The sequence below is a fragment of the Bifidobacterium sp. WK012_4_13 genome (genome assembly GCF_041080835.1).
In the GTDB taxonomy this organism is placed as follows: Bacteria; Actinomycetota; Actinomycetes; order Actinomycetales; family Bifidobacteriaceae; genus Bombiscardovia; species Bombiscardovia fermentum.
Genome location: NZ_CP129683.1, coordinates 922,743 through 1,038,085 on the forward strand (window position 1 = coordinate 922,743; position 115,343 = coordinate 1,038,085).

The 115,343-nt window shown below is 55.8% G+C and carries 110 protein-coding genes and 6 tRNA genes (2 of these 116 cut by a window edge); 21 read left to right on the top strand and 95 right to left on the bottom strand.

Translation table 11 applies throughout. The features are described from left to right. The 3 genes from galT to QN062_RS03655 all read right to left on the bottom strand — a co-directional run. A protein-coding gene (gene galT / locus QN062_RS03645; protein WP_369342533.1) for a galactose-1-phosphate uridylyltransferase crosses the window boundary here: on the bottom strand, positions 1-1,126 show its 5' portion. Its footprint begins 158 nt before the window's first position; the window shows 1,126 of its 1,284 coding nt (coding positions 1-1,126); the start codon lies at positions 1,124-1,126; its stop codon lies beyond the left edge, outside the window. Continuing rightward, positions 1,119-1,943: a DeoR/GlpR family DNA-binding transcription regulator gene (locus tag QN062_RS03650; RefSeq protein ID WP_369342243.1), complete on the bottom strand. Its 825-nt coding sequence runs from the start codon at positions 1,941-1,943 to the stop codon at positions 1,119-1,121. Before QN062_RS03650 ends, galT begins: the two co-directional genes overlap by 8 nt. 147 nt (positions 1,944-2,090) lie before the next feature. Beyond that, on the bottom strand, positions 2,091-2,798 hold the full coding sequence (locus tag QN062_RS03655; RefSeq protein ID WP_369342534.1) for a polyprenol monophosphomannose synthase: 708 nt from the start codon (positions 2,796-2,798) through the stop codon (positions 2,091-2,093). Positions 2,799-3,048: 250 nt separating this feature from the next. On the opposite strand from QN062_RS03655, the gene QN062_RS03660 reads away from it, so the two are divergent. Further along, positions 3,049-4,197, top strand: a complete 1,149-nt coding sequence (locus tag QN062_RS03660; protein ID WP_369342244.1) for a quinone-dependent dihydroorotate dehydrogenase — start codon at positions 3,049-3,051, stop codon at positions 4,195-4,197. A 121-nt stretch (positions 4,198-4,318) separates the two neighbouring features. Here QN062_RS03660 and QN062_RS03665 read toward each other — a convergent pair whose 3' ends face one another. The 14 genes from QN062_RS03665 to QN062_RS03730 all read right to left on the bottom strand — a co-directional run bounded on the left by QN062_RS03665 (position 4,319) and on the right by QN062_RS03730 (position 22,471). Next, positions 4,319-5,425 (bottom strand): NADH:flavin oxidoreductase/NADH oxidase, encoded by a 1,107-nt coding sequence (locus tag QN062_RS03665; protein ID WP_369342535.1) that lies wholly within the window; start codon positions 5,423-5,425, stop codon positions 4,319-4,321. Positions 5,426-5,617: 192 nt separating this feature from the next. Continuing rightward, the gene (locus tag QN062_RS03670) at positions 5,618-7,762 is read right to left on the bottom strand and encodes a transglycosylase domain-containing protein (protein WP_369342245.1); all 2,145 of its coding nucleotides are present in this window, start codon (positions 7,760-7,762) and stop codon (positions 5,618-5,620) included. A gap of 68 nt (positions 7,763-7,830) precedes the next feature. Beyond that, complete coding sequence (locus QN062_RS03675) at positions 7,831-8,550, bottom strand: Crp/Fnr family transcriptional regulator (protein WP_369342537.1); 720 nt, start codon at positions 8,548-8,550, stop codon at positions 7,831-7,833. A gap of 83 nt (positions 8,551-8,633) precedes the next feature. Continuing rightward, the gene (locus QN062_RS03680) at positions 8,634-9,884 is read right to left on the bottom strand and encodes a biotin/lipoate A/B protein ligase family protein (RefSeq protein ID WP_369342246.1); all 1,251 of its coding nucleotides are present in this window, start codon (positions 9,882-9,884) and stop codon (positions 8,634-8,636) included. Between the two features lie 336 nt (positions 9,885-10,220). After that, on the bottom strand, positions 10,221-12,947 hold the full coding sequence (adhE, locus tag QN062_RS03685; protein WP_369342247.1) for a bifunctional acetaldehyde-CoA/alcohol dehydrogenase: 2,727 nt from the start codon (positions 12,945-12,947) through the stop codon (positions 10,221-10,223). A 513-nt stretch (positions 12,948-13,460) separates the two neighbouring features. After that, on the bottom strand, positions 13,461-13,952 hold the full coding sequence (rpsI, locus tag QN062_RS03690) for a 30S ribosomal protein S9 (RefSeq protein ID WP_369342248.1): 492 nt from the start codon (positions 13,950-13,952) through the stop codon (positions 13,461-13,463). A 20-nt stretch (positions 13,953-13,972) separates the two neighbouring features. Continuing rightward, on the bottom strand, positions 13,973-14,422 hold the full coding sequence (gene rplM, locus QN062_RS03695; protein WP_369342249.1) for a 50S ribosomal protein L13: 450 nt from the start codon (positions 14,420-14,422) through the stop codon (positions 13,973-13,975). Positions 14,423-14,674: 252 nt separating this feature from the next. Next, positions 14,675-16,846, bottom strand: a complete 2,172-nt coding sequence (gene malQ / locus QN062_RS03700) for a 4-alpha-glucanotransferase (protein WP_369342250.1) — start codon at positions 16,844-16,846, stop codon at positions 14,675-14,677. Positions 16,847-16,942: 96 nt separating this feature from the next. After that, a complete protein-coding gene (locus QN062_RS03705) occupies positions 16,943-17,665 on the bottom strand; it encodes an AbrB family transcriptional regulator (protein WP_369342251.1) in 723 nt (240 codons plus the stop codon). A gap of 145 nt (positions 17,666-17,810) precedes the next feature. Continuing rightward, positions 17,811-18,479 carry a YigZ family protein gene (locus QN062_RS03710; RefSeq protein WP_369342252.1) on the bottom strand — a complete coding sequence of 223 codons (669 nt, stop codon included), beginning with the start codon at positions 18,477-18,479 and terminating at the stop codon, positions 17,811-17,813. Beyond that, positions 18,479-19,471: an NAD(P)-dependent oxidoreductase gene (locus QN062_RS03715; protein WP_369342253.1), complete on the bottom strand. Its 993-nt coding sequence runs from the start codon at positions 19,469-19,471 to the stop codon at positions 18,479-18,481. The genes QN062_RS03710 and QN062_RS03715 overlap by 1 nt, the downstream gene beginning before the upstream one ends. A 212-nt stretch (positions 19,472-19,683) precedes the next feature. After that, positions 19,684-21,015, bottom strand: coding sequence for a CapA family protein (locus QN062_RS03720; protein WP_369342254.1), 1,332 nt, complete (start codon positions 21,013-21,015; stop codon positions 19,684-19,686). Between the two features lie 314 nt (positions 21,016-21,329). Continuing rightward, positions 21,330-22,241 (bottom strand): acyltransferase domain-containing protein, encoded by a 912-nt coding sequence (locus QN062_RS03725; RefSeq protein WP_369342255.1) that lies wholly within the window; start codon positions 22,239-22,241, stop codon positions 21,330-21,332. A gap of 140 nt (positions 22,242-22,381) precedes the next feature. Then, positions 22,382-22,471: transfer RNA gene (locus QN062_RS03730), tRNA-Ser, on the bottom strand. A gap of 161 nt (positions 22,472-22,632) precedes the next feature. Here QN062_RS03730 and dinB point away from each other — a divergent pair. Then, positions 22,633-23,916 carry a DNA polymerase IV gene (dinB, locus tag QN062_RS03735; RefSeq protein ID WP_369342256.1) on the top strand — a complete coding sequence of 428 codons (1,284 nt, stop codon included), beginning with the start codon at positions 22,633-22,635 and terminating at the stop codon, positions 23,914-23,916. Positions 23,917-24,249: 333 nt separating this feature from the next. On the opposite strand, the gene dapC is transcribed toward dinB, so the two are convergent. The 12 genes from dapC to QN062_RS03795 all read right to left on the bottom strand — a co-directional run bounded on the left by dapC (position 24,250) and on the right by QN062_RS03795 (position 35,799). Continuing rightward, the gene (dapC, locus tag QN062_RS03740; RefSeq protein ID WP_369342257.1) at positions 24,250-25,473 is read right to left on the bottom strand and encodes a succinyldiaminopimelate transaminase; all 1,224 of its coding nucleotides are present in this window, start codon (positions 25,471-25,473) and stop codon (positions 24,250-24,252) included. Positions 25,474-25,648: 175 nt separating this feature from the next. Then, positions 25,649-27,163: an amino acid permease gene (locus tag QN062_RS03745; RefSeq protein WP_369342258.1), complete on the bottom strand. Its 1,515-nt coding sequence runs from the start codon at positions 27,161-27,163 to the stop codon at positions 25,649-25,651. A 232-nt stretch (positions 27,164-27,395) separates the two neighbouring features. After that, positions 27,396-28,256, bottom strand: coding sequence for a hypothetical protein (locus tag QN062_RS03750; RefSeq protein ID WP_369342259.1), 861 nt, complete (start codon positions 28,254-28,256; stop codon positions 27,396-27,398). Between the two features lie 206 nt (positions 28,257-28,462). Further along, a complete protein-coding gene (locus QN062_RS03755) occupies positions 28,463-29,668 on the bottom strand; it encodes an FAD-binding protein (protein WP_369342260.1) in 1,206 nt (401 codons plus the stop codon). A gap of 236 nt (positions 29,669-29,904) precedes the next feature. Continuing rightward, positions 29,905-30,072, bottom strand: a complete 168-nt coding sequence (gene rpmG / locus QN062_RS03760; protein ID WP_369342261.1) for a 50S ribosomal protein L33 — start codon at positions 30,070-30,072, stop codon at positions 29,905-29,907. A 45-nt stretch (positions 30,073-30,117) separates the two neighbouring features. Next, positions 30,118-30,191, bottom strand: a tRNA-Met gene (locus QN062_RS03765). Position 30,192: 1 nt separating this feature from the next. Continuing rightward, positions 30,193-30,267 (bottom strand) — tRNA-Thr (locus tag QN062_RS03770). Position 30,268: 1 nt separating this feature from the next. Continuing rightward, positions 30,269-30,350, bottom strand: a tRNA-Tyr gene (locus tag QN062_RS03775). 165 nt (positions 30,351-30,515) lie between these two features. Continuing rightward, positions 30,516-31,508, bottom strand: a complete 993-nt coding sequence (gene nrdF / locus QN062_RS03780; protein WP_369342262.1) for a class 1b ribonucleoside-diphosphate reductase subunit beta — start codon at positions 31,506-31,508, stop codon at positions 30,516-30,518. 48 nt (positions 31,509-31,556) lie between these two features. Then, positions 31,557-33,743, bottom strand: a complete 2,187-nt coding sequence (gene nrdE / locus QN062_RS03785) for a class 1b ribonucleoside-diphosphate reductase subunit alpha (RefSeq protein ID WP_369342263.1) — start codon at positions 33,741-33,743, stop codon at positions 31,557-31,559. 56 nt (positions 33,744-33,799) lie between these two features. Then, positions 33,800-34,390, bottom strand: coding sequence for a class Ib ribonucleoside-diphosphate reductase assembly flavoprotein NrdI (nrdI, locus tag QN062_RS03790; RefSeq protein ID WP_369342264.1), 591 nt, complete (start codon positions 34,388-34,390; stop codon positions 33,800-33,802). 326 nt (positions 34,391-34,716) lie between these two features. Next, positions 34,717-35,799, bottom strand: coding sequence for a histidinol-phosphate transaminase (locus QN062_RS03795; protein WP_369342265.1), 1,083 nt, complete (start codon positions 35,797-35,799; stop codon positions 34,717-34,719). Positions 35,800-36,034: 235 nt separating this feature from the next. Between QN062_RS03795 and QN062_RS03800 the strand changes: the two genes are divergently transcribed. After that, a complete protein-coding gene (locus tag QN062_RS03800; protein WP_369342266.1) occupies positions 36,035-37,255 on the top strand; it encodes a PLP-dependent aspartate aminotransferase family protein in 1,221 nt (406 codons plus the stop codon). 54 nt (positions 37,256-37,309) lie between these two features. Here the strand turns inward: QN062_RS03800 and QN062_RS03805 are convergent, their stop codons facing one another. The 5 genes from QN062_RS03805 to QN062_RS03825 form a co-directional block, all read right to left on the bottom strand. Next, a complete protein-coding gene (locus QN062_RS03805; RefSeq protein WP_369342267.1) occupies positions 37,310-41,536 on the bottom strand; it encodes a transglutaminaseTgpA domain-containing protein in 4,227 nt (1,408 codons plus the stop codon). Beyond that, the gene (locus QN062_RS03810) at positions 41,533-42,549 is read right to left on the bottom strand and encodes an AAA family ATPase (RefSeq protein WP_369342268.1); all 1,017 of its coding nucleotides are present in this window, start codon (positions 42,547-42,549) and stop codon (positions 41,533-41,535) included. Before QN062_RS03810 ends, QN062_RS03805 begins: the two co-directional genes overlap by 4 nt. Before the next feature lie 94 nt (positions 42,550-42,643). Further along, positions 42,644-42,937, bottom strand: a complete 294-nt coding sequence (gene groES / locus QN062_RS03815; protein ID WP_369342269.1) for a co-chaperone GroES — start codon at positions 42,935-42,937, stop codon at positions 42,644-42,646. 180 nt (positions 42,938-43,117) lie between these two features. After that, positions 43,118-44,542 carry a hypothetical protein gene (locus QN062_RS03820; RefSeq protein ID WP_369342270.1) on the bottom strand — a complete coding sequence of 475 codons (1,425 nt, stop codon included), beginning with the start codon at positions 44,540-44,542 and terminating at the stop codon, positions 43,118-43,120. 146 nt (positions 44,543-44,688) lie between these two features. Further along, a complete protein-coding gene (locus tag QN062_RS03825) occupies positions 44,689-45,378 on the bottom strand; it encodes a GNAT family N-acetyltransferase (RefSeq protein ID WP_369342271.1) in 690 nt (229 codons plus the stop codon). Positions 45,379-45,445: 67 nt separating this feature from the next. Between QN062_RS03825 and QN062_RS03830 the strand changes: the two genes are divergently transcribed. The 4 genes from QN062_RS03830 (at position 45,446) to mscL (ending at position 47,954) form a co-directional block, all read left to right on the top strand. Further along, positions 45,446-46,066, top strand: a complete 621-nt coding sequence (locus tag QN062_RS03830) for a 5-formyltetrahydrofolate cyclo-ligase (protein ID WP_369342272.1) — start codon at positions 45,446-45,448, stop codon at positions 46,064-46,066. 98 nt (positions 46,067-46,164) lie between these two features. Beyond that, positions 46,165-46,368, top strand: a complete 204-nt coding sequence (locus QN062_RS03835) for an FmdB family zinc ribbon protein (protein WP_369342273.1) — start codon at positions 46,165-46,167, stop codon at positions 46,366-46,368. A 248-nt stretch (positions 46,369-46,616) separates the two neighbouring features. Continuing rightward, a complete protein-coding gene (locus QN062_RS03840; protein WP_369342274.1) occupies positions 46,617-47,381 on the top strand; it encodes an SAF domain-containing protein in 765 nt (254 codons plus the stop codon). A gap of 99 nt (positions 47,382-47,480) precedes the next feature. Further along, positions 47,481-47,954 (top strand): large conductance mechanosensitive channel protein MscL, encoded by a 474-nt coding sequence (gene mscL / locus QN062_RS03845; protein WP_394854737.1) that lies wholly within the window; start codon positions 47,481-47,483, stop codon positions 47,952-47,954. Here mscL and QN062_RS03850 read toward each other — a convergent pair whose 3' ends face one another. The 8 genes from QN062_RS03850 to QN062_RS03885 all read right to left on the bottom strand — a co-directional run bounded on the left by QN062_RS03850 (position 47,955) and on the right by QN062_RS03885 (position 57,761). Beyond that, positions 47,955-48,170: a hypothetical protein gene (locus tag QN062_RS03850; RefSeq protein WP_369342276.1), complete on the bottom strand. Its 216-nt coding sequence runs from the start codon at positions 48,168-48,170 to the stop codon at positions 47,955-47,957. Beyond that, positions 48,167-51,814 carry a helicase gene (locus QN062_RS03855; protein WP_369342277.1) on the bottom strand — a complete coding sequence of 1,216 codons (3,648 nt, stop codon included), beginning with the start codon at positions 51,812-51,814 and terminating at the stop codon, positions 48,167-48,169. Before QN062_RS03855 ends, QN062_RS03850 begins: the two co-directional genes overlap by 4 nt. Positions 51,815-51,820: 6 nt before the next feature. After that, a complete protein-coding gene (locus QN062_RS03860) occupies positions 51,821-53,209 on the bottom strand; it encodes an FHA domain-containing protein (protein WP_369342278.1) in 1,389 nt (462 codons plus the stop codon). A gap of 116 nt (positions 53,210-53,325) precedes the next feature. Then, positions 53,326-54,705 carry an MATE family efflux transporter gene (locus QN062_RS03865; RefSeq protein WP_369342539.1) on the bottom strand — a complete coding sequence of 460 codons (1,380 nt, stop codon included), beginning with the start codon at positions 54,703-54,705 and terminating at the stop codon, positions 53,326-53,328. Positions 54,706-54,959: 254 nt separating this feature from the next. Next, positions 54,960-55,343 (bottom strand): 50S ribosomal protein L7/L12, encoded by a 384-nt coding sequence (gene rplL, locus QN062_RS03870; protein WP_369342279.1) that lies wholly within the window; start codon positions 55,341-55,343, stop codon positions 54,960-54,962. Positions 55,344-55,452: 109 nt separating this feature from the next. Then, the gene (gene rplJ, locus QN062_RS03875) at positions 55,453-55,974 is read right to left on the bottom strand and encodes a 50S ribosomal protein L10 (protein WP_369342280.1); all 522 of its coding nucleotides are present in this window, start codon (positions 55,972-55,974) and stop codon (positions 55,453-55,455) included. 314 nt (positions 55,975-56,288) lie between these two features. After that, positions 56,289-56,990 carry a 5'-methylthioadenosine/S-adenosylhomocysteine nucleosidase gene (mtnN, locus tag QN062_RS03880; protein ID WP_369342281.1) on the bottom strand — a complete coding sequence of 234 codons (702 nt, stop codon included), beginning with the start codon at positions 56,988-56,990 and terminating at the stop codon, positions 56,289-56,291. Between the two features lie 219 nt (positions 56,991-57,209). After that, positions 57,210-57,761 (bottom strand): hypothetical protein, encoded by a 552-nt coding sequence (locus QN062_RS03885; RefSeq protein WP_369342282.1) that lies wholly within the window; start codon positions 57,759-57,761, stop codon positions 57,210-57,212. A 653-nt stretch (positions 57,762-58,414) separates the two neighbouring features. Between QN062_RS03885 and QN062_RS03890 the strand changes: the two genes are divergently transcribed. Together QN062_RS03890 and QN062_RS03895 are read left to right on the top strand one after the other, a co-directional pair. Next, complete coding sequence (locus QN062_RS03890; RefSeq protein WP_369342283.1) at positions 58,415-58,750, top strand: hypothetical protein; 336 nt, start codon at positions 58,415-58,417, stop codon at positions 58,748-58,750. Positions 58,751-58,841: 91 nt separating this feature from the next. Further along, a complete protein-coding gene (locus QN062_RS03895) occupies positions 58,842-59,444 on the top strand; it encodes a CDP-alcohol phosphatidyltransferase family protein (protein ID WP_369342284.1) in 603 nt (200 codons plus the stop codon). A gap of 70 nt (positions 59,445-59,514) precedes the next feature. On the opposite strand, the gene QN062_RS03900 is transcribed toward QN062_RS03895, so the two are convergent. From QN062_RS03900 to QN062_RS03910, 3 genes are all read right to left on the bottom strand, one after another. Next, the gene (locus tag QN062_RS03900; RefSeq protein ID WP_369342285.1) at positions 59,515-60,159 is read right to left on the bottom strand and encodes a helix-turn-helix transcriptional regulator; all 645 of its coding nucleotides are present in this window, start codon (positions 60,157-60,159) and stop codon (positions 59,515-59,517) included. Between the two features lie 26 nt (positions 60,160-60,185). Next, entirely contained in the window at positions 60,186-61,061 is an 876-nt protein-coding gene (locus QN062_RS03905; protein WP_369342286.1) for a DUF4097 domain-containing protein, read from the bottom strand. A 209-nt stretch (positions 61,062-61,270) separates the two neighbouring features. Further along, positions 61,271-62,011 (bottom strand): SDR family oxidoreductase, encoded by a 741-nt coding sequence (locus QN062_RS03910; RefSeq protein WP_369342287.1) that lies wholly within the window; start codon positions 62,009-62,011, stop codon positions 61,271-61,273. Between the two features lie 513 nt (positions 62,012-62,524). Here QN062_RS03910 and QN062_RS03915 point away from each other — a divergent pair. Continuing rightward, complete coding sequence (locus QN062_RS03915; RefSeq protein ID WP_369342288.1) at positions 62,525-63,925, top strand: DUF1524 domain-containing protein; 1,401 nt, start codon at positions 62,525-62,527, stop codon at positions 63,923-63,925. Here QN062_RS03915 and QN062_RS03920 read toward each other — a convergent pair. Next, the gene (locus QN062_RS03920) at positions 63,922-64,203 is read right to left on the bottom strand and encodes a hypothetical protein (RefSeq protein WP_369342289.1); all 282 of its coding nucleotides are present in this window, start codon (positions 64,201-64,203) and stop codon (positions 63,922-63,924) included. The two genes, QN062_RS03915 and QN062_RS03920, sit on opposite strands and share 4 nt — an antisense overlap. Before the next feature lie 610 nt (positions 64,204-64,813). Then, a complete protein-coding gene (locus QN062_RS03925; RefSeq protein ID WP_369342290.1) occupies positions 64,814-65,533 on the bottom strand; it encodes an ion channel in 720 nt (239 codons plus the stop codon). Positions 65,534-65,680: 147 nt separating this feature from the next. On the opposite strand from QN062_RS03925, the gene QN062_RS03930 reads away from it, so the two are divergent. The 3 genes from QN062_RS03930 (at position 65,681) to QN062_RS03940 (ending at position 70,110) form a co-directional block, all read left to right on the top strand. Next, on the top strand, positions 65,681-66,898 hold the full coding sequence (locus QN062_RS03930; protein ID WP_369342291.1) for a DUF4236 domain-containing protein: 1,218 nt from the start codon (positions 65,681-65,683) through the stop codon (positions 66,896-66,898). A gap of 1,477 nt (positions 66,899-68,375) precedes the next feature. Further along, positions 68,376-69,086: a DUF3223 domain-containing protein gene (locus QN062_RS03935; RefSeq protein WP_369342292.1), complete on the top strand. Its 711-nt coding sequence runs from the start codon at positions 68,376-68,378 to the stop codon at positions 69,084-69,086. Positions 69,087-69,423: 337 nt separating this feature from the next. After that, complete coding sequence (locus tag QN062_RS03940; RefSeq protein WP_369342293.1) at positions 69,424-70,110, top strand: DUF3800 domain-containing protein; 687 nt, start codon at positions 69,424-69,426, stop codon at positions 70,108-70,110. A gap of 113 nt (positions 70,111-70,223) precedes the next feature. Here QN062_RS03940 and QN062_RS03945 read toward each other — a convergent pair whose 3' ends face one another. The 10 genes from QN062_RS03945 to QN062_RS03990 form a co-directional block, all read right to left on the bottom strand. After that, a complete protein-coding gene (locus tag QN062_RS03945) occupies positions 70,224-71,141 on the bottom strand; it encodes a P63C domain-containing protein (RefSeq protein WP_369342294.1) in 918 nt (305 codons plus the stop codon). 325 nt (positions 71,142-71,466) lie between these two features. After that, on the bottom strand, positions 71,467-71,850 hold the full coding sequence (locus QN062_RS03950; protein WP_369342295.1) for a hypothetical protein: 384 nt from the start codon (positions 71,848-71,850) through the stop codon (positions 71,467-71,469). A 14-nt stretch (positions 71,851-71,864) separates the two neighbouring features. Then, positions 71,865-73,205 (bottom strand): peptidoglycan-binding protein, encoded by a 1,341-nt coding sequence (locus tag QN062_RS03955; RefSeq protein WP_369342296.1) that lies wholly within the window; start codon positions 73,203-73,205, stop codon positions 71,865-71,867. Continuing rightward, complete coding sequence (locus QN062_RS03960) at positions 73,206-73,706, bottom strand: hypothetical protein (protein WP_369342297.1); 501 nt, start codon at positions 73,704-73,706, stop codon at positions 73,206-73,208. Positions 73,707-73,774: 68 nt separating this feature from the next. Continuing rightward, complete coding sequence (locus QN062_RS03965) at positions 73,775-74,179, bottom strand: hypothetical protein (RefSeq protein WP_369342298.1); 405 nt, start codon at positions 74,177-74,179, stop codon at positions 73,775-73,777. A gap of 167 nt (positions 74,180-74,346) precedes the next feature. After that, positions 74,347-76,389 (bottom strand): hypothetical protein, encoded by a 2,043-nt coding sequence (locus tag QN062_RS03970; RefSeq protein WP_369342299.1) that lies wholly within the window; start codon positions 76,387-76,389, stop codon positions 74,347-74,349. Positions 76,390-76,399: 10 nt separating this feature from the next. Next, positions 76,400-78,250 (bottom strand): hypothetical protein, encoded by a 1,851-nt coding sequence (locus tag QN062_RS03975; protein WP_369342300.1) that lies wholly within the window; start codon positions 78,248-78,250, stop codon positions 76,400-76,402. Further along, positions 78,226-79,098 carry a hypothetical protein gene (locus QN062_RS03980; protein WP_369342301.1) on the bottom strand — a complete coding sequence of 291 codons (873 nt, stop codon included), beginning with the start codon at positions 79,096-79,098 and terminating at the stop codon, positions 78,226-78,228. The genes QN062_RS03975 and QN062_RS03980 overlap by 25 nt, the downstream gene beginning before the upstream one ends. Positions 79,099-79,158: 60 nt before the next feature. Further along, a complete protein-coding gene (locus QN062_RS03985; RefSeq protein WP_369342302.1) occupies positions 79,159-80,022 on the bottom strand; it encodes a hypothetical protein in 864 nt (287 codons plus the stop codon). A gap of 2 nt (positions 80,023-80,024) precedes the next feature. Further along, positions 80,025-82,901: a tape measure protein gene (locus QN062_RS03990; protein ID WP_369342303.1), complete on the bottom strand. Its 2,877-nt coding sequence runs from the start codon at positions 82,899-82,901 to the stop codon at positions 80,025-80,027. 32 nt (positions 82,902-82,933) lie between these two features. Between QN062_RS03990 and QN062_RS03995 the strand changes: the two genes are divergently transcribed. Then, the gene (locus QN062_RS03995; RefSeq protein ID WP_369342304.1) at positions 82,934-83,443 is read left to right on the top strand and encodes an SHOCT domain-containing protein; all 510 of its coding nucleotides are present in this window, start codon (positions 82,934-82,936) and stop codon (positions 83,441-83,443) included. Here QN062_RS03995 and QN062_RS04000 read toward each other — a convergent pair. The 15 genes from QN062_RS04000 to QN062_RS04070 form a co-directional block, all read right to left on the bottom strand. After that, positions 83,432-83,767 (bottom strand): hypothetical protein, encoded by a 336-nt coding sequence (locus QN062_RS04000; RefSeq protein WP_369342305.1) that lies wholly within the window; start codon positions 83,765-83,767, stop codon positions 83,432-83,434. The two genes, QN062_RS03995 and QN062_RS04000, sit on opposite strands and share 12 nt — an antisense overlap. 56 nt (positions 83,768-83,823) lie before the next feature. Further along, a complete protein-coding gene (locus tag QN062_RS04005) occupies positions 83,824-84,126 on the bottom strand; it encodes a hypothetical protein (protein WP_369342306.1) in 303 nt (100 codons plus the stop codon). Between the two features lie 4 nt (positions 84,127-84,130). Then, positions 84,131-84,709 (bottom strand): hypothetical protein, encoded by a 579-nt coding sequence (locus QN062_RS04010; protein ID WP_369342307.1) that lies wholly within the window; start codon positions 84,707-84,709, stop codon positions 84,131-84,133. A gap of 23 nt (positions 84,710-84,732) precedes the next feature. Beyond that, positions 84,733-85,092: a hypothetical protein gene (locus QN062_RS04015; protein WP_369342308.1), complete on the bottom strand. Its 360-nt coding sequence runs from the start codon at positions 85,090-85,092 to the stop codon at positions 84,733-84,735. Then, positions 85,092-85,355: a hypothetical protein gene (locus QN062_RS04020; RefSeq protein WP_369342309.1), complete on the bottom strand. Its 264-nt coding sequence runs from the start codon at positions 85,353-85,355 to the stop codon at positions 85,092-85,094. The genes QN062_RS04015 and QN062_RS04020 overlap by 1 nt, the downstream gene beginning before the upstream one ends. Positions 85,356-85,358: 3 nt before the next feature. Continuing rightward, the gene (locus QN062_RS04025) at positions 85,359-85,694 is read right to left on the bottom strand and encodes a hypothetical protein (protein ID WP_369342310.1); all 336 of its coding nucleotides are present in this window, start codon (positions 85,692-85,694) and stop codon (positions 85,359-85,361) included. Then, positions 85,691-86,077, bottom strand: a complete 387-nt coding sequence (locus QN062_RS04030; protein ID WP_369342311.1) for a hypothetical protein — start codon at positions 86,075-86,077, stop codon at positions 85,691-85,693. The genes QN062_RS04025 and QN062_RS04030 overlap by 4 nt, the downstream gene beginning before the upstream one ends. Before the next feature lie 16 nt (positions 86,078-86,093). After that, positions 86,094-87,044: a phage major capsid protein gene (locus QN062_RS04035; RefSeq protein WP_369342312.1), complete on the bottom strand. Its 951-nt coding sequence runs from the start codon at positions 87,042-87,044 to the stop codon at positions 86,094-86,096. A gap of 9 nt (positions 87,045-87,053) precedes the next feature. Next, on the bottom strand, positions 87,054-87,530 hold the full coding sequence (locus tag QN062_RS04040) for a helicase (RefSeq protein WP_369342313.1): 477 nt from the start codon (positions 87,528-87,530) through the stop codon (positions 87,054-87,056). A 76-nt stretch (positions 87,531-87,606) separates the two neighbouring features. Beyond that, complete coding sequence (locus QN062_RS04045; RefSeq protein ID WP_369342314.1) at positions 87,607-88,278, bottom strand: hypothetical protein; 672 nt, start codon at positions 88,276-88,278, stop codon at positions 87,607-87,609. After that, complete coding sequence (locus tag QN062_RS04050) at positions 88,214-89,740, bottom strand: phage portal protein (RefSeq protein ID WP_369342315.1); 1,527 nt, start codon at positions 89,738-89,740, stop codon at positions 88,214-88,216. Before QN062_RS04050 ends, QN062_RS04045 begins: the two co-directional genes overlap by 65 nt. An 11-nt stretch (positions 89,741-89,751) precedes the next feature. Then, positions 89,752-91,191 carry a terminase gene (locus QN062_RS04055; RefSeq protein ID WP_369342316.1) on the bottom strand — a complete coding sequence of 480 codons (1,440 nt, stop codon included), beginning with the start codon at positions 91,189-91,191 and terminating at the stop codon, positions 89,752-89,754. Beyond that, positions 91,163-91,396 carry a hypothetical protein gene (locus tag QN062_RS04060; RefSeq protein ID WP_369342317.1) on the bottom strand — a complete coding sequence of 78 codons (234 nt, stop codon included), beginning with the start codon at positions 91,394-91,396 and terminating at the stop codon, positions 91,163-91,165. The genes QN062_RS04055 and QN062_RS04060 overlap by 29 nt, the downstream gene beginning before the upstream one ends. 117 nt (positions 91,397-91,513) lie before the next feature. Next, positions 91,514-91,921: an HNH endonuclease gene (locus QN062_RS04065; RefSeq protein WP_369342318.1), complete on the bottom strand. Its 408-nt coding sequence runs from the start codon at positions 91,919-91,921 to the stop codon at positions 91,514-91,516. Continuing rightward, positions 91,840-92,013: a hypothetical protein gene (locus QN062_RS04070; protein WP_369342613.1), complete on the bottom strand. Its 174-nt coding sequence runs from the start codon at positions 92,011-92,013 to the stop codon at positions 91,840-91,842. The genes QN062_RS04065 and QN062_RS04070 overlap by 82 nt, the downstream gene beginning before the upstream one ends. Positions 92,014-92,156: 143 nt before the next feature. Between QN062_RS04070 and QN062_RS04075 the strand changes: the two genes are divergently transcribed. Continuing rightward, a complete protein-coding gene (locus tag QN062_RS04075) occupies positions 92,157-92,438 on the top strand; it encodes a hypothetical protein (RefSeq protein ID WP_369342319.1) in 282 nt (93 codons plus the stop codon). A 204-nt stretch (positions 92,439-92,642) separates the two neighbouring features. Here QN062_RS04075 and QN062_RS04080 read toward each other — a convergent pair. The 18 genes from QN062_RS04080 to QN062_RS04165 all read right to left on the bottom strand — a co-directional run bounded on the left by QN062_RS04080 (position 92,643) and on the right by QN062_RS04165 (position 101,434). Beyond that, positions 92,643-92,713: transfer RNA gene (locus QN062_RS04080), tRNA-Gln, on the bottom strand. A gap of 84 nt (positions 92,714-92,797) precedes the next feature. Continuing rightward, positions 92,798-93,409, bottom strand: coding sequence for a DUF4145 domain-containing protein (locus QN062_RS04085; protein WP_369342320.1), 612 nt, complete (start codon positions 93,407-93,409; stop codon positions 92,798-92,800). Positions 93,410-93,570: 161 nt separating this feature from the next. Further along, positions 93,571-94,323, bottom strand: a complete 753-nt coding sequence (locus QN062_RS04090) for a hypothetical protein (protein ID WP_369342321.1) — start codon at positions 94,321-94,323, stop codon at positions 93,571-93,573. Further along, complete coding sequence (locus QN062_RS04095) at positions 94,317-94,463, bottom strand: hypothetical protein (protein ID WP_369342322.1); 147 nt, start codon at positions 94,461-94,463, stop codon at positions 94,317-94,319. Before QN062_RS04095 ends, QN062_RS04090 begins: the two co-directional genes overlap by 7 nt. Beyond that, on the bottom strand, positions 94,460-94,939 hold the full coding sequence (locus tag QN062_RS04100) for a hypothetical protein (protein ID WP_369342323.1): 480 nt from the start codon (positions 94,937-94,939) through the stop codon (positions 94,460-94,462). Before QN062_RS04100 ends, QN062_RS04095 begins: the two co-directional genes overlap by 4 nt. A gap of 20 nt (positions 94,940-94,959) precedes the next feature. Further along, a complete protein-coding gene (locus QN062_RS04105; RefSeq protein WP_369342324.1) occupies positions 94,960-96,033 on the bottom strand; it encodes a hypothetical protein in 1,074 nt (357 codons plus the stop codon). A gap of 36 nt (positions 96,034-96,069) precedes the next feature. Further along, the gene (locus QN062_RS04110) at positions 96,070-96,327 is read right to left on the bottom strand and encodes a hypothetical protein (protein WP_369342325.1); all 258 of its coding nucleotides are present in this window, start codon (positions 96,325-96,327) and stop codon (positions 96,070-96,072) included. Further along, on the bottom strand, positions 96,324-96,950 hold the full coding sequence (locus tag QN062_RS04115) for a hypothetical protein (protein WP_369342326.1): 627 nt from the start codon (positions 96,948-96,950) through the stop codon (positions 96,324-96,326). The genes QN062_RS04110 and QN062_RS04115 overlap by 4 nt, the downstream gene beginning before the upstream one ends. Further along, complete coding sequence (locus tag QN062_RS04120; protein ID WP_369342327.1) at positions 96,950-97,171, bottom strand: hypothetical protein; 222 nt, start codon at positions 97,169-97,171, stop codon at positions 96,950-96,952. The genes QN062_RS04115 and QN062_RS04120 overlap by 1 nt, the downstream gene beginning before the upstream one ends. Then, positions 97,168-97,536, bottom strand: a complete 369-nt coding sequence (locus tag QN062_RS04125; RefSeq protein ID WP_369342328.1) for a hypothetical protein — start codon at positions 97,534-97,536, stop codon at positions 97,168-97,170. Before QN062_RS04125 ends, QN062_RS04120 begins: the two co-directional genes overlap by 4 nt. Before the next feature lie 136 nt (positions 97,537-97,672). After that, positions 97,673-97,849, bottom strand: a complete 177-nt coding sequence (locus QN062_RS04130) for a hypothetical protein (protein WP_369342329.1) — start codon at positions 97,847-97,849, stop codon at positions 97,673-97,675. Beyond that, positions 97,833-98,288, bottom strand: coding sequence for a single-stranded DNA-binding protein (locus QN062_RS04135; RefSeq protein ID WP_369342330.1), 456 nt, complete (start codon positions 98,286-98,288; stop codon positions 97,833-97,835). Before QN062_RS04135 ends, QN062_RS04130 begins: the two co-directional genes overlap by 17 nt. A 181-nt stretch (positions 98,289-98,469) precedes the next feature. Continuing rightward, complete coding sequence (locus QN062_RS04140; protein ID WP_369342331.1) at positions 98,470-98,658, bottom strand: hypothetical protein; 189 nt, start codon at positions 98,656-98,658, stop codon at positions 98,470-98,472. Further along, a complete protein-coding gene (locus tag QN062_RS04145) occupies positions 98,651-99,532 on the bottom strand; it encodes a hypothetical protein (protein WP_369342332.1) in 882 nt (293 codons plus the stop codon). The genes QN062_RS04140 and QN062_RS04145 overlap by 8 nt, the downstream gene beginning before the upstream one ends. Continuing rightward, positions 99,517-100,056 carry a hypothetical protein gene (locus QN062_RS04150; RefSeq protein WP_369342333.1) on the bottom strand — a complete coding sequence of 180 codons (540 nt, stop codon included), beginning with the start codon at positions 100,054-100,056 and terminating at the stop codon, positions 99,517-99,519. The genes QN062_RS04145 and QN062_RS04150 overlap by 16 nt, the downstream gene beginning before the upstream one ends. A gap of 193 nt (positions 100,057-100,249) precedes the next feature. Then, positions 100,250-100,468: a hypothetical protein gene (locus tag QN062_RS04155; RefSeq protein WP_369342334.1), complete on the bottom strand. Its 219-nt coding sequence runs from the start codon at positions 100,466-100,468 to the stop codon at positions 100,250-100,252. Between the two features lie 2 nt (positions 100,469-100,470). Beyond that, positions 100,471-100,812 (bottom strand): hypothetical protein, encoded by a 342-nt coding sequence (locus QN062_RS04160; RefSeq protein ID WP_369342335.1) that lies wholly within the window; start codon positions 100,810-100,812, stop codon positions 100,471-100,473. A 304-nt stretch (positions 100,813-101,116) separates the two neighbouring features. Continuing rightward, positions 101,117-101,434 carry a helix-turn-helix domain-containing protein gene (locus QN062_RS04165; RefSeq protein WP_369342336.1) on the bottom strand — a complete coding sequence of 106 codons (318 nt, stop codon included), beginning with the start codon at positions 101,432-101,434 and terminating at the stop codon, positions 101,117-101,119. A 59-nt stretch (positions 101,435-101,493) separates the two neighbouring features. Here QN062_RS04165 and QN062_RS04170 point away from each other — a divergent pair, with 59 nt between their 5' ends. The 5 genes from QN062_RS04170 to QN062_RS04190 all read left to right on the top strand — a co-directional run bounded on the left by QN062_RS04170 (position 101,494) and on the right by QN062_RS04190 (position 104,453). After that, positions 101,494-101,922 carry a helix-turn-helix domain-containing protein gene (locus QN062_RS04170; RefSeq protein ID WP_369342337.1) on the top strand — a complete coding sequence of 143 codons (429 nt, stop codon included), beginning with the start codon at positions 101,494-101,496 and terminating at the stop codon, positions 101,920-101,922. Beyond that, positions 101,909-102,337, top strand: coding sequence for an ImmA/IrrE family metallo-endopeptidase (locus QN062_RS04175; protein ID WP_369342338.1), 429 nt, complete (start codon positions 101,909-101,911; stop codon positions 102,335-102,337). The genes QN062_RS04170 and QN062_RS04175 overlap by 14 nt, the downstream gene beginning before the upstream one ends. 188 nt (positions 102,338-102,525) lie before the next feature. Continuing rightward, on the top strand, positions 102,526-103,113 hold the full coding sequence (locus tag QN062_RS04180; RefSeq protein WP_369342339.1) for a hypothetical protein: 588 nt from the start codon (positions 102,526-102,528) through the stop codon (positions 103,111-103,113). Positions 103,114-103,245: 132 nt separating this feature from the next. Next, the gene (locus QN062_RS04185; RefSeq protein ID WP_369342340.1) at positions 103,246-103,683 is read left to right on the top strand and encodes a DUF6978 family protein; all 438 of its coding nucleotides are present in this window, start codon (positions 103,246-103,248) and stop codon (positions 103,681-103,683) included. Then, on the top strand, positions 103,680-104,453 hold the full coding sequence (locus tag QN062_RS04190; protein ID WP_369342341.1) for a DUF1829 domain-containing protein: 774 nt from the start codon (positions 103,680-103,682) through the stop codon (positions 104,451-104,453). The genes QN062_RS04185 and QN062_RS04190 overlap by 4 nt, the downstream gene beginning before the upstream one ends. 18 nt (positions 104,454-104,471) lie before the next feature. Here QN062_RS04190 and QN062_RS04195 read toward each other — a convergent pair whose 3' ends face one another. From QN062_RS04195 to QN062_RS04205, 3 genes are all read right to left on the bottom strand, one after another. Continuing rightward, positions 104,472-105,710, bottom strand: coding sequence for a tyrosine-type recombinase/integrase (locus QN062_RS04195; protein ID WP_369342342.1), 1,239 nt, complete (start codon positions 105,708-105,710; stop codon positions 104,472-104,474). Positions 105,711-105,882: 172 nt separating this feature from the next. Further along, positions 105,883-105,956, bottom strand: a tRNA-Gly gene (locus QN062_RS04200). 100 nt (positions 105,957-106,056) lie between these two features. Further along, on the bottom strand, positions 106,057-106,869 hold the full coding sequence (locus tag QN062_RS04205) for a LysE/ArgO family amino acid transporter (protein ID WP_369342343.1): 813 nt from the start codon (positions 106,867-106,869) through the stop codon (positions 106,057-106,059). Positions 106,870-107,074: 205 nt separating this feature from the next. Between QN062_RS04205 and QN062_RS04210 the strand changes: the two genes are divergently transcribed. Then, positions 107,075-108,133, top strand: coding sequence for an ArgP/LysG family DNA-binding transcriptional regulator (locus QN062_RS04210; RefSeq protein WP_369342344.1), 1,059 nt, complete (start codon positions 107,075-107,077; stop codon positions 108,131-108,133). Positions 108,134-108,322: 189 nt separating this feature from the next. Here QN062_RS04210 and QN062_RS04215 read toward each other — a convergent pair whose 3' ends face one another. Both QN062_RS04215 and QN062_RS04220 read right to left on the bottom strand, forming a co-directional pair. Next, positions 108,323-108,766, bottom strand: coding sequence for a holo-ACP synthase (locus QN062_RS04215; protein WP_369342345.1), 444 nt, complete (start codon positions 108,764-108,766; stop codon positions 108,323-108,325). A gap of 429 nt (positions 108,767-109,195) precedes the next feature. Beyond that, positions 109,196-115,343 carry the 3' portion of a fatty acid synthase subunit beta domain-containing protein gene (locus tag QN062_RS04220; protein WP_369342346.1) on the bottom strand. 3,221 nt of this gene lie beyond the right edge of the window, so 6,148 of the gene's 9,369 nt are visible here — the last part of the coding sequence; its start codon lies beyond the right edge, outside the window; it ends in the stop codon at positions 109,196-109,198.

The window sequence follows — 115,343 nt, forward strand, 5'->3', positions numbered from 1 at the left end:
GGTTCAGGCGGTAATGATCACGACGCCCGTCATGGATAGGAGCCTGATGCCACGCGGAGATGTATGGCAGATCCATGCCCTTGCCATCGCCCTTGTCGAAGAATGCATTTCCACGCCTGAGCAGTGTGGAATACATCTGCGCAAGACCCCAACGCTCATCGTCGTTCAGTTGGTCGATGGTGAGGATGCCGTCACGGACAGGTGCGACATGGACTTCCAAAGGCCAGCGAGCGGCAGCGGGAACGTATGCGACCCAGGTGCGATTGCGGAAGATGATGCGTTCCTTGGCTTCCAGCTCGGCGTCAAGCATGTCCTTGAGCAGGTTGGAGCCATTCTTTTCGAAGTATGCCTCGGTATGCTTCAGCTCCTGCTCCATCTTTGGAGCGATGAAGGGATAGCAATAGATCTGTCCGTGCGGGTGGGCAAGCGATACGCCTATCTCCTGGCCATGATTCTCGAACGGGAATATCTGCTGGATGCCATCGATGGCCGAAATCTCGGCTGTCCGGAACGCCCATGCCTCGACTATCGTGCGAATTCTTGAGATCGGCAGGTCAGCGGGGAGCGCCTGCTCGTTAGGATCGAAGCAGACCACCTCACAGCGGCCGTTCGCGGTGCTTTTCGCCCAAAGCGGGTTGTCGTCGACATACGTCACTCTGTCAGGCTCACCGGGAACCTGCATCATTGACGGGAAGCGGTTCTCAAATACCACGACGTCGTAATCGGTGTCGGGAATCTCGCCATCCTGGTACGGATCTCCTGGCTTCCTGGCCGCAAGGGGGTTGCCGGATGCAACCGCACCTGGCCCTGCGGTGATGGGACGGTTCATCCGGGCAGTGGCCATTGGAATCCAGTCACCCGTGAGAGGGTCGCGGCGCATCTGCGGGGCCTGAATCGGAACAAGATTGCCGTCCGCATCCTTCTGCGGCTCAAAGCGGTCTGTCAGAGGGCGAGGATCGTGGAGTTCACGAGTCTTCGCACCGGAAACGTATTCCGGATCGTCGTCCATGTAGAAGAAGTCACGGCCATCGGCAAGAGTCGTCGGTGTTATGCGAATGTGCTCCGAGGCATATTCGCCCTGCCTGTATACCTTATATCGGTTCAATTCTGACTGAGCGTCACTCATCGACATTATCCCTTTCCTCGCTGTTGTCTTCAGCTGAATTCTGATGGGCAAGAACCAGCGTCTTGACCAATTCCTTTGTTCTCTGTGAGTCTTCAGGATCAAGCTCGTCATCGGTGATCACAGCCTCGACATCGCTGAATCCCGCAAACAGGGATAGCGAGGTGCTGCTCCATTTGGTGTGGTCGGTCAGGATGATCGTCTTGTCCGCAATCTGCATCATTGCCATGTCCGTCGCAGCCTCCAGCGAATTGGGCATCAGGAAGCCCCGTGGAATCGACACCGAGTGGGTCCCAAGAAATACCGTGTTGACCCTGAGCGAGGCAACGACCTTGTCCGCGATCGGACCGACCAAGGAATTTGAGCGGCTGATCACCCCACCCGTGACGATCACTTCGACATCCTTGCTTTCGAGAGCCTGCACGAGCTCCGCAACCGGCAACGAGTTGGTAAGAATGGTGATTCCCGACGAACGCCGACTTTCAAGCAGATGCTGGGCAAAGACATAGGCGGTCGTGCCGCCGCCAATAGCGATCACGTCTCCGGGAGAGACATAGTTGACAGCCTCGCGGGCTATGGCATCCTTCAGACCGATGTCCATCTGCGACTTGACTGAAAACAGCGGCTCTGCAAGAAGAGAGCTTGTCGTGACCGCCCCACCATGAACGCGCTTGAGCAATCCCTTGTCCGCCAGGTCAGCGATATCTCTGCGAATCGTCATCGCTGATACACCGAGCTCCTCCGAGAGGGCGGTGATGCGCACCGCTCCCCTGGTACGCAATCTGCTGAGGATGAGATGTTGACGCTGTGAGGATATCATTCGAACATTATCGCACACATTCGCGCAAAATGACAACTTAACTTGAGCGTTTCATGAGCAATTGGATGTAATCAATCGGCAGCCAAACGCTGACCGAAAGACCTTGACCCATGATCGCAACGCAACCCCATGCACAGAAGCGAGGTGTCAGCGGCTGCCTTTCCCGAAGCGCTGCAGACCCCAGAGCGTGACCTTCGCCATTGCCTCGATGACGATGGAGCGAGTCATCTTCGATTCGCCTCTGGTGCGCTCGACGAATGCGATCGGGACCTCCCGGATCACGCCGCCGGCAGCTGCGACTCGTCGAGTCATGTCAATCTGGAAGACGTAGCCGTTCGCGTTGATCTCGTCAAGGTCGATGGTGCGCAATATGTCCGCCTTGTACGCACGAAAGCCGGCAGTCATGTCTCGCACCGGAAGACCGAGCATAAGCCTTGCATAGCATGAGCCGAGACGCGAAATCGCGTTTCGTGTCCCTGACCAGTTGATTGTCTGACCGCCTTCCACGCGGCGAGAGCCGATGACCAGGTCAACGCCAGGATTTCGATTCAGCACAGCCAGCATGCGCGCCAGATCCTCGGCACGGTGAGACCCATCCATGTCCATCTCGCAGATCACGTCGTATCCGTGAGACAATCCCCAATGGAACCCATCGATGTATGCCGGTCCAAGCCCCTGCTTGCTCTGGCGGTGAAGCACATGGATGCGTCCGTCGCCCTGCGCGAGAAAGTCGGCCACCCGCCCCGTCCCATCCGGAGAATCGTCATCGACGACCAGCACGTCGACGTTTGGATTGAGGGCAAAGACATTTGCCAGGGTCGGCCCAAGATTTTCCGCCTCGTCGTATGTAGGCATGACCACCAGGACTTCGACCGCATGCACTTCGGACCGAGAGCCCGCTTGCTCACTGCCAGCATCATCGGAGGAGGCGCCCTCAATGTTGAAATCCCGCACAGTCACTCCTTTCATGACTTCTGACAACTCTAACGCCTATCAGGAGCTGAAACGAGAGAACCCACCGAATTTCAGCACAATTCCAATGCAACTCACAGAACTGCCGAAACATTCAGCAAAAATTCGCGGCAACCGTGCGACAATAGAGGTCATGGCCTACGTATCCCAATCTTTTGCACATGACAAACTCAACAAGCTCAGCACTGACATGTTCACCTTTGCATACAAGCATGCCTTCAAACCGTTCATTTTCAACGAGACGCCGGATGTCGCGCACGATCAGATGATTTCCTTCTGCCGCGTGGCCGGCAAGGTCCCACCGCTGATGTGGGCGCTCGGCGAGATGATCGACTACACAGATCCGATGCTCGAATCGGAGGTCATGGGAATTCACTTCGACAACCCATTCGGACTCTCCGCGGGCCTGGACAAGAACTGCGACCTCTCGACCGTCCTCGATGCGGCAGGATTCGGCTTTGAAACGGTGGGATCCACGACTTCCCGCCCATGCCCGGGAAACGCGCGCCCATGGTTCCACCGTCTTCCAGAATATGATTCCATGCTGGTTCATGTCGGATTGGCCAATGACGGCTCCGAATACGTCATTCCCCGCGTCGAAAGGGCGCACACGCAGGCGAAGAGCATGAAGATGTCGATTTCCATCGCTCGCACCAATGACGACCACACAGGTGACATCGACGAGGGAATAGAGGATTACCGCATTTCCCTGGAACGCGCAGCCAACAGATCCTCAATCGTCGAAATCAATATTTCCTGCCCCAATACCCGCGCAGGCGAACCATTCAACGAAAATCCCGATAACCTCGACCGTCTCTTCTCCGAACTCGACAAGGTTGAGCACTCCCAGCCCCTGTTGGTCAAGATGCCTCTGAACAAGACCTGGGAGGAATTCCAAGGGCTGCTCGACGTCCTTGTCAGCCACGACGTTCAAGGCGTGACTTTGGCTAATCTGCAGAAGGATCGGACTGGGCTCAATGTGCCACAAAGCTGGCTCGGAGGCCTTTCCGGAGGGCCCTGCTACGTTGCCAGCAATGACACCATAGGCAAGGTGTATCAGCAGTATGGCGACAAACTTACCATCGCCGGAGTCGGTGGCGTGTTCACGCCGCAGCAGGCATATGCCAAGATCCGCAACGGTTCAAGCCTTGTCATGTTCGTTTCTTCCTTGATGTACCGGGGACCGCAGCAAATCACGACATTGAAGCGCGGCCTGGTCGACCTGCTGCGCAAGGACGGCTTTGCGAACGTATCAGAGGCAGTCGGAGCCAACTTTCGCTGACCGGCCTCGATTCGCTGACCGACTTCGAAGGCAATGAATTCAATCGTGCGCCCCGCAGGCTCATCCTGCGGGGCGCACGTCTCAGGCACCAATGCGTTTCATCCTCGGGGAACGCGTCGTATCAGCGACTTGTTCCGAACGCACCTCGAACGTATTGATCGGGATATGGCGCTTCGCGCTTGGATATTCCAAGCTTGTGCGCCGCTCGCAAAGGCCAGTACGGATCTCTGAGCGCGGCCCTTCCTATCTCGACTGCATCCGCCTGACCCTTATGGATGATCCTTTCGGCCTGCTTCGGCTTGGTTATGAGACCGACCGCAGTGGTTGGAACCTTGATTTCAGTCCTGATCGCAGCTGAGAACGGGACCTGGTAGTTTGGCTTCGCCGGAATGCTGACGCCAGAGACAATCCCACCGGTCGAGACATCGATGAGATCGACGCCATGTGACTTGACTTCCTTCGCAAACTGCAGCGTCTGACTCAAGTCCCAGCCACCCGCAGCCCAGTCCGTCGCCGAGACACGGATCAGAAGAGGCATGGTCTGCGGTATGGCACTCCGGATCGCGTCGATTACCTCAATGGCGAAACGCATCCGATTCTCAAGCGAACCGCCATACTCATCCTGACGAGTGTTCACCAGCGGGTCAAGAAATTGAGTGATGAGATATCCGTGGGCTCCGTGGATTTCGATGGCTTCGAATCCCGCCCTCACAGCCCTTTCAGCAGCCGAGCGGAAGTCGTCCACGATTCTGTGGATGTCGTCGACTCCCAATGCCAACGGAACGTCGCACTTGCCATAGGCCAGGGCGCTCGGGCCCAAGGGCTGCCATCCGCCTTCGTCCTGCGGAACGTTGCGCCCGATATGCCCCAGGGAGAACGAACCTGTCGAGGCCTTTCGCCCAGCATGATTGAGCTGAACTGCAACCTTCGCGCCCGTCTTCTTGATATCGTCCACGATCCATTGCCACGCGAGTATCTGATCGTCATTCCACAGGCCGACGTCGCATGGCGAAATGCGTCCTTCGGGGCTCACCGCGGTCGCCTCGGTTATGATCAGGCCAAAGCCCCCAAGAGCGCGTGATACATAGTGCTGGTAGTGGAATGGCGTTGGCTTGCCATCCTGCCGATACACCGAATAGGTATCCATGGGAGGAAGCCATATGCGGTTTCGCGTTGTCATGCCGCGCAAGGTCATTGGAGAAAACAATGTTGGAATCTCGGACATCATGCCCCTCTTCTCGGTCGTCCGACGCGGAACGGCAACTCCAGGAACCCCATTCCCACGCCGCGTGCGATGCTGCCGACGAGTGGTCGGCAGACCTTTGGTAACCGCTTCCATTGTATGCTCACATGCCAACGGAGCATAGGCAGATGCGCCTTGCATCCGAGCAGTCGGGCCACAGGGCGCATCGCCACGGCATCACTGCGTCGAACTTGACGTTGCGGTCGCCGTGGTACCTGTATATGCGGCATCAGGAGTTCCGTAGCTGTTGTTGGCAGGAATCTTCGCAGCCGCCAGATAGGTATTCATGAACGCCTTCCATGCCGGTGTCGCTATGTACATGCCATACCAAGTGCTGTGATACACGCCGTTGATGGTCTTGTTATTGAAGGACTGGACGCTTTCGGCATTGCCGACCGCGACATACGCTGCGACCTGCGGAACGAAGCCGCCGGTCAGCATATAGGTCGACTCGTTGGTTCCCGTCTTGGCGAAGGTCTTGCGATTGTTGTCAAGCTGAGTCGTGGCAGCCTCACCACCGGACTGCACGACACCTTGGTTCAAGGCATACGCGACGGTCTGCGCAATCCCCGAAGAGATTGCCTGATGGCAGTTCGCGCTGGGCACCTTAAGGCTGTCGCCATCCTTGTTGACGACCTTCTTCAATGCGATGGGCGTGCATTCCACACCGTTGGCAGCGATGGTCGCATATACGTTGGCCATCGTCAATGGCGACGCCTGCACGCTCCCGATAACCATTGGAGGGTTGTAGGAGTTGGATGAATATATGTCCGTCTGCCCGCTTGGCGAGTTGTGATAGCCCATCAGCTTTGCAGTGTCGGCGATCGAATTAATTCCGATGATCTGCGCCATGGAGGCCTGGGTGGTGTTGTGGGACTTCACCAAGCCTTCCAACGGAGTCTCTGGCGACGTGGTGCCACCCCCGGAATTCTGCACCGACCATGTTCCCGTGCCGCTGTACCCAGGGAATGAGCTCAACGAATAGCTGGTGTATGTCTTGAGCGACTGATTGATCGATTTACCTGCACGCATCCAGGCTGCAAGGTTTATCGGCTTCCATGTCGAACCGACCTGGAAACCCCATCCTCCGCCATCGACCTGGTCGACGGCATAGTTCAGCGCGGTCTTGGTTCCTCCCCCTGAACTCTGTGAGGCATCATAGGTTCGGTTGATGCCAAAGCCAAGCACCTCGCCGGTTCCGGGCCTGATCGCCGCTATCGCGACCTCGAAGCCCGTCGGATCGTCCACCGGAATGGTTTCGCGTGCAGCCTTCATGGCAGCGCTGTTCGCATTGACATCCATGGTCGTATATATCTTCAGACCACCCTGCTCGAGCAGCTTCTCGCGCGCGGCCTCGGTCTTGCCGAATTCCTTCGAGTTGAGAATCTGCTTGGTCGCGTATTCGCAGAAGAACGCGGCATCTCCCGCTGCCTGGCACCCGGCGTTCACATTCTGCACGTGGAGCGTGTCCTTGACGGGCGTCGCCTTGGCCTTGTCGCGCTCGGCCTTCGTGATGTATCCCTGCTGATACATCAGATCGAGCACGATGTTGCGCTGGGTCTGGGATTCCTTCAGATTCTCCGTCGGGTCATACTTGGCGGGGTTCTTGGTTATCGCCGCTATGGTCGCGGCCTCGACGATCGTCAGATCCTTAGCCGATTTATTGAAGAACCGCTGCGCCGCGGTCTCGACTCCATAGATGCCGTTGCCGAACTGGGCAATGTTCAGATACCCCTGCAGAATCTCGGCCTTGGTATATTTCTTCTCCATCTGCACGGCGATGAGCATCTCTCGAAGCTTTCGGGCGACCGTCTCCTCTGAAGCGTGGTAGACGGCGATCGGATCGTTGTCTTCCTCAGCCTGACTCATAAGCACGTTCTTGACGTATTGCTGCGTGAGCGATGAGCCGCCCTGCGTATCGCCCTTCTTGATGTAGGTCTGGACGAAGGCGCGCATGACTCCCTGCACATCGACGCCGGCATGTTCGAAGAAGCGCTGATCCTCTCGCGCCACCACAGCCTTCTGCATATAGCTGGAGACCTGGTTCAGTGGAACCACGATTCGGTTCTGCGTATAGTACTGTGCGATGACGGTTTTGCCATCCGAGGCATAGATCGTCGATTTCTGTGGAAGATCGGTGACATCGAAATTGATGCCTTCAGTCTTCAAACTTGGTATGAGAGCCTTCACGGCTGTGTTGGCACCAAATACGGCAGGCAGCAGGAACCCTGAGGCCACCACCCCACCTGTTACGCAAAACATCGCGTAGGCCAGTAATAGCGTAAAAAAGCGGCGAACGGTTATAGACTTCTTCTTCGGCATGCTGCTCATTCTAAAGCCATCCCCTGAATATGGGACTCAGGATGCATGGTCTATATGCAATTTCCACATTACCTGCGCGAGCGGCGTATCAGCATTCCCGGTTCGAAGATGATTATGGAGCGGCCCTTGCGGGCTATCCAGCCCCTGTTCGCGAAGTCCATGAGAGCCTTGTTCACCGTCTCTCTCGATGCTCCCACCAGCTGGGCCATCTCCTCCTGAGTCAGGTCGTGAGGAACCATGAGTCCTGCCTCCATCGGCTCGCCGAAACGTTGGCCGAGTGAGATCAGTGTCTTCGCCAGACGTGCCGGAACATCCATGAACACCAGGTCGGAAATATGCTCATTATTGCGCCTCATGCGGTTTGCAAGAACCTGAAGCATGTCGACCGCGACACGTGGATGCTCGTCAAGCCAGTCGAAAAGAGCCCTGTGCTCAAGCGACACGACGTGCGTGTGATTCGTCATGACAACGGCGGAAGCGGTTCTTGGTCCGCCCTTCGGATCGAACACCGGGATCTCGCCAAGCACCTCTCCACGGCCATGGATGCTGAGGAGCTGCACACGGCTGTCAGAGGATCGACGCGTGAGCTTGACCCTTCCATAGTCCAGCAGATACATGCGCTGATCTTCGTCGCCCTCACGGAACACGAAATCACCCTTGTTGAGTATCCGCGAATCAAGATAAGGAATCAATTGGTCAGCCTCTTGCGGCGAAACCTGTTTGAAGAGAGCGGTCTGCAGAAGGGTGTTGCCCTGCTTGGGCAGTTCATTTGGCTTGCGAACGCTCATGCCTTCCTTTCTTGAAGCACTCATGACTCCAGCATCAATCGACGTTGATTGCGTAGCTTGCTGTGTCGATTGTAACCCAGCATTCAGACGATGCATGATAGCCACGCATCCTTAGAATAGCGCTGTTTTGCAAGCTCACTGGACTCGTTCAGACACGCAGGGGAAATCGTCGAGACGACTGCCTGACTGACGTTTCTCAGCAAGAAGTCCTGAAGATGGGAGATGATGTCACTTCGGGCCATTCCAGTTTGCGAACGCATTGGATCCACCCGTTTCACCACTGATCTGACTGCCTTGTCTGACATCTTTTCCTTGGAGATGCGCAAGACGCGTGCCATTTTTTCCGCATCAATGTCGTAAGCAAGCGTGACATGATGAAGCACAGCTCCAGGACCTCCGTCCCTACGCGCGAAACGGCGCTGGGCCGCGCCCCCGATCTTCCCCTGTTCGGATGCCAAATCATTCATCGAAGAGAAGCTTACCTTCATTCCCAGTTCTCTCAAGGCAGCGACAAGCCATTCATCGCAGAGTCGATAGGATTGAGCGACATCCATGCCCTCTACGAAGCTCAGAGGCGCATAGAGCGAATAGGTGATCGTGTTGCTGGGCTCAACGAACATCGCACCGCCACCCGTCACCCTGCGGACGACCGATATGTTCTCTCTTCTGGCCTGTTCGAGATCGACCTCGTTGCTCAAGGATTGGAATCGCCCGATAATCACAGCCGATGACTTCCATTCCCATATGCGAAACGTTGCGGGAATGGTGCCATCGGCCACCTTCTCGGAGAGCACCTCATCGAGAGCCATCTGCATTGCCGGATCTCTCGGACTGTCATGGATGACAAGAGGGTGCAGGGAACTCCAACGTTCGGAAAGCCGCATCTCCGCAACATGGTCCGCGTTCGACCGGCCATCCGAACTGGATGGCAGGTGATTGGCATGAATCTGAAGGCTCTGCTCCGGATGCCCTGCAGGAATGGAAGGAATGGGGGTCTGACCGGCTTGATACGGCATGGCGTTCTCTTTGACCTGCCTGGATCCGCGTTCTATCGCTGTTGCAATCGATGCCGAAGTCGCACCGATCAGCTGCGCCTCCGGATGTGACTTCAGAGCCATGTCGATTCTATTGGCAAGCGAATGGACGTCAATGGGAAGCTCCGCCCCATTGACGCTGTGTTCGATCGCCCTGACGAGCGAGATATCGTCGCTGTTCGTGGAGATGAAGAAATCTCCGTCAAGCCGACTGTCCACAATCCGACCATCATCGACAGTCAGAGTGACTCCAACCAGCTTCCCACCATGCAGCTTGCATTCACCACGAGTCGTAGACATGTTTGCGCCCTTCACTTTCCGCCACAACTATACCGTCTCCGCTGATTCGGTGAGAAAACGAGCCTTCGATCGATGCAGTCGCGGGTCCTGCCGCAATGACATGGCACAAGTCTGACAGGCCGTTGCCGTGAAGACGGGAATCCAATGAAGACGTCACTTGCGCCTTACGACTGCAGGATGCTTCGCAGCTACAGGGCACCTCTGCGACTGCAAGATACCTCTGAAGCTGCAAGACGTCTCTGCAACTGCAGGAAATGTCGAATCTCAATGTCCTCAGCGACATGTCGGGGGTCATGAGCCGATTCGACCCATGACCCCCGATCTTCATGCAATGGCTCAGGACTCCTTGGACTGACGCCTTTCGTGGGCCTCCTGCTGCGAGATGCCGTAATATGCCGCAATCGCGATGTCCTTCATGTCCTCGATCTGAGGGATGCGAGGATTCGCAGGTGCACACTGGTCCTCGTAGGCGCGCATGCCGATATGGTCGAGCACGCTCCAGAAGTAGTCCTCATCGACTCCGGCGGCCTGGAATGACGCGTCCATGCCCAGCTTCCTGTCGCGATAATCCTCGAGCGCACTTGCCAGACTCTCGACTCCCTGCTCAGGAGTATCTGCCGCAAGTCCAAGATTCTTGGCGATGTCCTGATAGCGCTGCGGAGCTATGTACTTGCTGTACTTTGGCCAGCTCGTGGGTTCATCAGGGACCGCTGCGTTGTATCGAACGACATATGGCAGAAGAATCGAGTTGGTGCGTCCGTGCGCGATATGGCACAGCGCACCGATCGTGTGCGCCATCGCATGGCACATTCCCAGGAATGCTGACCCAAATGCCATGCCAGCCATGGTGGCGGCGTTATGCATCTTCTCCTGAGCGAGCTTCTTCGCCTCCGGATCCTCTTCATTCACCGACGCAGCGAGATTGTCCCACACAAGCTTTGCCGCATGAAGAGACATGCCATCCGTGAAATCATTGGCATAGACGGACACATACGATTCGATGCTGTGTGTCAGCGCATCGAATCCCGCATCGCAGGCCAGGCGCCGAGGCTGGGTCCTGGCAAGCACCGGATCCACGATTGCGACGGTCGGTGTGAGTGCATAGTCAGTGATTGGATACTTATAGCCGGTCTTGTGATCGGTGATGACCGCAAACGGAGTGACTTCCGATCCGGTTCCCGAAGAGGTTGGGATGCAGACAAGACGAGCCTTCTTCCCGAGTGGTGGAATCTTGAAGGCACGCTTGCGGATGTCGAAGAACTTCTCACGCACGTCAGAGAACGAAATCTCCGGGTGTTCGTAGAGGAGCCACATGATCTTCGCGGCGTCCATCGGGCTTCCGCCGCCGACAGCGATGATCGTATCAGGTTCGAATTCCTCACGCATCATCTTCGCGCCGCGCTCCACGGTCTCGACGCTTGGTTCCGGCTCGACGTAATCGATTATGCGGAATGTGACGAGCTCCTGACGCGCCCGAAGCTGATCTATGACCTTGTCGACGATGCCAAGCTGCTGCATCACCTTGTCGCAGACGATGACCGCCTTTTTGATGCCGAACATATCGCGAAGATACTGAATGGCATTGGGCTCGAAGTACGTTCGTGAAGGGATCTTGAACCACTGCATGTTGTTGTTCCTTCGGGCTATTCGCTTGACATTGATGAGATTCACCGCCTGGACGTTGCCTGATACGGAATTCCCACCATATGACCCGCATCCAAGGGTAAGTGACGGCGCAATCGCGTTGTAGATGTCACCGATGCCGCCGAGAGAGCTTGGCTGGTTCCAGATGATGCGGCATGCATGCATGCGCGCCCCATATTCGCGAACAAGCGATTCATCGTTCGTGTGAATGGCAGCGGTATGGCCAGCACCATGCTTGAGCATCTCCTCGCACATCCTGAACCCCTGCTCCTTGTCATCGAACCTAAGCACAGCCTGGACAGGACCAAGCTTCTCCATAGTCAGAGGCTCCATCGCACCGACCTCACGGCATTCCGCAGCAATGATGGTCGCGTCCTGGGGTATGGTGAACCCGGCGGCCTTCGCGATGAATTGCGGAGACTTTCCCGGAACCACGCTGTTGAGCTTCGGCTTCGGAGCGCCTTCGCCCGCATAGGCGGTGACGCCGAACATGTATCGCTCAAGCTTCGCCTTCTCATCCGCATTCACGAAATACGCCTTGCGGCGCTTCAGCTCTGTCACGAGACGGTCATAGACGTCCCTATGCGCGATGATCGCCTGCTCAGTCGCACAGATCATGCCATAGTCGAAGTGCTTCGAAAGAATCAGGTCATTCGCGGCGCGCTCGACATCGACGTCCGCATCGACGTACGCAGGTGCATTTCCTGCGCCCACGCCCAGTGCAGGCTTCCCGGAAGAATAGGCGGCCTTCACCATTCCGGGACCACCGGTCGCAAGAATGGTGGCGATGCCGGGATGCTTCATCAGTTCGCCTGTGGCTTCGATCGATGGGTGCTCGATCCACTGGATGCAGTTGGCAGGAGCACCGGCCTCGATGGCCGCGTCGCGAACGATTCTGGCAGCTTCGACAGAACATTTCTGAGCGAATGGGTGGAATCCGAAGACAATCGGGCAGCGCGTCTTCAGCGCGATAAGCGATTTGAAGATCGTCGTCGAGGTTGGGTTGGTGACAGGCGTCACACCGGCCACGACGCCAACAGGCTCGGCAATCTCTACGATCCCGCCGATCTCGTCATCGTTGATGACGCCGACGGTGCGTTGCTTCGCCAAATAGTTGGTTACATGCTCGCATGCGAAGATGTTCTTGGTGGCCTTGTCCTCAACCAGGCCACGCCCGGTCTCATCGACTGCCATCTTGGCAAGGACAAGATGCTTGTTGAGTGCGGCGATCGAAGCCTTTGCCACGATTCTGTTGACCTTGATCTGATCAAGATCCTCGAATTCCTTGAGCGCCACCAACCCTCGCCGAACCAGCGCATCGACCTCCGCCGCTGCCGTGCTCTCCTGCGGCTCCTGCCGCACGGACTGCGCTGCCTCTGCCACGACCGTCGAGGACTTCTCTTCTGAAGTCCGTTCCATTTCCGCATTCTTTTTCACAGCTCCCACAGTTCCTCCCATGGATGTGTTGCGAATCATCTATATTCGTCAAGCGTTTATATGTACATGCAGTTATTCGCATATCGGATTGGTCTGATTCTTCTTCAAATCAATTCTTCAAATCAATACCCGATCGTCACCAAAATGTGACCTGCATCACAATCTAGCCTAGCTCTGAGCCACTGGCAATTCTGAACGCGAATATAAGAAACTGAGCGTGTTGTGTACGTTTGCACAAATCTTTTTGGTAAGTTTTTGTTACGTTTTGATTGATTATATGTTCAGATTCCAGCTGTAAATGCAAGCGCTTTCATAGACATTCGGTTCATCGACCGCTGCCTTGCCGCAGCGCAGGCCACGGTAAGGCAGCGGTAAGGCAGCGGTAAGGCAGCGGTCTGTGAGTCGGAACCGAACGAGGCTCACGGGCCAGGGGAAATAAAAAATCCCCAAGCCGCTGCGGCTTGGGGATAGATGAAGCGAAATATCTCGAAAGGACTAACGCTTTGAGAACTGAGGTGCGCGACGGGCCTTGTGCAGACCTGCCTTCTTGCGCTCGACAGCACGGGCATCACGGGTGAGGAAGCCAGCCTTCTTCAAGGCTGCACGGTTCACATCGGTGTCGATCGCGTTGAGGGCGCGGGCAACGCCGAGACGGATTGCTCCGGCCTGGCCGGTCGTGCCGCCACCATCGACGAGAACCTGGACATCGAACTTACCTTCGAGCTTGAGCAGAACGATCGGGGAATTCACCTCACGCTGCTGCAGACGGCTTGGGAAGTATTCCTCAAGCTTGCGGCCATTGACCGTCCATGAACCGGTTCCCGGAACAAGACGGACGCGTGCCACGGCTTCCTTGCGACGACCGGTACCGTATCCCGGAGCGATCGTCGAAGCGCCGGTGCCTGCACCGGCATTGGTCTCGGACGTGTATGAAGTGAGTTCTTCCTCAGTCTCCTGGACCGCGGAATCATTGGTATTTTCAGCCATGTTGATAATCTCCTTTGGTCCTACTTGGCCTGTTGCGAGACCTGTGAGATCTCGAAGGTTTGTGGTTTCTGAGGGGTGTGGGGATGCTCTGCACCAGCGAAGATACGCAGACGATCCATCTGGGTCTTTGAAAGCTTGTTCTTGGGAAGCATTCCCTTGACCGCTTCGCGAATGATGCGATCCGGGTTCTTCTCAAGCAGCTCCGCATACGTATCTGCACGAAGTCCGCCTGGGCGGCCAGAGTGCATGTAGAGTTCCTTGGACAGCTTGTTGCCCGTGATTGCAACCTTGGCGGCGTTAATCACGATGACGTGATTGCCTGAATCCGCGTGCGGCGCAAAAGTGGGCTTGTTCTTGCCGCGCAGCAAAGTCGCGACCTGGGTGGCCAGACGGCCAAGTACCACGTCGGCTGCATCGACGATATACCAGTCATGAGTCAAATCAGCTGGTTTAGGCGTGAAAGTCTTCACAGTTCAACCTTTTCCTTGCATTGTGTTCCGGGCTCATCCGCATGCGAAAATGCATACAAATCAACCTCTTTATCCGTGGGCTCCCTGAAAGTCCTATACGGCGAGTGGGAACAGCGCTTCGAGGACCCCGTAGGGAAACACAACAATCCTCTAGTATACCGCTATGCAAGACAACGTCAAACTGCAGATTCTCAGACCTGGGCGAGAACCAGGCACGAAGCCACGAACGGCCCGAAGCCATCACGCAAAGGTTCAGCAGTGTCGATGCATGACATGGGTAAGGGATTGCAGACGCTGATGAATGAAAAGCTCCTCGACCGGAACGACATCGCCGTTGGAATCGGCAAGGGGAATGCGCCAGTTGGGATACTCGTTGTTCGTGCCGGGCTGGTTCTGCGTCCTGCCCTCGCCGACGCCGTCTGCGATGGATACCGCCAGCAGCTTGCATGGCGATGCGCAGAGTGCCTTGTATTGACCTTCCACGATGTCCTGCTCATGCCCGCGGATGTCCGTGAGCCATTCACGCTTGATCCAACCACCCTCAACGAGAACATTCATCAGTGAACGCTGTTCGATCCTTGCGGCAGCCATGACCTGATCGAGTGGCTCGGTAAGCAGATGCAGCGAATCGCGGAGCCGCACATGCTCGAAGCGCAGATATCCCGCCGCCGGCGGCATGTCGTGCGTGTTGAGGGAGGCGACAGCCGATGCAGTCCAGTCCTTTGGCTCGACGAATGTGCCGTCGCGCTGCTCAAACCACTCCACTACGCAACCCAGTATCCCGTGTGATTTCAAGGATTCCCTCACATAGTCAGGGACGATGCCAAGATCCTCCCCCACGACGACGCCATTCGCCCGCTGGGCCTCAATGGCGAGAATGCCAAGCATGACTGCTGGGTCATAGTTCACATATGCGCCATCCTGGGACCCTCTTCCGGAAGGTATCCACCACAGCCTGAAGAGTCCGAGAATATGGTCGATTCTCAGTGCACCGGCATGCGCGAACATGCTATGGATCATCTCTCGATAGACCTTATATCCAGTTTCAGCAAGGTTATGGGGCTCGAAAGGTGGCTGGCTCCAGTTCTGACCCTGCTGGTTGAAATAATCCGGGGGTGCGCCCACGGTTGCCCCTCGTGCATAGCGCTCGGGATTGCCCCACACATCCGATCCGAGGGAATGGACTCCGACTGCCAGATCGGCCATGATGCCGATGCGCATCCCGGCGGCCTTCGCATTGCGCTGAGCAGCTTCGAATTGCTCATCGGCAATCCATTCAAGCCACTCATAAAAGCTCAGTGTGTCTGGATACTGCGAGCAGAGCTTGTGCACCTCTGGCGAATCAATGTCAAAGGCATGTATCCATGAGGAATTGTCATGGGTGGGCTCGCCCCACTTATCGTATGCGAGGCACCATGTTGCGTACGCGGTCAGTTCCGCACCCCGACGCGTTCTGAAAGCGTCGAACTGCTGCTGACGTTCGAACGTGCGCCCAGCCTTGAACACGGTCCACAACGCGGGCATCTTGGCATGCCACATGGCATCGCGGTCAAGCAGCTCCGAGTTGGCGTTGAGTTCCTTGACGGAGTCATGGAGCTTCGAGATCTTATCGACCGATTCCTGGCCAAGCAGGGAATACTCCTCGATCGTTTCGGGATGAATGTAGGTGAAGTTCAGGAAGTTGCGCGACGAAGGCAGATAGGGGGAAGGCGTGAGCGGTGTCACTGGCTCCGAGGCATGAAGCGGATTGATCATCATGAAGTCAGCCCCGGTCTTGCGCTTGGCATCCACGAGAAGCCGCGAGAGATCCGCGAAGTCCCCTATGCCCCATGACTCACCGGATCTGATGGAATAGAGCTGGGCCATCCACCCCCAGGGTCGCGTGAGTTCAAGGTCCCTGTCGAGGGGAATCCTCTTCGGCGCGCATATGAGCGTCGCCTCGCTGCTGCTCTTGCCTGCCTTGACCGTAAGCCTGTGATATCCCACAGGGATGTCGACTGGCAGCACGAGGGATGTCTTGGTTATGAAGGTGTTCTGAAATGGGACGGCGGCAGACCCATCTCCAGCCTCGACACGCAGTCGGCCCCCAAAAGTCCGTCCATCTTCCAAGGTTATGGTCCCGGTCGGCGATTCGAGCATCGTGGTGTTCACCTGAACGGTACTTTCGGCGCCCTGAACGTGCAGGACCGTATGCGGGATCAGTCGTGAATACTCCTGCGCACGAATCCGACGCGAGGACTCCCGGATTTTCTCGTCGCTTGAGGCATCATAGCCCATAGAGCCAATGACCGATATCAGAACCTCATCGGATATTTCATGATAGTCATGGGATTGACCGACATAGGAACTGGAAATGCCCAGACTCTTGGCAAGCCGGATCAAGGGGCGAGACTGCCGAAAGTCGCTCTCTGTTTTGTGCACCATGCCAACAAGTCTAAAACGATATTCTTACAGTCATCTACAAACATCATGAAATGTGCGCAAATCCATGAAGTTCTCTGCATCGCGATGGCTTTCGACTCATTCTTCCGGCTTCTCCGCATCCTTGGACAGGCCTTGCAGCGAGTGTCTGGCCGCACCGGCCACCTCGGCCTGTGAGTCTTCCGAGAGAGTCCGCAGGGTGCGCTCGTCCGTTCCAGAATTCTGGGCGACCGCCTGCCGCACCATCGTTGCAAGTATGACGGGAGCGTCACCTTCATTCTCGGTTCCCAAGGTTGCCAGATACGCGAGCGTCTGTGCATCAAGATCCTGGGTCTGAGCACCCTCGAGACGAATGCGCCACGAGGCCTGAGGATTCTGCAGCGCGGCGGAACGGACCCTCGCGTCCGCATCCTTGGCCAGTCTTCCAACCAGCCAGTTCTTGTCCGAGGCGTTGCCTGCGACTGCGGCGCGCACGTCAGCCTCCGAATCGGTCGATAGCTTCACCAAGACATTGGGGAACGGCATCCTCTCTGCCAGAAACACCCTGTCCTCGACCGGAGTGTTCGGATTGCCTGCCACGGCTTCCAGCAATGCCGTCGAACGTGAGAACGCCGCCTGGTCAGAACTGTCCGGAAGAGGGGCATGGGCCATGTCACTCAGCTCTGTGCTGTCCGTTGAGTGTCGGAGACGTTCATACGAGACATTCAGCGTCTCCTGCGCCTCGACGTCGGATTGTTCAGCGGTCGAAAGAACGGCCTGCGGATCCGTTCCATCGCAACTGGATTCGGCGTCCGCCTCATCGACCGTGTCAGATGCATTCATACTTGGTTCTTCCTCCGTCATGTCAACCAGCTTAATGAGACAGCATGATTTCGGCCTATGGTCCTGCATCCCACGTCGGCCGATGGGCTGCGGATCACAGGCGCGGCACGCAGGCTGCAGCGACTCGTGGAACGCACGGAGATGCCTAGCCCCGCTGGAAGTCCTTCGCAACGGCCACGACGCTTCGCTGGATTCCCATCTCGGATATCCTCATATCACCTTTGAGCTGGTCGATGATGCGCCTGCGGAAGGTCGAGGCATTCACGGCAGGAACATCCGCCACAAGGACGACGGCCTGCGTGTATTGCGCCTCCACGACCTTGCCCGCACTCAAGGCAATCGCATGCCTGCAGGCATCGAGCTGGGGATAGGAAATATCGATCCTGAAACGCTCGAAGGGCACGGTTTTCCCATAATCGGCACAGTCCAAGGCTGCCGAAGCCGCATTGGCATATGCACGGGTCAGACCACCTGCACCGAGCAGGATGCCGCCAAAGTAACGCGTGACGGAAATCACGCAGTCCCCCACGCAACGGTTACGCAGAAGTTCTAGAATCGGCTTCCCCGCAGTGCCGGCAGGCTCGCCATCATCGCTCATGCGTTCGGCAGGAACGCCATGTGCATCGAAGCACAGCGCGGCGAAGGCGACATGACGGGCCTTGGGATGAAGCGACCTCATCCGATCGACGAAGTCTGCCGCGTCGCCGAGGCCACCGACATGGCATGCATTAGCAATGAAGCGTGAGCGTCTTTCCTCGAAGAGACCCTGGGCGCTTGCGTCAGGAGTGTTCAGAACCGTGAGTGAATCATGCATCACACCACAACATTAGTTGCTTCTCCCGTATAGAAGCCACGGACCGAATCGATGCACTGGCGCACCGCGTTCCTGACGGCCGTATCCGTGCACCATGCGGCATGAGGCGTGAGTATGGTGCCGGGAACCACACGGAGCGGATCCACCTCGGGCATCGGTTCCCTGTCGAACACGTCAAGTCCGGCATAGATGTCACCCTTTTCGAGGCGCTTGGCAAGCGAACCGGCTTCGATAAGCTCCGCGCGTGCGGTATTGATGAGGATGCTGCCCGCGCGCAATGCGTCAAGATCATCTGCAGTGACTATCCCCCGTGTGTTCCTGTTGTATGCAAGATGCAGGCTCACCACATCCGAAGACGCGAACAGATCATGGATGCTTTCTGCCGAGGCGGCTTGCAGCTCTCGCATTGCCTCTTCGTGAGGGTGCCGTGACCAAACCTTGATGTTCATGCCGAATCCACGTGCGATTCGAGCGACCCATTGCCCTATGCCTCCAAATCCGACGATTCCCATCGTTTTCCCATAGAGCTCCATGCCATCGAGTGGATGCCACACGCCCTCATGCATGTCGGCATTCATCTCACCGACCCGACGAGTGATTTCCATGAGCAATGCGATCGCATGTTCGGCGACTGCCGCATCACCGTAATGGACGATGTTGCAAATGCGTATCCCATATTCCTTCGCCTGTTCAAGGTTGACGTAATTGTCAACGCCAGTGCCCCCAAATGCAATGCATCTGACGGTTTGACTCATGGTTCTCAGCAGATCATCGCCAACGTGGAAGCCCACGACGATCACCGCGTCCGCACCCTTCATCCTTCGTGCAAGAACCTCTTCGTCGAGCATGGTGTCCGTGAAGAGACGGACTCTGCAAATCCCATCAAATTCGGGAAGAAACTCTCTGAAGGCCTTTACCATGACCGGAACGCAGTTGGGAATGACGAGCAGCGGCAGACCTTCTCGTGAAGGCGTAGTTTCGATAACACTCATACGGTAAAGCCTAGGACCGGAGCATTACAGGCTGGGGTCGATCACAGCGGCTCACGCTTTGAGAGAAAAATGGTCTTGCGAAAACGGACGTCGGACTTTCGCATGTCTCGCGGACTGCATGACGCTTCCGAAAGGCTGGCCGATTGTGCGAGACGACATATCGATCCGTGAGTCCGCGCCCCATGGGGCCATGGGGGCCATGATGACTCCGATCACTCGCCTGACAGATTCCACTCCCTGACGACATTCCTGTCTGCACCCATGGCATAGATGACATCGGATATGCGCTGACGAATCCGGGCATCATTCGACGGATCCGTGCAGGTGTTGCCTTGGGTGATTGGACACCATTGGTATTGGCCGCCCTTCATGTTCGATGTGGCGACCCAATCGATGCGACTGACACCCCATGAACCGGGAATGCCCTTCTTCCCTGCGAACTGTATTCGGGCGGTCACTCCCTGATTGTTGACGATGCGATCCGCGGAGGCGCTGACGGCGATGGCATTGCCCAATCCATAGATGATCCACGTGCCGTGGTAGTTCTCGATGGGCTGAGCGCAATGACAGCCCGCCCCATAGATCACATCGAATTTGCCGGTTTCTGCGAGCGCGTGGGCCTCCGCCTTCTGCCATGAATCCGCATAGTCCAGATACTCCTGAACCGAATGCATCGCGAGAGCCACGATATCGGCTCCCTGTCTGCGAGCCTCGTCAGCCTTGGCGACGGCCCTGTCGATGTCTGCCTGATGCTGTGGGTCTCCAAAGTCGCGGAGCCGGTCGACTCTCCAGTCATAATCAGGAACCATCGCATTGAGGGAAACGGTGCCAGTCACCAGGCCGAGCTTGCCCCCGCCAGTGGGTGAATCGATGACCAGCGGCCGTTCGGAATCGGACTGTCTGACATATGAACCTGTCTGGGCTATTCCATGGGCCGCCAGCTCATTGCTGAGACGCGCGATGCCTTCCGCCCCTTGGTCCCATGAGTGGTTCGTCGCATGCGTGCACGCCTTATAGCCGACTTTCGAGACCGCATCAACGACCTCTGAAGGTATCGCAAAGACGGGGTAGCCGGCATAGGGACCGCCTCTTTTGGCGATCGGTGTTTCAAATTCGCAGACGGCAATGTCTGATGATCGAATGTAGTCGGCCATCGGAGAGAACAATGATGTGAAGTCGAACGCCGAACCGTCGCTGGACGTCGTATCCGGGCCTTGGAAATGCTGCCACAGGGTCGGATGAAACAGCAGATCGCCATTGACGAGGACCGAGATGCAGTCCTGGTCGCTGCAGCCAGGCGCATTGCCCGGATGCGTGACTGCAGGAGCCGGAGCTTCCATGGACTTCGACACTGCCCCATGCTTGCCTTCGCTGCCCATGTCAATGACGCCAGTGTCTCTCTCCAAAATGTGGAATGAAACAATCCATATAATGGACACTACAATGGTGGCCAGCAGGAGTCCCATCAGCATCGCAATCATGCGACGAGATCTGCTGCCACGCTGCTCTGCCTTGAGATGTTGCGGCTTGGAGCCGTTACGCATGGTGGATGACCGCCCGTCTGTTCGTCAGGTTGATTCACAGCTCTCTTTCAGCTATATACCAGACATTCTTGCATATTTCCAAGGCTGCGGTGTCGATTCACACCAATGTGCCGCAGCGAGCGCCCTCGTTCGCCCTGACCGGCATGAGCGAGAAAGTTATCCACGGATTCTGACTGAATTGCGAAAACCGATGAATTCATGAAGAGCAATGGGGTAGATTTGCCTCAGGGAACGGAAGGACAATGGCGTACCTTTCGCGCCCGCTAATTTCGCTCCATGGTCCGACCCCTATGCGGGTCGGACCATGGTTTGCATCATCCCAGGAGCCTGCCGCTTGCAACGCCGACCTTTCCACCCCCGAGGATGAAACGCTTCATCGAGCGCTGCAGGGAGGTCCGCTCAGGAAGCTGCTCGACGGGAGAGGGATCTTCATTGAAGACCCACTCGCGCCAATCCTGAGAATCCTCATCGAACTCGATGAGTTCAAAGCGTCGCTGAAAGGCGAGGATGTTACTGGATTCCGGCAAAAGCCGCTCGAGCGCAGGACTGAGCATCCAGCTCGTACAGTACTTCGGAAGCGAGCTCCACCGAGGGAAGCATTCGGCGGAGAACCGATCCCATAGCCGTATGGACTCTTCGACGTTTTTCGGCTGCAGACGGGCATCGGAGGGAATATGCACGTTGATCGTGGGACCCTGCACACCGATCTCAATGTCTTCAGGGTCCTGCGCGAACTCGTATTCGAGGCTTCCAACCCGAAACAGCGTCAGACTCAGCTGTCGGAATGTCCAGAAATCCCTGTCGAAACAGTAATGGTGATGGCGAGGGATGCTTTCTTCCACGAATCGGGTGAACGCCCGCATCGTGTCGAGAAATATCGCATCGGGAATGTGCAGCTGACGATACTTGGGCAGGGAGTATTTTCCAGCCGCTTCCAGCATGCAATGCAGCATGACGAAACCATCGGGATCCGCATTCGCCTGCGCTCCTGCACGAATTACGGATTGCAGCCGCTTCCAAGCCTCACGCCGATGCGCATGCTCGGTCAGAGATCGCAATATCCCTTGCATGTCAGCGTCATTGGACCAATCAGCGCCTTCCGCCTGACCAATCGCGTCAAGTGCGTTCAACACCTCCCGAGGCATGTCGAGCATGCGGGCAAGCTCGACAGCCGTCAACGATTGGGTCAGGATGTGGTTTTCTGCAGAATCCCCAGCGCGATTCATGCAATCACCGTCCTTCAGCGATGCGATGTCATTATGGAATCAGAGGGCACACCCTCTGAGGGCACACACTTTGACCTCCGCATTGGAGGAGCAGACCTCCCACGCGCAGACACACCGAATCGTCGGGCGGAGGGAACATATGGCGGAGACGAAGAGATTCGAACTCTTGGATCGCTTGCGCAATCAACACCTTAGCAGGGTGCCCCTTTCGGCCACTCAGGCACGTCTCCATCACGCCGATGGTATCCGATCGAAGCCATAAGACGCAACAGCATAATATCGTACCATGCCTTCAGGAAACGGCACAACAGACACTCCGCGAGGTGTGGCCTAAGTTCAGCGTTTGACGGAGCAAGGCCTCTCATGACCCATCACACGATAGGATGGCAGCATGAGCACATCACCGAGACTCGCGGCCGCAAAGCGGGACTGGGGTCACGATGAATCCGGCTGCACCATTCTTCACATTGACATGGATGCGTTCTATGCATCATGTGAAGTGGCGAGGCACCCGGAGCTTCGCGGCAGGCCGGTGATTATCGGCACCGGCATCCGCTCAGTGGTGAGCGCTGCGAGCTACGAGGCAAGGCCATTTGGCGTGAATTCCGCAATGCCAGTGTCACGAGCACGGAGACTATGCCCGCAAGGCGTGTTCCTTCCAGTCGACATGCCCTACTACAGGCATATATCGCAAAGGATATTCGACGAGGTCTTCAGCAAGGTAACCGATCGCGTCGAACGCGTCTCGGTCGATGAAGGGTACATGGACGTCGGGCCTGCACTGCTCCGTTGGAAAAGTCCCTCCGCCATAGCGCATTGGATTCGGACTCGGGTACGTCAACTGTTCTCACTCACCTGTTCCGTTGGCATCGCATCCAATAAACTGGTCGCGAAAATGGCCTCCACGAACGCCAAGCCTGATGGAATCCTTCTCATTCCGCAAAGCCGACAGGCTGAGTTCGTGCAAATGATGCCACTGCGCGCAATTCCCGGCATAGGTCCATCGCTTGAGAAAAAGCTCAATTCCTGGGGAATCAGCAGCGTGGAGGCCTTGTCCCGACTCGACGAGACGCAACTGGCAGGCATGGTCTCATCACCCGGAATGGCGCATACCCTGCATCTGGTTTCGCATGGAAACGATGAGCGCGTCATCGTGATGCACGCACCAGAGAAATCGATCGGATCCGAACGCACCTTCGCCAACGATGCGAGACTCGCGCATCCGGTGCTTGCACTGCTGCGCAGCTGCTCCGACGAGGTGGCATCCAATCTGCGATCGCACCACCTCCTCGCCCGCACCATCACGGTGAAGCTGCGGTTCGATGATTTGAGCTATCGAACCAAGGCACAGACCGTCGAGCGACCGTGCGACACCGCTCAAACCATATATCCGCTCGTCCGCGAGCTGTTCCAAGACATGCTGGGGATTGGCGATCCTCATGGTCAGTCCGCTTCCAAACTTCGGGAAGACACCCCCCTCCCCAGAGCGATCCGCCTTGCCGGAGTGAGCGCTTCCAATCTGTCCACAACGCACAGCACACCAATTCAGGCGACTATAGACGACATTCTTGATGAGCAGGACTCCAGCCGTGAGAGGAAACATGGCGAAACGGAACGAGCCGTCGACTCGATTCGCCAACGCTATGGCAAACGGGCCATTCATATCGGACTGTGAGGTCCCGCCATGAATTCCACTCTGCGGAAAACGCGGAATTCCAGCATGCTCATCACACGATGGTCATCACCCGATGCCCGCCACCCGATGCCCGTCACACCATGGATATCACACCATGGATATCAAGAGATGCGTCCGCATGTCATCATGCCATTCTCTCGCCCGTAAGCAGGGAACAACTCGGAAGTAGAGCGATTTGGGAAGCAAAGCGCAACTTGGAAGCAGCGACCAATGGCTACAGGTCAGTCGACTGCATCGAGGAAACGTCCAGACTTGCTGCTTTGAGAGCCGCGCCGATGTCTATGTCCTCCCGCATGATCGTGAAGTCACGCACTATGCCGCTTTCCCCGCGATCAGACGCGCGGATGCGGTTTCTATCGCCTCGTCCGAGGCGGTTATCGAGAATCTGAGATATTCCGGAGCCCCATAGAATTCTCCGGGGCTCGGAACGATTCCAAGCGTCGAAAGCCTCTTCATGTCTTCCCAGCAGTCGTGCCCGAGCGCATGCACCCATACGTAGAGAGCCCCCTGCGGCATATGGGCGTCATAGCCATATTCCTGCAGAGCATGCACCAACGTATCAAGACGTGCATGATATCTGGCCTTCTGTTCCTGAACCGCCTCGATGTCACGCAATGCGGCAGACATGGCATGCTGCACAGGGCCAGGAATGATCAGTCCGATCTGCTTGCGATAGCGGATCATGTCTTCGATGATGTCGTCGTCACCGGCGATGAACGCGGTCCTATAGCCGGCCATGTTTGATTGCTTGCTCAATGAATACAGGCTCAGGATCCCGTGCGCGGAACCCGCGCAGACCTGAGGATTGAGCATGCAGGGAGCCGAGTTGAAGACTGCGGACATATCGATGGCTTCGGGAACGTCCGCATACGGACGCTCGCCAGTGTCGGTGCGATGCTCAGACAGCGAGTAGTCACGAGCACCTCGCCAGTCAAGGAATGCGTAGCATTCGTCAGAGAGGACAATGGCGCCTATCGCACGAGCCGCAGCGACGATCGCAGCCAAACGCCGCGAATCAATGATGTCACCCGTCGGATTGCTCGGAGAATTTACCCACACGGCCCTGACGTTATCAAGGTTCTGCCATGATGAGACATCGGTCACATCATCGACCTTGACCACTGTCGCACCCGCCATCTGCGTGCCAATCTCATAGGTTGGATAGGCCACGCGAGGCTGGACGACAACGTCATCCGGACCAAGATGCAGCAGACTGACCATCAATGCGACTGCCTCCTTCGAACCCACCGAAGGAACGACTGAGGCATGGAGCATGGTCAGGTCAACGCCACGCTGCCGCAGGAACCAATCATGAATCGCATTTCTCAGCTCGCCCGAACCTATCGTCTGCGGATATCCGTGGGCGTCAGGAGCGTCGCAGGCCTGCGCCAAGGCAGCGCGAACGGATTCTGGGACCGGATCCACCGGCGAACCCACCGAAAGATCGACAGATCCCCCCTCATGGCAGCGGGCAAGCTGACGGAACTTCGCGACGCGCGACCAATCATACGGTGAATCGAAATTTTGCAATCCCACAAGCACTCAACTCCAAGATAGTAGAAAACATAGGCTGTCTGACCCTATATCCAGTCTAGCCCAGGCCATTTCGCGTCGAAGGTCATGCACGGCATCGAGAGCTGCAGCCGTCGGTGCGAAGCTGGAATCGAACGATTCCCTCCGAACTCATACGCTGACTGATCTGTGCCAAGAATTACTTCGATAGCGTTCCGGCGCGCGCATCGTCCTCAAGACTCGCGCTTCCCAGGCGCGAATGTCCGTAGGAATAGCCGAAATAAATGACGAAGCCAATGATGAGCCAGACTACGAATCGGATCCATGTGAGCACGGAAAGATTCAGCATCAGCCAGAAGCAGGCGATTGCGACGAGAATCGGAATCCAGGGACTGCCCGGCACCGAGAACGAGCGCGGCACATCGGGACGCTTGCGACGCATGATGGGCACCGATATCGCGACCAGGGTAAAGGCAGAAAGCGTACCGATGTTGACCATGTCGGAGAGAATGCCGATGTCGAAGCAAGACGCGATCACTGCGACCACGACGCCACCGATGATCTGAATGGAAGCAGGAGTGCCGTGACGTCCGGTCTTCGACAACCCTCGAGGCAGCAATCCATCGCGGCTCATCGCGAATACGACGCGCGTGAGTCCAAGAAGAAGCACCATCACCACCGTGGTAAGGCCGATGACGATGCCGAAGGAAATTATCTTGGCGGCCCAAGTCGCACCAACCAACTCAAAACCAGTGGCCAGAGAGGGTTCGTCGGCCTTCGCCAAATCCTTGTATGACACCATTCCAGTCGTCACGATGGCGACCAATATATACAGCACGGTGACGATGGAAAGCCCCAGAATGATTCCTCGAGGCACTGTTCTGTGAGGATCCTTCGCCTCCTCCGACGTCGTGGCGACCACGTCGAATCCGATGAATGCGAAGAAGACCAAGGCCGCGCCGGAGATGATGCCCGGCACCCCATAGATTGATGGGGCCATGCCGGTCACCCACTGCCACAATGGTTCGGTCATCGTTCCGGTGACGGTTGCGCCCTTCACAGCCCCGGCCGGAAGCGAGGATGGTATGAAGGGCGAATAGTTGGACGCCTTGACATAGAAGAATCCGACGACGATGACGAATACGACTATGCCGATTTTCAGAATCGTCAGGGCACCGTCGACGCGGGCGGAAAGCTTGGTTCCCAGAACCAGCAGAATCGTGAAGAAGGTCACGATGATGATCGGGGCGATGTCGAGCCGGAACCAGCCGACATAGACGTTGGTGTTGAAGTTCAAGCCCATCAATTGCATGAAGTCGTTGAGATACACGCCCCAGTACTTCGAGATGACCGAACCTGCCATCAGCATCTCAAGAATCAGGTCCCACCCGATCACCCAGGCAACGATCTCACCGATTGTGGTGTAGGTGAACGTGTATGCGGAACCTGCGACAGGAATCATCGAAGAAAATTCCGCATAGCACATGACTGCAGCGCCGCAGACGACCGCAGCAAGAATGAAGCTGAGGATCACGGCGGGGCCTGCATGATAGGCGGCGGCCTGCGCGCCGACGGAGAATATTCCCGCGCCGACCGCCACGGCGACTCCCATGACCGCAAGATCCCAAGCATTCAGCGTTCGCTTCAGCTTGCGATGCTCCTCGCCTGTTTCAGCGACTGTTTGTTCGACGGACTTCGTTCTGAATAGTTGCATTCCCTGATCCCCATATACGCCATCGTTGCGAGGACTGCATTGCACGGCCCTGTGGAATCAAAAGTATATGCCGATTCGTGCTTCGTGCAAGCCTTCTCATGTTTTGCCGTGCACGATGGGGAATGTGGCCGACCTTGCGTCAACCTTCGTGCCGCCCGCACATCGGCGACCGTCGGTCGCCAGACATGCCTGTGTGGTCAGAAATCCACACTCGGCGTTTCACTGGCATCGGTCATGACGTGATGTTGGCGCTTTCCGATGAAGAAGAGGAAGTCGAACCTGATCCTGATGAGTCGGAACCTGAGCTGGAACCCGAATCTGAAGAACCCGAGCCTGAGCTGGAACCCGAACCGGAATCAGAACCAGAACCAGAACCGGACATTCCGTTCATTCCTCCTCCGACCTGGCCGTAGCCCGTTCCAGGATATCCGGTCGTGGTCGAGCTCGATGACCCTGAAGTCGAGGCATACACGATCAACCCTCCACCAAGGCCCCCAAGAAGACCGCATAGCAGCGACATGCCGGCAACCAGACCTACTACGCTGCCCTTGATTCCAAAACGCTGCACGAAGGTCTTCTTCTGCGCACGCATGGGAACCTGGCTGCGGCCATCCGCGTGACCTCTGTTCCAATCCACCGGATTTGCATTTCGCTGGGGATTGAAGTTATTCCCCTGCGGTGCTCCGTTTGGATAGGCGCTGCGAGGGATTCCTGTCCGATTCGGCATCGGAGCGCGGTTTTGGCTGACAGGATTGGGACGCATGGATGAATTCACAGGATTCGAACCGTAAGCCTGATTTGAGCCATACGAGGCATTCGATCTGACATAGCCGTTCGGCATCTGACCAGATGCACCTTGCGGAGCATTCGCATACTCCGCATTACGGGCATCGGCCTGGTTCGCACCCAAGGAATTGCTGGGACTGCCAAGTCCATCCGCATTATCTGGATTGATGGGCTCAGAGGGGACATACCCATTGCTGCGCATCTGCTCGGGGCTGACGGGATACTCGCCGATTGGATGCGCCGGGCGCTGCTGTGGCTTCGAAGCTGGCTGGTTCACTTCGGGATTTGTGTTGTTGACGTCACTCATGATGGTGGCCTTTCTTTGCGACTGACTCCATTCAAGGACCTGAATCGTGTGAAAGGCTGTAGCGATACTGCGTATGAACATATGTGTTGCGCAATGTCTTCAGGAAAAAAGCTGAAAGAAAGCTGAATCCTACCGTCTTGTGGGTCGCTGCGCGAGGAATCGCTCCTTGGCTGCACCTTGAAGCAGATGCCATTCCTGGCAGCGCTTCATTCCTGGCAGCGCTTCATTCCGAGCACGACCGGTTCCGGAACGAGCGTGATGCCAAAGGTGTCTAGGACGCCTCTCTGAATTGCATTCGCGAGACCCCAGACTTCCTGTGCCGTGGCTCCTCCAAGATTGGTGAGCGCCAGCGTGTGGACTGAGGACAAGGCCGCACGGCTTGACCTGCCGACGCTGTATCCCCTATGGAACCCTGCATGATCGATAAGCCAGGCGGCCGAAGTCTTCATGCCTAGCTGTCCGTCAGGAAGAGTCACCTCGAATCGTGGCGCATCGTCTGGAAGGGATCTCGCATCGTCAACGTGCATCTGGGGATTGACGAAAAAGCTGCCGCAACTATGTCTGTCGGTGACCTTCGCCTCGATGCCCGTCATCTCCTGGACCGCCTTGCGAGCCTGCGCGACGCTCTCGTCCCGTCTGGTGCCGGACATCCATGCATTGTCGTAGCGAGCAGGATCCTCGAGCATGCCCTTGGCAGCCCGAACTCTCAGCACGGCATCGCGAATGAGCTCCGTGTCCATGAGATCACCGATGTTGGAGTCCAGCGCCCTGGCGAGCTGCGCATATGAGATCTCGCCCATGGCGCGGTGCCTGAGGGCGAAGGTGACGGAAAGCACGACGAACCGTGGAGTCGGGAAGAACCTCGCACCACGCTTCGTGAGCATTGAACGTTTCAGCGCGGAAGTGCGGTAGCCGAATTCCATGTGGCTTCTGTCCATGAAGCGGACGACCTTGTCTTCGCGGTCCCAGACCTCGACCGAGTCGACGCTTGTCGCGACTTCCTGCCCATAGGCACCAATGTTCTGAACTACCGAGGCCCCAACGGTCCCAGGTATGCCAGACAGCCCCTCCACGCCTTCCAACCCGAGCGAAATCGCGAATTCAACGAAATCATCCCAGTTGCTTCCGGCGCTGGCAGTGAGATGGACGGTCGTGTCAGATCCCTCTGCCGGAGCGGCCTCATCGGGAACCACAATATCCCGTCTCGCATCCCTGATGACCACGCCTGCGAAGGCCTCGTCACCGGCCAACATATTCGATCCTCCCCCGAGAACGCAGAGGGGCATGCCATCATGGTCAGCATCTTCGATCGCTTCGATGAATCCGACTCTCGTCGTCGGTTCGATGAAGCGTGAGATCTCTCCTCCCACTCCGATCGTGGTCAGGTCTGCGAAAGTTGGTAATGCATTCATGGACATCAGCCTATCTCACCCGAACCAGTTCTTCGGTTGAATCGTTCATTGAAGTCATCGCGCACTCTCTGAATTGGCACGGCCTGCCTCCAGTCCGCCAGCAAAGCCTTGGCGACGAAGTGATGGGTGCATCGTTCACAGGCCTGCGAACTCCAATGACAGGGCTCGAATTAACCGAGCCAGAAAAAGGAAGGCCCGACCTTACGGTCGGGCCTTGCAAAACACACGTGAAGAATTCAGCGGGTCTCGCGGTGAATGGTCTGCTTTCCACAACGTGGGCAGAATTTTTTCAGTTCGAGACGATCCGGAGTGTTGCGACGATTCTTCGTCGTGATGTAGTTACGTTCCTTGCACTCGGTGCACGCCAGCGTAATGCCTGGACGAATATCTGCGGCCTTTGCCATAGTTCACCTCTATTAGTCTTTCCCACTGGATGTTACCAGTGATTGTAGCGAGGGAGAGACTCGAACTCTCGACCTTACGATTATGAGTCGTACGCTCTAGCCAGCTGAGCTACCCCGCCATGGAGCCTCGAGTGAGAATCGGACTCACGACCTCTTCCTTACCAAGGAAGTGCTCTACCACTGAGCTATCGAGGCGTGGCGGATAGTGGATTCGAACCACTGAAGCATTACGCGGCTGATTTACAGTCAGCTCCCTTTGACCGCTTGGGAAATCCGCCATGTCACCGAAAACGGCAACTTTGTTATCTTGCCACGCTTTCTGAAAACATGCAAGTCACAGAGTCGCCGTGTCGCACTTAATTGCCTTCCGTTTCACAACCCGATCTCATGAGACCCATCGATCCGATGATATGCGCCCACTCAGGCACGAATGAGACGCCTGCTCAGAAGTCCCAGTCGTCGTCATCGGTCTCGACTGCCTTGCCCATGACATAGCTTGAGCCTGAACCCGAGAAGAAGTCGTGGTTTTCGTCGGCGTTGGGACTCAGGGAGGCGATGATCGCAGGGTTGACATTGGTGGAGTCAGATGAGAACAGGGCCGGGTATCCGAGGTTCATGAGAGCCTTGTTGCCGTTGTAGCGCAGGAACTTCTCGACGTCCTCGACCAATCCGACGCTTTCGTAGAGACTGCGAGTGTAATCGACCTCGTTGTCATAGAGGTCGTTCAGCAGCTCATAGGTGTAATCGCTCAAATCCTGACGCTCCGAATCCGAGACCTTCTCAAGGCCCTTCTGATACTTGTAACCGATGTAGTAGCCATGCACGGCCTCGTCACGGATGATCAGGCGAATCACGTCAGCCGTGTTCGTCAGCTTCGCATGGCTTGAGAAATACATCGGCAGATAGAAGCCGGAATAGAACAGGAAGGACTCAAGCAGCGTCGAGGCGACCTTGCGCTTCAGAGGACTGTCGCCCTCATAATAGTCGAGGACGATCTGCGCCTTCTTCTGCAGGTATTCGTTCTCCTCACTCCAGCTGAATGCGTCGTCGATCTCAGGAGTCGAGGCAAGCGTCGAGAAAATCGAGGAATACGACTTCGCGTGCACCGATTCCATGAACGAAATGTTGGTGTAGACCGCCTCTTCATGGGGCGTGAGCGCATCAGGAATCAGCGAGACCGCGCCAACGGTGCCCTGAATCGTATCAAGCAAGGTCAGGCCGGTAAACACATGCATCGTCAGCGTGCGCTCGGCGTCAGTGAGCTTCTGCCAGCTGGGGATGTCGTTGCTGATCGGGACCTTTTCCGGAAGCCAGAAGTTACCGGTCAGACGATCCCATACCTCCAGATCCTTGTCGTCCTCAAGACGATTCCAATTGATTGCCGAGACGCGATCAATCAGTTTCAGTGGCTGTCTCGGTACGGAAATAGGTACCATGTGTTGTTCCTTTCAATTAATCCTTATGCAAGATACGTCTGAATGCGCTCAGAGCTGGCAGCTGACGCAGCCCTCGACTTCCGTTCCTTCAAGGGCCTGCTGACGAATGCGGATGTAATAGAGCGTCTTGATTCCCTTGCGCCATGCATAGATCTGCGCCTTGTTGATGTCACGGGTCGTTGCGGTGTCAGGGAAGAAGAGAGTCAGGGACAGTCCCTGGTCGACATGCTGCGTTGCCACGGCATACGTGTCGACGATGGCCTTCCAACCGATTTCGTAGGCATCGTCATAGTATTGCAGGTTGTCGTTGGTCATGTATGGTGCCGGGTAATATACACGTCCGATCTTGCCTTCCTTGCGAATCTCGATCTTCGACGCGATGGGGTGAATCGAGCTCGTGGAGTGGTTGATATAGCTGATCGAACCGGTGGGTGGCACTGCCTGAAGATTCTGGTTGTAGATGCCGTCCTTCAAGATGGCGGCCTGCAGTTCCTTCCAGTCATCGACCGTTGGAATCTCGATCTTGAACTTGGCGAAGAGATCGCGCACGAACTGGGTCTGCGGTTCAAGCGAACGGCGACCGTCGGTGTATTTGTCGAAGTAGTTGCCTTGTCCGGCCGGCTTTGCATACGCCGACTTCTCGAAACGCGCGAATGCCGTACCGCGTTCGACAGCGATGCGGTGTGACGCCCGATAGGCATGGTATGCGACGGTCATGAAATACATGTCGGTGAAGTCAAGCGCCTCCGGCGAACCATAATGCATGCCCTCGCGAGCGAGGAAGCCGTGGAGGTTCATCTCGCCGAGACCGATGGCATGGCCTTCGTCGTTGGCACGACGGATCGATGGAACCGCATCGATATGCGTGTGTTCCGCCACCGACGTCAATGCACGAATCGATGTCTCCACCGTGTCGGCAAGACCGCCGTCGATGGCCTTCGCGATGTTGAGCGAGCCCAGGTTGCACGAAATGTCGCGGCCGACATGCTTGAAGGTCAGGTCCTCGTTGAACTCGTTTGGTTCCTGCACCTGCAAAATCTCGGAGCAGAGGTTGCTCATCGTGATGCGGCCGTCGATCGGGTTGGCACGGTTCACGGTGTCTTCGAAGACTATGTATGGGTAGCCGGACTCGAACTGAATCTCGGCTATGGTCATGAAGAATTCACGGGCATCGATGTATTTCTTGGAGATGCGGTCGTCGGCAACCATCTTGTCGTAGTTTTCGGTGATGGAAATGTCGGAAAGCGGCTTGCCATACACGCGCTGCACATCGTATGGGCTGAACAGTGCCATGGGCTTGCGCTGCTTGGCAAGTTCAAAGGTGATGTCGGGGATCACCACGCCAAGCGAGAGCGACTTGATGCGGATCTTCTCGTCCGCGTTCTCTCGCTTGGTGTCGAGGAATCGAAGGATGTCAGGGTGATGTGCCGACAGATAGACTGCACCGGCTCCCTGCCGAGCGCCGAGCTGGTTGGCATACGAGAAGGAGTCCTCAAGCAGCTTCATGACTGGAATGACGCCGCTGGACTGGTTTTCGATATGCTTGATCGGTGCGCCGAGCTCACGCAGATTGCTGAGCAGGAGTGCCACGCCGCCGCCACGCTTCGACAGCTGGAGCGCCGCGTTGATGCCACGCGAAATGGATTCCATATTGTCTTCGATGCGAACCAGGAAGCAGCTGACCGGCTCTCCACGCTGAGCCTTGCCCAGATTCAGGAATGTCGGGGTTGCGGGCTGGAAGCGACCGCGAATGATCTCTTCCGCGTATTTGATGGCCAGATCCTCATCTCCCGATGCCAGTTCAAGAGCCACTGCAACGCAGCGCTCAGGGAAGTCCTCAAGGTATTGCTTGCCATCGAAAGACTTCAATGCATATGAGGAATAGAACTTGAAGGCACCGAGGAATGTCTCGAACTCAAATCCCAGAGACTCGGCATGGGCATAGATGCTGTCGAGGAATTCCGGTGTGTATTCGTCGAATACGCGCTTGTCGTAGTACTGATTGTTGAGCAGATAGCTCAGACGCTCATGCGTTGAGTCGAACTGTCTTGTGTTGTCCGCAACATGCGAGGTAACGAATTCGCGTGCTGCCTGCCTGTCCTTGTCGAACTGAATCTTTCCGTTGCTGTCATAGAGATTCAGCATCGCGTTCAGTGAGTGATAGTCATGCGCCGAATCGTAGCCTTCATCGCTTGTCTGGTCCATTTCGAGCGCGGTGTCTTCCTGAGCTGCCATTGATTTCCCTTCGCAGTGTGTGTGTTCGTGTGTTGCTGTATCTAAGTTGTTCGAACCTAAGCTTGTTGTTGTTTCTTGATGTTCGCGAAGAATTCAGGAACTCCCTTGCGTACCTTTTCCTCGTCTTCCTTCGTTCCCATGAGCTCGAAATAGTAGAGGAACGGCACCTTGCACTTCTTGGACACGAGATCGCCCGCCATGCAGAAGGCCTCGCCAAAGTTAGTGTTGCCGGATGCTATCACTCCACGAATTCCATTGCGGTTTGCACGGTCGTTCAGGAAGAGCCTGACCTGCGTCGGAACTGCCTTATCCGGGCTTCCGCCGCCATAGGTCGGCACGACGAGAATGTATGGCTCACGAATGTTCAGCGAACCGCCTCGACGGTGCAGAGGGATCCGATAGACGTTGATGCCTTCATGCTCAAGATGGCAGTTCCTGATGAATCGTGCGGTATTCTCCGAAGCCGACGAGAAAAACACCACAGCTCCCCTGACTTCACCTTCCGCAGGAATGTCCGGCGTGCTGATTGCAACCGAATCGACTCCGGCTGTCTCGTCTTGCCGCTCTGTTCCGCAGGCCTGCACGCCCTCATCTCCATGATTGATGTCGCTCATTGCATTGGCCGTTTTCTCAAGTGTTGCACCCATGAATCCCCCTCATCGACGGGTGCGACTCACATGACGGCATCCGCAGACTCTCTTATCTCAAACCATTGCGAAAAACTACTATATCTAGGTATCACCATAAATGCTAACACTAGATATAGTGTTTCGTGTGGTTAATATCACATTGGTGTAATTTGACTTGATTCGCCCTCTACGAACTGCTTTGTTCGCGAGATTCCGAGTTTTGCGGCAATTCTCAGGTATAACTGCTGCATTCCCGCTAGTTCTAGAGATCATTTCAACGAAAATCAGTCGCTATACCTGAGAATTGCCGCAAAACTCGGAATCTCGAACTTTCTTGGCTCTTGTCAGACCAAAAGCCCCACGGTCTTCAACTTAGAGCATGTCTGGATGACCAGATCATTGGCGGCAGCCTCGCCCACGGTGAAGCGGATTCCTTCACCGGCGAAGACTCGAGTCGAAAGACCAGCCTTGATGAAGTATTGCTCCGCTTCTTCGGTCTTCTCACCAAATTGAATCCAGAAGAAGTTCGCCTCGGCATCGGGAATGGTCCAGCCCTGAGAACGCAACGCCCTGAGAACGCGCTCACGTTCGGAAATGATGACCTGGACGCGGTCGTTGAGCTCGTCATAGGCATCCAGGCTGGCCAGCGCCGCTGTCTGAGCGACGCGAGAGACCCCGAAAGGCAAGGCAACCTTGCGCATGCCGTCAATCACATCCTCGGGGGCCACTGCATATCCGATGCGCAGCCCCGCCAAGCCATATGCCTTCGAGAAGGTCTGCGCGACGACTACATTGGGATACTCCTGGAACAGTTCCATGGCAACGGCCGTGTTGGGATCGGTATTGAATTGGAAATACGCCTCATCGAAGAGCACGATGACGTCGTCGGGAACCGCATCCAGCAATGTGCGGGCATCGGCATCGCTGACCGGCACGGCAGTTGGATTATTCGGGTTGTTCACGATGATCAGCCGGGTTCTTTCGGTTATCGCGGCAATCATTGCCTCGATATCGTGATGGCCGTCGGATGTAAGCGGAACCTGGACGCTCCTTGCGCCTGCGGTGGCGACTATGATCGGATATGCCTCAAAGCTTCTCCAAGGATAGACGACCTCATCTCCCGTCCCTGCGAGCAATTGCACCAACTGGGTGATGACCTCGGTCGAACCGCATCCAAGGCAAATGTTCTCGGGTGCCACGCCCGTCTCCTTGGCAAGTCGCTCAACGACCCCCCAGCCGCGCATGTCAGGATATCTGTTGATGTGGCTGAGCGCGTCATCGACGATCGCGGCCTTCACACTCGCAAGGGGTTCAAAAGGATTCTCATTGCTCGATATCTTATATGTGTGGCGATTGGATTTCGGAGCCGGCTTCCCCTGCTTGTAAGAAGGAAGAAGATCGATATCCGTGCGATGTTTGAAAGCCATAGCCCTATCCTATGCCGTGGCCTGACATACAACGCCTGAATGGCGGCGCACATGCATGAGCGGATTATGCGAGGATTCGCAGGGCGCTGACTCCTGCAGCCATCGAATTTCGCTCGCATCCTTCAGAATTCGTATAAGTTTTTTCTTATACATGGTAGAAGATGCCCGGCTTTGCAATCGTCGTCGCCATAATGAGCACGGTGCGCCACCGGCGATTACGTGCTATTGATGAATCATGACATCAGATTTGATACATGAGGGCATATCATTCGATGAGCAGCCGTTGGGGTTCTCAACGCGTGCGATCCATCTGGGCAATGGAACAGACGCGGAAACCGGAGCGATTCGAAGACCCATCACCCTTGCGAATGCATATGAGCTTCCCTATGACGCCTCCACGCTGAACTGGTCAAGCTCGGATCTCAACCTGTATGCGCGCAACGGGCATCCGAACCAGCGCTATCTGGAACGCAAGATCGCCAATCTCGAGGATGCGGAGGATGCGGTGGTCCTTGCATCAGGGGTCGCCGCACTTTCGGCAACCTTCACGACGGTCCTTTCACGTGGGGATCATGCCATCTTCTCGGATACCACCTATATTGCCGCATACCGTCTGCTCAACGAGATCCTGCCCAATAAATACGGCATCGAGACCAGCATCGTGGACACATCGGACGCAGACAAGGTCAAGCGCGCCATTCGTCCCAACACCAGACTCATCCATATCGAGACGCCAGCGAATCCGACGTTGAAGGTTAGCGATATCGCAAGAATCTCACGAATCGGGCATGAAGCGAACCCAGACATTCTGATAAGCGTCGACAACACCTTCAACACCCCATACAACGTCCAGCCGATACGCCTCGGTGCGGATATCGCAATCGAGAGCCTCACCAAATACATCAACGGCCACGGGGACGCACTCGGCGGCTCGATCGCAACGAGCAAGAAGCTCACCGACGAGATACGCTTCACTGCCCAGGTCAACTACGGAGGAGTCATCAGCCCCTTCAATGCATGGCTGATCAACCGAGGTTCGGTGACGCTGCCTCTCAGGATGAGACAGCACAATGCGTCAGGGCTGCGCATAGCCAATCATCTTTGCAGACACCCGAAGGTGAGCTTCGTGGCATACCCGGGACTCACGTCACATCCGGGCCATGAGATTGCCCGCAGCCAACTGGCACATGCTGATTCCGGATATTCCGGTGTCATGAGCTTCGGACTGCATACCGACCACGACGGATACAACCGGTTCATCGCAGCGCTCAACATCGTGACCTCAGCGGTTTCGCTTGGACACGACGAAAGCCTGATCGTCTTTCTCGGGGAGGATGACGAGCGCCAATTCCTGTACCCCAAGGAGTTTCACCACGGCTTTGTCAGATTTGCAGTCGGACTCGAAGACGCCGACGATCTGATTCGTGACCTTGACCAGGCATTGTCGGTCATCTAATCCTGTGGACCGCACGGGTCCACAGGTCATAGCAAGCCACACACTGCAACCCCATCAGCCTCGTGGATGCAGAAGCGACCTCGGAAAGATCCATCCTGCCGCAATCCTGCATCTGGCGAGCAGACCCGTCTCACGCTTCCTCACCTCGAGCACGGCCTGAATCATCTTTCGAAGATCAAGATCGTTCAGCGTCGGAGGAGTGCCATCGGGTGTCTTCCCGCCATACGCTGCAGCAGCTGCCAGACCATAAAGCTCGCGTATGTCGGCTGCGGCGCCATCGTCCTGTCTCGAGACCGCATCGGCCACTGTCTCGGCGATGTCAAGGTCGGTGGCTTGCGCTGTCCATCGCAGACCGGCATCGATCGCAGTCGCCACAAGCTCCTGCCACATGACCATCGCAGTGGCCGGCGTATCTGGCAGCGGATGGGTCTGAATGCTTCTGAATCGTCTCCGCCGTTGCAGATGGCGAAGGGTGGAAGGGCCTATGGCAGCAATCACAGCCGCCAGAACGAGCGTGGAAATCAGCCATGCCCGAGAAGAAATTCCTGCATCGCTCCGCTTGCCCGCATTCCTGCCGTCGTCCCGGACACCCGATGACGATTCAGAGGGGCTTGCCGACTGTGCCGACGACGTCGACGATGCCGTGGGAGTGGCAGCGACAGAGGATGTCGAGGACGAGGAACTCGAAGCCTCGGCAGGTGTCGTCTCCTCAGCCGCCGAGGAAGCATCAGACGCCGGTGTGACATCGAAGGGAACCCAGCCGATGCCATCGATGTATGTTTCCACCCAGGCGTGCAGCTGATCCGCAGTGACCGTATGGGTCCCACGCTTCTCCGTTCCTGCGTTGTATCCCAAGACCATGCGTGTGGAAAGTCCCATTGCGCGACCAAGCACGGCCAGAGCGGATGCATAGTGAATGCAGTATCCGGACTTCGTCTTCAGGAAATCGCCGATGATCTGCATGTTGCCCCGGCCATTGCCGTCAGGGGCGTCCAAGGAGTAGGTGAAGCCACTGGTATTGAAATAGCCCACAAGATATCGCATTGCTTCTATCTCCTGCTCGGCGTTCGCGCCGTCGGTGGATACCCCCTGGCTGCGTGCCCTGTCCACCACAGCCTGTGCATCCTTCGGGAGAGACTCGGGCAGGGACCCATAATATTGGCGCAGACGCCTGCCCTCACCGGTGTCATCTGCAGACAGCGTCCTCAGACGCGAACGGAACAGATTCAGAGTCGATGAAGCGCTGGAGCTCTGCGAGGAATCACCACCGCCACCGTTCGACCCCTCACCCATCTCGTTCACATCCTGGGTCAGCTCTGCCAGAACCTGCTTCATCTCTTCCTGAACGTCACCGATCTCGAAAAAATCGGACGTCTTCTGAATCGGTCGAAGGTACACACTGCTTACGCCATAACGAGTGCCATCCTTGGAGCCTGAATCATTGGTGAACAACGAGCCGTCATATCTGGTCAGCCAAGACGAGGAATCGGCGGCACCCGTGAACCTCAACCCAATTCCAGGAACAGGCAGAAAACTGGACGAAAGGGATTTGATGTCAATCGAGCTGCTCTGCAGATCGTCTTCCAGATAATCACCGCCGAACACGCTCAGCGATGCCATGCGGGCGAGCAGCGTGAGTCTGTCTGACGAGGTGGAGAAGGGAGAGGAGGAAGCGTCTCGCTGCGAGCCGTAGATGCCCCCACCAGCCGCAGTCTGACCACTCGAACCGTAGTCATCGTTGCCGGAAGCGTTGAGGTTGAACGACCATGTGTCTCCGTTGAAATTGCCCAAGGTAGACATGCGCATGTAGAGGGCGCGGTCGGAAGTGTAGGTGAAGACGGTGGCAGCGGAACCACCTTGGAGATTTCTCTTGAGGTCGATGAGTGGGCTGATCGTCTGGCTCGAGAACAACCCCGGAGCATCACCGTATCCGATGGAAACACGCTGTGCCAGCGCGAGAGACAGAGGCGTGGTCATGATGGCGATGGCAGCCATGCATGCACATACTGCCGTTGGGACTGGTGCGAACACATCGATTCCACCAGCGCCCAGCCATTCAGAGGGACGCGAGGCACGATGATGCTGCGTTTGCTTTCCTGGCGGTGGAACGATGGGACGTTTTGTCGTCCACAGCAGGGTCAGTCCCGAAAGAAGCACTGCGAAAAGAACCCACCATTGAGGACTTGCCCCTACGACAAGATAGCTGAAGCTCATTGCAACGATGGGGAACACAGCCAACAGCGGCGATGCCTGGACCTGCGTCATCAGGCATCGCAGCAGCATCAGCGTCAGGGTCGCGATCATGATTATCAGCGCATCGGCGTCAGCGTCGACGCGCACCGGAGGATATTGCTCATACATGCCGTTGAAGCCGTCTGCGAGCGCAGTCCAGGCAGTCGAAAGGCCGGAAGGCATCTCCACGCTGTGACGCACCCCATCAGCCGCGGTCTCGGTCACGGTCTGTGCCTGCTCGAAGAGCCAGACACCATGGGCCTGATAGATGCGCATATCGGCGACCAGCACTCCGGAGACGAGAAAGAGCGCACAGTCAACGCCTGTCCTCAGCAACGACCTCGAAAGGCTGCTCGGCGCGATAGCGATCTCGATCGACAGGACGGAGAAAGCTGCTGCGACATACCATCTCCAGGCTCCCTGGGCTTCGATGACGGCGGTGACAGACTGCAGAGTCGCCAGGAATACACACCACAGGGCAAGTACCGTCATGAGCTGGACGATTCGTGCATTGAGGGCCGAGCTTCTGGCCTGCCCACGCAAGGCACGCATCGAACGACCGCCATTCGAAACTTGACGATCTCCAGACTCTCCCGACCTGGGCAATGCAGCGGCTGGGGATTCGTCATGGGAGAGATCTCGCGAAGGTTCCTGCGGGCTGGCGCTGAAAGTTCCATTGCGCCGTCCAGAATTCAAAGCATCATGCCGATGCGCGACGACACCCATGAACGGTTCGGCACGAAGAGAGGATCTGCGCCCCGATGCCGCGACTTCGCTGTCGATCTTCGCGGCATCGCTGCGGCGGGGCCCACCACCCGCATCTTTTCCACCCCCTCCTGCATGGATCAGGCGCAATTGCGGATCATGCTCGACCTTGTCGTCTGGCTGCACATGAATGACTTCGTAACGGTCGGAAAAAACGGAACGTCGCAGTCCTGTCTCCAACCGGCTCCTTTCAGAAGAGGATGTCAGCACGATCAAGCGGTTGAAATCACGGAGAGCGGGATTCGATTCATCGAATATCGGGGGCTCCCCCTGCCCAGGGTCTTCATCGCCATGGAACCTTCGCACGGAATCAGTCACGCCATGTGCAACGATGTCATCTGTTCCACGGCCCGAAGCGTTCGCGTCGCCCAATCCTGCAGCCTGCAGAGAAGCCAGGAAACGGTTGGCTGCCTCACCCGCCTCAGCGATGATCCGCCCGTCAGAGACACCTATGCGGGCATCGGATGGCATGCTGCGATTGCAGAGCATCAAAGCCTGAACGATGCATGATTCAAGATGATCGTCGCCCATATCAAGCAGCACAAGCACCGTGGCGGGAATTTCCCTGCTGGATTCGCGAGTCATCAATTCGCCACGATGGGCCGTGTATTTCCAGGCGATCGTGCGTGGGGAATCGCCTTGCATATATGCCCGGACGCCGTTGAAGGACTCTGCCTGCGAATTCCCTGATGCAAATCCGCTCAGCACCCTCGTCCGCTGCATGCTCCGAGTGCGCACATCAGGCAGTACCAGAAATTCATCGTGCACATCCCTGAGGATGGCCCGCATCCTCCAGATTCCGAATGGGTCAAGCCAGACGACCACCGAGGAATTCAGTCGATAGAGCCCACGAATCGGCGGTATCGGACCTACGATGCGTTCAACCGTGGCACCATGCTGGTCGAGGCTCTCCCACTGACTTCCAGCCATCACGGCGCGCGGCAGCACCAATCGACGCATCCTCGATGAGACATTCAGGACAATCATCCGGGAAACGCCATCTACATCCGGCATCGCAGCCGCAGGATCACGGATGCATGACGATGTCAGCAGCTTCCTCTGCATGCCTACCAAGGCAAGGGATGCAATGACTATCAGCCACGCGGCAACCGACGAAGCCATCAATGACCTGTCGTCAAGCATGAGTCCGAAGAAAGTGAGTGCAGCGGCGACAGCCGCCACGAGCGCTCCGCCTGCCGTCGGCCTGACGCTGCCATGCGCATGCCAGCGATGAATCACCTTGGAGCGCCAGGAACGGCAAGCCGAGCGAATGACGTTCATCATGTCAACGCATCGCTGGTTTCGGCAGTGCGAAGCTTCGTGGAACCATCCGATGCCGACATCGCATGCAATCTTTCTGTGATGCGAGGAACCGGAATGTCGTTCACGACCTCGTCAAGAATGTCCCTGCGGCGTTCGTCTCCACCGTCCCCATGCGCATTCACCAGAACCAGGCGGTGTGCGAGCACCGGAACTACAAGTGTCCGAACGTCGTCGGCAATGACGAAGTCCCGATTGCGCATGAGCGCATGGGCGCGCGCCATGGCAGCAAGCGCCAGGGCTGCCCGAGGCGAAGCCCCGAAGCGAATCTCGCCGTCGACGCGCGTCGCATTGACTATCGCGACGATGTAGCGAGCGACGTCCTCGCTGACATGCACCTGTGAAGCCTGCCCACGCAGCCTGACCATGTCGTCGAGACTGCATATCTGCCGCAATGATTCGAGAGGATCGTCCTGCCCGGTCCCTGCAATGGTCCTGACCTCCGCCTGCTCCTGCGGATACCCGATGCTTGTGCAAGTCATGAATCTATCCAGCTGAGCCTCTGGCAGCGGAAAGGTGCCTTCCAGCTCGATGGGATTCTGCGTTGCGACCACAAAGAACGGATCGGGGAGCACATGGGTCTCCCCGTCTGCGCTGACCTGTCTTTCGGCCATCGCCTCAAGCATGGCTGATTGGGTCTTGGGGTTGGCGCGGTTGACCTCATCGGCAATCACGATGTTCGCGAACAGGGGCCCGGGGCGAAATACGAAATTCTCAGAACGTCGGTCGTAGATGCTCACACCCGTGAGATCGCTCGGCAGCATGTCAGGAGTAAATTGAACGCGATGCACGGTTCCTGCCATGACCTTGGCCATCGCCCTGGCCAGCGTCGTCTTTCCAACCCCTGGAATGTCTTCGAGAAGCAGATGGCCGCCGGCCGCAACCGTCATCACGGCCAGTTCAATGACGTCGCGCGGGCAATTCAGCACGGCGTCAAGCGCATCGACTATCTCGTTCGAGGCATTCCGATCGACCATATCTCCCCCAAGCCAGCTGGACACATCCCATTGTACGTAAAAACCCCGCAGAGCATATCTCTATGCCCTACGGGGTGAACCATCAGCTATGGCGTTACTTCAGGATAGCCAAGATGTCATGCGCCGAAACGATGAGCAAATCCTCACCGTCATAGTGGACTTCGGTGCCGCCATACTTTGAGTAAAGAACCCTGTCTCCGGTCTTCACGTCAACAGGAATGCGCTCGCCTTTGTCGTCCAGGCGACCTGGTCCGACAGCAAGGACTTCGCCCTGCTGAGGCTTTTCCTTGGCGGTATCTGGAATCACAAGACCAGAGGCTGTTGTTGTTTCAGCCGCTGCCTGCTTGATGACAATTTTGTCTTCCAACGGTGTGAGTGAGATCGACACTGTGGACCTCCTCTTTCTTATAAGAGAATCGATAATGTTCGCGCCATGACAATGTCGAGCGGCTGACGGGACACTCCACACGAGTCATTCGCGCTACACGACATCGTAGCGCGAAATTAGCACTCTGCCAACTCGAGTGCTAAGTCAAAATGAAAAACCGCTGTGAGCGAAACGGCAGCGTCACTTGCTGCCACGCCGGGAAAGAATGGCATCCAGGCCGATACTGAGCGATTCCGAGCTCTGTGCCGGAGGCTCCACACTTGCGTGAATCTCGGCATCGTGGAACGCATGGGAATCGCTGCCCGACTCCTCGGAAGACCCATTGGCCGTATCTGAGGAATCCTCAGCAACGGCATCCTCGCCCTGCGCATCGATCGCACTGTCCGCCAGCGCTGACTGCAGTTCAGCCTTGCCGACCACCCCTGCGACGGAGATTTCACTGGTCTCATCCTCGACCTTGGGCCTAGGAATGGCGACGGATACCTGCCTGCTGGACTTTATCTCAAGGCTCTCGGGCCCATCTCCATCCTGCTCGGGCGATTTGCGAACCGTTCCCAGCGAGAAGGATATCAGATCCTGAGAGGCTGCCTGCTGCTGTGAGTTCTGTTCAAGCTTTGGCATGTCAACGTTTGGCAAGGCCGCCTTGCCCGATGTGGCCTTAGCCTGCTGTGGAGCAGCGTTGCGGGCTTCCTGTGGAGCCATGGACCGCGCGGTCTTCCCGGCGGTCTTCTCCACGTCCGCGGAAGCCCGTTCGGTCGGGGATGCGTCAGCGACGATCACCGATGCTTCGGCTTCGCCAGTGCCTTCCGTGCGGTTGCGCCCTGAATCAAGCGGAGCCTTTTCTGCATTCGATTTCGCTGCATTCGATTTCGCCGCATGCCGCTGCTCCTGCCTTGCAAGTTGAAGAATGCGCTGAATCTCGGCCTTATTCAAAACATCGGTTGCCGTCGCAGGGGCAGCCTCGGATTGCCGCAGCGAACTATGTGGCTGCTGATTCTTGCGGATCTGACGCTGTGCCGACCTTGATGGATGGGCAGATCCTGATGTCTGAACCGACTGTGGTGCACGGGTCGACTGAACGGTCGGATTCTTGGAGGAGCCGACCTCCGGCTGTCGCTCAGCCTGCATCCGAGCCCGTCCGTCGGATGCACCCCTGTTGACCGGACGTCTGCCGGCGGCATCCTGTCCGCCACGGTCCGCGGCGGCGATGCGCCGTTCCCATTCGCGCGCGGCACTCGAAGCGCGGGCTCCCAGCGCCAACACGACTGCAAGCAATGCAACGGGAATCAGGCAGTACCAGAAGGAAATAAGCTTTGTCGCGGATATGGCGACAAGAACGATGGCAATGACGGCGAGCGTGGCGACAATGAGCTGGCGCCTTCGAATCGCCGCACGCCTCATCTGGCGAATCCGTTCAATATGCTCTTGTTTGTGCGCAGCATTTCTTTGCGTCCTATCAGAGTCCATGAACGAACCTTTCACTCTTTGCATGTCGCCAGCATGCGACCTGGCATCACCGACGCGCGCGGCATCATCCTGCGTCACCACATGCAACGATGAGGAGTATCTGTCTTCGCGATGCTCCGATGCACGTCTCATCCCCATTATGGTCTTCCCCGGCAACCAACCGCAAATGAGAAGCGCAGCAATCACTAAGAGCACGAGACTGCTTAGTGATTCATAGTTCATAACGCCTACGATAGAGTAAGAATGGTGTTTATGTAATAAACGCCATGGCGTGTCGGACAAATTTAGCGAGCGCGACTCACTTTTCGATCATCGAAGACCGACCGTCCAAGCCTTTCGGTGACTGTCGTCTCCACGTCGGTCGAAAGGAGCGCATATGAATCATGGTCCCTCCACCTGCCGTTGATATACATGTATTCCCTATGCAGTCCCTCTCTGGGAATGCCCAGTTTCTCCACGATACGTTTCGAACGTTGGTTGGAAGGAAGAATATCGATTTCGAGACGGTGCAGACGGGGACCGTCGACAGCAGCGAAGGCCCAGTCTGCAAGCATCGCAAGCGCGAGAGGTGCGAATCCAAGACCTGCATGGCCGCGGTCCATCCAGTATCCCACGGTCCCGGTCCGCATCGAGCCGTAGCAGATTGCTCCAAGAGATATCTGACCGACGATCCTGCCTTCGTATTCCACCATGAACACTATTTCCGAACCTGACTCTGCAAGTTCCCGCTCTCGGCGAACCCACTGCAGGAACGATATCCCGCTTCCGTGCATGGGGTCTCCAGACTCCCATGGCTCAAGCCACTCGCGATTCCTGCTTCGCAGGGTGTTCCATTCGACATCATCCTCCTCTCGGACCGGACGAAGTCGAATTGCAGGCATGCCTTCGGGAGCATCGATTTCAATCGGGGTGCGGAAATGGCTGTTGTCGAAATGCGGCCTGAATGCATCCCTTAATGATTGGAAAACGGACATGCCGCCATTATCGCACTTGTGGGCGGGAAACTGGCATATCACGCATAAGCGAGTCATACTGTGTGTCATGGATGGCATATCAGATCAGAAGGCGAAGCTACGCAGGGCGGTGCTGCATCGACGCCATGGGACTTCCCAGGAAATTCGTGATGCGTCCGGCAAGCGACTTGCCGACGCAGCCATCGATGCGGGGATCGTGCAGGCCAATGCGACAATCGCCTGCTTTGTCTCGATGGGCAGCGAGGTTCCCACCTCTGCGCTGCTCGACCACTTCCTTGACATCCACGCGCAGATACTCGTGCCTCGGTTGGGCAGCGGACTTGATATGGGATGGAGCCGTTACTCAGGTGCCGCAGGTCTGGTGGACATGGGCGGGCATCGCCCGGCGGAACCCACCGATAGGACACTCCCTGCGGATGCCCTCGCACAGGCATCCACCATCTTCGTTGCCGCCCTTGCCGTCGACCGGCTTGGCAATCGTCTGGGACGCGGAGCTGGCTGGTATGACAAGGCTCTGCGATACCGCAATCAGGAATCCCGAATCATCGCGATTTGCTGGCCCTGGGAATTTTCGGACAGGCCTGTCCCCCATTCATCATTCGATGTCAGGGTCGATGGCGTTCTCACTCCCAGGTCCTTCACGCCGATAGACAAGCTTCAAGACGCAAGACCGTACGCAGTGCAATAATACGGTCTGGAGCATTCGGAAGGGATCATGCGTCCGGATGCAGTCGTCTATTATTGGTGCCTAGTCGTCGATGTCATGAGAATCAGTGGAGGAAGACCTTGCCTACCTATCATTACCGTTGCAGGAACTGTCAATACGATTTCACGGAGCAGCAGTCGTTCAACGACGATCCGATCACCGTCTGCCCTCGTTGCGGTGAGGCTCAGGTTAGAAAGATCTTCTCGGCAGTGCCCATCGAATTCAAGGGCCATGGCTTCTATCGGACCGATTCCTCGTCGCATTCAGGATCTTCCTCCAAGTGATCTGCGTGCGATCTCGGTCCGCTCGCCGTTTCCAAGGCGACAGGGGACGGAATCCGAGATCGCGCCGACTCCATGCCGTGAGGCGGCGGTCCCCTGTGAAAGGCGCATGACAGGCGCTGGATCATTGCTGCCGGTCCATTCTTGTTGAATCATTGCTACGCGCATATGTTTCGACAATGCACGGCCACATTCGACCACATTCTCGGAAAAAGCGTGCGCAGTGCCATACCAGTGTCCACAATGATGGCATGTTCGATTTATTCCGCTCACATTCATATGGCTCCCGATGGCAATCTCGCTCTTCATACGATTCGCTCCAGCGAAGGCGTCTGCAGGCTCATCTCAGACATCTTCTGATAGTCCTGCTTTCAGGGCTGACCGTGTTCGCGGTCTGCCAGTCAATCGTCCAAGGCTTGCAACGTCAGATTCAGGTCGTCGTCGCGGCACGCAACGTCGCACGTGGGGCGACTCTTCGTGCAGAGGATCTCGGTATCGTGAAGGTCCCGGACTCTGCGATGACGCCTCACTTCATTCTCAGCATCGGGGCGGCGGAAGGCAGACAGTCGCAGACGGAATTGAAGACGGGGCAGCCACTCGTTGACGGTTCGATTAAGGATTCACCTGGCATCGCGTCCGGACGCACCTCGATTCAGATCAGACTCGCCAGCGTCCCCGCTCAGATCGCCACCGGCGATTCGGTAAGGCTTGTGTCCTCAGGCACATGTTCAAGCCGGTCTACAACCGAGGATGCACAGCATGAAGGCAACGATCTGAATGGGCTGGACGAATCCTCATCAAATGACGAGTCTAACTCGGTTTTAGAGCCACTCTGCGTATTGGCCGACGAAGCTCAGGTGCTTCAGATTGCAGAGAAATCAAATGAAACCTTGCTTAACTCAATAACATCGAATCGCGAGGAAGAGACGGCTGTAATATTTTGTGTATCTCCTGAGGAAGCAATGGCAATTCTTCGCCAGCAGGAGCAGGCTCCTATCCTTGCAGTAAGCGACTGATGTAGACTCGGATGCGGAGCGAGAGGCCGGATAAGGCCGAACTTCGAAGAGATTAGTTAAGGAGCAGGAATGTCATCACTTTCAGAGAACGGGAAAAGAATGAGCTCAAAGACCATGCAGGCCACGCATCAGCTGGCCGCGCTCACCGACAAAGGGCCGATAGGTGGCTTCAAGAAATTCATCTCTCGCGGCTCGATGATAGACATGGCAGTCGGTGTCGTCATGGGCGGCGCTGTCACCGCAGTCGTGAATGCAATCGTCAAATCGTTCATCACGCCTCTTATCGGCATGATCTTCGGCAAGCCGGATCTATCCAACCTTCTGACGATCACCTATAACAACGCGACGATCTCCTTCGGAGCCATCATCGGTGAAATCATCAACTTCCTGATTGTGGCCATGGCAGTCTACTTCTGCATCATCCTGCCAATCAACAAGCTTCGCGACATGACCAGGGCCGTCGCAGGCGTTGAAGAGGCGAAGCCCGCCGAACCATCGCCGGAAGAGCAGTCGGTCGCATTGCTCCAGGAGATCCGCGATCAGCTCAGGCAGCAGAATGCCGATATGAAGTAATCATTCCTTCTCGGCGCTGAAGACTCCCCAGTGGGGAGGCAATTCGCCAAGGATGCGCGCATCATCATCCGCATCCTTGGCTTTTTTTGTCTGCATGTCTCCAGCCTCCAGCTTGACGCCATCTGCATCAAAGCGCTCGGTGCCCCTCAGCACGACCCGACGATGACGTCGCTTGGAACGTCCTGCAGCTTGGTCTCCCTCTGACTCATCGTTCATTCGCTGTCTCCATACACTTCTGCCAACTGGCTGACGATACGGTCGACTTCCTTATCGGGATTCACGAATGCGGCAACGCTCCATATGGTTATCACCGACCACCCAAGCATCTGCAGATTCTCATGTATGAAGCGATGACGCTGCCTCGTCGAACGGATCCGCATGTAATCCGCATTGTCCGTCAAAACTGCGAGCGCGAAAGGCTTGCCCTTCACTCCGACGACAAGCGGAATGCGAGCGCCCTGATCGTGACCATAGTATTGGGCTACTTCAAGGCCACGCTTGCGAATTCGCTCTGCCAGGTCGTCGAGCAGCATGTCCTGCGCCGAGGCTTCATGCTCGCCCGGCTCATGGGTCTCGGCCCCAAGATGCTCCGCCCATTGCAGCACCACCTTCAGGAAGCGCGGACCAGGCTGATGAATTCGTTCATCTTCCATGTCTTCGGAGCCGAACGCAGAGATGATGTCAAGGTTTCTTGACGAGAGCGCCAGTGCATCAAGCAGCATGCCCTTGCCCGCCTCGCCTTCGAGTTCGCCGAATTGCTGCAGCAATCTTCCATGTGCGGTTTTCGCGAAACCGAATGAGATGATCACGTCGCCAGATTGAGCTCCTGCGATTTCGTCAATCCCAATGATGCGAACATGACGAAGGAACTTGGCAAAGTTGGGATCCTTGATCGCGCAGGACTTCAGCTCAGCTCCCAGACGTGCACGGTGGGTGGGTGAGAGAGTCACGACCGTAAGCACATACGAAGCCGGAACGATCGTGAACGAACGCGCCCTGTGACGAAGTTCCGAAACGACGGCGTCAATCTCCTGCTGACTTGACTCCACCAGCCCAGTTGCCATGACCGGGACGCCCGTGGCCTCGATGCGTGTGTATCTGACGGAACCCTGTGCCGTTGGGCACACGCCATCGGGAGTCGACGAACCGTATCCCTGCGCCCTGAGGAAGATCGACACGTCTTGCGGTCTGCGATCCGGAGTGCTTGCAATGTTGACGCATGGGAGCACAGAGATCAGCCGTCTGACGGAATTCGACGTGACCGTCTCGCGGTGGGCAAGCACGACGATCTGTCTTGCACGCTTCGCAATGCTGAGCAACTCGATCGACGGCATATGCGCCGCGGCATCGACGATTGCGATGTCGGCAAGCTGGTCGGTGCCGGTCAATGCGGCCAAGGTCGCCGGTGTGGCGACGAAGACAGGCTTTGCGGCAGCGATCAGCCGCGGGAAGTCTCTATGCAGAAGGTCTATGCCGACGCGCTGATGGCCAGAAAGCCTTGTATGAAGCTGATTGGCCTCTTGTGTATGAGCAAAGAGCAGTTCTGAAAGTCGTTTGGTGAGCTCCTGATTCAGCATCGCTCCCACGCTGCGAACATGCTCGGTGTCAATCTGCACAAAACGATCGGAAGCGTTTGACAGCGCCGATCCATCTTGATTCGAAATCATCTCCGAAGATCGAACGATATCCTCGAACACCGTTGTCCACCATGCCAGCTGCAGTTCAGCCCGGACAGCCTTCGAGGCAATGCGCCTTGCGTGCAGGTCGTGCACCAGTCCTCCCAGACCGACCTTGTCGAAGTCCTCTTCAAGGCGGAAGCGTTCCGGCAGCGTCTCCAGGGCAAGATGGTCGTTGAACAGTGCCTTCAGTCGTTCCTCAAGATTATTCAAGGTCACCGATTCAAGCTCGGCACCCTGGGGCGTGGTGGCAAGAACCGTATTCAGTGCGGTCAGATCGTTCGAAAGCGAATCCTGCGTCTCCACGATTTGGTCAAGCCGCGAAGGCAATACGGGCCAGCCGCCATGAGGGACAAAGATGCGCCACTGCTCTGACTGCCTTGCGACGACCAACAGTGCGTCATGGAGGTTGTCCACCTGAGCTCCCACGCGAAGCAGGCCCTTGGCCTCCTTTGCATGTCTTCTGCGTTCCCAGAAGCCCATCGAGGTTCCGTTCGACTTGCGCTCCGCCTTTGACTTGGTGGCCTCGATCATGGAGGCGATGTCCCGTTCGAAGATCTCGGGCTGGAAGATGTCGAGAACCCTGCGAAGATTCTTGAGAACGGTGACCTGACTCTCCCAGTCATGAGCCGTCGCAGGAACGGGGAATCCACAGGTCTGCACGGTGTTGGCCACCTGCTGGCGAATTGCAGGCAACGTTCTTTCAAGGAGTCTGACCACTCGCTGATACGCATCCACCGCATCGTTCTCAGAACTGATGGAAGCCTTGTACCACACCGTATCGTCAGGGCCGATGGTGAATTCACCGATGTCTGCGGCACGCTCGAGAAGAGACGCCCACTTGTCGATATGAGGACCGATTGCACGCGCCGCGTTGATGTCAAGACGCACTCGGGTTGTCGGATGCGTCGGCAACGCTGCAATATGCGCAAGGTTCTGAATCGTCTGATAGGCGGAAACGCCCCAACGCTCATTCACGCCATGCAAATCGCCCAGATAGCGCGTCAGACGCGAACGCACGCCGACCAGCTCGTCGGCGAGCTGGTTGAAATGCGATCCAGCCGTGCCCTGCTGATACCCGACTGCGTCGATGAGCTGCCGATCGATCTGCGTGTTGGTGGAGCCATCGGCAACGTCGAGCATCACATCTTCCATGTCGTTGGCTCGCATGACCTGCGAGAATCTGCGCTTCTGCTCGGCAACGCTGGGGACATAGAGCACCGTACGGCCATTCATGATGCAGCGGGAGGCGACCGCTGCGGCGTGCAGGGCGGTGTTCTTGTCGGAGCTTTCATTCATGAAGATGGAGCGTCCAGATGCCACCATGTGCGCCGCGAAGCGGACATGGTTGTCGACATCAGCGATTTCAAGCTCGTCATGAGGATCCGCATCGAACGGACTGAAATCAGCCATCGGCTGATTCTTCAGCAATTCGACGGCATCGTGGTCACCTGCGATCGCATCGAGAATGGCATTCCCCGAAGCCCCGCGGGACAGCTCGTCGATTATATTCTGGCTTTCGTTCAGCAGAAGCGTGGAAGGCTCCACAAGACATCCAAGAATGATCTCATGGTCAATCGTGAAATCGGCGATCTCACCATTGGTTTCCGTTTCGATCAGGTTGAACAAGGCGCTGGTCTCTGCGGTTCCACCTTGGAAATTTGCCTCGCTGAACAACCGTTTGGCATTGAGGTCGACGCCATGGTCTCTCAGTGCCGAAATCAATGCGGCATTCATCTCGACCGGACCGGTGAGTCGGATCGTCATTTTCGGACGAGCGCCCTGTGGGGCTTCGATCGTGACCGGATACAGCAGAACCGGCATGGAGCTTCCAAGCCATGTGGCGACGCCCACTACCATGGAGAGCTCGGCACACCCACTCAGCCGATTCTTCGCAGTCTGGTCTTCGATCACCCGGCCCATGCGCTTAATTGCAGCACGAAGCACCCCATTGTCGCGGAAGAGCGAGTCCAGATGCGTCTGCCCGCCAGCGAAGAGCTGTGCGATGCCGGATGGATGAGCATGCGTAAGCTCCAACCGCGCTGCCAACTGGGTGATGTCCTCCAGAGGCGTCTGTCCGACCTTGCTCTGATACTCCCGTCTCCACGCGCGAAGCGAATCGAGAACATTCGTCTCTCTTCCACGCGTTTCATGTTCGGATACATTGGCCGATTCTTCACTCATTGTTGCTCACTTCCGCGTTGCCTCGAGATACTCCTGATAGCCTGTGTTGGATTGGAGCGCGACATCTACATCATGGTTGCCCTGCGCGGCCAGCCATGTATAGAGATCGTCATACAAAGACGTATTCATGGCGAGGAAGGGCAGCAATTCGGAATGCCTCGCCATGTCGAACTGCTTCGTGAAATCATGGCTCGTGCGCGCATCGTCCGATGTGAAGCCGTCTACCTCTACGATGTGCTGCTTCTTCGAAAATTCTCCCTTGGAGACCTTTTCGAACACAGAACCAGGCTCGAATACCGGTTTGAACGCACCTTCGTTTGATTCTGGCTGGCCGTCCCGTGCGGTCCCATCAGTCTGGGAGACCCGCTGCGCGTCGTCATCGAGTTGCGCCGAAGCCAAGGGGGTGAACACGGTCTGCGACGATGCGTCCCCAGACGATGCACCCTCTCCGTGGCTGACAGACGAAGCACCCGTGGCAATATGCCCCGTATCGCCTTCAGGGTTCCTCTGCATCTCTTCGCCAGGACTTTTCTGAGCGTCATCCTCGATATGCAGAGCATCGGAAAGCGCATCCTCGAACAGATCGCGCTGTCCGGATTCATCGCTCTCTCCCGGAGCGACCGATGCCGGGTCCTTGGCGGATTGCCGTGCTTCGACAGCCTTCTCAGTCTTTTCGGCACTTTCAGCATTCGCGGAATCCACGGCGCTGCGATCGACTTGCGATGCGTCAGTTCCAGATGCGTCAGTCACAGATGCGTCCGCAACCTTCGATTCACGACGCTCGGGTTCGGCACCGTCGCGGTCGTGGGCATTCGCCTCGCCAAGCACCGCGTCATGCAATTGGGTTATTCTGCTGCGAACGGAACTCGCGTCGAACGCGCTCGTCGGCTCACCAGCGCGCAAGTCAAGAATGTCATCAACCGACATGTCTGCGGCATCCGGTTCCACCGGTCCGTTATCACTGGCATATGAGAAAAGATCCGAGACATCGCCGGACCTTCGGCCCTTGGGATCGTGCTGTGGCTGAATGTCCTGACGCTTGAACGTTGCAGGGACATCGCCGAACTGGAGCGTCATCTCATTTCGTGGAAGCGGAAAGTCCTGATCGAGCGGAACGCGGACGAGTCCTCCGTCAGCTCGAACGATATATGTGCCGTTCGTTGAATGCAGGTCCCTGATGGTGGCGGAGCCTGAAGCGGCCACGACAAAGACGGCATGCCTCTTTGACATGGAACGGGTCTCGTCGGGAACATCAAGGCGGGTCTTCCCCTCATCTGGAAGAGGTCGTAGCGGTTTGCGGCCAATTTCAATGCTTTCGCCCGAGTTCACAATCACGTCAGCCATATTCTTGACGCTGACGATCCATTGATGAGTCGGTCGCTGTTCAACACTCACGACTGTCGTCCTCCTTACGATAAAGCCCGTATCACATGCCCATAAGCCATGGTTACCCATCCATTGTGTCATGAATGGGCAATAAAAACTTACAAACTACCGCGATTCTCTCACAATCAGTGAATTCGTATGGCTGAATCGCCCTTCAGCCGGTGCAGAATGAAGCGTTGGAACGGCATGGTAACCAAGAATGAGAGGACATCGGAGACGGATTGGGCCATCTGTACGCCCAACACGCCAAATACATGCGGCAGAATCAGCACCGTCGGTGCCAGAAACAGCCCAAGACGGCACAGTGCGAGAAACGAAGCGATGCCTGTCATTCCCATGGTCTGCTGCATCATATTAGACATCATGTTGAATCCGTTCAAGGCGCAGGTGAAGCATTGGATGCGCAACGCGAATGCGCCCACCGCGATAACGGCGGGATCGGATCGGAACACTGCGATGAGATGCGGCGCCGCGATGAACAGCGCCACGGCAAATACGGCCAGCAAGGCCGTGGAAATGCGTATGCAGAACCAATACCCCCGCCGTACCCGAGCGAACAGACCCGCACCGTAATTGTATCCGCAGACTGGCTGGAACCCTTGGCCGAGACCCACAATCACCGAGTTGATGAACAGCATGATTCTCATCACAATCGCCATTGCGGCGATCGCCGCATCCCCAAAGGGATTCGCGGCAAGATTGACGCATGTCACTGCAATCGAACTCGCTCCCTGACGGACGAGGGAGGGCAGCCCGCCTCCAAGAATCTCTCTGATCAGCAGCACGCTGGGCTTGAAACTATGAAACGAGAGACGGATGACCGAATGTCTGCGGCTCATATATAGAAGAATGCAGAAGCTCACAGTCTGGCAGATCGCCGTTGCAAGCCCCGCCCCAAGAATGCCCATCTTTAGGACGAAAATCAGATATGGAGCCAACGCCAGGTTGAGCAGTGCCCCAGATACCAGGCCGACCATGGCGAACGCGGATTGGCCCTGATACCGAAGCAGGCCGTTCATGGTAAACGAAGCGCATACGAACGGTGCGGCACACAGCAATGGTGTGAGATATTCGATTGCGTAGGGTGCGATGGTCTCGGTCGAGCCAAGCATCACGACCAGCGGCCGCAACGTCGCAAGTCCAAGAACTGCGATGAGAGCACCGCTGAACACCGAGCCGAAGAAGCCGATGGAAAGAAGCTTCGACGCTCGCTCCTCATTGTGCTTTCCAAGCTCTCTCGCAAGGGTGTTGCCTGAACCATTGCCGAAGAAGAAACCGACTGCCTGCAGGATCGTCATGACGGAGAAGGCAATGCCAATCGCCCCTGACTGTGCGGTTCCAAGCCTTCCGATGAAGAAAGTGTCGACGAGGTTGTAAGCCATGGTGACGAGATTCGAAATGACCGCCGGAAGGCTGAGTCTCAGGATCAGTCCCTCCACCGGCCGCTGCGTCATCTGACGATACTTGGCGTCGGCTCTCGCATGGCTGACCTGTTCCTGATGCATGTTCCTCATGTGCGAGACGCTCACCATCGCTCATTCCCTAGATTCATACCATTTCCCGAAACATGCTATCGCACAGCCTGAAAATCAAGAAGAACCTTGCTCTCTCAACATCTGCGGCAGAAGCTGGCATTGAAGCCTGCACACGGATGCATCCTATGGAAGGCGTGTTTCAGAGAAGCGATCTGCCACCCATGAGTATGACAAAGCCTGCCAGCGGAGCTGGCAGGCTTTGTGCAATGAGAAATGCGCGAGAACTACTTGAGTTCCACGGTTGCGCCAGCCTCTTCGAGAGCTGCCTTCGCCTTCTCGGCATCTTCCTTCTTGGCCTTCTCGAGAACAGCCTTGGGAGCTGAATCGACAAGTCCCTTTGCATCGGCGAGACCGAGGCTGGTCAGGGCGCGGACGGCCTTGATGACCTGGATCTTCTTGTCGCCAACGGCGGAGAGGACGACATCGAACTCAGTCTGCTCTTCTTCTGCAGGTGCAGCGGCACCGGCAGCAGGAGCAGCAGCAGCTGCGACTGGAGCAGCGGCTTCGACATCGAACTCGTCCTCGAACTTCTTGACGAAGTCAGAGAGTTCAACGAGGGTCATTTCCTTGAAAGCTTCAAGGAGCTCATCGGATGAGAGCTTAGCCATAATGGCTTCCTTTCATTTGCGGTGGTCACTATGTGAGTCTGCTTGTGCAGACAACCCACCAAACATCTTGTTTTTTCCTTGCATTGATCGAGCGGCATGAGCCACAGGATCAGGCGGCCTTTTCCTGCTTTTCGCGAAGCGCGTCGATCGTGCGAACAGCCTTGGTAGGCAGTGCGACAAACGCGAATGCGGCCTTGGCCATCGTGCCCTTCAGCGCGCCAGCCATCTTGGAAAGCAGAACCTCGCGGGATTCGAGATCCGCAAGCTTCTGGACGCCCTCATCGTCATAGACAGTTCCATCTGCGAAACCGCCCTTGACAACGAGCTGCTTGTTTGCCTTGGTGAAGTCGCGAAGTGTCTTCGCAGCCTGGACGTAATCGCCCGAGACGAAAGTGATGGCGGTCGGGCCTGAGATATAATCATCCAGTCCTTCGATGCCAGCTTCCTTAGCTGCAATGCGAGCCAACGTATTCTTCGCCACGGTATAGGAAGTATCGCGGCCTAGTTTGTCGCGCAGGTCTGCGATCTGCGGGACACTGAGCCCGCGGTACTCGGTGAGAAGAATCGCGTCGGAATTACGGAATTTACCCGTAAGCTCCGCGACCACCTCTTCCTTTTCGGGCCTTTTCATGGCGTTCCTTCCTATGCGGCCACTGGAAGGTGAATGTGAATGCCGAGTCATCAAGAGCAATAAAAAAGCTCTGCGCGCAGGCAGAGCATCAACTTCTGAAAGATGCCTTGAACGATTCCGTTCTCGGCAGGCCCTTCAGGCTTCAATCTCAACCTACGCTGGCTTGGCAGCCATATTTCACGCAATCTTACGATCACGACCAGCGGTCTGTGGTTTTACAACTTTTCCAGACTACACCCAAGATATCCAATTCGACAAATCAGATGTTCCGGCGTGTATCACCTGCCACATGACTCTGAAGTGGCCGGGCAGACTCACATTCTCTGGATTATACGAATGACCTGGGTGGCGGCGGTATCCGCAAATTCAGAGATGTCAAAGTCCTTGAATGACTCATATTCAGTGTCGGCATTGTCACTCAACGCTCGAATGACCAGTGCGGGGACATGGTTGCGGGCGGCCACATGGCAGACCGCCGCGCCTTCCATCTCTACGGCGTCGGCGCCTGTGGCGCGTGAGATCTGCTGGATCTTCTCAGCCGTGTCCACGAAGTAGTTGCCTGAGGCGATGATGCCGGTGATGTGCTTCGTGCCCATCTGCGAAAGCACCTCGTCGGCTATGGCAAGCAGCGCCGCATCAGAGTGAAATTCATGCTGCTTCGGAGCGAACTGGGCGATGAGGCGCATATCGGAATCGATGTATCGCAGTGTGCCACCCAGGACCACGTCATTGATATGGAGCGCAGGATTGAGATTGCCCGCTATGCCAGAGAAAATAACCGCGTCCGGCTGATACGCGTCCAGCAGATACTGGGTCGTCGAAGCGGCGTTCACCGTTCCCATGCCGCCAACGGTTGCCGCCACGCGAATCTTCTCGCCGGATTCCGATGCGATGCTGCCTTCGACAACATCCAGGCTTGCTCGTTGGGATTCGACATTGTGGGAGGCATCCGACAGCGAACGCGCGATAAGACTGACCTCTTCGTTCAATGCTCCGATGACGGCTATCGTTCTCATATATGCTCCTTGTCTGACTTTACGAATCGGAGTTTAACACCTCACATATAATTGCCGCCCCAATCAGGAGCGGCAAGGCGTCTGCGACGACGAGGCCTGAGGTCACATACGATACGTCAGACTGGAGTGGAGGCGACCTTTCGAGGCTGCACGTGCATCGTGCGCCTCAATCGCTTCAATCGCTTCACGAAGACGTCCATCGGTTCCGACAGGCATCGCTCAATAGAGCGAAGGCTGATAGTCAAAGATTCCCATCAGAAGATTCATGACGATGACGAGGATCGAAACGATGACGCCCACCACTGCGAAGACGTATGTCGCCCTTGACCTCTCCTCGCCCTTGTCCTGAATCAGGATTCCGACCACGGAAAGCACCAGTCCGACAGTGCCGAACGGACTGACGAATCTGCTGTATTGCCAGACGACGACGAACAGACCGATCAGTGCAAGGATGAATCCGGCAATCGCGAATCCCTTCGCGGCACTTTTGCCTTGGTTGAGATTCACGTTCTGTGGGTATGGATAGCCAGCGGCATTCATCGGCGCCATGTTGGGCTGACGGTTGTATGGCTGTGCGTTCGGCTGATTCATCATCGGCGATGGAGCACCTGTCCGGTTGAAGTTCGGACCTGGTGCATTGAACTGCTGGCCATTGGGCTGAGGCGTCGCATCCTTCGGCCGTTCGTTGGGGGTATCCATCGATGCCGCATGCATGCTGACCGGCCGATCCGGGGCGTCGCCGTTCTCGTATGGTGAATTCTGCTGTGTCATGATTCTCCTTCCAACACTGTTTTCGGCTCACCGCACAGTCACGTATGATGAGGTGCGCCGTACTCTGCCATGGTTATGGCTGCGACACGGAATTCCTTGGTCCGCTCTCATGCGATCAACGACGGAGGGCGGAACCTCCCAACGGATTCCATATTCACCGACCATGTCTGCACCTTCAATCCCGGGCGTCTGTCGGATGCCGTCGGAAACGAGTTCCGTGCCTGCTCTGAATTGTCCCTTCGCAGTCCATTCTATCGGAAAATCGATGGTTTATCTTGAACCTGGAGTCGCCTCGCCCATGATGGCAGCCCTTTCCATGGAAGGAGGCACGGAATGAGCAAGATTCATGATTCACATGAATTTTTCAGTCTATGCCATGCAAGCGCGAAGATGCAGGCTGCATCATAGTTATCAGGCCCCGCTGGTTTTCTTCCATTTCTCTCTCCATTGCGGGGCCTTCCCCTTGATATTGCGGGGCCTTCCCCTTGATTGACTGATTGTCAGAAGCACAGGTCCGATTCGATGCCTCCGACGTAGGTCTGCGAACGTATCGTGCACGGTCTGCGAATGGCGTCGTCGTTGGCTTCCGCTCGAACGACAGCCCAGCTATCATTGCTGGGAACAGGGATCAATCCTTGATGAAAGGACAGTACATGACTGTGCGCGAAGATCATCCACCGGTTATTCTTCATGCCTCCGACAACCCTCTCGACGTCGGACGGGGTCTGCGCCTGTGCCGACAGATACTCGAAGATCCGAAGTGTTCGAATCGTGTGCTTCTCGTGATAAACCATCACGCCATAACGGCGGCACCCGATCTGAGCAATGAGGACATCCCCAGTGGCGTAAGCGTCTATGCATGTGAGACGGCCTTGAAGCATCATTCGATATCCCCTGAGTCGCTTGCATCGGCGATTCGGACCGTGCCTTCAGGCATTGTCTTCCTTGCCGAGCAGCAGCGCTCCAAGGCATGGTACATTCGGCTCTAGAATTGCCGCAGGTCACATCCGTTGAAACCCGCCCGGGCGGTTCGTCAGGCTCTGCGAGAGTTCATCCAACATGCGGGAGGGGAATCTCGATATGCGATGGATTCCGAATGCACTTACACTGCTGAGATGTCTCTGTGCGGCATTGCTTCCATTGCTTGGCGTGGAGTCAATCGCCTTCATCGTGGTTTATGTCACCGCAGGCGTCACCGATGCGCTTGATGGGTTCCTGGCACGCAGGTGGCGAACGGCGACGAGATTCGGATCATCGTTCGACAGCCTTGCTGACATGCTTTTTACTCTGACGCTTCTCTACGTGCTCATGACTTTCCTCCATTGGCCAAGCTGGTTGACGATCTGGATAGTCATCCTTGCGATGCTGAAAGTCATGACGCTCATCATTGGATGGCTGCGCTACCGTCAGGTCGCCTTCCTGCACACGGTGCTGAACAAGCTCTCGGGCCTTGTCATATTCGTTGCTCCGATGTTCATAATCCAGACAAGGGCTGCAACGACAGGCATCGTGGCAGGCATCGTTGCATGCGTCGTTGCATGCACCATCGCCTCAATCGCCTCGCTTGAAGAGCTGACAATCACCATCGCCTCACCCAAGCTTCATCCTGACATTCGCTCTCTGGTAAGCCTTGGATCCGTCTCGGGAAAGGAATCCGACAGCAAACCCCTACCTCGCGAGTGAAGCGAGCGCCATACGAGCTGCCATGCAGGAATCGGAGGTGCCCCGACCTCGATAGCCGCGTCGATATCCATCACCGTCTCCGCCGATTCTGCGACTTGATGCTGTCGTCGATACGCTCACGTACTTGCCGCAGCTGTTCCGCCAGCATGTCGAGCGTGTGCTCTGTCAGCGCTCCGTTCGCGTCCGCAGTGCGAAGGTCACTGCGGATGTCCTGTCTGAAGGATTGCAGCAGCTCCTCGGCTTTGCGAATCCGTTCGTCCGATGTCGCATGCATGAATTTCGAACTCTCACGAGCCCTTGCAAAACCTGCCCTTGATGCGAAAGGACCTGTGGAAGTACCGTCTGCACGTGGATTGGTCGTCGAATTCATCGCAGCGTCCAGATCATCACGAAGGGAGCTCATGGATCGACGCATGTCGCTGCGCAGCTCGTCTGCGAGACGACGAACCGAAGATTCTATGTCACATTCCAATTCGGCAGTGTCATCCTTGCGCCTGGCCAGTTCAGCACGGCCAGCATCGGTGATGGAGTATACGGTCTTTCGTCCTTCCTCGGTTCTGGCGATCAGACCCTCCTCGGTCAGCTTTGCCAGACGGGGATAGACTGTTCCAGTGCTCGGGACGTAGGCTCCAGCGAAGCGCTGCTCTATCGCCTGAATCAGTTCATAACCGTGTTTAGGAGACTCATCCAGCAATGTCAGGAGATAGAGTCTCATCTGGCCATGGGCAAAAACCGGCCCGTTCACTGATGCTCACCAACTTTCTCTCCGCGCACCGGTTCATCGTCTTCCCGTCTGACAACTCTCAGCTTGCCCGAAACGGAACCCATGCCCACGCTCAGCGGAGAACCATCGTATGGCCCGTCTTCGTATTTGAATCCTTTGCTCATGGAAGTCTTGTATGTCTGACCACCGACCTGGACTCTTCCGCTGATCGAGTTCACGTCGCACCGGAGTCTGACCTGCGAAGCCAGACGTATCGATGCATTGCCTGATACTGAGTTGAAATCGATGGATGTCGGTGCTCCGAATGCGTCGAGATACAGGTCACCGCTGACGCTGTCCACCTTGACTCGTTCGCAGTCAGCGCTGAGCACGACGTCTCCGCTGACCGTGTTCGCGTCCACGCTGCCGTGATGATTGCGCGCCTCGACCTTTCCGCTGACATTGTCAAGGTGCAGATGCCCCGAGAGCCCGTCAGAGAGCACCGTGCCGCTCACCGTTTCGATCTTTGCGCCATGGGACAGTCCGCTGACCAGAGTGTCGCCACGCACGGCTGCAAGACGAAGCGCCACCTTTCTCGGAACGAGCAGACTGACGTCAGCGTTGATGTGTCCGTATTCCCTGAACCAGCTCTTGCCAAAGAGATGGACGTTCCATCGTCCTCTCACACTGGGATGGCTGATGCTGAGCTTCCCGCCGTCGAGCCGTATGTCGACCGATTCGGAACGGACGTTGGCGATCTCAAGCCTTGCACGGGGACTGTCATTGCCAATGACGTCCACACGACCGCAGACCAGTTCAATGATTACCGAATCAAGATCCTCGAAATCAAATGTCTTGCTCTGACCAGGCTCTACGACCCATTGCTCACGCTGCGAATCATCCATATCCATCATCGTCGTCCTTTCACGATATATCGCGTTTATGAACAGCGTAACACGATATATCGCGTTTGGCCACTCGGCGCCTCGTGTGTTTGGCACTGCGCATGCCCAGGCTGTGCTCCACCGCCGTGGGCATCACGCCAAGCTAAGTTTGGAACAATCCATCATCACGATTCAAAGGAACGCATGGCAGCGCTGGATGGTCCTGCTCATAATCAACTTCAAGACTCGAGCGCCGAAACCCCACCATCGACATGGATGATCTGTCCGGTGAGAAATCCACATTCCATGGCAAAAACATAGGCGCTGGCAACCTCAGTCACCGTGGCCACTCGTTTCAGCGGTACGCTCATGGCCACTCTTCTCTCTGTCTGCGCCAAATCCTCGGCATCCATACCCCGCCATAGTCCAGTTGGCGTCCAAGATGGTGCGATGGCGTTGACCCTCAAGCCAGGCGCCAGTTCAACTGCCAGCCCCCGCACCAGTAGATCGACCGACATGTTGCCGACTATCGCGCCCGAAGCATCGTAAGGATGTCCACCCGATCCCGATGTCAAGGTGATGCTGCCTCCCTGAGACATATGAGGAGCAAGCGCCTTGGATATGATGAGGGAGGCGAGGAACTTATCGTTCACGGCCTTGACGATGTCATCGACCGGATTGTCGATGAAGCCTCCGCCCATCGCCCCACCCAGCATGGAAACGGCATGATCGAACGGTCCATGCGATTGAAGAAACGACTCGAACTGCGTTGAGTCTGTGGCATCAAGCGTGGTGACGGACGCATGGACACCGTCGGGGAATGACTCTCTCATCTGAACGACATGGGATTCGGTCTTTCCTATCACGCATGGCTTGGCGCCGCATCTCGCAACCTGGAGGGCAACTTCCTTGCCGAAGCCCGAAGTGCCGCCGATTATCAGAATTCTCGAACCGCTCAAGGTGGATGTTTTCCCCGTCATCAGACGCCCGCTTTCATCGCAATCATATATGGAATATCGTAAATCACGAGGATCATGGTATCTCGAAAGGAATGATATCCGATCAAAGCCCTGGATGGAACCGTCTGCTCCGATATCATCACCGACACCGATGGCACCAACACACACGGATGGTGATCTGCCACAGAGTCATGCAAAGAATGCACCTCTTTCCCCAGCACAAATATCGCACAGACTGCCATTGACCATGAGGAAAGTGAATGGCATGGGCATGGGCAGATACATGCCTGCGATATGTCAGACCTGAGAAACGCCTTGGCCTGGAACAAACCCATATTCAATCAGAAGTATTCCATGAGTTATTGGAATTTCGGCGATGCGCTTCACAGAATTTACTCAGTCAGCGTTAATATTTCTCCCAGGCATTGAAATCTGCAGCGGAGACCGCCAAGGCGATCACTGCCGGATGCCACGGGGACATGACGGAACTTCAGCAAGTGAAGAAAAATAGAGAATAGAGAAGAGGGGCGTCGCATGCAGCGTATGCGAGGAGCATTATTATCGTTCATAACGATCGTGACCATGATTGCAGCCACCTTGGCGCCAACGCCGGGTTCGCAATTCGGTGTGAGTCAGGCGCAGGCGACGCAGACCCAGAAGGCTTCGTCAGCATTGGCAGGCCTCAAGGTCAGTCCCGCTGCTTCAATGAACGGATATTCGCGAAGCCAGTTTGGGCCAGCCTGGGAAGACATCGACGGCAATGGCTGCGACACACGAAACGACATTCTCAAGCGCGACTTGAAGAACGTCACATATCTGGATGCCGGGAAGTGCAAAGTCGGGACAGGGATGCTGAACGACCCATACACGGGGAAGACCATCGACTTCGTAAGCGGCGCCACAACATCGTCGGACGTGCAGATCGACCACGTAGTCGCACTTGGCGATGCATGGACGACTGGAGCGCAAGGCTTAGGAGAGCAGGAAAGGGAGGATCTGGCCAATGATCCCCTCAATCTGCTCGCAGTCGATGGATCAGCGAACCAGTCGAAGGGCGATAGAGATGCATCGCAGTGGTTGCCGTCCTATGCGAAATCTGACTGCTCATACGTAGCCAGGCAGATAACCGTAAAACAGAGATACGGACTTTGGATCACCAACAGCGAGAAGCAGTCCATGGCTCAGGTGCTCGCCTCATGCCCGAACGAACCGACTGCGACTGCAGGCAGTCTGAGCATCTCCACGTCAGCGCCTACCCCGTCTCTTACATACCGCACGCATGTGCAGACATACGGATGGCAGGGATGGGTCAAGGACGGACAGATCTCAGGAACCACAGGCAAGTCCAAACGACTTGAGGCCATCAACATCAAGGTTTCAGATAGAGTTCCAGCCACCTCCGGTGAAATACAATACCGTACTCACGTCCAGACTTACGGATGGCAGGGATGGGTAAGCACCGGCGCAATGTCCGGGACATCCGGAAAGGCCAAGCGTCTCGAAGCCATCAGCATCCGGCTCACCGGCAATCTCGCCTCTGCATACGACGTGTATTACCACGTTCACGCGCAGCATTTCGGATGGCTGGGCTGGGCAAGAGACGGTGCCGACGCAGGAACCACAGGATACTCATACAGGCTCGAAGCCATTCAGATAGAGCTGATTCCCAAAGGGAGCGCCGCACCGGGAAGCACGGCAGACTCTTTCAGACAGGCGCCGAAGAAAGCCACTCCTGCCAAGACCACGAAACCAACGCAAGCTTCCAAGCCCGCTAAACCAAGGCAACCTTCCAAACCCGCCGCATCGCTGCCAATCAAAAAGTCAGGGGCCTTCTGCAAAGCAGCCGAAAAAGGAACCAAGGCGCAGACAAGCACTGGTGTCAAACTCACCTGCACCACGATCTCAACGGACAACAGACTGCGATGGAGGCACTAGCTGAGATCTTGTAACCGTGCAATCCGGATGGCCACGCCAAGAGGTGAGGTCGCCCGCATTGCACGGTTACGTTTCTGATTCCGTAGATTCCGTAGATTCCGTAGATTCTGATGAATGCGCATCGATTTCCACGGGTGCATCGAATCGCCGTGCTCAATATAATCGTTCTGTTCGTTGCGCTTGTTGGCTTGAATCGTTGGAATGCCTTCGATTCCGACTCTTGCGGCTTCTGTACTCACTGCCCGGTTGATCCAAGTGGAGGTTTCATCAAGACTCATTATTTGAACCCTTTGCAAACTTAAAACGGTACTCATTTGATAATGTCCGAAAAATAGGCATTGATGTAGACGGATTCCACCACGAGTGGCATTGACGCGACTGTGAACGCTCTCGAGATGGGTCCGTTCCCTATCCTCCGAAAGTATCGGGCGATACCGAAAAAGACTACTACCCTGATACCGAAGCGTGACTTTCACATCGACTGCTCGATGACCTATGGTGACATGCGACGCTACACGGATGCGCTCGATGTCACCATATGCAGCGATATCCTCCCAGGAGATCAAGGAAATCTAGGGTGAATACTGCGAACGATCACCATCGATCGCAGCTATATCCAGAAGCGCTGCATGCTGGTTCATAAGCTATTCCACTGGGCGTATTTCGATAGCTCATGCTCACCGCTCGCCCCTGCAAGGGCAGAGAACCGAGCCAGATGGTTCACCACGTAGTTGCTCATGCCATCGAAACGACTGGACCCCGTTGATATGGGGTATCAAGGCGACGCAACCTCATCGCCAATGAAGTGAACGTCACGCTTCAAGTGCTCAGAGACTACAAGAAACTGATACTTGATCGCAGGCAATACATCTGACTGTTTGTATGAGGTCACTGTCGTGGGACTTCTGTGTCATCTAGTTTATGCTCGATGCGTTCCAGCTGTCGCTTAACTTCCTCGAGCTCCTCACGCGTAATATTTACGTCTGTCTTCTCTTCTGCGCTGACCTCGTCAACGATCCAGGAAGCCAGGGTGGCGGTCACAACACCTATTAGCGCTATGCCACCGAGCATCAGCACAAAAGCTATCAACCGCCCAGTCGATGTCACCGGAGAGTAATCGCCATAACCAACTGTGGTGATTGTAACGAATGCCCACCATAATGCCTGCCCGAACGTCTTGATTGACGCCCCTGGAGCATAACGCTCAGCATCCAGCACAGCCAACGCACCAATGAATACAGTCAATGTCACAGATGCCCCCACATACATGGTGATCCGCCCCCGCAGCGCCATGCCGCTCGTTCGGTGCAAAGCACTCAATGCCGTTAACACTCGGAGCACACGCAGCGGACGCACCATCGGCAGCAACACAATCAAGAGATCAAACAAATGATGTTTGAACCACTCCCACTTCTTCTCCGCCAGCCAGAGAGACACTAGGTAATCCAACCCAAACACGACCCACAGTATGTTCATGGAAAGCTCCGCAGCACCATTCCATGCACCAGTGGGCTGCACGAGAATCTGCCACGCATACACAATTAGAAATACTATCGAGAGAAAAGTCAGTGGCCACTCGGTGGCGGCATTCCACTTCTTTAAAGTCATACTGAGCACCTTGGTCACGTACACGGACAAAAACCTTGACCGCCGGCAATCCGCCTGAGAAATAAGGTATTTCACATAATTTACACAGCCAGAGTTATTATTCCTCTCAGGCATTGATGCCTTCTGGGGGATGGAAAAGGGGAAATCATGGGCTGGCGTTTTCGAAAGAGCATTGGCGGGAAGTATTTCAGAGTCAATCTGGGCAAGCACGGGGTGACCAGCGCCACATTTGGCAAGCGTGGCATGCCCCATGTAACAGTAGGTAAGGGTGGCACAAGAGTGGGTGCAAGCGTTCCCGGAACCGGTCTCTACTATTCTCAACGAATCGACAACGCAACAACTACGCAGCTCCCAATCATCACCCCGCCTCAGCAAACGCCAGTACAAACAGCTGTATTGCCCCCCAACGTTCCACCAACCCAGCCATCTACGTCACCTGATGGTCATAAGTCTCCATGGTCGAAGCTGGTGATTGCATCATTCATCCTGGGCCTAATAGGGTTGGCGTTCTCATTCACACCGGCCGCGGCAGTCGGAGCGCTGGCCGGTGTCATAGGATTCTTCCTAGGCCTCGCAGGCCTAGTCGTTATAGCCATCAGAAAAAGGCGAAGAAGTCTCCTTACGGCGAGCCTCTCCATCCTCCTCTCTCTCATCACTTTCATCGCCGGAGCAGCTAATACACCAGAAACCACACCAACTGCAAGTCCTTCCGTCTCCACCAGCAGTGACACTGCTTCGCAATCAGCCAAAACGGCAGCGTCGGCCACAGCATCGGCATCGAGGGCAGCCGAAGCGAAGAAACAAGCAGATGAAGCTGCGGCAAAGCTCGCCGATGCCAAAGCCAAGCTGACCGACAAGATCAATGATGCTCGCACGCTGCTTGACTCATCGAACAACAACGTAGCCGACCTTCAAACCCGTGTCGCCCTAACAGATGCCATCGATGCAGCGAGCGCCATCAACTCTGCGGATCCCCAAATATATACGGATGCAGTCACTCCATTGGAACAAACAATGGATGCAGTGAACGCCAGCGTCGAACAGAAAAAACAGGACGACGCAGCAGCCGCAGCACAAAAAGCCGCAGAGCAACAGGCCGCAGCCAAGAAAGCGGCCGACGCTGCCGCCGCTAAACAGGCCGCCGACGCTGCCGCGGCAAAGAAAGCCTCAGAGCAGAAAGCGGCAGCAGATGCCGCAGCAGCACAGAAAGCCCAGCAGCAACAGCAACAGAATCAAAACTCTATGGGTACCGCACACGGTGGCGCATTCTGCTCTCCTGAAGGAGCACAGGCCAGATCGGATCGAAGCTCCAATATCCTCACTTGTCGAGTTGCGGCCGATGGAAGACTTCGCTGGAAGCTATGACGCACGGCACATCCCACTTCGACGAAGCTTGTTTACTCGACAACCTGTACACTCAACACCGACTTTCCTGTGATATCCGCAAACACCTTCGTGTTTCAGAGGGTGTATCCGGCTGTGGCGTTGATGTCGACGTGGCCGATGGGGTTTTGTAGAGTCTTCGGATGCTCCGGCTATGGCGCTTGGGTAGCGAAGTAGTGTCTGACACTTCGGATGGCAACCTTCACCTGTTTCGCCTTTTTCAATGCCCTTTACAAACGTCGGAGTTCCAGGGTTTTGGTGATTGGCTGACCCTTGCGAATGAACATAAGATCCTTATCAAGAATCTCATGATCGGTCACTCGCTTTGGTAGGTGATTCCATAGGGCTTTGCTGGTGGGCTCGATGGGCTCGCTCCTCTTAGCGACTTGCTTAAGTAGTCGTCGATATGCCCTTGGTGATGGGGCCTGCCAAGGTTATGGCCGCATGACCCTGATCTTGGCACAGCGCTGGGATTGTGGCACACATGGATTGCAGGCGTTTCTTCGGCCTCGACCAGGTCGGAAGGAGTAAGGATGAAACGCCCCAAAGCCTCATGCCGTCAACTTCTCTGGTGGCGGCATCGATCTCGGATCCGTAGGTTTCACTGACCTGTGACTTGACGTTGTTGCCTAACTGCTTGAGTCATCGCTACTTTCGTGTTACAGGTGTGGGAATCTGCGTGGAGAACAGGGTGACCTCGGTCTGCTGGATGATGAACCTGGCTCCGAGGTTCTTGAGTGCGGCTGTCTTAGTACTGCTATAGAAGGGGTTGGGGATGATTAATTTGCATGTGTACCGAGTGCAGTCCTGAGCGAGCCATCCACTTCCCTATCCTCGTGATCGGGATGGTTTCGTGATTGTGCCAGTCATGACGATGCTCCTTCCGTGGCAGTCAGAGGTAACTCGGTAGGTCACTCTAAGGTGTCCCAGATAGAGAGGCGGCGTACAGAATCTTGCATCGGCATGGTTGCCCCGGCTATAAAAGAAAAAACTAGAAGCCTTGCGCACATTGAGTTCTTAGCATTTGGAACTGTGGAGCGGGCGACGGGAATCGAACCCGCGTAATCAGTTTGGAAGACTGATTACAACACCACACCGATAACTCTAAAATATACTCAAATCTTCACAGGTAGGGACTAAGTAGGGACTGTGTTCTCCAATGTCACACCGACAACACCGAACGCCTCAAAGCAATGGAAACCCTCGACTCATCGTTGAATCTCGCACAAATCGAATGGAGGAAGTGAACGTACCTGTTTATTCAATTAATTAGTTCAATGAGCTCTAGCAGAACCAAGGTTCTGGCTCTCTAGACTTATATGCAGTTTGATCCGGTGGATGTATCACAACCATAGGAATATGATGTTGTCACGTTTGACTTCCTCGACATTGTTCATTGAATCAATGCCGAAATCGAGAACGAAAGTTATTAGTCTCAAAACGCAAAGGAGCATGAGAAATGGGCAGAAGCAAACCGGTTGACCTGGGCGAAAAACACTTCGCGACAACAACAGAAGCAAAAACTTTTTTTAGTGAAATAGTGAATGAGGCCAAGAGTCAAGGAACACTACCAAAGGTAATTGCAGATGAAGAACAAAACAGAATTCTGGAAGCTCTACTTGATACAAAAGCAGACGCTCTAAATAAAATTGGTGAAGGCTTGGACTATTTTTTTGTCGATTACGTAATAAAGCATCCAGATCCCATTGCCAAACATCCAACACGTAAGGATGCCGTCGCTATTTTCATTAAGCGCACAGATGGAGACGTCATGGACTTCGGCATACCCGGAGCACTTGATAATTACGGCAAAAATCCGCAGCTTATCCAAAAAGCCGAAGTGAAAGCAGCCTTGCGCAACGCAATTGAACCAGATCGCCAAAAGCTCAGACAGGAAGCATTCGAAGATGCTGAAGAAGTAATATGCCCCAGAACTGGATTTAGAATGACCAATTTCCATCAAGCAAGGGTTATTAATGTATCTCCTTCATGGGGGGATCTCACTAGCGATTTTGTTGCAACTGTCGGAGGTTGGGATGCAATTGAGCTATCTGTTGACTCTGATAGTATCCAGCACGGCAAAAGACTCAGCGATACCAGCATTGAGCTGAAATGGATTGAATATTGGAAGAAAAACAGTAACCCAATAATCTGTGCACGTATTGAGTGACCACAGCTGTACTCACAAGATCCAGGAGTAACTACCGCCATTTCCGGTCGAGCGCTCGCAGGACGTGTATGGGTGCCCGTATTTGATGGTGTGGATATCAGACTTGATCTCCTGACATCAGGGGGGGCGACACGCTGATTGAATTGCTGCCATTATGCGGAAAGCCTGAATCCCTGGTATTGAGTTTTGTCTTCCCACCACATACAATTTAGGTACAGGCAAATTTGCGCTGTATATCAGAGGGTCCGAATTAACGTTTAAGCGTCATGTGATGGCGTCGGCCTCTGAGGAATGAGCCGCCACGATAGGCGGCTCATTTGCGTTACAAGGAGACCGGTTGAATATTTTTGCTTACGCTGACGAAAGCGGAGTGTTTGATCACGTGCACAACGACTATTTCGTGTTTGGTGGTCTCCTATTTATCAGCAAAGAACAAAAGGACGTGGCCGGGCGTAGATACATATCCGCCGAACGAGACCTCAGAAAGGCCGGTGCCGCTGCAGGCCATCAAGAGATGAAGGCCATCTACCTGTCCAACGGCCACAAAGCCTCGTTGTTCAGAGCAATGAACCCCTACGTCCGATTTGGGGTTGTGGTGAGGCAAGCTTATGTGCTCGAAGCAATCTTTGACAACAAGAAGAGCAAACAACGCTATCTTGATTATGTCTTCAAGATAGGCATGAAACGAACCATGCAACACATGATGGCCGATGGCCTGTTCCAAGCCGAGGATGTTGATTCTATTTACGTGTCAATGGATGAGCACTCCACTGCGACCGATGGTCTATACGAAATGAGACAAGGCCTAGAGGCAGAATTCAAATACGGTACTTTCAATTCCACTTATCAGAAACACTTTCCCCCGCTTTTCCCGCAAATGAAAAACGTCGAGTTCGTTCTTCGTGATTCATGCCAGGACCCCCTGATAAGGGCAGCCGATATAACAGCAAATCGCCTGTATTATTCCGTAGTGCATAAACGACCGGAGATGGCAAAACATATATTTATCGTCAACCAGCCATAGACACTTCATTTGAACGCAAAAATAGCCCCGCCCCCGGCGTGATGCCGGGAGCGGGGCTGAGTGGCACCGGCCGAAGCCGGGGTGTGGTTCATTTGGATGTATCCAAGAAGCGACTAGTCGTCCATCGTTAACTCTCCCTGTACTGCCCCATGTTTCGGGTATGCACGGTCGAGGAGTCGGGTAAATTCAGACCATGAGCCCGAAGCTCTCATAAGAGTGATAACGGAACCGATCATCTTTTCAAGATGCTTGTTACCAATATCTTCGGTGAGGAACTGATGGTGATGATGTTTTCTGTGCCCATCAGCACCGGAAGGGTTCTTTTTCTTAAGACTTTCAAGTACTCCACTCGGGAGCCTGTCGTAGACGATATCATTCGCGATTTTCCCGACAACCCTGGGTTTCTTCCCTCCTGCGCCCAGATTTATGTAATCCCAGCCCTTGAGCTTAAACATCTGGGAATAGAACTCGTCGGGGAATCGCTTCGCCCATGGCTGGAGCTCTTCGGAGATATATTTACTCAGCAAAAGCTCAAGCTCGTTGTGCTGTCTTACCGACTGATACCCGGTAGCCTCATCCACCAGAGCCACCACGCCAATCTTAGCCAAGGCAGCCATCAGTATCTCAGCCTGTAGAGCGATATGCTCCTGTGAAGGCAGGAGCGCGTGGTCCCTTCGCGCTTTCAGAAACACATCGCATATTTCAGGAAGGGATGTCGCGTCGATACCGTAGGCTCCGAATCCCCCCTGGCCCTTTGCTCTCCATATGCGGCGGTCAACAAGCTTGCGTTCTAATGCCGCGGAAATGTATGGCTTCAGATTCCCCGCCGAAACATAGACGGGTAGCTTGTTGCCCTCTTTCTGCCGAATCCAGTGCGATCCGCCTCTTTTGTTTCCCAGCGCTGCACTGACCTGCCGCTCGGACAACAGCCGTGTGCCGTCCTTCATGACGCCGCACGGTATATCAATCCCCTCCGCAAGGTGCAACTCGCCACCGTATTCGGCCGTTTCGCCTTTTTCTCTCTCTGCCATATATCCTCATTTCTTTATCAAAATTGATTCATTTATATCATGAAAGAGGAGATTAAGCTAGGCACCATATAGAAACGTTGAAACAGCAATGAATAATCAACACCAACCCTTGCAAAATCGATATATCGGCACCTTATGATTTGTTGATATTACAGTGTTTTGGAAATCATATGTGAAGAAAATGAGTAGCAACTGCTTTATCAAAGATACATACGTATTGGCCAATTTATCCACAAGCAGCCTAACACAAAACAAGCCCCGCCCTCGGCGTGATGCCGGGAGCGGGGCTATGAGTAAATGTGTACGAATTCGTACATATTTAATGTCAGGCTGTAGTGGCTGCCTGGGTTGCGTCGATTGACTTTTCGTCAGCAGTCACAGGTGTTTCCTTTGTGACTGTCACTGCCGGTTGTTGTGTGGCAGTGACGGTAACTGGCATGGTGTCGAGATCCACGTAGGCCTTGGCGATGAGCGCGTAGATGGTCTGGGCCACGCCCATGACCGCAGCCGTGACCACCGTCGCGTTGAGCGGGGACTGGAAGCTGCCGGTCAGCCAGAGCGCGAGCAGCGCGATCACACCGCTCAGCAGGAGCGAAAACGGGAGCCGCCAGTCCGAGGGAACGTACCTCTTCACCAGTTGCACGATGACGCTGGAGGTGACGCCGCCCGCGAGCACGGTCGCCAGTTGCATTGCCGTAGTTGTATCCATGATTATTCTTCTCCTTAGAATTTTCCTGTGTTGAGTCTGGTCTGCAAGGCGCGCACGGTGGCGGGCCCGAAGCTGCCATCGGCAGTGACACCGAGGTGACGTTGGATGGCGCGAATCGTGTTGGGACCGAGGAAACCGTCCTGTGCGAGCCCGAGTCTTGCCTGGACCTTGCGGATGAGGTTCGAACCGGTCGAACCGTAGGCGACGGAGTACAGGCCGGTGCGCGAATAGCCGCGTGGGATGACCTGGCCGGAGACCACGCCGTCCACGCTCGTGCCCATGGTCTTCTGCCACAGCGCTATCGTCGCCGAGCCCGCCGAACCGTCCACACCTGTCTTCGAGGTTGAGTGCGTCCCTGCCAATGCCGCCTGGGTTGCTGGGCCTGCATACCCGTCCACGGTGAGACCGTGGGTCTTCTGGAAGTTGGCGACGGCGGCACGTGTGGCTGGACCATAGGAGCCGTCGACGGTCAGCCTGTAGCCGTACACGTTGAGCAGACGCTGCGTCTGGGATATGGAGTAGCCCAGATACGTGCCGGTCGGCACCGAGGATGCGGACGCGACCGTGGCCGTTGTGGCGGTGCTGGTGGTCTGTCCATTGCTCCACGCTCCGGACTTGGCGAGGTTCATGTCAAGGCTGCCCGAATAGCCGGAGACCCGTCCCACGCTCGTGTACTGGTGGATGTAGTACGTGCTCCAATACGAGACCGACGGCGCGCCATGATAGGCTCCGTTGTTGCTGCCGTAGTTGGCCACCCACAGCTTCACGCCGCTTGCGGCCACGCTCGACCAGTTGTAGGCGCGGGTCACCGACGAGCTCATATACACATACACGTTCGCATCCGCGCCAAGACGGGCACGCACCTGGGCAACCCAGGCGGCCACCGCAGCCGGGGACACGAAGCTGCTGCCCTCCGCGTCGTAGACGAGCGGATCGCCCTTCTGATACTCGACGAGATTGCTCACGAAATAGTTGGCCGCACTAGTGGGGTTCGCGTACCCGTTGAAGTAGTAGTGGCCGAGCCCCTTGCCGGCCGCACGGACCGCCTTCGCGTTGCGGGCGTACATGGAATCCTTGTAAAGGTAGCCGATATCAGAACCGGATTGCTTCACGATGACGAACGAGCCGAGCGCACCGATGCTGATGGATCCCTGCCATCTGCTGATGTCCTGACCGACCGTGTCGGCGGATGCAACCTGCGTGATGCCTGCCGATGCCGCCAATGGAATGGCAACCCCAGCGGTCGCCGCAGCCGGAACGATGCCAGCCGAGAGGGCAAGGGTGAGCGCTCCGGCGAGGAAACGCCTGCCGACGACACCCAGCATCCGTGACTTCTTGTGTCTTGCGTGACTCATCTACTTCACCTCCGGTGACGTGATCGAGGCGGCCGCGTTCACACCCGTGGCCGAGTTGGAAACGGTCTTGCCATCAAGTGTCACGGTCGACCTGATGGAGCTGGCTGAGGTGCCGTTCTGCGCGCTGACGGTCACCTTCTGACCGGTCGTGACCTGCAGGGTGGTCGAATATGGCAGCGCCACGTTCTCAGCGGACTTGGTGGCGGCCTTCGAGTCGCCCACCCTGCCGGTCGAATCGGTGGGACTGGCCGACTGCGCGTCCAGGCCAGAGGCCGCATCCGACGGCTTCAATCCTGTGTCAGGGTCGATGACCGTGATGGTCACGTCCGTGGCCACGCCCTCGCCTTGCACCGTAATGGTGGCAATGCTTGTCGTGGAATGTTTGGATTGCTGCGATGTGCTCGTTGACGTTGACACTGGTTCAGGCTGCGCGTTGCCGCACGCTCCCACGCTCATTAGGAACAGGACTGCTCCCAATGCTGCGCATAATCGTCTCCGCATGGATTTCCTCCTCATTTGGGGTATAAAAAAGCCTCCGGATGTTCGGAGGCTACAAATTTCAAATCTCATTATTCTGGCATGACTTCATGCTTAGGGTTCCAATCATCAAGTCGATCGCGGATCTCATACTCGCGTTTCAACTGGTCGAGCCGGATATGCCCGACACCATTGCCACCCATGCGCAAGTATTCTTCACCGGACTCTAGAGCGCTGGTGAAGGCATTCTGATCACGCGGGCGAGCGAACAGACACTGTCTGAGCACAATGAGCTTAATGTCGCGCATCTGCTCGTCAAGCGCGTGGAAATGCTCAAAGTCACGGTCAAGCTTCCCCTCGATGGGTTTCAAGTCTTCACGGGTAATCGCTGTCCTGCGTCGAGCGAGATGCTGACTGAACCAGCCAGTCAAACCACCCAGCCCACCAGAACCGATAACGGCGGTCACAATGGCCACGATTGAATCATCAGACAACATAAGCATCTCCAAAAACTGCCAGCTCGCCCACGCTCTGATGCAGGGCGAGCCAGTCAACGCGTGAATCAGGCATGATCGTCAAACCTCGCTTACAAGGGCCACTACGAGCGATGCGGTTGCAGACGAATGCGTCATTGATGATATTGTCAGCATACTTTCCTTAAAGTTCATATGTTTTCAACAACGATGGTGCGGTCACGAATGCTCCCCGCCATGTTGCCAGTGCCAATGCAGTATGCGCGCAAGGCCCAGCATGGGTAGATGAGCGTGCCAATTGGGAGACCACTGACAAGCTGAATCGAACACCCCGGAATCAAACCGGAATTACTGGGGCCAGTTCGCACATAGATGGGGACTGCGCCTACCTGATTGCTCAATGAGGTCACTATGTCATGCGTCGAGGTGGTAAAGAATATTGCAACATCCAAATAATTGATAGTGCCATTATCGGTTGTCGTATTGTTGGAGTAGCTGAAGCTTACCTTTATCTTCCCCGTCGTCGAATAGAAGCCTGACTCATTCGCGTCATACTGCCATCCCGTAACGCCCGTGGACGTTCTGATCGGCGACATTATCCGGTCACTGGACTGATACTGCGTCGAACCGAATATCGTCGAGCTCAAGTCAACCATTGAACTGTTCACGGGATTCCATGCCTGTATGCCATATGTCGCGTCCGAACCCATGTGAGCGTAGGCTGTCCCACCCTTATAGACGGTCATTCCAGTGTTGTTCATTTCTGTTCTTGAACTGGAGGAACCGGTGCGCACGGTAGCCCCGGTTATCGTTCCCTTGTTCGCAGTGAAGGAACCGTCACTTGCCGATATGGACAGCGTGACATTGCCGTTCGCATCGTAGGCGGTGATGCCAGCACTGTTGATGGCGACCCGAGCGCCGCTGGACGCGGTCTGGAACAGGCCGGACGTGATTATCCCCGCCGAGAGCATGCCGATGACCGCACTGTCGGCCTGGATGTCGCGCACGGCAAGCTGGTCGAGATACATGGCTATCGGTATCGCCTGCCATACTGTCCCATCCCACCACCATTCGGCACTGAGAGCCGACTGGAAGGTGCTGTCGCCGGAGAACCAGTCAAGGCCAAGGGACTGCAATGCGTTGTAATCGTCTTGCGAGAGCAATGACTGCTGCTTCAGGAACAATGTCCCACCAACAGTCACAGGAAGATGCCATGCGACTAATACGTCGGTCTGACTGGTCAGGGAAAACGGTATGGATACTATTCTCCCTTGAGTCATGTCAAGGTTTGAATCATAGGCAATGTTCACGCCACTGGTGCTTGTCTCGTATTGAACTGCGGCAGACATTGGAGTTCGAACCACGTCAGAACTCTTTGCATAGCATGAATATACATAGTCACCGGCGGGCAAAGTGATTGTCTCGCAGGTTCTTGCATAGGCATTCGTCGTGAAGCCTGAAAGAACGGTTGCGGTCACTCCAACGCCATTGGACGACGCAGACGCACCATATAGAGTGGTGAAACTGGTTACCTTGGGGTCGGTTGCAAGGTTCGTCGCCACCAGTGCACCGTCCTTCGTCAGCGTGCTTGAGGAAGCGTCAGTCGTTCCTGACCATGCGGCGGTCATGGAATCCCCGTACTTGAGCCACAGGTCGCCCTTGTGCACGCCATCGCCGACAGGGTCGGTGGTCGACTTGGTGACCGTGATGCCCAATATGTCAGGGTCGATGTCCGACGATTCGACGGTGACGCTGACATCATCGCTCGCGGCGGAGGCGTTGGGCGCGCTCGTACCATCCTGCAGATGCGCGTCGTCGTAGGCGATCGCGGAGACCGTGTGCACCGAACCGGTCTCGTACGCGCCAAACGCCCTGCTGCCCGCAGCGTACATGCTTTCGACGGCCACGCCATCGATCTGGATCGCGACATGGTCGAAGTCGGGGGGCACGCCGCCGTCGAGCGTGCCATCCCATGAGACGATGATCATGCCATTGCCTGATGTGACGGTGATGCCCGTCGGCGTTCCCGGAGCCGTCGTGTCCCCCACCCACTGGGCGACGCCGGTGTCCCCGGCACCGACACCCATGATGCTGCTGGTGCCGTCCGCGTTAGGGATTTCCACCGTTCCCGCGTTCCCTGTCATCTGTTTCGCGGCGATGCGGACTGCACTGTTCGCCGTATCGAGCGCCAGCGTGATGGTGTCCTTGCGTGTGATGTCTGGATGATAGACCATCCGTAACCTCCTAGAAAAGAGCGTCCATGACGTCGAACTGAAGCTTGATCTTGCTGGAATGGTCGCCGCTCATTCCCATGAGACGTGTCCTATATTGGCCGTCAGGCAATGTTGGGAAACCGGTGACATTGAGGATGAACGTCTCGCCCGGCCAGAACGAGCCAAGCGGGTGGAGCAGCGTGCCATTGGAATCGGTGTCGTCCACGTCGATGCTGCCGGTCAGCTGCATGAGAGGCAGCCTGTTGGCCTTCAGGTACGCCTGCGCCTGCTGCTTGAGCAGGCTGACGGTCAGCGTGTCCGAATTGGAATACACGCTCTCCTGCAGCATGGGAGGATCCATGGAACCCGTCAGCTGCGACAGGTCCTCGGCGATCGCCGTCACCACGCTCGCATCGGTGCCCGCGCCGGTGGCGAAGATGCGCTGCACGGGCGTCTTGTAGTCGACGGTCAGATCCTCCAGCGTGCCGCCGCCACGGAAGCAGTTCAATACGACCGGCGCATGGTCCATGTCGAGATAGATGTCCGCGTCGGAGCCGGCGAGCAGGTTCACGCGCACATGCCTGTCGTCAGACCAGTAGGGACGGAACGTGATGTCCGGGCCGCCGTCGGCGTTCGCCAGATCGGTGAGCAGCGTCTTCACGTTCAGATTCTGCACGTTCCACGCCGGATACGAGCCGGACGAGTGACCGGACTCTCCCAGGTATGGCAGGTCGAACGGCAGCGTGCCGCCATTCTTCATGTTCACCGCGACGTTCACCAGCGCCGAGGCGAGACCGCGCTGCGACAGGTTCGAGAACGTCAGCGCACTCCGTGAGTTCGTGTTCGCGCCCACCGGCCCCGGACCGCCATTCGCACCCGAAAGGCCAGCCGAGGCCTCGCTCTTGAACCACTGGTACGACTTGTAGCTGTCGGAGTTGGCCTGCGTGTAGTCCGTGTACGTGCCGTAATAGGCCTTCCCCTTGGAGACGATCGTGCTGAAGCCCTGAGCGCCGGTGACGCTGTCCGCGTACGCGGTATGCAGGTACGGCTGCTGGCCGTTCAACTTGGTTTTACTGGGATACCCGTCCGCCGCGTTCCCATCGCTCCAGGCCGCCCACCCGTATTTGGACGCGCTGGACGAGTCGGCCAATGTGGCATCCGTGTACGAGCCGACATATTTCTTCCCCGCCGAAACCGTGGTGCTGAAGTTCGTCTTGCCATCAGCGCTGTCGGCCCAGGCCCTGTGCAGGTACAGCTGATGCCCGGACGAGTCCGTGCCATTAGGCTCGCCGTCCGAACTGTCCACGCCCTTCAGATGCGACCACCGGTAGTCGGACGCCTTCGCGCTCGACGCCTTCAGCGCGTCCACATACACGCCGATGTACAGGCTTCCCGATCTTGCGGTGGCGAACCCGGAGCCCGCGGCATCGTCCGCATACGCCACATGCGTGTAATAGGTGACCCCATCCTGGAAGTCGCCGTCACGGATCGCATAGCGTCCATCCATGAGCGTCATCGGGGAATAGACGGGGAACGTGGTATCCAGCCACGTGTCCTCGCGCTCCCCCAACGCTCCCCACATGATGGGAGTGCCACGCCGATCGGCAACACCCTCGTATACCCATGCGGAGCAGAGTGCGCGCCGGCCCATGGAGAGCAGGTGGCTGCGTTCGGCGGGCGTGTCCGCGTTCAGCGCGCTCCACGGGATGGTGAGGTTCGACTCGTCGGCGTCCCCCAGGTTCTTTTCGGTCGTGGTGAAGCCGAAGTCGCTGACCGTCATCTGCCAGGAGAACGAGGGAATGTCGATCGGCGCGACGATCTGGCCCGTGCGCGCGTCGGTCAGCCAATGCTTCCAGCTCACTGGGACACCCCGCGGTCCCACACCTGAACCGCACGGCCGATATATGATGCGCTCGACCCGACATACTTGACCTGCTCGCCGGTCTTCTTCGCCGCCATGATCCTGCACGTATGAGATCCCGCAGCAACCACCCCGTCGTAGAACAGGTACTTCATGTCAGCGATGTTGTTGCACCATATCTCCGCCTGCTTCACCGTCTGCTCGTCGATCATGATGCGTGAGATGACCGAGCCGCCATCACCAAGGGCATACGGCGAACACTGGTAATCGACATGAATCATGCGGTCGGTCGGAACGGAGAACGTGCACAGCAGCATGTTATGGAACGCCGTGTCGGTCCAGACTGAAGAATAGTCGGAATTATCCACACTCCTGCCGACCTGCCCCAGCGAGCCGCCATACGGGATGGCATAGTTCTGACTGCCGTTCACGCTGGCCGATGAGGTCTTCGACGCTCCGGCAGGCACGAGCATCTGCTGCAGCGGCAGCGCGCCCGCAGGCAGCGTGGGAGCCGCGGGAGAAGCCGATGGCGTCCCCTGCACTACCATGCAGTGCACCACGTTATCCGGGGTGCCCGTGTTCGCCAGCAGATAGATCGAGTCGATGCGCGAATAGGTCCCATCCCCAGCGCTCACCGCATTCTCCGTGGTGCCGCCCGCGAAGTACGCTTCCGTATAGCCATCCGCAGAGCCCATCGAGCAGACCGCCACGCCCGCCGACACCGCATAGTACAGGTCGGAACGGCCGGAAACGGTGAGGCCGCCCATGATGCCCGTATTGTTCCAATGCCGCATGATGATGTTGCGATGCGTCAGCGGGTCCACCCCATTGCCGTCGGTGTCAACATCCACACCCAAAGCCGTAGTCATAGAGCCTCCAAAGAAAAAGCCCCGCACAAGGCGAGACATGAATTGTTAAAAAATTGAAAGTCAGATGTAGGTGTCACGGCATACTGCCGTCACCCATCCAGTGCCCGCACTCATGAGACGCAGCGACACCGAACCGGCGGCAGGAACCACAGGGAAATCACGACGCGACAGGCTGCGGCTCACGTCCACGCCACCCATGGAGGCCGTCTGCGAGCGCGAGTCCAAGGTGAGTGGGACAGCGCCGATAGCGCCGTCGTACTGCAGGGCGTTGCCGCCCCATTGGATCTGCACGCCGTTTGGGAAGCTTCCGGTCACCGTGAGCACCGGATAGGCCTTCGAGCTGCCCTGATTCAGGAGCAGCGCCACGTTCGACGCGGAGCCAGCGGTGCCATACGTGAGCGGATACTTCAAGCCCTTGCCGCCGTTATACTGCAGGCCGCCCTGCATGACCGACACAGGGAAGATCTGCGTCTGCAACGGACTCCAGGCAAGCCGCTCGGGACGCGGACAGACGATCGTCAGCGTACCGGTCTGATAGCGCTCGTTCCATGTCGCACCAAACTCGGGACGGATATAACCTGACACGAACGTATCCGAAATGTCATCCACCACACGGAACCTGACCGGCAAACCGTTCGCCTGCGACACTCTAGTGACAGCATTAAGAACCTCGCTGCGAACATTGCCGATCGCATCGAAGTTCACCGTCACCGTACGCGTCGCATAGAGTATAGAATCCGCCGCCACGTCATGCGCACCATTGCCAGATGCACGCTCAGTCACGTCAGTCTTCAGATCGGGAGCGCTCCACCAGCCTTCGATGCCTTGACTGGTTAGGACAAGTCCATCGGGAAAGCTGGCGTGCGCTCCCTCGAAACGGATTTGATTGTCTCCGTAGTAAAGGACTGCATACAGAGGATCCATGATCAGGCTCCCATCAATGAAGATCGCGCAGATGAGGCAGCAGTTCTGCCAAGAATGTTGCCATTCACGTATGGGTTGACAACGCCCTTATTGGTGATGCTGAAGTTCTGCACAACATTCGCCGCACCCACGCCTGCGACGAGTCCGGCTGCCGGACCCGTTGAATAGCTTTTGGCATTTGCGCTCATCTGTGCATTAACGCCGGTGCTTCCGACCATGGCTGCCAATTGACCATTCACACCGGATACGAATGGTGCGACATTGGCCCTGAAGCTTTTCTCCAGAGAACTGCCAAAACCCTGCATGATGACGTTTCCTGCCGGTATCAGCAGCTTCGCATCATAGGACAGCGGACCCTTATGCTCCTTGATCCAGTCACCGATGCCGCCAATGAAACTGGTGACATCCTTCCACGCATTCTTTAACCCTCCAAGAAGGCCTGAAAGGATTGCTTTGCCCGCGCCAGTGAGCCAACTTCCGGCACCTGAGAAGAATCCGGTTATTCTCCCTTTTATCCCAGAAATGGTGCCTATGACATTGCTGATTCCAGTGACGGCCGCATTCTTGATCCCATTCCAAATTGAGGAGAAGAATGTCTTGATCCCGTTCCATGCGCTGCTCCAAATCGTGCGGATCACGTTCAATCCACCACCGATGGCAGCGGTGAGCGCGTTCCAGACACCCGTGAACAGGCTGGATATCGCCTTCCATACACCCGAGAATATCTGCTGAATGCCCTGCCATGCCTGTGACCAGTTGCCAGTAAATGCGCCAACAATGTAGTTAATCACACCCTGAAGCACCGTGAGAACGCCTTGAATAATCCCAACTATCGCCGTGATGATTGGAGTCAATACAGCGAAGATCGCAGTAATCACCGAGGTTACTATCGGCAGCAAAGCCGTAACCACATTCACTATCGCCGTGATCACAGGTATCAGCATGCCAATGAGCATGGTTATAAACGGTGCGATTGCCGCTATCAATCCAACTACGACACCTATGATCTGCCCCACTATCGGCAGAAGGTCAGATATGAGCACTGCAATCAACGGTGCAACCACTCCAATGATTGCGGCTATCGCCGTAACAACCGTCGCTATCACCGGAGCCAAGGCCGTCACGATCTCACCTATAGCAGTGCCCACCGTTGATGCCAGTTGCGCAAACACTGGCATCAATTGAGTGAACAGGCTTGACATAGTGGAAACGAACTGGGAGAACACAGGCAGCAACGCTTGGACCACCTGCATGAACGCCTTGCCAAGCTGGCCAAAAGCGCTTTCCAATGCCGGAAGATTCGCCGTAATCGGAGCCATCAACTGCGAAAACATTGGCCCCAAGGCACCCAACGCCGCCGAAACCACGGGCATGACCGCAGTAGCGATACTCTGCAACGTGCTACCAAACGACGACACAAGCCCCTCAAGTGACGGAAGAATCGAATTCCACACACCCTGCACCTGCGTCCACAAGCCCGAAAGCACCTTAGCAAACGACTGCCAAGCCTTCTGACCGGTCTTCGTCTGCGTGAAAAAGTAAGTCAGGCCAGCCACGAGAGCAGCGATAAGACCTATGACCAAACCGACAGGGCCACCAAATGCCCCCAATACATTTCCAAAAGCCTTTGTTAGAGCTGGAGCAATTTTAAATGCAGCATTATATATCGTTTGCGCGGTTGTCCATAACTTCACCGCTCCAGTTGCCGCTGTTATTCCTGCTATAAGTGGTTGTATCCATTGTGAATTATCTTTAACAAATGTTGACACTTGTTGGAGAGCAGAACTTGCTCTATCGAGCACACCCGAGAATGCTGCCGCCGCACCCTGAGAGGTAACCATCTGGCTATTAAACCCAAGTAAATTAGCGAGTGCCTGCCCAATGGGTTGTATCACACCAATTGCAGCCTTGCCAACCGACGCGAGAGCATTGGCGAACGTCTGCACAGCACCTGTCGCCATGGTCTGCTTGACGAAATCAGACACCCAATTGCTTGCTGCGGTAATGCGAGCGCCGAATCCATTGATAGCGCCTGCTATGGTGCTGGCACCGAAAGCGTTAATGACGTTGGCAACGCCTCTGGTGATGGCGGTGTTCACGTTGGTCATGGCGGTGCCTATGCCTTGCGTGGCATCCTTCGCCTGCTGCGAGAACGATGCGAAACCAGCATATCCGCTCTTGTCTAGCTTGAGCACTGCGGCGTTGAACTGATCAAAGGTGACCGTTCCATCCTTCATCGCCTCATACAGATCAAGGCTCTTCGCCTTGGTGCCCAGTATGGATTTCGCCAACTGGTCCATCTGTCCGGGCATCGCGTTGGACACGGAACGCCACGCGGTCAGATCCACCTTGTTCAGGCTGAGCATCTGCGAGTACTGCTCCATCGCGTCAGACTGCATCTGCGTGCTCTTGCCGCCCGCAAGCAAAGCGTCGTTGAACGCAAGAGAAATGTCCGTTGCGGATTTCAAATTCTTCGTCAGCGGTGCGAGTTTCTGAACCATGCCAACCATGGAATCCAATGATGTCGGCAAGCCAATCAGCTTATCGCTCATGCGTTGAATCTGCTTGGCTGAATCCGATGCGGAATATCCGAGATTCTTCATGACCTTCGGGAAATTATTGATCGTGTCCACACGGCTGATAGCACCACTCAGGCTGCTAGACACCACACTCGCCGCTTTGGAAACGGCAGAAGACACCAGCCCGCTGATAGCACCCATTTTCGTGGCAAAGCCGGTTGAAAAGCCTTTGCCGGACACTGCGCCACCATTTGCGCCAGCCTTGGCGGAAGCATCGCCGAAAGCCTTAGATATGGCCTTGCCAACACCGGCCATTGACGGAACTATCGCCACATAGGCTTGAGCCAACTCATAAGCCATGAGACCCCCTTTAGAGGCGTAAAATCAAAAATATGAAAAGAAGTGTTCGAGAAGATGTTGTTGATGCTCTAAAACCACATAAGGTGAATTGGTCAAATAAGCAGACTTTATTGAATCTGTCCGAAAGCCTCTCGAGCAACGAAACGGTTACTGCTCTCGAATATGTCCGTTGCCACAAAGATGGCGGCTATCTGTCACTAAGCAACCAAAGAATTCTTTTCACGGGTATGGCGATATCTATTTCACTGTCTGCAATGCGTATAAGCATCCCTATATCAACAATTACGAGTGTCGATATAAGAGGAAGGCTTCTACGCTCGTTATACATATCAACGGCCGGGCAGTCCTATGAATTCACTTCTTTAAGCGAATCTTTCGCACAATGTATTGTGAACGCTGTTAGTGAACATGTTCCACAGACTTCAAGTGGCCCAATCGACTCAGCTGATCGTCTTTTGAAGCTTAAGCAGTTGCTTGATGCTGGGGTGCTCACGCAGGGCGAGTATGAGGCGAAGGCTTCGGTGTTGAAGTCAGCGCTGTGACACTACCCTGCGAGGCATGCTGAGGAATCGATCCAACAGTTCCGGTGACATTGATGTCGTATCGGTGCCTTGATGCTTCTTCTTGTCTCCCGGGCGGGGAATCGGCTTGGGTCTGGGCCCGCGACGTTTTCTGTCTGCCATGCCCCATTGGAACATGTTGAACGAATCCCACAGTCCAGCCGTGAGATATGCATCGATATCCCACGCGGCGGGACTGTCGAGAGCGATCCAAACCGCACTGCCGGAAGGCAGCCATGCTGCAAGGTCGGCAGCCCGCATGATGTCGAGCGTGCCGCCGAGATTGTCGAGATTGAGTTGATACACCCGCTGGAAGTCCGCCCTGAGCGCGTCCGGGCATTCATCCAGCAGCCATACCAACGTCAGGAGTTTGGGGCCAGCTCCGTCATCACCTTCGTGAGGAAATCAAAGAACCGTTCAACGTCTGCCCGGCCAGTCTCCTTGTCGGTGAGAGCGTCAAAAACGGTATCGGCTTCATTCCCGTACACCTTCTCTGCCACGTCAACCATGAGCAGCGGATCGCCTTTCTGGGCGTGGCGCATGTCACGCAGCAGGTTCGCATCATTGAACACGTCAGGGTCAACATGCACGGTAATGCCGTCAACGGTGGCAGTCCGCACACCCTTTTTAGGCTTATGACCCTGTGGCTGTTTTGTTGCTGCCATCTACTCACTCCCCTCCTGTAGTGGTTGCAACCTTCGCAATGTATTCGCGGCTGGTGCCACCGTCGTAGGCGTCATAGGCGTTGGCTGCGAGAGTCACGTCATACCCCATCGCATCAGTACCCACGAACGTACGATCGCCGAACTCGCTGCGTGTGATGTTTGGAATGACGATTCGGTCAACCTTTCCGCCATTGATTGCCAGTTCGATCACCCCGCTGAAATTCCCGTCTGGAAGATTATGGGTGATGCTCAGCCCGCCGTTCGCATCGGTCGTTACGTTGTCGTCGCCATATCGGGTCTTCGCTGCATCGGCGTTGAGAATCTCGATGAGCGTCATCTGGTACGACTCGGCGTAGCTGGTGATTTCGGTGAGTACAGTCTTGCCGCCCATCTCCACGATGGTGGAATTGTCGGTATCGGTCGAGTTGGTGATGCCGTCGTCGCTCACATATCCGTTGTTCTTCCATGCTTCTGGAAGAGTCGTGGTTGCGTCTGTGGGCAGTGCCGTGCCATATGGTGCCGTGTAGAACACTCCAGCGACGTTCGGTTTGCCAAAACTTACATTCTCGGCATTATTCGCCATGTTTCACTCCTTAAAAAATTGAATCAGGCTCTTACGGAAACCTGAATGCTTAACTGATATCTCGATTGTTTTGATTCGGGATCGGGATTATTGATGATGGACAGCAAATCAACCGCTCCAATTTCGTCATGCTCAACAAGATTGAGCAGCGAAGGCTTAACCAAGCGTGTGGCCGCGTCCGATGCGTTCCAACGTGACGAGTCCCAAACTTGAACGGACAGCAGTGGCGTGGCAAACAGGAGTCCATCACTACCGCCCACTCGTTCCACGGTGATGAACTGTTGAGGCCGTTCGTCGGGTATAGAGAAGGACGCTGGATAATCCCCCAGCGTCCCGTCATTGTTGAGATGGTCAATGACCAGTTTCTCGATGTTCACCGCCATCAGCCACCACCCAAAGCCTTGAGCAGCGTGTTATGCGCAGCCTGATCAACGCGAGCCTTCGTATTGCCGGTAGATACAAGAGACGTAGAACCCTTCGTGCTCGCACGAGCGGGCGTGGCATCATATTCGGCACCTGCCGTCACATGCATTGCGTTCGCACGGCCCGCAAGCTTCTCAGCTTCACTGACTATTGCAGCCTGAGTTTTGCCATCCTGTCGAAATGCCGTGAATGCTGCAAAATTCAGCTTAACCACATTCGTCATAGGCTATCCCCTCGTATCCTCAACTTGAACCTTGAGATTCCACTGTGTGGGTTTCATGCCGCCATCGTACGGTCTAGGATCACCGATCACCTTGTAATCCACCGTGTCGATCCTGATGGATGCACCACGAATCGAGTGGTAAGCCCATGCGCGGGGGAAATACAGGGTCTTGGCAACTGTGATCCCGTCAGGGCGAATCGATCCAGTGAGATTATCCTGGTCACCATCGGCAACCAAGACGTTACTCACCGGTGTTTCCGTTGTCGCCCAGACAGCATCACCACCCGGGTCAACACCGGACTTGACTCGCTCCACCAGCGTGACCGTCTCACCCCTCATGCGGCCACGCTCCCATCGGACATGTCAATCGAGAACGCATGCTGCACACCCCTACCCAACCGTTGCTTCTCGGCCTTGGTCAGATACAGGTCGCCGAGCGGGTTCGCATAGTTGTACGACTCGTTGAACGGACCCGCCGTCTGCTGGGTGGAACTCACACCAACATTGTCGGCACCGATCATGGCACGCTTGACCATCGCACACACAACGCCCGTCAATGTCAACGTGGAAGCGTCAGCATAGTACGGGCAGGTGTCCACGATGATCTGGCTGGCATCGGCTATCAGCGTCTCGGCCTGTGTTTTCTCGGCATCGGTCAGAGCATGCCAGCGTGCCTCAAGGTCGGCTGTGGCGGCAAACGGTTGTGTTGGAATGTCAGCCATGCTCGCCGCCTCTCAATCAGCCTTGGGTAGCGGGTGCGAGGACGGAAGCGGGATAGCGCTTCGTCTTGTCGGGCTGCACGTCGTTTATCGGGTTGGCGATCTGGAAGCCGACACGGAAGGTGACGCGCATGGCGACCGAATCCTGCTGCGCGAGATTGAGGATCACCTTGCCGTCGTCATCTGTGATGACCGCCTGGTCGAGCAGCTTGTAGGTGATGTCCTGGCGGATGCCAACCACGAAGTTCGTCCAGTCGGCGGCAAGCAGGGAGGCGACGGATGAATCCCATGCTCCGTTGGTGACCTCGTTCAGGCCGTAGCCGTAGAGAGTCGCTGGATTGCCTTCGGCGAGGGATGGCGCGTAGATGGGCGATCCGTTCGCGTTGCGGAGTCCGACAAGACGCCAGTTGAAACCTGGGGAGGATGCGAAGCCGTTGGCCGCATAGCCTTCCTCGGCGAGCTGCTGTCCCATCTCAGCGACATTCTTCGCGAGATCCTTCGCGGTGGATTCGGTGACCACGTTGCCTGCTGCGATGGCTCCGGGGATGATGGCGGTCGGGAAGCTCGCTGGCTTGTCCACGCCGAACAGTCCCGCCTGGTCGACCTTGTAGCCGATGGCAGCAGCCAGACGCGGCATGACCTCAGGCCAGAGCGGAATCGCCGAATCGTCGATAACCGCCTCTGGGATGGGGACGATTGCCGCCAGTTCCTCGGCGGTGATGGTCAGCCCGCTCCAAGCCTGCTTGGTGGTCTGCTTGAGACCGGTGTCACCGCCGACCCAGTAGGCCATGGGCTTGGAATCCAGCACCGGCTGGGTTCTTGTGCGCGTGGACATGGGGATCTGGCGTGCGCGTGTGAGCAGCACGGAAGACTTGGGTGCGTCCTGGATGATCTGCGTGGCGTACTCGGTTGGGATGAGTCCCCCGCCTAGGTCGCCGCTGGAAATGATGTCGTTTACTTCAGATGCCATGAGGGTATCTCACTTTCTTTTGAAAGATTCACGCAGCCAGTCGCCTTGACCGGCCGCAGGGTTTTGGGGTTGCCTATCGACTCCGAAGGCTATGGGAGCCTGAGGTTTCTTGGAGAGGAATGTCTTGAGGGATTCGGCGTGCGCCTGGATCTCCTCGAGCGTTGAGCCTCGCAGCACGTCGGTCGGAACGCCGGTGTCCTTTGAGACCTGCGCCTTCCATTGGGACTGCCGTTCCTTCGCCTTGTAGGAGCCGAGTTCGCGTTCCAGCTTCTCGGAACGGGCCTGCAGCTTCTCCTGCTCGCTCATGCGGGACTGCTTCAACGATTCAAGCTCGTCGGCCGCAGCCTTGTTCTCCTTGGCACGCTGCTCCCATTTGCGAGATTCGGCCTTCCAGTCTGGCTCTGCCTTGCCTTCGTCGCCGTGCGGCGGTGCAGGCTTGGGAGTCTCAACTCCGGTCTTGTCTTCCACAGATGCGTCATCTGCCATTTGCTCTCCATTCTGTTGAACGCCGTGCGGCATTAAAAAACCGCCCCGTGCGGAGCGGCCAAAAAATTGATAAGGATCATGCAGTATGAACGGTGTCACCGTCAGTGAAACTGTGCGGGAACAGGATGCGCATGTTCGAAAGGATCTGTTCCTGCTGGGGATGCTCGCCCAGACCTTCTCGGGCCTGAAGATACTGTGAATACATGCCTTCGGGGTCATAGCCCTCGATGTGGGCGGTTTCCCGATCCCATTCGGGCACTATCTGGCAGTGGCAGTCGTTATGCCATTCACTGAACTCGCCTGCGGACTTCTCGGAATGGTAGACGAATCCTCGCGATGCGAGCATCGAGCAGAACGCGCACGTCCGCATTCCGCTTGGCACGCGCGCATATCGCGGCTTCGCCGAATCAAGTCTGACGTTCTGTGCGATGGTCTCGCGTCCGGAATACTGGATCCAACGGTTCAGCGCACCATCCATAAACTGCGCCATGTCGCTGGCATTGCCGTCGAAAAGCTTTCCTGCCTGCCAGCGAACGGTTTTACCCACCGCGTCCGCACTGTAAGGGTCGCTGGAAATCGGATCGAAGCTGCCATCGACCTGCTGCGAGCGAACCTGCTCGTACCATTCGGCTGCCGCCGCTGCCGCAACATTCCCATACTTGCTCACCAATGCTGGAATAGCGTCAAGCAGCAGGTCGCGCTGCCACTCCGGACTCATTCCCTGCAGAGACTGGAATAGCGTCTGCATCTCCCGCTGCGCCAGTCTGACCGCCTGGAGCTGCGCCTGGTTGAGTCGATTCACGTCCGCTCTCGTCGTCATGTGCCGCCCCCAGCAGCTTGTCCAAGGTCGAGGACGCCTGATTCCTGCGAACCGTGGAAAGAATGGAATCGATGTCCTTCTGGTCAAAACCTGCGTAGCGCCATCCAACCTCGGACTGTGCGAACTCAGGAGAGACGCCAGCTATTTTGCTGAACGCGTCCGCACGGGCGGCGTCCGATATCTCTCGCGTCGGCGACCAGATGGGACGTATTGCCTTCAGGTCGTCCGGCACCTGTTGCAGTCCTTCGCGAAGGCACACTGCCATGGTGACGGCATCCTTGACGGAGCGGCCGAACCTGATGTTCTGCCGGTCAGCCTCGCGCGTGAGCTTTCGCTCGGCGACCGACATGGCTTCGGCGGATGTCGGATTCTGCGTGATGATGCCCAGATCACTCACGGGAATGTTCGTCTCCGAGGAAACCATGAGCGCTATCGTCTTCAGCATGTCGCTGTGTGGCTGCATGGAGGCCTGCTGGATCTGCTGCAGATCCGGCTTGTCGCCATCCTCGTCCTTGCTTATCGAATTGATGGCGCTGATCAGCGAAGACCAGGTGTCCTTGCTGAACGCATCCTTGGAAGCACCAAGGAACCAGAGCTTGGGAACCGCATAGAATTCTGCGGACGCCTCCATGCGCACGATCGTCCGGAATCCGATATCGGTGAGTGACATGAGTGGTCGGCTCACGCGCGAGCGCCCGAACGGGCGATTCAGCTGAGCGTCATAGCACAAAGGCACGATGGTAGGCCTGCCGAAGTTCGACTGCGACTTCACCGCAGACCATCCAGAACCATTCCTGACGCATGTGTAGAGGCAGTCAGGCAGCCACACGTTGAATCCCGTGATCGACCCATACTCGTCGTCACTCGTGATCGTCAGCGCAGAGGAAATCCGATTATGCCTGCGATCCCAGATAGCCGCCGACCAGTCCGCAGAACGCGGGATGATGACCATGCGGCTTGGATCGTCCTCGTCGGCGGAAACGGTCAGGAACGCACAGGAATGCGTGTATGCACTCGAAATGGCTTCAGGAATGACCGCATCAAGCGCATTGTCGTCACACAGATCGCCAACGCCATGACCGTCCGAACCATCGCCAAACGAGAAACCCTCGAATACACTCAGGTCAGCCAGCGAGCGCACGGCCTTGGCAGGCCATCCAATCATCGCGTCAACATTGCTCTTAATTCTGTCGGGTATGGAAATGCCAAAATCCTTGAACCGATAGTGCGCGTCTACATACTGAGAACGAATCAGATTGTGCGGATACTTGTCCGCCCAGACCTTCAGCAAGGCCTGAATGACCGGCAGGTCCTCGGAATCCACGCCACTGATGGAATTCAATGACACGGATTCGATGGCAAGGAACGACTTACCGGTGGACGTTGTCATATTCGCTGCCATCAGACCATCACCTGCTGCTTTCTTCCCGGATGCCGTCTGCTCGTGAACGCTCCATGCAGGGCAAGCGTGCATGCCACCAGTGGGGAAATGTCCACGTCACTGCCTTTCTTGTTCCAGCCGAACGCGCCGCTGTTGCCGATGTTTCGAATCGTTGCACCCTGCACCGCAAGTGCCAGGGGTTTCTGCTCGTCGTCAGAGAAATGGTGGAGACTGCCTTGGGCGAGCATGTCCTGGAATCGACCGCACGCCTGTCCCATGTCCGACGCGCTCGCAATCGTGACGCGCACATGACGCGATTTGAGTTCGGGAAGCAGCACCATCGCCGGAGACTGCCCGTCGATGACCACTGCCGCGGCTTTCATCCATCGGCTTGCCACCCATTCGGCAGCCCAGGCCGTGCCCGCATGAGCGGGATCCTTGAATTCGGCAAGTTCGATGTGTGCCGACCCATCCGAATACTTGACGCATGCTCCAATAGCTAGGGACGAACGGTCGGGCGACATGTCCAGCGCGAACGAGGGAATCCCGCCATTCGCACGATCCTTCACCGCTCCATGCGCCCAGGCTTCGGCGTCGATGGCCGACGAAGAGACGTTCTCATCCCAGATGCCGAGTCCCTCGCGACGGAACGAATCATCACCAAGCTGCTTCTTCATGCGAAGCATGGACGATTCGCTCGTGCGGGAAGGATAGGAAGGATTGGCCTTGCGCCACTGGCTGCGATCCTCGGAATCAGCATCCCTATCAGCGCCAAACTCCACATAGAGCATGTCGTCGGCACCCTTGAGAGCCTCCTGGCGACGCGACTGGAACACCTCGCTCGGATCGCTCGGCTTCGGTGGCGTCCCCATCATGATTATCAGTGAATTCGCAGCCGTGTTCGTCGCAGGGATCATGTCATCCAACGCCTTCTCGGTAAGGATCTGGCCTTCGTCGAAGACCTCGATGTCCACATCGTCAAAACCACGTCCAAAACCCGATTCGCGAGCGCCGAACAGGATGCGCGAGCCGTTCATGAACTCGATCTCCTGCTGGCCGTTAGCCTGCCGGACCACGCGAACATATTTGGCTATCGTCTTGCGGCGAGCCAATCCCTGCATGCTCTTGAACGTCTCATCCGATGTGCGAGTGCGATGGGCGGTCCACAGTGTCTTCAATCCGGGGAAAAGAATCGAAAGCATGAAGATCATCGTGCCGATGGTGAACGTTTTGCCCACCTGACGGCAGATGGAGATGATCACGCCCCCGATGCCAGCCGCATACAGGCCGTTCGAACGCTTGCCCAGAAGACATGCACCGAGCCCGTTCTGCCAGTCATCGTATTCGATGCCGCAGGAGGCGGCAAGCTTTCGCACGGCAGGCCAACCAGTGGAGACGATGCCCTTGGGAAGGATCAGATGCTTGGCAAGCTCAGATATTCTCCGCGTCGAACTCGCCATCGGCACTCCCGTCCAAATCGTCCAGAGGCTCCTTCTCCGCATCCTCAAGCTGGTTGATTTCCTTCGCCACGTCAGAAAGACGCTTCGTCAGAGCAGCCAGGTCACGCGGGGAAGTCTTCTCGTCGAACACGGCAAGCTCCAGACGATGCTTCATGCGCTTCAGAAGTTCAACATAGGAGCCTTCAGCGGCTTCGGAATCTGCCACCGTGGAACTCCTAACTCATGAAAGCCTCCCTAGGGCCGTGTGGAAAAATGTGGGGAGATTTTGGCTCTATGCACTGTGGGGGGCCAGCCGCGTGGGGGCAGGTGGGCCTCCCCTGGGTCACCATTCGCTCGTTCGGAACGGGATCGAGGTTGGCCTTATGCCATTGCCTTTGATCGCGTTCTGTGCCCATTGCTGACTCTTGTTGCTCTTCATCTGATTGCAGCATCTGTGCGTCAGCTGCACGTTGTGCCAGTCCGTTGGCGATCCACCTCGTGATACTGGTATGATCTCGTCCACTTCTGCGCTCCATGGATTTGGAGTTCGCAACGTTTTATCTACTGGTTTGCCGCATATGGCGCACACATCGTATGCTGCCATGACTCTTGCCCGTATTGCTCTGCGTCTCGCGCCGTTGGCGGTACGGGGGTTGCGCTTGGCAGGGGTCACTGCTCGGGGGCTTTTTCGCTGACGTATTCCCACGTGCCCTTGGGATAGGCTGCGATGGTCTGGAAGTGCCGACCCCATACTGTTAGGAGGCCGGTCTCCTTGTTGACCCGGTATCCTTTCGCGTCGTGGAGGATAGTTGGTTCTGAATCGGAGTGCATGACGATGAACATGAGGGGCCTCTTTTATAATCGGTTGTAAAAGTAATGATGCTCTGCTCATGTCTGCCACTGTGTGGCGTGCTGGGATGTGGCATGGCAGAGCAAGTGTTATTGCGGATGTATCCTTGTTCCTTGAGAGATTGGAAGGCTGCATCATGTGGGATCAGATACTGGGAACATATTTAATAGCGACGATTATCGGGATACTGTTGTTCGTACTTTGGTGGGTATTCCTGTATTTCTTCTTAAGTGCCGTGATAAGACGCGGCATTGATAAATCGGTTCTACGGGATCAGACCGATGAGCTTGAGGAATATCATCGCAACATGCTCTCGCTTGAGTCGCAGAAGGTTGAGCTCCTGAAATATCAGCGCCAGCAAGATCGGTCTGCTCCACAAGAAACCATGTCATATCCACCAATCCAGCAGACGAACTAAGTATGTTGCCTGATGGTGAAAGGTTGTAAAGGCCACCAGGCAAGTATTGTGCAGGCAGAGGCTTGGATACTCTCAGGGAGTATCGCATTTCAGCTTGCCTGCCTATACCGTTCCGCACTGCTGTGTCAATGCTTCGCGGCGACATGCGTCCCAGCGCACCGGAACGTGTCTACGTTGGCAGCACATCACAGTCGTGTTGCCCAGTTCCCAGACAAGGATTCGAACCTCGATTTGATGATTCAGAGTCACCCATGCTGCCATTGCATCATCTGGGAATGTTTGCCGCCCGCTATGTGACGGCAAGAATAAGCCCCGCCGCGCTTTGCGTGATGAGGTGAGTATATGTAAATCGAAATGTGTTAATAGTTCTGCGGTTGTGTTTTCCGGCGCTGTTCTCTAAGCTCGCGTCGCTTCTGAATAGCGATGGGCTGCTGATACACATAATCAAGTAGAGTGTCCAGGAATCCGAGGATGTCGGATGCGTCGTTCTCATCCACGGGGGTTCCGAGATCGCCGTGAGCCATGTCATTGCCCAAGAATCGAATCTCATGCGCCTCGTCTTTGAGCTGGCTCGTAATGATGTTGTCATCAGCCATCTTCTCGATGTCGCCATAGAGATTGTTGGTATGAATGCCCTTGTCTTTGGCTATTGCTTGGACTGTTGTCCTGGCAAGAAGGACAGCAGCACGGTTGGCATTGATGGAGAAACATGCATACGCCTCGGAAGCAGCAGAAGCAATGTTGTTTGGCACGTCTTCGTACTCCTTCCATTTCGATTTCTCCGGAAGCCAAGACTCATTTTTAGAGTACTTGGAGTATCTGGTGAACGCTTCTTCATTGCTGGTGAGAGAACCTGTCTGATTGTTCACTCGGTCTGCGAGGATTACGTTAGGGTAACCACATGAATCACACTCGCAGAATGCGTAGATCCGGTTGTCGTCCGCTTTTTTAGCCTCGCGAATTTGTGTCATGTGTGCGTCGTGTTGGCAGTGCCAGCAAATTCTATTAGCCATAGAGCAATATTACATCCGGATATGCGAAAGGCCCGGCGTTAACCGAGCCCCTGCATACAAATTCATCAACCATATCAATAATGATGGCCACACTTGAGTTTGTCAAATTTTGGCCACAGTCAGCGATTTAGCACTAGCCATATGTCCCACAGTCGATACACCGGCCTTTCGTTCTGCATCCCCACCGGTTTCAGTAGACCGCGTCTATGCCACTCGTTGATTGTCTTACGCTTGACTTCCAGCCCGCAGTCCTTGAACGTCCGGCTCAATGCCGCTGCGGTGCCTTGTGCGTCGCTGAGTGCGAGTCTGAACATGCGCTGCTCCTGTATCTGCCTGATGTTGACGGTTGCGCCGCATGTGCATGGCTGCCATCCTGCGGCCAAATCTTCCTCGCTTGACCAGATGTCTGCGCCGCACCGGTCGCACTGGCCGATCAGGACTCGTTCGGCGGGTGGCTCGAGCTGCCGGTCGAGTCGGTGCACGGCTGTCTCGGCGAGTTTGTAGATCCGCACCGCGTCATTTCTGCTCATGAGCCTCTGAGAACGTCTTGCGGCAACCTCTAGCAGGCTTTCAGCGTTCACCCTGACAATGTGCAGTCCCAAAGCCTTTCCGAGCCGTACGGCGTATTCTATGATGCTCTGCTGCAACTGCCATGCGCCGACGTTGACCGGGACTGGCGCGACGGTGCGTGAGCCACGGCTGCTCTCGCGTACCATCACGCTTGCCTTCTTCGCTGCGATCTGACGAAGGTCAGGCAGCCGCACGGCCAGATGGTGCAGCATGTGCGACAGCTCCACCACGCACTTGCCGCACACGAGCGTTCCGGCGGTCTCAGCGCCACAGAGCGCGCACCCTACGATTGTCGCTACCATTCCGGTCCCTTCTCTCCCGCGATCTTCCTCAGCGAGTCGATAAGAAACTGGTTGTAACCGAACTCGCGTCGTATCTGCTCATCGGTCGCCCCATCCTTGAGCATCTGGATTGCACGACGCTGCTGCGATTCACGAGTCATTGCTTTGCTCCTATCACGTTGTTTAATGGCAGATTGGTGAGTCGTCCTGCGAAATGGTATTGCTTCGGCTTGCGTGGTTTGGATGGGGCTTGCTCGATCTGGTATCCGCGTGATTGTTTCACTGCCTTTTGCACCGCCTTTTCTTCGGATAGTCCTTCACGAAGGTTGGCCAATAGTTTGCGTCGAGCAAGCCATGATTCATCCGCATTGAGGTTGAAAGGTTCAAGAAGTTGCTGCATCTGACTTTCGTCGACGCTCCTGGTTTCACGGATGCGCTTTACCCGAGCATTGATGTCGGCCGGCATGATCCAGGGGCGGCGGTTGGATTCCGCCCATTTCGGGTCGCCGTAAAACTCCACAACAGCCTGTTTCGCATCCTCCACGGTCACATAGTCTCTCAGTGCCTCGCACCACGAGTCGACCATCGTCTGCGTCAGGTTGCGCCCATCGAAGTCAGATGCCTTCTGCAACAGCATTCCGGTCTGGGTCGGATTCATCATCGCGCACCTCCCAGCTGCAACTGCCGAGAGTCCGGGTGGTCGCGCCGGTATATCTGTTTGACCACGTCCAGATTGCGGTCAAACTTCTTCTCCGCCGGATTCTGTCCACCTCGCTGCTCCGCCTTCAACCGCAACGTGTCGTACTTCTCGCGGAACTTGGGCATGCTTTGGATGTTGGGGCTCCAGAACGAATCTTGTTGGCACCAGTCGATGAGCGCATGAGCCTGCTGCAATGGACGACGATCCGTCTCGATGAGAAGCCGAGCCTCGGTCAGCCACCGCTTGGTTACTTTCGGCGGCTTCGAACCGTTATCGATGATGCGCTGGCGTAGATGATCGCACAGAGCGACAGCATCTGGATTCTCCTCATCGGATTTCGCGTCAGCGATTTCCGACGAAGAAGTAATACCTTCCTTATTCCCTTCCTTATTCCTTATTCCAGACGGTAATTTTCCGGAGTCTTCCGGTAATTTTCCGGAGTCATTCGGAAACAATCCCCCATCCCTTGGAATTTCAACGTTTTCCTGCACTTCTTCAGGCCGAAGAAACTCACTCTTCGCAGGGTGGCTGATCTTCTGGTGTTTATCCCAGTTGACTAGGTAAAAAACATGATGTTTTCCATCCCAATAACGCTCCAGGAACACCTTCCGTAATTTTCCGGAGTCTTCCGGTAATTTTCCGGAGAGTTGCAGAAGCGCATTGTGAACCTGCTGACGCACCTCATTCGGATGCTCATAGAAATCATGAGGGAACAACTGTGTACAGATCAGCGCCTCATCATCCAAACCCACACCATTGTCATCGCAATAACAGAACAGGCCAACGAAAAGATATCGAGTAAACAGTCCCATCGAGGACAGATCGGCGTCCGTAAACAGCTGCGGCTTAATCGTTCGAATCCGCATCCTCACCTCCTCCTTTCCAATGCTTGTATTGCGCCCTGTACTGCGCATGAAGCCGGAGCCAGCCGATATGATGCCAACTGCTGTAACAGCAGTCAAAACACGATGATCCATGCCACCGCTCACGCCACCACTGGCCACAATCAGGGCACCTGGCCACATGGCCACCCCAGCGTGAATTCTTGGGTAAAAAACAAGCCCTATTCATTCCGACACCGCCCTGCGAGCAGCTTCCAAGGCATCTTTAGCGAGTTCTTCACTCAAACCAAGCTCGCCAACTTCAACTGCAATAACACTGGCAGCCGCTTCTATCTCCGCTTCGGTAGGCTCGGCAGTACGACCAGCAACATACGCTTCTCTCGATTCCGTTGCACTGAGTGCGCCCGGTTGTGGAATTCTATAAAAATCAGTATCAGTAAGGTACGGGTATTTATCCTCCGCCTCGTCTGTTGCGATGGTCATGATTCCTCGCAGTCCACGAACTTCACACGAGTGTAAGGAGCAAACACATTAGGAAGTATCGGATAGAAATTCGGCCTGATTGGGTTTACAAAAGTAAGTAAGAAGAATTCTCCACCTTGAGTGGTCCCCCACAAATCGCCGTCCTTGTCCTTGTAGAACCCCGGCTCAGTCGGAATATTCGTCGGCACATCGTTAGGTGAATCGTAATAATGGGTGTTAAAAACATAATGCGAGGTCAATGACCATAAATCATCACCATCAGTGTCGGAATGCCATTCACATGCATCCTTATATCGCAGACACTTGTTGCCATTGATTACACTAACCCAACCAGAATAATTCCCGTCAACACTTTCTTGCCAAGTGTTGGCCACATCAAACTCAACCCACTGACGTTTTGGCTTCGGCTTGTATGAGTCATCAACCACACGACTGACCACAGCTTTGCGGAATTTTGCAAAGTCACCTTTATAGAAAAATCCTGAAGTCTCAATTTCCATTTCGTTAGCATGAAGATGTGTGACCTCAGTAACCTGCTCATGGTGGTGCACCTCTGGAGTGTCCCAGTCAATCCAGTCCCCAACTTGAATATCGTCAAAACTGATAGGATAGATAATCTTCATTACTTCTGCTCCTTACGATATGGGTTGGAATGATTATTCAAGACTGCACCTGTTGACTGTCTGCCTTCGTCCCATGCGTCTGCTCGTATCTGAGCATCATGAGCAACAAGCCAGCGGTCAAATACAGCACCTCGGCGTTCATCGACCACGCCTTCGCTATCGGGGTCGTTGGCATATTGAGCGCGAATCTCACTATCTGTCGGCGTGTATTCCTGTGTCATGATTCCTCCTCGATGATGCCGTGACCGGCGATGCGTGCCAGGGTATGTAGGTCGGTGAGCACGAAATAGTCGGCAGGGTTAGTGACTCGAACCGGTTTGAACGCGACCACATAGTAGGGAGCGTCGGCATTGCCCGCTTCTACGCGTGCCTCTGCCAACCATTCCTTGAGCGCATACTGTTTACGGTTCTTCACTTCGATAACCACGAATTCGCCATGAATTTTCAAACCGGATATGTCGCCAATATCGCGTGTACCGTGCAATGTTTCCCGATGGATCGTATGCTCGGTATCATCGAGTGCTTGCCGTAGATAGTTCACCACTGCTGTCTCAGCAGCAGTTCCTTTTTGCTTGGCCTTGCTCATATCAGCTCCGGTTTCTCGTAGACGTCGGCCATCCAGCCGCCGCAATGGTTCATGCACTCATGCCACGCGTTCAACACACCACCGCAGTACGGGCAGGAATCATGCTCGGGAGGCGTCTCATCGAAATAAAGATGATTCATTCGTAGACCCTTATCCGCTGGATTATGTACTTCTGGTTAGAGTCGGCTTTCTTGTTGTATTCAGCCTTGTTGAGTTCAGCCTTTGCCTCGTCCTCGAAACCGATGATTGGAGTAATGATGCTGCCGTGGGCGCGATATGAGCAGATGGCGAAAAGTTCAGAAGGCTGGCTCATCTTCACCACCCCCGAAGTCGCTTGCAGGGGAATTGCCGTTCGACCACGGGTCGGATATTCCCAAGAAACCGTCATTGTGCGATGGTGCGGTCTGCTTCTGTACGAGGTCGACGTGAGACTTCTTCTCAATACGCGCACCAGAGTTCAGATTCACGTCACGATATTCCTTCTGACGATCCTTATCCCACTTCACACTCAGATCACCGGTTACTTGCAGCACATCACCGGGTTGGAAATTGGCAGAAAGATTCACCAAGGTCTCGTCCCAGATGGTCGTATGCCAGAATGTTCCGAACCAGTTCGAACCATCCTTTTTCTTCCCAATCTCACGCAGATCGATGCGAGCGTAGGATTTGCCTTGATTGGTTTGCCGAACGTCCACCGCTGGACTGCCATTCCTGCCCGCTTGCAGCTGACCATAAAATTGTATTTTTGCCATTATCTGTTCCTTTGAGAGTGTGAATGATTCGTATACGGATTGTTGCCCTTGACTCTTACCGGCTTCGCCTCGGGGCAGGGATAGCGCGGGTCTATTGCATGAGGGCAGCGGAGCGGTCCGATGTCGGGACGGCCACAGACTTCACATGTGCGGACGCTGCCGTTGAGAAACTCGGTGCGACTCATAGCCTCAGCCTCCAAGCCGCCCAGAAAGTGATTCCAAGCGATATGGGGAGGATTGCCAGCCATGGCATGAGACCGATTCCGCGCAGTGCGCCGGCAACAAGCCAGACGAAGCTCAGGAAAGCGGCAGCACCAGAGATGGCGAAGAGCAGAATGTAGGAGAGAAGCCAGATGAAAGCCCTACGCATTGCTACCATCCTTGCCAGTATCCTGCATCTCATGAGGTGGCTCGATGTCTGGATGCGCGGCATTCCAGAGCGCATCCTTCACACGACCTGCAACGATGTCGGGCGAGAACAGCAATTGTTCCGCCTCGACGACAGTCAGCTGCTCCGTGCTATGGATGTCACGGCCGGTCAGAGACTTCAGTGCGATGGCTGCCTTCTCCTTGCTGTCCACGCCGCCATCCGCAAGAAGCTTGGAGATTCTTCGGCAATCCTCCCTGGACGGCGACGGCTCTACCGGCTTGGATTCCGGCCGCTCCTTCACGGTTTCCGGCTTCTCTTCCGGCTGCACTTCGGCATGAACCTCGTCGGAGATGTCCTGAATCTCGTCAGGCGTGTATCCTGCGCCATACAGCGCTTCGGGGCAAGCTTCACGAGCAACCGCGGTGATGCTTCTCCATGTCAACATCGTGATAGGCATCTTGATGTAGTTGCTTGGATTGCCTTTCCTGTCCGGCTTGTCCAGTCCCATGCGATGTGCCCATGCCTGGTCTCGCGTCACGGAAAATTCAAACTCTGGATCGTCTGCCCTTACAATCGTCGCCCTGACGCTGACGGCCTTCTCGTCCTTGTAGATTCTCAGCCTATGGCCTGCCTTGCGCACCTGCGATGCGACCAGTTCGGCGCTCATGGTGGGTTTGCCCTTGATGACCGAGATGCGGTAGAGACTTTCCGCCGGACTCAGCCCCATCGAGGCACCGAAGCCGACCGCGACCAGAATGTTCGCCGGCTTGCCTCTGTACGAGTCGGGCACTATGTCGGCGCTCTTGGCGAGCTGCGACCACTTTATCTGCGACTGAAGGCTGTTGCCTCCGACTGTTTCTAGATCCTGTCCCATGAGTATTCCTCCACCTCTTCTTCGCTTTCCTTCTCTTCGCCGCTCTCGATGCCGAGCAGCTCCTTCGCCTGTCCGAGCACATTCTCGTCCTTGAGCGTCTCCTGCCAATCCTTCGTGACCTTGATGGCAACGGAAGGCTTCGCGCCGCCCTTGAAGTCGATGCCTGGAATCGCCTCGCCGCCATGCGACTCGATGAGAGCAGCCAGCGCGTCCGGCTTGAACATGTATTCCTTCGGCACGAGCACCTGCTCCACGCTGTCCTCCTCGCCGTTGTCGTAGAGCCATGAGGCCAATTCCTTCTCGTCCTTGACATACGGCTTGTCCTCATGTCCGTCGCGGTATGAGACTTCGCCGATAATCCCGGTGAGCTTGTCCTTCGAGACCATCCTGCTTGCTAGAAAACTTCTGCAAACCTGGCTGTCCTGCTTCAGGAACTTGATAAACGCCTCTGCTACCGTGAGACGGTTTGCAATCTCGTACGAGTTGATGTCGCCGTCGGCGATCTGTTCCGCTATGTCCTTCATTTCAACTTCTCCAAATTCCTATCAAATGTCCGAATTAATCTTTTGTGTCTGCGCCATTCGCGGCGGCTCATGACCGAGCCGCGCATGTGCCAGATGAGATGTCTAAGCCCGCTCATGCTCTAACCTCCACTCCTGAATCAGCCGCCTGCACACGTCAGGGCTGAACCGTTCGAAATCAACCGGATAAGCAGACTTATTCACGCCACTCACCACCAGGCTTGAGCGGAGCATTCCTGGCCCAACTGCGCAACTCTTCAGCACTTGCTTTAGCTCGAGATGATCCCGGATATATAACAACTACTGAGTTGTTGTTGAACGCATCGCGAACACATTTGTAATCGATGTTGAGAACACGGCTTGCATCCATAGCTGTCCAATACTCAACGCTCTTCAGCTCTTCAATAGATTTCATACTCACGCTGCTTTCTCATATTCTGCGAGCGCGTATCTGGCGCATCGGTGTCCCGTGCTGCTTTGACCGTCACGGTCGGCAACGACTGCGAGTCCCTTGTCGACGAGCTCGTTGAGACGCGTGCGTATGGTGCTGCCGGAGATGGGATGCTGCAGGTGGGCTTCGACCTCGCGCTGTATCGCCCATGCCTCGGCGGGTTCGGGGTGATATTCGAGCATGCGGTGCATCGCCACGAGCACCAGTTGCTGCATGCGGCTCACATTCACCGAATCGGCGGCCTCATATGAGGTTTCAGGCGAACCATTCCTCGTGGGAGGCTGGGGAGGATCAAGCAATGTTGACATGGAGCACCTCCGAAAATGTTGGTAGGATGAATGAAGACATGTGATTACCTTTCTATGTCGTAGCCCCGTAGCCGCGGGGCTTTATTTATTTGTGGAAGTAGTTACCGTGCGAGTTAGGAGTTCCGCACGGCCGCTCATACTGTTATTGAGACAACTAGCCAGATCAGGAGCATGTCAATCAGTACGGCGCAATTTGCGTCTATTAAGACCGGTTGACGTGATCTATCAAGCGGGAATCCATAGAACGATCGAAGACAGGAGTTGCGATAGGCAGCAGCAAATTCTCTGCCAACAACCTCACCACTCACATATTTGCAGGAAACGTGATGCTCAGTAACCTTCTTGCTGTCAGCTCCTGAGATGCATGGAATTGTACAGGCAAAAGATCCATTGGCGAATGGTGAGTAGCTTCCGCAATTCGGAGCAAATCATCCAGTGAGAATGGTGAGCGTCCGTGGATTTTTGAATTGAGAGTCGAATATGGGATCCCGGTCTTTTCTGATACAGACGCCTTCGTCATTCCAGCATCGGCTATAACAGAATCAACCTTGGGACCGACCCATGTATTGATGTTTTGTGTAATCATGGGATTAACAATAGTAATAAATTCATTACTTGTCAATCTTGATTCTTATTGATTTCATTACTTGACGTAACATTTATTAGTGATATAGTCATAATATGATTACAGAACAACAGGAATTGGCTAAACGTGCCGCCACTTTTGTCAAATATGTAAGTAGCGAGTTAAAGGGTGCGATCAGTTCTCGCGGCTATAACATGTCAGACATCGCCGATGCGCTTGACCGCCCACGTCCAACAATGACTAACTGGCTGAACGGTAAGGCACAGATACGGCTTGATGTAGCACAAGAAATCTGCGAGTACATCGGCATGGAAATCCAGGAAATCACAGCACGCGCATATACAAGAGTTATAAATGAGCTAGGCCCATGGCCTCCTATCGAGGTCAATCCCGATCAGTTGTCCGAGGATGAGAAGAAGCGTCTGATAATGGAGAAGGTTCGCAGAGGGGACATGAGCTTAGCCGCGAATTATGATCCTGACAAGGAAGCGGAAAGAGACTACTACCCTGATGCAGGAGCGTGATTTTCATATCGACAGCTCTATGACATATGGTGACATGCGACGCTACGCAGACAGGTTGAATGTCACCATAAGCAGCGAACTGCTTCCCGCTGGAGTCAATGGCATATACGACGAGAACCTCAGAATGATTATCATCGACCGCTCACTCGACTACACTCAAAAACGCTGCACACTGGTACACGAACTATTCCACTGGACATACTTCGACAATTCCTGCGATCCAATACTGCATGCCAAAGCAGAGAAGAGGACAAGACGTCTTACCGCTGAGCTCCTGGTTCCCGCTAAGAGATTCGACTGCGTGGATCCAGAATACGAGGGTTATGCAGCACTGATCGCTAACGATATGAACGTAACCATGCAAGTACTACGCGATTACAAGGAACTCGTTCTTGATCGCAGGCAATACGCCTGATCTATCGTCACATTTTTTACATAGTTAGCGTTACCATATTTTCAGGCGAAGCAGCCTAGGGAAAAGAAGAAAGAACAAGAGAAATGTCAGATCCTAATCAACCACTAAATCAAATACCACAGCCTACACAGAGGCCTCAGTCACCTCTCAATAATGGCATATCACCAGTAAATAAAGGAACAAGTGGTATGGCAGTGACCTCTCTTGTACTCGGAATCATTGGTCTAATTCTTTCCTGGATACCTATAGTAAATAATTTTGCAGCAATCCTCGCTGTCATCTCATTGATATTTGGCATTATTGCAATAATCAAAACCGGAACGAAGGGAAAGAAGAAGGGACGCGGTCTTGCAATAGCTGGATCGGCGTTGAGTATCGTCGCTTTAATTATCACTTTTTCCATACAACAGAGTGCGTCAAAAGCATTAGACTCAATCGGCTCAGGATCGACCACTTCGCAAAGTTCAAAATCCGACAGCAACGCTGCCGCCTCTGCAAAGGTTGAATTAGAGGCAACCGCAACCGGGACTGGCACTGCAACCTGGGGCGAGGCAGGATCCACCAGCCAAAACAACTTTGATAAAAACTGGAATAAAACAATAACAGGATCAGACGCGCAAAAAGGTTATATACTCACCGTCATGGGGGACCTCACCGGTACTGATAGCCAGAAGGTTTCTTGCACTGTACTAGTCAATGGTCAGCAAAAAAGCCATAAGGAGGCAACTGGTACAGCAGGCACAGTGACATGCGATACATCCGGATTATTTAACTAGGCATCGCCTATTTAGCCCCGCTTCGGCGGGGCTTTTTCATCTGAACTCGTCCTCGATCGCAGACAATACGCCTGAGCATTGTAGGGGATATCATTCAGATAGCATCGATTCCGAAGGAGACAGGATTTCAATATGGTCAGCAAGCTAAACGATAGTGATGCTTCCACGCTTATATCTCTCCTGAAGGACTGCGTAGAGAAGAAGTTCGTCATGCCGCAAGGTGGCGAGCATAACAAGGGATTCTCTGTAAAATCACGAACAACAGATGATGAATTTCGGATAGAGATGTACCGGGGAAAAATAGATTTTGATAAACATTCCATCATTGCGATGACCGTTCCTGGGAAGGTTACACTCTTCAGACTCTGTGTTCACTATCATCCTCACAGGAATCCAGATGGAACGGTAATAAAAGGTGCACATCTTCACTTATATTCAGAGGAATTTGGTTCACACCTCGCGATACCAGTGGACATTTCCTCCCCGAATTTCATTGATGACACTATCATGGTATTAGATAAATTCAACGTGATAGACAAGCCTAAACTAATAGACGGGATGATGCCATGACCAACGGTTTTGACACCAAAACTCTCGTTGACGGCTATGCCGATTGGCTGAAAAGCAGCGCCACTACACGAGTTGTTGACCGGTGGACCGAGATCACAGTGCCCTTCTTGGACCACGCGAACGATCACTTCCAGTTTTACGTGAGATTGTACGATGACAGAATGTCTTTCAACGATGACGGTTATACGCTTAATGGACTCATCACATCAGGGTTCAACATGAAGAGTTCAAGAGCCGACAGACTTGGGGAGATCGTCAAACAATTTGGGGCGACACTGGAAAATGGTTCAATAGCCATGTCAGCGCCATCCGATAAATCAGCCGATGCCATGAACAGATATGTTCAAGCTCTCATTCACGTTGATTCGATGATTGAAACAATAACCCATAGAATTATCGGATACTTCGCAGAAGATGTTGCCCAAGCCTTACTGCAACAAGACCTTTTCTTTACTCAAAATGTGAGCATAACGGGAAAGTCCAAATTCCAGCATATTTTTGATTTTCTTTTCCAACAGACCAAATCTACACCTACAAGATTCGGTCAGGCTCCTGCCACGCTAGACAAGAACAGTATGGCCACAATCCTATTTAACTGGGATGATGCAAGAGGATCTGAGAAAAGAAAAAACGCAGAGCTTATCGTATTCGGCAACGACAAGGATAAGCCGATAAATTCTGATGTCTTGGCTGGTTTCGACGAATACAATGTACCAGTATTAAAGTATTCTGAAATCCCTGATAAGGCACAAATGATGCTATCTGCTTAGCCGGCATAAACAACAAAATCATTTTTCTACTGGTTCTACTGTCATTGCCGTTTTCCCGGTAATGTCTGCGAGCGCTTTTACGTTCCAGTGGGTGTATCCGGCTGTGGTGTTGATGTCTACGTGTCCCATGATGCTTTTGCGGGCGTCTTCGGATGCTCCGGCTATGGCGAGTTGGGTGGCGAAGTAGTGGCGTGCGCTGCGTATGGTTACGCTGGGTAATCCTGCTGATTCTAATGCTCGTTGCCAGCGTCGTCGTTCGACCGTATTGGTCAATGGCTGTCCCTTGCGAGTGAAGATGAGATCGCCTGACTTCAGGTCATGGTCGGATGCCCAAGCGGAGAGGTCATTCCAGAGGGTTTTGCTGACGGGCACGATGCGCTCACCCTTCTTCGATTTCGGAGGCACCATCCATATACCCCCGGCAACCGGTTCCGCCTTGAGCCATGAGGGTATGACCGCACCCTTGGCATAGCGTTGCAGTTCGTGGCATACGTGGATTGCTGGAGTATCGTCCACTTTCACAAGATCCGCTGGGGTGAGCGCGAACCGCTCCCCCTGGCGCATGCCGGTCTCGAACGCGAGCCGCCACATGAGACCCCACATCGCGTCATCCTCTGGACTGTCCGGCCACTTGTTCTGACCCCTCTTGCGCTTCACCTCGCCAGAAGCGCTGGAAGCGGCCTCAATGAGCTTTATGGGCTGGCCAACATCAAGTATCACTGTCGGGTTCGCCTCGACCCTGGGCGGGTCACAGCGAGCGCACACGTTGTTTTCTATCAACCCCTCGCCCACGGCATCGTCGAGCGCGTTGGAGAGTCGACGGTAGGCGTTGAGCGCGGTTTTGCTGCTGCGAGTTGAGGTGATGTCCCGTTCGAGTTTTCGGATGTGGGCGGTGGTGATGTCTGCAAGTCTGACGGCTCCGATGCTGTTCGTGATGTTCCTGCAATCTGAGCGGTAGGATTCCCATACTCTGGGTTTGACGTTGGGGCGTTTGAATTCCTCGAGCCAACGGGTGAGCCAGTCCTTCAACGCGGGGGTGTGGGAGGATTCGATGACTCCGGTGGCGATGTACTTTCTCTTGGCTTCGAGGTACTTGGTCCTTGCCTTGATCGGATCCTTGGCGGTGAAGGTCTTATGCCGTCGCTTGCCGGTCACTGGGTCGGGTGGGAGTTCTAGCCGATATACGGTGTATCCGCGCGTGTCGGTGCTGACGCTCCCTGAGCCTTTAGTCCTGCGATGGTCCTTTTTCTTCGCCATGTTCGTTCCTCTCCTGCCACTAGTTTAGTAGGGACTATGGTAGGGACTATAACCACCGTAAACCACCGTAATTCACCGTAATCGGGTTTCAGTCGGGAAAAAGCGAGCGCATGGAATCGTTGAGGTGATTGGTAATAATCGTTGGAATGCCGCCACTGTGCGGCTCCGTGTGTGGAGCGGGCGACGGGAATCGAACCCGCGTAATCAGTTTGGAAGACTGAGGCTCTACCATTGAGCTACGCCCGCATTGGTGCGAAAGCGGCTTCGCCACTCTCACAGACAACCTGAGTAATTATACATGCACCCCGAACATTGCGCGACACGCAGCGCAATCAACCCAGCGCAATCACCGCAGCGCCAGGTGCGCAGCGATGAAGATCATCATGATGCCGATGATGATGTCGAGCACCAGCCATGCGTATTCGTTCTTGAAGAGCTTCGACATCTTCGATGACAGGAAGCCAAGAGAGATGAACCAGACCACGCTGCAGAGCATCGCTCCGGCTGCGAACGACCATTTCAGACCGGCACCGTACGAGGCGGCGATGCCGCCGAGCAACACGAGCGAATCGAGGTAGACGCCGGGGTTCAGGAATGTGAAGCCGAGGCAGGCGAGCAGGCTTTTCCTGAGGGTCGTCTGAGCGCCTTGCTGAAACTCGTTGCCGGAAGATTCGACGCTGCCAGCAATTGAGGCTGAGGCAGAGCCTCTGAGCGATGATGCCGATTGCACAGTCATGGAATCGGCGACGTTACGCTGACTGCCATCCCCTCCGTCATCGTTCGAGCCGCGCAGTTCGCGGTCATCGAGACTTCCACCGCCAGCGAGTGCCATCGCGCGAGCCTTCCGCATCCTCAGACGGTTTTTAAGTCTCATCAAAGTTTCAAACACACGCTTGAACGCCGAGAAGCCATATATGAGCAGCACGAAGGCACCAACCAAGGTAAGCGCCTTGAGAACCTCTGGATGTGCTGAGACCATGCTTCCCATACCGGCAGTGCCAAGACTGATCAATACGATATCCGCGCCAATGCAGATGGTAAGTATCTGCGGCACGTATGCTCGCGCAATGCCTTGACGAATGATGAAGGCATTCTGCGCACCAACGGCGACGATGATTCCAGCCTGGCTGGTGAAACCTGCGATAAGAATCGATAACACTATTGAACTCACAATTGAGCATCGTATGTGACAGAGAATAATAAGTCCAAGTGTTTTTATTTATATATTATTAGTATTACTTATGTTAGTATTAATGGAGAATACTTGACGCCACAGCAGACGTTGCTTCGACAACGACCGCTGCATGGAAGTCGGTCAACAAGGCCGAAGATACAAGGGTTTATCAAGAGTTAAGAGCCACTAGATGATACGGAAATCGCAGGCACGCCACCCGGCGAACGCCACACAGAACAGGCAAGCCAGCACACGGCACGCACCGTCTGATACGAAGCTCACAGCGAATGAATTCAACGCAATCAAGAAACTCCAGGACACCAGCCAGACCCTCGGCGACACCTCAGCAACGAGAATCGCCGAGCAGATTCGCACGCTCCCCCTTGAGCAGTTCAACGCCTTGCAGACCATACTCGAAACCGGCAGCTTCGACGCCGCTGCAGACGAGCTTCACATCTCGCAGTCTGCCATCAGCCAGCGCATCAAGAATCTTGAATCGCAGCTTGGCCATATCGTGCTGCAACGCAGCAAGCCGGTCAAGCCCACGCAGGTCGGGCAGCTTCTGGTACGTCTCGCGCGTCAGATCGAACTCGCGCAGGATGAAGCCATTTCCATGCTCAAATCCGAGCGGACCGCGAGCGCGGTCAACATCCGCATCGTGGTCAACGCCGACGCACTCGAAAGTTGGGTGCTGCCCGCGTTGGCTCCTGTCGTGCACCAGTCGATATCCATCGACATTCGTCGGCAGGACGAGCATGTTTCAGCCGGGCTGCTACGCTCCGGCGAGGTCATGGCCGCCATCACCGCCGAAGGCCGTGCAGTGCAGGGCTGCTCGATCACCAAACTTGGCTCAATGCCCTATTACGCGGTTTCGACCGCCGAATTCGCCGAGCGCTGGTTTCCGAGCGGCATGACCCTGGACGCGGTCGAGCATGCACCGCTGATTCAATACGACCGTGAGGATCGAATGCAATACCTGTTCATCCGCCGCATCACGCGCATCAAGGTTCATCCGCCGACACATTACATTCCGACTTCGGTCGGATACAACAACGCGATTTCGCTGGGCTATGGCTGGGGGCTTATTCCCAAAGCGTTCCTAGATACCTACCCCAAGGATGGTCTGGCGTTGCTCTCGCCTGAACCGCTGCTTCTGCCCTTGTTCTGGCAGCAATGGAAACTCTCCTCGCCCGCGCTCGATGCGGTCGCCGAAGCCATCATCTCAGCAGGTCGCACAGTTCTAGTCTGATTCAAGCCCTCGGATTGCCCACAAATTAGCCACAGATTACCCACAAGCTACCCACAGACTACCTACAGACTACGTTTTAGAAGAATACTGTGTTTACAGAATTACTATGCAGGCAGGATGTGCTTTGAGAGTCGTTTTCGCCGTTGCTTCGATGCAAGCGACTTACAAGGCACAACCTGTGTCTGCGCCTTAGTGGTCAGATGAATGCACCAATATCGCGACGGCGGATGCGATGGAGCCATCATGCGAAAGGGAGATATGCCAGGTCGCAGGACTCCGAGCCGCAATTGAGCGCGTGAGGGACTGAGCAAGCGATTCGCCGAGAATCACCTGTGGGCGGCCGCGTGAATCGTCAAGGATTTCGATTTCGTTCCACGGGACTGAGTCAATGGTGAATGGGACTGTGCCATCGGCGATGGCCTCTGACCAAGCCTTGATAACCGATTCCTTGCCAGCCCATCGAGCCGCGGCATGCAAAGCCTCTTCATCGTGCTTGAGCGCCGCACGCATGGTGCACTGCCGCAACTCTCGTACAGAGAAAAGCTTGCGCATGGTCGAGGATGGCTCATGCCACTGCTGCGAAAATGCATCAACATCTACCACATCATGCCCCAGACCAAGAATTTCACTCATGTATTCACTCTAGCCTTTAAGATTCATTCAACTTTTCTCTCGTTCTGCGATGGATTTACTCCCATTACCGACGAGATTGCGAGTTTTGCGGCAATTGCGAAGTATAAACACGAAAAATCGTTGAAACATCGGTTGATCTAAGCCAAAAATCACCACTTATACTTCGCAATTGCCGCAAAACTCACAATCTCGATTCAAAAGCACTGTCAGACACATATCAGACACGCGAAAAGGTCAGAAAATGATCACATACTGTGCCCAGCTCATCACAAAAGGGTGATGGTGGCATGTTCTCGCACGATTGATGAGAACATGCCACCACCAGAAACCCATGCACAGAGACATTGCAGCAAACCATGCTGCCCAGCCAAGCCTTGAATCAGGTCGGACTGGGCAGCATGGAGGCTTACATCCCCAGTACTGGCAATGTCAGCGCTCGTAGTAGCCGGAGGCGCCGAGACGGGCTTCGGGATCGAGCAGCATGGCCTTTTCGATCTCATGGCCGTCATAACCATGGCCGTCCTCATGGAAGCGACGGTTGTCCATCGGCTCGTAGAGGGCCGCGCGGCCCATCATGCCTTCGATGCGGTGACGCTGTCCGGCTGCAAGACGCGCGTTGGCCTTTTCACGCCATTCCTCAAGCGCCTTCTTGCCTGCATTCTTGGCAACGGCAGCTTCGAATGCACCAGGGCTGATGATGGCACCGATACCGGAAACGTGTCCAAAGCCAAGCGACGTGACCAAACCAGCCTTCACCGTTCCAATGTGCAGATGCCTGGTAAGCCACACCATGTGGTCATCGCGGCGCAGCTTCGGATCGACGCAGTCGAGCGAGGCATTCGCCGGAATCACGCCGGAATCGAAGAGCTGGGTCAGGCCATTGATCTGGAAGATGCAGGCACCGCCCTTCGCGTGGCCGGTCAGCGACTTCTGCGAGATGACGAACAACGGATTCCCGTCTGCACGACCGATTGCGTGAGCGAGCGTGTTGTGCAGCTCGGACTCGTTCGGATCGTTGGCATTCGTGGAGGTATCATGCTTCGATACCACGGCGATGTCGTCAGGGGCGACGCCCAGCTTGGCCAATTCATGCACAAACTGGGAGTCCTTGCCACCCAGACCGGCGGCAAGCGCACCCAGACCTGGCGCTGGAATCGAGGTGTTGCCACCATCGGCGAAGGAGTGGATATATCCGACCACAGCTGCGACTGGCAATCCGATCTTCAAAGCAATATCACCGCGAGTCACGAGAATGGTGCCGCCACCCTGGGACTCGAGGAATCCTCCACGACGACGGTCATTCGCACGAGAGAAGAAGCGCGGTGCAATGCCCTTGTCGAGCATTTCCTGTGCATTCGCGGTCGCGTTCATGTTGCCAAAGCCGATAACCGATTCAACGCCGATATCATCGATCGCACCCGTCACCACGAAGTCCGCCTTGCCAAGAGCGATCTTGTCGACGCCCTCCTCAAGCGACACCGCAGCCGTCGCGCATGCAGAGACTGGCTGAATCATGTTGCCATAGCCACCGATGTATGCCTGCATGACGTGTGCCGCAACCACGTTCGGCAACGCTTCCTGCAGAATGTCGGTCGGGACTTCCTTGTTGAGGAAGCGGTCAAGATAGAGCTTTCTCATCGAGGACATGCCACCGAAACCGGTGCCCTGCGTGCTGGCGACCTTGGATGGATGAATCGACTGCAGAATCTCGACGGGCGAGAAGCCTGCAGAGATGTAAGCATCCACGGCGGTGACGATGTTCCACAGCGCAATCTGATCGACCGAGCCGACCATCGAGGCGGGAATGCCCCACTTGAGCGGATCGAAGCCCTTCGGGAACTGGCCTCCGACCGTGCGGCTCATCGTCGCGCGGCGAGGAACGCGAACGATCGAACCCTTGTGACGGGTGACGATCCATTCACCGGTCTCGTCGTCGGGACGAATCGAAGTGCGCGTCGCATCCAGCTTCATGTATTCGTCGGCGATTGCCTTGGTAGGAACGGAGAACTCGACGTCGTGATCGATGAAGACATCCTGCTCTTCTTCGTCAGTGCCATCAGAATAGTCATTGCCCATGCCCTCGTCGAAGGGACGAATGCCGGAGCGAGCCACGACCTCGTCGTGATAGCGCTCGGCGATGTCCTCCTCGGGAACGAGGTTGCCATCGGCGTCGTACCAACCCGGTTTCGGACTGTCCTGCCATGTCAGCAAGCCCATGTTCCATGCGAGTTCGAGCACACCGGCAGCGGTCAGATCCACCTGACCGTCGGAGTGAATGCCCAGCTCGGCCTCGAATCGCGTGCGGCCAGAGCCCCACGGGCCAAGTTCACCTACGGAGACGATGACGATCTCGTCTTCAGGCTTGGCGCTGACCTGCTTCCAGTCAGCCAGATCGACCTTCGGCTGGTGAGGAACATGCGGCGTTGGCAGCGCCTTGTTCACCGCGGAAGCCTTCTGTTCGTCAGCATTCTTGGCATCGGATTCGCCCGCGACATGAGCCGAAATCTCCTTTGCCTTGGCCTCAGCCCACAATTCGTTGATATCAAGCGGTTCGTTGCCGAGTCCGCCGGTAAGGTCAACGTTCAGAGGAGCTTCCACAGCATGTTCGCGTGATTCAGGAGAGCACAGCTCGATGAGCTTGCTTGCGATCTCAGTGGTCGAGTAGGTCTTTAAACCGTGGCTTTCGACAACATCGACCAGAGGATCGTTACCGCCCATAAGACCGGTTCCACGAACCCAGCCGATGCGGGGATGGGCGAAGGTGACGCGGTCAGACCAGTCAGACTCTGCATGAGAACGATTTACGATCGCATCGAATGCCGACTTCACCTCGCCATACGCTCCATCGCCGCCGAACATGCCACGGTTGGGAGAGCCTGGAAGCACCACATGCAGCCTGTGCTGCACATCGGTGTCGGCACCGATGGCCGAAAGACCAGTGATCGCACGCTCGACGCCCCATAGCATGAGTCTCGCCTGCGATTCGAAGAGCTGGCCGGAATCCGCCATGCTGCCATGAACCGGAGGGGCAGCGAAGGGGAAGAAGAGCGTCGGTTCATATTCGGATTTAAGAATCGTGGTGGTCGCGCCGCTCGTCTTCTTCTGCTCATTGCCGATCCACTTGACGAGTTCGTCAACGTCTCGGTAGCTCGAAAGATTGGCAGGAACCACCCACAGGCGAGCATTGCCAACAGCATGCGTGTGATAAGTGCGCTTTGCCCATTCGACGATGCTGTGCTTGAAGCTGTGCGAAGTGGCGACGACCGTCGCTCCCCCAGCAAGCAAGTCGGCAACGACCTGGGCGGCGATCGAGTTGGGAGCCACACCGGTGACGACTGCGATATCCTTGGCAAATTCGCCGGAACCGTTTTCGACAGGAGTCTGCAATGCTTCATCGGCAATCTGAGCGAAGCGGGCGCTCAGCTTCTCGTTGCCGGACTTCCTGGCCTTGTCTGCAAACCAGAGTGCCTGTTCGTGCACTTCCTGACCTGCTCCGACAAAGCTGAGAACGGTCGTTGCACCGTCTTCGAAAGTACTATTTTCGAAAGCACCGTCATAGTAGATATGAGCGAGATCCTCTCGCGCCGAAGCCCAGCGATCATCCAATAGGATCGCCTTGCGCGAATCGAAGCGAGGCTCAACCTGCTTTGGCCAATCCGCACCAAGTTCGGCCTCTACGGCGGCAACCACGGCCGCGTTGTCATCCTCGCCGGCCTGTGGCACGGCAGGGGTCGCACCAATCTGGTTGAGCACGAAACGAGCGGTCTGAGCAAGCACGCCATCTGAGCCGGTGACCTTCTGCGCGAATGCATCGAGCGCTGCGGAATCGACGACCGCACCACCCGCTGCGCCACCCGCGCTCGGCAGACTCACCGAGACACCGTGCTGCTGGGCGACCTTCTGCACTGCAGAATCGACGATCGCATTGGCGGCCGAAACGTTGGCAACGGCGTCGCTTGGCAGCGAAGCCAGGTCACCGCCACGAGCGGAAGCACCCTCGCGGGTTTCCAGCACGAGTGCCACGACCGTGGCATACGCCCAGCCTGCACCCAACTGCCATACATCGGTAACGCGCTTCTCGATCTGGGGAACCTTCACACCGGCAGCACCGAACATGGCACGCAGACGCTCGCGAACGATCTCGCCAAGTACCGGTCCGAATGGCTTGTAGTTTGGCGCAACCTTGTTTACCAAGGCGTTGAGTGCACCGATATTGGCATCGGCAGCGCCATCGACGCTGGCAACGCCAAGTTCGGAGCTGATGTCCATCAACAGCTGGTTACGTCGTGAAGACACACCATTCGTCAGGGTATCGGTCGTGTCGCTATCACCGATCTGATCTGGACGAAGCTTGCCTGAGTATGCAAGCAAGGCTGCAATCGCATCGGATGCCTTGAATTCGATGTCGGCCGGGCGCTCGCCCGAAGCCGCTGCAGGGACTGGAGCTGCAGGGACTGGAGCTGCGGCTGGCGCTGCCGGAACTGCTGCGGCTGGCGCAGCTGCCTGTGCAGGAGTCTGTACAGCCGCCTGTGCGCTTTCTACGGAATCCATCGGCTCATCGTCTGGTACGAGCGAGTCCGAATCGGTCATGTAGACACGACCCTCATCGCGGCCGACATTGTAGACGGTGACGTGACGGCCTGAGAATTCTGGAAGACGCAGCGTCTTGGTACCGAGATTCGCCAAGGTCGGAGCATTGCCCAAACCGACTTCGACGTATTCCTCGACACCGAGTCCGCCCTGAGCGCGCGATGCGAAGAGCAACGCCTGGGTTTCGATCCAACGCACAGGCGAAGCGAACTGCCACGACAGCAGTTCAGTCAGCAGCAGACGGCCGAGCTTCTGCTCGTCCTCGGCATAGGAATTCCATACGGCATCGTCATCAAGGGCTGCCTTGATGCGCTCCGAAGGCACGACTTCGAGGATCCTTGCGGCGAATTCCTTCGTCATCTCGAACGGTGCGGCCACGAGGTTAGGTATGTAGCGGTCGACCAGACGCTCGTAGTCAATATGCTGTGGCAGCAGTGCGTCAAGCTTGTCCCTGAATTCAGGCACACCCTTGCGCAGCAGTGTGGAGTGGAATGGCACATCGATGCCGGGAACCAGCATGAATGGCGGCTTGCCACCATATTCCTTGGCTCTGCGTGACGAGTCTGCCTGCAGATACTTCAGCCCTGCGATGGTTCCTGCTATCGCATACTGCTGACCGGCAAGGTTGTAATTCACGATCTCAAGGAATTCGCCGCACTGCTTGCTGACCTCTTCGATGTAAGACTTGACCTGAGAGTCACCGACACCGAACTGGTTCGGGCGAAGCGCGCCCATGCGATAGTTCGAACGCCCCTGAGCGTCGCGGTCGATCAGATGATGCATGGTCGAACCACGGTGGAACACCAGCTCCAGCACGGTCTCCAAAGGAATGATTCCTGCGAAGGAGCTCAGCGCATTGTATTCACCGAGCGAGTGACCGGCGAAGTACGCTGGCCAGATGTCGGATCCTGCCTCACGCAGGCGGGCCGTCTGAGCGAATGCGACCGTTGCGAGCGCAACCTGGGTGAACTGCGTCAGGTTGAGCAGACCTTCTGGGTGACGGTATGTCACGCCATTCGCAGTGAGCTGCTTCGGGTTATCGCGAACGACCGAGAGAATCGAGAAGCCGAGCTTACTGCGAGTCAGAGCGTCTGCACGCTCCCATGTGTCGCGGGCTGCGACCGACTTGGCGCGCTCGTCAAGCACCATGCCCTGCTTCTGAATGCCCTGACCCGGGTAGACGAAAGCGGAGCGAACGGCCCTGGTGATTGCGGTTCCACGTGATACCAGCTGACCATCGATGCGGCTGGTGACTTCGAGCACCATGCCACCATGGCTGACCTTGCCAACGCGTTCGACCGAAATCTCAACGGTGTCATTCAGCTGGACCATGCCATACATGTTGTAAGTCCAACCGACGATCTCGCAGTGCAGGCCGTTGTCGTCAAAGGCCTGGGCGACGTGCTGGGCCGTGGCCGAAAGCCACATGCCGTGCACGAGCGGTGCCTTCAGACCGGACACTGCGGCACCTCGCGCCGAAGTGTGGATCGGGTTGAAGTCGCCCGAAGTGCGTGCGAATGCCGTCATGTTCGACGGTGCGACGACCTTGACTCTGCGCAGCAGACGGCGAGGCGTGTCGAGCACCTCATCGCAGATGCCGCCGAAGTCAGGTGCCTCGACAGGAAGCTCTGCGCTGTATGCACGTCCTCGGATGGCGAAGCGCTCGGTTTCGTGCGCCAGAACCGTGCCATCCTGCGCCGTGTGGACGACATGGATGGTCACCACACGTCCGGACACCGATTCCCTGTATTGTTCGGCCCAGCTCGTGAGCGAAACCGTCTCTCCGGTGTGTGCGAGCAGTTCCTGCTCGTTGACGTCCATGCGAATGAGATGATCGAGGTGAACCGCGTTCAGCAGGCCTTCGATGATGGGGAATCCGTCAATGTACACGGAACCCAGGGCCGCATATATTGCAGGCCATGCTGGGCCGACCAAGGCATCAGGTGTGATCTTCGACGCGACAAGGCCGTTTGGCAAGGTGCCTGCC

What these genes read in the sequence shown, in the direction of transcription:
- QN062_RS03650 (WP_369342243.1), bottom strand. Translation starts at nt 1,943, where the DNA reads ATGATATCCTCACAGCGTCAACATCTCATCCTCAGCAGATTGCGTACC.
- QN062_RS03655 (WP_369342534.1), bottom strand. Translation starts at nt 2,798, where the DNA reads ATGCCTACATACGACGAGGCGGAAAATCTTGGGCCGACCCTGGCAAAT.
- QN062_RS03660 (WP_369342244.1), top strand. Translation starts at nt 3,049, where the DNA reads ATGGCCTACGTATCCCAATCTTTTGCACATGACAAACTCAACAAGCTC.
- QN062_RS03665 (WP_369342535.1), bottom strand. Translation starts at nt 5,425, where the DNA reads ATGATGTCCGAGATTCCAACATTGTTTTCTCCAATGACCTTGCGCGGC.
- QN062_RS03670 (WP_369342245.1), bottom strand. Translation starts at nt 7,762, where the DNA reads ATGCCGAAGAAGAAGTCTATAACCGTTCGCCGCTTTTTTACGCTATTA.
- QN062_RS03675 (WP_369342537.1), bottom strand. Translation starts at nt 8,550, where the DNA reads ATGAGCGTTCGCAAGCCAAATGAACTGCCCAAGCAGGGCAACACCCTT.
- QN062_RS03680 (WP_369342246.1), bottom strand. Translation starts at nt 9,884, where the DNA reads ATGTCTACGACTCGTGGTGAATGCAAGCTGCATGGTGGGAAGCTGGTT.
- adhE (WP_369342247.1), bottom strand. Translation starts at nt 12,947, where the DNA reads ATGGAACGGACTTCAGAAGAGAAGTCCTCGACGGTCGTGGCAGAGGCA.
- rpsI (WP_369342248.1), bottom strand. Translation starts at nt 13,952, where the DNA reads ATGGCTGAAAATACCAATGATTCCGCGGTCCAGGAGACTGAGGAAGAA.
- malQ (WP_369342250.1), bottom strand. Translation starts at nt 16,846, where the DNA reads ATGGTGCACAAAACAGAGAGCGACTTTCGGCAGTCTCGCCCCTTGATC.
- QN062_RS03705 (WP_369342251.1), bottom strand. Translation starts at nt 17,665, where the DNA reads ATGAATGCATCTGACACGGTCGATGAGGCGGACGCCGAATCCAGTTGC.
- QN062_RS03710 (WP_369342252.1), bottom strand. Translation starts at nt 18,479, where the DNA reads ATGCATGATTCACTCACGGTTCTGAACACTCCTGACGCAAGCGCCCAG.
- QN062_RS03715 (WP_369342253.1), bottom strand. Translation starts at nt 19,471, where the DNA reads ATGAGTGTTATCGAAACTACGCCTTCACGAGAAGGTCTGCCGCTGCTC.
- QN062_RS03720 (WP_369342254.1), bottom strand. Translation starts at nt 21,015, where the DNA reads ATGCGTAACGGCTCCAAGCCGCAACATCTCAAGGCAGAGCAGCGTGGC.
- QN062_RS03725 (WP_369342255.1), bottom strand. Translation starts at nt 22,241, where the DNA reads ATGAATCGCGCTGGGGATTCTGCAGAAAACCACATCCTGACCCAATCG.
- dinB (WP_369342256.1), top strand. Translation starts at nt 22,633, where the DNA reads ATGAGCACATCACCGAGACTCGCGGCCGCAAAGCGGGACTGGGGTCAC.
- QN062_RS03745 (WP_369342258.1), bottom strand. Translation starts at nt 27,163, where the DNA reads ATGCAACTATTCAGAACGAAGTCCGTCGAACAAACAGTCGCTGAAACA.
- QN062_RS03750 (WP_369342259.1), bottom strand. Translation starts at nt 28,256, where the DNA reads ATGAGTGACGTCAACAACACAAATCCCGAAGTGAACCAGCCAGCTTCG.
- QN062_RS03755 (WP_369342260.1), bottom strand. Translation starts at nt 29,668, where the DNA reads ATGAATGCATTACCAACTTTCGCAGACCTGACCACGATCGGAGTGGGA.
- rpmG (WP_369342261.1), bottom strand. Translation starts at nt 30,072, where the DNA reads ATGGCAAAGGCCGCAGATATTCGTCCAGGCATTACGCTGGCGTGCACC.
- nrdF (WP_369342262.1), bottom strand. Translation starts at nt 31,508, where the DNA reads ATGGTACCTATTTCCGTACCGAGACAGCCACTGAAACTGATTGATCGC.
- nrdE (WP_369342263.1), bottom strand. Translation starts at nt 33,743, where the DNA reads ATGGCAGCTCAGGAAGACACCGCGCTCGAAATGGACCAGACAAGCGAT.
- nrdI (WP_369342264.1), bottom strand. Translation starts at nt 34,390, where the DNA reads ATGGGTGCAACACTTGAGAAAACGGCCAATGCAATGAGCGACATCAAT.
- QN062_RS03795 (WP_369342265.1), bottom strand. Translation starts at nt 35,799, where the DNA reads ATGGCTTTCAAACATCGCACGGATATCGATCTTCTTCCTTCTTACAAG.
- QN062_RS03800 (WP_369342266.1), top strand. Translation starts at nt 36,035, where the DNA reads ATGACATCAGATTTGATACATGAGGGCATATCATTCGATGAGCAGCCG.
- QN062_RS03805 (WP_369342267.1), bottom strand. Translation starts at nt 41,536, where the DNA reads ATGATGAACGTCATTCGCTCGGCTTGCCGTTCCTGGCGCTCCAAGGTG.
- QN062_RS03810 (WP_369342268.1), bottom strand. Translation starts at nt 42,549, where the DNA reads ATGGTCGATCGGAATGCCTCGAACGAGATAGTCGATGCGCTTGACGCC.
- QN062_RS03820 (WP_369342270.1), bottom strand. Translation starts at nt 44,542, where the DNA reads ATGGGGATGAGACGTGCATCGGAGCATCGCGAAGACAGATACTCCTCA.
- QN062_RS03825 (WP_369342271.1), bottom strand. Translation starts at nt 45,378, where the DNA reads ATGTCCGTTTTCCAATCATTAAGGGATGCATTCAGGCCGCATTTCGAC.
- QN062_RS03830 (WP_369342272.1), top strand. Translation starts at nt 45,446, where the DNA reads ATGGATGGCATATCAGATCAGAAGGCGAAGCTACGCAGGGCGGTGCTG.
- QN062_RS03840 (WP_369342274.1), top strand. Translation starts at nt 46,617, where the DNA reads ATGTTCGATTTATTCCGCTCACATTCATATGGCTCCCGATGGCAATCT.
- mscL (WP_394854737.1), top strand. Translation starts at nt 47,481, where the DNA reads ATGAGCTCAAAGACCATGCAGGCCACGCATCAGCTGGCCGCGCTCACC.
- QN062_RS03850 (WP_369342276.1), bottom strand. Translation starts at nt 48,170, where the DNA reads ATGAACGATGAGTCAGAGGGAGACCAAGCTGCAGGACGTTCCAAGCGA.
- QN062_RS03855 (WP_369342277.1), bottom strand. Translation starts at nt 51,814, where the DNA reads ATGAGTGAAGAATCGGCCAATGTATCCGAACATGAAACGCGTGGAAGA.
- QN062_RS03865 (WP_369342539.1), bottom strand. Translation starts at nt 54,705, where the DNA reads ATGCATCAGGAACAGGTCAGCCATGCGAGAGCCGACGCCAAGTATCGT.
- rplL (WP_369342279.1), bottom strand. Translation starts at nt 55,343, where the DNA reads ATGGCTAAGCTCTCATCCGATGAGCTCCTTGAAGCTTTCAAGGAAATG.
- rplJ (WP_369342280.1), bottom strand. Translation starts at nt 55,974, where the DNA reads ATGAAAAGGCCCGAAAAGGAAGAGGTGGTCGCGGAGCTTACGGGTAAA.
- mtnN (WP_369342281.1), bottom strand. Translation starts at nt 56,990, where the DNA reads ATGAGAACGATAGCCGTCATCGGAGCATTGAACGAAGAGGTCAGTCTT.
- QN062_RS03885 (WP_369342282.1), bottom strand. Translation starts at nt 57,761, where the DNA reads ATGACACAGCAGAATTCACCATACGAGAACGGCGACGCCCCGGATCGG.
- QN062_RS03890 (WP_369342283.1), top strand. Translation starts at nt 58,415, where the DNA reads ATGACTGTGCGCGAAGATCATCCACCGGTTATTCTTCATGCCTCCGAC.
- QN062_RS03895 (WP_369342284.1), top strand. Translation starts at nt 58,842, where the DNA reads ATGCGATGGATTCCGAATGCACTTACACTGCTGAGATGTCTCTGTGCG.
- QN062_RS03900 (WP_369342285.1), bottom strand. Translation starts at nt 60,159, where the DNA reads ATGAGACTCTATCTCCTGACATTGCTGGATGAGTCTCCTAAACACGGT.
- QN062_RS03905 (WP_369342286.1), bottom strand. Translation starts at nt 61,061, where the DNA reads ATGATGGATATGGATGATTCGCAGCGTGAGCAATGGGTCGTAGAGCCT.
- QN062_RS03910 (WP_369342287.1), bottom strand. Translation starts at nt 62,011, where the DNA reads ATGACGGGGAAAACATCCACCTTGAGCGGTTCGAGAATTCTGATAATC.
- QN062_RS03915 (WP_369342288.1), top strand. Translation starts at nt 62,525, where the DNA reads ATGCAGCGTATGCGAGGAGCATTATTATCGTTCATAACGATCGTGACC.
- QN062_RS03920 (WP_369342289.1), bottom strand. Translation starts at nt 64,203, where the DNA reads ATGAGTCTTGATGAAACCTCCACTTGGATCAACCGGGCAGTGAGTACA.
- QN062_RS03925 (WP_369342290.1), bottom strand. Translation starts at nt 65,533, where the DNA reads ATGACTTTAAAGAAGTGGAATGCCGCCACCGAGTGGCCACTGACTTTT.
- QN062_RS03930 (WP_369342291.1), top strand. Translation starts at nt 65,681, where the DNA reads ATGGGCTGGCGTTTTCGAAAGAGCATTGGCGGGAAGTATTTCAGAGTC.
- QN062_RS03935 (WP_369342292.1), top strand. Translation starts at nt 68,376, where the DNA reads ATGGGCAGAAGCAAACCGGTTGACCTGGGCGAAAAACACTTCGCGACA.
- QN062_RS03945 (WP_369342294.1), bottom strand. Translation starts at nt 71,141, where the DNA reads ATGGCAGAGAGAGAAAAAGGCGAAACGGCCGAATACGGTGGCGAGTTG.
- QN062_RS03950 (WP_369342295.1), bottom strand. Translation starts at nt 71,850, where the DNA reads ATGGATACAACTACGGCAATGCAACTGGCGACCGTGCTCGCGGGCGGC.
- QN062_RS03955 (WP_369342296.1), bottom strand. Translation starts at nt 73,205, where the DNA reads ATGAGTCACGCAAGACACAAGAAGTCACGGATGCTGGGTGTCGTCGGC.
- QN062_RS03960 (WP_369342297.1), bottom strand. Translation starts at nt 73,706, where the DNA reads ATGCGGAGACGATTATGCGCAGCATTGGGAGCAGTCCTGTTCCTAATG.
- QN062_RS03965 (WP_369342298.1), bottom strand. Translation starts at nt 74,179, where the DNA reads ATGTTGTCTGATGATTCAATCGTGGCCATTGTGACCGCCGTTATCGGT.
- QN062_RS03970 (WP_369342299.1), bottom strand. Translation starts at nt 76,389, where the DNA reads ATGGTCTATCATCCAGACATCACACGCAAGGACACCATCACGCTGGCG.
- QN062_RS03980 (WP_369342301.1), bottom strand. Translation starts at nt 79,098, where the DNA reads ATGACTACGGCTTTGGGTGTGGATGTTGACACCGACGGCAATGGGGTG.
- QN062_RS03985 (WP_369342302.1), bottom strand. Translation starts at nt 80,022, where the DNA reads ATGGATCCTCTGTATGCAGTCCTTTACTACGGAGACAATCAAATCCGT.
- QN062_RS03990 (WP_369342303.1), bottom strand. Translation starts at nt 82,901, where the DNA reads ATGGCTTATGAGTTGGCTCAAGCCTATGTGGCGATAGTTCCGTCAATG.
- QN062_RS03995 (WP_369342304.1), top strand. Translation starts at nt 82,934, where the DNA reads ATGAAAAGAAGTGTTCGAGAAGATGTTGTTGATGCTCTAAAACCACAT.
- QN062_RS04005 (WP_369342306.1), bottom strand. Translation starts at nt 84,126, where the DNA reads ATGGCAGCAACAAAACAGCCACAGGGTCATAAGCCTAAAAAGGGTGTG.
- QN062_RS04010 (WP_369342307.1), bottom strand. Translation starts at nt 84,709, where the DNA reads ATGGCGAATAATGCCGAGAATGTAAGTTTTGGCAAACCGAACGTCGCT.
- QN062_RS04015 (WP_369342308.1), bottom strand. Translation starts at nt 85,092, where the DNA reads ATGGCGGTGAACATCGAGAAACTGGTCATTGACCATCTCAACAATGAC.
- QN062_RS04020 (WP_369342309.1), bottom strand. Translation starts at nt 85,355, where the DNA reads ATGACGAATGTGGTTAAGCTGAATTTTGCAGCATTCACGGCATTTCGA.
- QN062_RS04025 (WP_369342310.1), bottom strand. Translation starts at nt 85,694, where the DNA reads ATGAGGGGTGAGACGGTCACGCTGGTGGAGCGAGTCAAGTCCGGTGTT.
- QN062_RS04030 (WP_369342311.1), bottom strand. Translation starts at nt 86,077, where the DNA reads ATGGCTGACATTCCAACACAACCGTTTGCCGCCACAGCCGACCTTGAG.
- QN062_RS04035 (WP_369342312.1), bottom strand. Translation starts at nt 87,044, where the DNA reads ATGGCATCTGAAGTAAACGACATCATTTCCAGCGGCGACCTAGGCGGG.
- QN062_RS04040 (WP_369342313.1), bottom strand. Translation starts at nt 87,530, where the DNA reads ATGGCAGATGACGCATCTGTGGAAGACAAGACCGGAGTTGAGACTCCC.
- QN062_RS04045 (WP_369342314.1), bottom strand. Translation starts at nt 88,278, where the DNA reads ATGCAGACGCTATTCCAGTCTCTGCAGGGAATGAGTCCGGAGTGGCAG.
- QN062_RS04050 (WP_369342315.1), bottom strand. Translation starts at nt 89,740, where the DNA reads ATGACAACGTCCACCGGTAAGTCGTTCCTTGCCATCGAATCCGTGTCA.
- QN062_RS04055 (WP_369342316.1), bottom strand. Translation starts at nt 91,191, where the DNA reads ATGGCGAGTTCGACGCGGAGAATATCTGAGCTTGCCAAGCATCTGATC.
- QN062_RS04065 (WP_369342318.1), bottom strand. Translation starts at nt 91,921, where the DNA reads ATGGGGTCGGCACTTCCAGACCATCGCAGCCTATCCCAAGGGCACGTG.
- QN062_RS04070 (WP_369342613.1), bottom strand. Translation starts at nt 92,013, where the DNA reads ATGTTCATCGTCATGCACTCCGATTCAGAACCAACTATCCTCCACGAC.
- QN062_RS04075 (WP_369342319.1), top strand. Translation starts at nt 92,157, where the DNA reads ATGTGGGATCAGATACTGGGAACATATTTAATAGCGACGATTATCGGG.
- QN062_RS04085 (WP_369342320.1), bottom strand. Translation starts at nt 93,409, where the DNA reads ATGACACAAATTCGCGAGGCTAAAAAAGCGGACGACAACCGGATCTAC.
- QN062_RS04090 (WP_369342321.1), bottom strand. Translation starts at nt 94,323, where the DNA reads ATGGTAGCGACAATCGTAGGGTGCGCGCTCTGTGGCGCTGAGACCGCC.
- QN062_RS04095 (WP_369342322.1), bottom strand. Translation starts at nt 94,463, where the DNA reads ATGACTCGTGAATCGCAGCAGCGTCGTGCAATCCAGATGCTCAAGGAT.
- QN062_RS04100 (WP_369342323.1), bottom strand. Translation starts at nt 94,939, where the DNA reads ATGCTGTTGCAGAAGGCATCTGACTTCGATGGGCGCAACCTGACGCAG.
- QN062_RS04110 (WP_369342325.1), bottom strand. Translation starts at nt 96,327, where the DNA reads ATGACCATCGCAACAGACGAGGCGGAGGATAAATACCCGTACCTTACT.
- QN062_RS04115 (WP_369342326.1), bottom strand. Translation starts at nt 96,950, where the DNA reads ATGAAGATTATCTATCCTATCAGTTTTGACGATATTCAAGTTGGGGAC.
- QN062_RS04120 (WP_369342327.1), bottom strand. Translation starts at nt 97,171, where the DNA reads ATGACACAGGAATACACGCCGACAGATAGTGAGATTCGCGCTCAATAT.
- QN062_RS04125 (WP_369342328.1), bottom strand. Translation starts at nt 97,536, where the DNA reads ATGAGCAAGGCCAAGCAAAAAGGAACTGCTGCTGAGACAGCAGTGGTG.
- QN062_RS04130 (WP_369342329.1), bottom strand. Translation starts at nt 97,849, where the DNA reads ATGAGCCAGCCTTCTGAACTTTTCGCCATCTGCTCATATCGCGCCCAC.
- QN062_RS04135 (WP_369342330.1), bottom strand. Translation starts at nt 98,288, where the DNA reads ATGGCAAAAATACAATTTTATGGTCAGCTGCAAGCGGGCAGGAATGGC.
- QN062_RS04140 (WP_369342331.1), bottom strand. Translation starts at nt 98,658, where the DNA reads ATGCGTAGGGCTTTCATCTGGCTTCTCTCCTACATTCTGCTCTTCGCC.
- QN062_RS04145 (WP_369342332.1), bottom strand. Translation starts at nt 99,532, where the DNA reads ATGGGACAGGATCTAGAAACAGTCGGAGGCAACAGCCTTCAGTCGCAG.
- QN062_RS04150 (WP_369342333.1), bottom strand. Translation starts at nt 100,056, where the DNA reads ATGAAGGACATAGCGGAACAGATCGCCGACGGCGACATCAACTCGTAC.
- QN062_RS04155 (WP_369342334.1), bottom strand. Translation starts at nt 100,468, where the DNA reads ATGAAATCTATTGAAGAGCTGAAGAGCGTTGAGTATTGGACAGCTATG.
- QN062_RS04160 (WP_369342335.1), bottom strand. Translation starts at nt 100,812, where the DNA reads ATGTCAACATTGCTTGATCCTCCCCAGCCTCCCACGAGGAATGGTTCG.
- QN062_RS04170 (WP_369342337.1), top strand. Translation starts at nt 101,494, where the DNA reads ATGATTACAGAACAACAGGAATTGGCTAAACGTGCCGCCACTTTTGTC.
- QN062_RS04175 (WP_369342338.1), top strand. Translation starts at nt 101,909, where the DNA reads ATGCAGGAGCGTGATTTTCATATCGACAGCTCTATGACATATGGTGAC.
- QN062_RS04180 (WP_369342339.1), top strand. Translation starts at nt 102,526, where the DNA reads ATGGCAGTGACCTCTCTTGTACTCGGAATCATTGGTCTAATTCTTTCC.
- QN062_RS04185 (WP_369342340.1), top strand. Translation starts at nt 103,246, where the DNA reads ATGGTCAGCAAGCTAAACGATAGTGATGCTTCCACGCTTATATCTCTC.
- QN062_RS04190 (WP_369342341.1), top strand. Translation starts at nt 103,680, where the DNA reads ATGACCAACGGTTTTGACACCAAAACTCTCGTTGACGGCTATGCCGAT.
- QN062_RS04195 (WP_369342342.1), bottom strand. Translation starts at nt 105,710, where the DNA reads ATGGCGAAGAAAAAGGACCATCGCAGGACTAAAGGCTCAGGGAGCGTC.
- QN062_RS04210 (WP_369342344.1), top strand. Translation starts at nt 107,075, where the DNA reads ATGATACGGAAATCGCAGGCACGCCACCCGGCGAACGCCACACAGAAC.
- QN062_RS04215 (WP_369342345.1), bottom strand. Translation starts at nt 108,766, where the DNA reads ATGAGTGAAATTCTTGGTCTGGGGCATGATGTGGTAGATGTTGATGCA.